Source organism: Bradyrhizobium sp. IC4059 (assembly GCF_020193615.1).
Classification (GTDB): Bacteria; Pseudomonadota; Alphaproteobacteria; order Rhizobiales; family Xanthobacteraceae; genus Bradyrhizobium; species Bradyrhizobium yuanmingense.
This window is the reverse complement of the sequence record NZ_JADYVH010000002.1, coordinates 779,570-894,912: the sequence shown is the minus strand read 5'-3', so window position 1 is coordinate 894,912 and position 115,343 is coordinate 779,570. Positions and strand designations below refer to the sequence as shown.

Annotated in this window: 96 protein-coding genes and 3 tRNA genes (1 of these 99 cut by a window edge); 26 read left to right on the top strand and 73 right to left on the bottom strand. The window is 64.7% G+C overall.

Annotation, left to right across the window (positions count from 1 at the left end; translation table 11 throughout):
• The first annotated feature begins 29 nt into the window (after positions 1-29).
• The gene (gene mazG, locus I6F12_RS10250) at positions 30-875 is read left to right on the top strand and encodes a nucleoside triphosphate pyrophosphohydrolase (RefSeq protein ID WP_225156103.1); all 846 of its coding nucleotides are present in this window, start codon (positions 30-32) and stop codon (positions 873-875) included.
• 18 nt (positions 876-893) lie between these two features.
• Here the strand turns inward: mazG and hflX are convergent, their stop codons facing one another.
• The 4 genes from hflX to I6F12_RS10230 all read right to left on the bottom strand — a co-directional run bounded on the left by hflX (position 894) and on the right by I6F12_RS10230 (position 6,582).
• Positions 894-2,276, bottom strand: coding sequence for a GTPase HflX (gene hflX / locus I6F12_RS10245; protein WP_225140850.1), 1,383 nt, complete (start codon positions 2,274-2,276; stop codon positions 894-896).
• 11 nt (positions 2,277-2,287) lie between these two features.
• Positions 2,288-2,536 carry an RNA chaperone Hfq gene (hfq, locus tag I6F12_RS10240; protein ID WP_007591126.1) on the bottom strand — a complete coding sequence of 83 codons (249 nt, stop codon included), beginning with the start codon at positions 2,534-2,536 and terminating at the stop codon, positions 2,288-2,290.
• A gap of 249 nt (positions 2,537-2,785) precedes the next feature.
• Positions 2,786-4,156, bottom strand: coding sequence for a sigma-54 dependent transcriptional regulator (locus I6F12_RS10235; protein WP_225156102.1), 1,371 nt, complete (start codon positions 4,154-4,156; stop codon positions 2,786-2,788).
• A 17-nt stretch (positions 4,157-4,173) separates the two neighbouring features.
• Positions 4,174-6,582: a PAS domain-containing sensor histidine kinase gene (locus tag I6F12_RS10230; protein WP_225156101.1), complete on the bottom strand. Its 2,409-nt coding sequence runs from the start codon at positions 6,580-6,582 to the stop codon at positions 4,174-4,176.
• 173 nt (positions 6,583-6,755) lie between these two features.
• On the opposite strand from I6F12_RS10230, the gene I6F12_RS10225 reads away from it, so the two are divergent.
• Complete coding sequence (locus I6F12_RS10225) at positions 6,756-6,902, top strand: hypothetical protein (protein WP_167361662.1); 147 nt, start codon at positions 6,756-6,758, stop codon at positions 6,900-6,902.
• Positions 6,903-7,091: 189 nt separating this feature from the next.
• Here I6F12_RS10225 and ntrC read toward each other — a convergent pair whose 3' ends face one another.
• The 3 genes from ntrC to dusB are packed head-to-tail and all read right to left on the bottom strand — an operon-like array spanning position 7,092 to position 10,717.
• On the bottom strand, positions 7,092-8,534 hold the full coding sequence (ntrC, locus tag I6F12_RS10220; RefSeq protein WP_035999368.1) for a nitrogen regulation protein NR(I): 1,443 nt from the start codon (positions 8,532-8,534) through the stop codon (positions 7,092-7,094).
• Positions 8,535-8,543: 9 nt separating this feature from the next.
• Positions 8,544-9,719, bottom strand: coding sequence for a nitrogen regulation protein NR(II) (locus tag I6F12_RS10215; protein WP_035999469.1), 1,176 nt, complete (start codon positions 9,717-9,719; stop codon positions 8,544-8,546).
• Positions 9,716-10,717 (bottom strand): tRNA dihydrouridine synthase DusB, encoded by a 1,002-nt coding sequence (gene dusB, locus I6F12_RS10210; protein WP_225156100.1) that lies wholly within the window; start codon positions 10,715-10,717, stop codon positions 9,716-9,718. Before dusB ends, I6F12_RS10215 begins: the two co-directional genes overlap by 4 nt.
• 276 nt (positions 10,718-10,993) lie before the next feature.
• On the opposite strand from dusB, the gene I6F12_RS10205 reads away from it, so the two are divergent.
• Together I6F12_RS10205 and I6F12_RS10200 are read left to right on the top strand one after the other, a co-directional pair.
• The gene (locus I6F12_RS10205) at positions 10,994-12,175 is read left to right on the top strand and encodes a bifunctional 2-C-methyl-D-erythritol 4-phosphate cytidylyltransferase/2-C-methyl-D-erythritol 2,4-cyclodiphosphate synthase (protein WP_225156099.1); all 1,182 of its coding nucleotides are present in this window, start codon (positions 10,994-10,996) and stop codon (positions 12,173-12,175) included.
• Between the two features lie 3 nt (positions 12,176-12,178).
• A complete protein-coding gene (locus I6F12_RS10200) occupies positions 12,179-12,787 on the top strand; it encodes a CinA family protein (protein ID WP_035999375.1) in 609 nt (202 codons plus the stop codon).
• A gap of 6 nt (positions 12,788-12,793) precedes the next feature.
• Here I6F12_RS10200 and I6F12_RS10195 read toward each other — a convergent pair whose 3' ends face one another.
• From I6F12_RS10195 to lipA, 3 genes are all read right to left on the bottom strand, one after another.
• On the bottom strand, positions 12,794-13,576 hold the full coding sequence (locus I6F12_RS10195) for a mechanosensitive ion channel domain-containing protein (protein WP_050996038.1): 783 nt from the start codon (positions 13,574-13,576) through the stop codon (positions 12,794-12,796).
• Between the two features lie 223 nt (positions 13,577-13,799).
• The gene (locus I6F12_RS10190; protein WP_027542754.1) at positions 13,800-14,270 is read right to left on the bottom strand and encodes a type II toxin-antitoxin system RatA family toxin; all 471 of its coding nucleotides are present in this window, start codon (positions 14,268-14,270) and stop codon (positions 13,800-13,802) included.
• 6 nt (positions 14,271-14,276) lie between these two features.
• Positions 14,277-15,233, bottom strand: a complete 957-nt coding sequence (lipA, locus tag I6F12_RS10185) for a lipoyl synthase (protein ID WP_035999382.1) — start codon at positions 15,231-15,233, stop codon at positions 14,277-14,279.
• A 130-nt stretch (positions 15,234-15,363) separates the two neighbouring features.
• On the opposite strand from lipA, the gene I6F12_RS10180 reads away from it, so the two are divergent.
• Positions 15,364-15,966 (top strand): DNA-3-methyladenine glycosylase, encoded by a 603-nt coding sequence (locus tag I6F12_RS10180; protein WP_036028025.1) that lies wholly within the window; start codon positions 15,364-15,366, stop codon positions 15,964-15,966.
• A gap of 92 nt (positions 15,967-16,058) precedes the next feature.
• Here the strand turns inward: I6F12_RS10180 and I6F12_RS10175 are convergent, their stop codons facing one another.
• From I6F12_RS10175 to I6F12_RS10155, 5 genes are all read right to left on the bottom strand, one after another.
• Entirely contained in the window at positions 16,059-18,935 is a 2,877-nt protein-coding gene (locus I6F12_RS10175; protein WP_225156098.1) for a valine--tRNA ligase, read from the bottom strand.
• Positions 18,936-19,086: 151 nt separating this feature from the next.
• A complete protein-coding gene (locus I6F12_RS10170) occupies positions 19,087-19,851 on the bottom strand; it encodes a DUF2497 domain-containing protein (protein ID WP_225156097.1) in 765 nt (254 codons plus the stop codon).
• A gap of 303 nt (positions 19,852-20,154) precedes the next feature.
• On the bottom strand, positions 20,155-21,540 hold the full coding sequence (locus tag I6F12_RS10165) for a TolC family outer membrane protein (protein ID WP_036028011.1): 1,386 nt from the start codon (positions 21,538-21,540) through the stop codon (positions 20,155-20,157).
• A gap of 204 nt (positions 21,541-21,744) precedes the next feature.
• Positions 21,745-22,407, bottom strand: a complete 663-nt coding sequence (locus I6F12_RS10160; protein ID WP_036028010.1) for a protein-L-isoaspartate O-methyltransferase — start codon at positions 22,405-22,407, stop codon at positions 21,745-21,747.
• A gap of 141 nt (positions 22,408-22,548) precedes the next feature.
• Positions 22,549-22,728 carry a hypothetical protein gene (locus I6F12_RS10155; RefSeq protein ID WP_035999393.1) on the bottom strand — a complete coding sequence of 60 codons (180 nt, stop codon included), beginning with the start codon at positions 22,726-22,728 and terminating at the stop codon, positions 22,549-22,551.
• A 458-nt stretch (positions 22,729-23,186) separates the two neighbouring features.
• On the opposite strand from I6F12_RS10155, the gene I6F12_RS10150 reads away from it, so the two are divergent.
• Genes I6F12_RS10150 through I6F12_RS10140 form a run of 3 tightly spaced genes read left to right on the top strand, consistent with a single transcriptional unit; the run spans position 23,187 to position 24,959 of the window.
• Positions 23,187-23,834 (top strand): CoA transferase subunit A, encoded by a 648-nt coding sequence (locus tag I6F12_RS10150; protein WP_035999395.1) that lies wholly within the window; start codon positions 23,187-23,189, stop codon positions 23,832-23,834.
• 4 nt (positions 23,835-23,838) lie between these two features.
• On the top strand, positions 23,839-24,489 hold the full coding sequence (locus tag I6F12_RS10145; RefSeq protein ID WP_225156096.1) for a 3-oxoacid CoA-transferase subunit B: 651 nt from the start codon (positions 23,839-23,841) through the stop codon (positions 24,487-24,489).
• A gap of 11 nt (positions 24,490-24,500) precedes the next feature.
• Positions 24,501-24,959, top strand: a complete 459-nt coding sequence (locus I6F12_RS10140) for a MaoC family dehydratase (protein ID WP_036028008.1) — start codon at positions 24,501-24,503, stop codon at positions 24,957-24,959.
• Positions 24,960-25,156: 197 nt separating this feature from the next.
• On the opposite strand, the gene I6F12_RS10135 is transcribed toward I6F12_RS10140, so the two are convergent.
• Complete coding sequence (locus I6F12_RS10135; RefSeq protein ID WP_225156095.1) at positions 25,157-26,041, bottom strand: alpha/beta hydrolase; 885 nt, start codon at positions 26,039-26,041, stop codon at positions 25,157-25,159.
• Between the two features lie 9 nt (positions 26,042-26,050).
• On the bottom strand, positions 26,051-28,558 hold the full coding sequence (locus I6F12_RS10130) for an alpha/beta hydrolase (RefSeq protein WP_225112859.1): 2,508 nt from the start codon (positions 28,556-28,558) through the stop codon (positions 26,051-26,053).
• A 132-nt stretch (positions 28,559-28,690) separates the two neighbouring features.
• Between I6F12_RS10130 and I6F12_RS10125 the strand changes: the two genes are divergently transcribed.
• Positions 28,691-29,617 (top strand): alpha/beta hydrolase, encoded by a 927-nt coding sequence (locus I6F12_RS10125; protein WP_225156094.1) that lies wholly within the window; start codon positions 28,691-28,693, stop codon positions 29,615-29,617.
• Positions 29,614-30,213 carry a hypothetical protein gene (locus tag I6F12_RS10120; protein ID WP_225156093.1) on the top strand — a complete coding sequence of 200 codons (600 nt, stop codon included), beginning with the start codon at positions 29,614-29,616 and terminating at the stop codon, positions 30,211-30,213. Before I6F12_RS10125 ends, I6F12_RS10120 begins: the two co-directional genes overlap by 4 nt.
• 19 nt (positions 30,214-30,232) lie before the next feature.
• Here I6F12_RS10120 and fabI read toward each other — a convergent pair whose 3' ends face one another.
• Genes fabI through I6F12_RS10100 form a run of 4 tightly spaced genes read right to left on the bottom strand, consistent with a single transcriptional unit; the run spans position 30,233 to position 35,458 of the window.
• Positions 30,233-31,021, bottom strand: coding sequence for an enoyl-ACP reductase FabI (gene fabI / locus I6F12_RS10115; RefSeq protein ID WP_025035483.1), 789 nt, complete (start codon positions 31,019-31,021; stop codon positions 30,233-30,235).
• Complete coding sequence (locus tag I6F12_RS10110) at positions 31,018-32,232, bottom strand: acetate/propionate family kinase (protein ID WP_225156092.1); 1,215 nt, start codon at positions 32,230-32,232, stop codon at positions 31,018-31,020. The genes fabI and I6F12_RS10110 overlap by 4 nt, the downstream gene beginning before the upstream one ends.
• A 5-nt stretch (positions 32,233-32,237) precedes the next feature.
• Positions 32,238-33,200 carry a phosphate acetyltransferase gene (locus I6F12_RS10105; RefSeq protein ID WP_036028001.1) on the bottom strand — a complete coding sequence of 321 codons (963 nt, stop codon included), beginning with the start codon at positions 33,198-33,200 and terminating at the stop codon, positions 32,238-32,240.
• Positions 33,201-33,229: 29 nt separating this feature from the next.
• Positions 33,230-35,458 carry a DUF3141 domain-containing protein gene (locus tag I6F12_RS10100; RefSeq protein WP_225156091.1) on the bottom strand — a complete coding sequence of 743 codons (2,229 nt, stop codon included), beginning with the start codon at positions 35,456-35,458 and terminating at the stop codon, positions 33,230-33,232.
• A 154-nt stretch (positions 35,459-35,612) separates the two neighbouring features.
• On the opposite strand from I6F12_RS10100, the gene I6F12_RS10095 reads away from it, so the two are divergent.
• Positions 35,613-36,131: a GNAT family N-acetyltransferase gene (locus tag I6F12_RS10095; RefSeq protein ID WP_225150683.1), complete on the top strand. Its 519-nt coding sequence runs from the start codon at positions 35,613-35,615 to the stop codon at positions 36,129-36,131.
• A 21-nt stretch (positions 36,132-36,152) separates the two neighbouring features.
• Here the strand turns inward: I6F12_RS10095 and I6F12_RS10090 are convergent, their stop codons facing one another.
• From I6F12_RS10090 to I6F12_RS10060, 7 genes are all read right to left on the bottom strand, one after another.
• Complete coding sequence (locus I6F12_RS10090; RefSeq protein ID WP_345944148.1) at positions 36,153-36,587, bottom strand: hypothetical protein; 435 nt, start codon at positions 36,585-36,587, stop codon at positions 36,153-36,155.
• Between the two features lie 7 nt (positions 36,588-36,594).
• The gene (locus tag I6F12_RS10085) at positions 36,595-37,512 is read right to left on the bottom strand and encodes a DUF2950 domain-containing protein (protein ID WP_225156089.1); all 918 of its coding nucleotides are present in this window, start codon (positions 37,510-37,512) and stop codon (positions 36,595-36,597) included.
• Entirely contained in the window at positions 37,509-39,209 is a 1,701-nt protein-coding gene (locus I6F12_RS10080; protein WP_225156088.1) for a DUF3300 domain-containing protein, read from the bottom strand. Before I6F12_RS10080 ends, I6F12_RS10085 begins: the two co-directional genes overlap by 4 nt.
• Before the next feature lie 112 nt (positions 39,210-39,321).
• Positions 39,322-40,227: an ABC transporter substrate-binding protein gene (locus tag I6F12_RS10075; RefSeq protein ID WP_225156087.1), complete on the bottom strand. Its 906-nt coding sequence runs from the start codon at positions 40,225-40,227 to the stop codon at positions 39,322-39,324.
• Between the two features lie 167 nt (positions 40,228-40,394).
• Entirely contained in the window at positions 40,395-42,287 is a 1,893-nt protein-coding gene (locus I6F12_RS10070; RefSeq protein ID WP_225156086.1) for a HAMP domain-containing sensor histidine kinase, read from the bottom strand.
• A gap of 218 nt (positions 42,288-42,505) precedes the next feature.
• Positions 42,506-43,741, bottom strand: coding sequence for an HlyD family secretion protein (locus I6F12_RS10065; RefSeq protein ID WP_036027994.1), 1,236 nt, complete (start codon positions 43,739-43,741; stop codon positions 42,506-42,508).
• On the bottom strand, positions 43,734-44,159 hold the full coding sequence (locus I6F12_RS10060; RefSeq protein WP_035999432.1) for a hypothetical protein: 426 nt from the start codon (positions 44,157-44,159) through the stop codon (positions 43,734-43,736). The genes I6F12_RS10065 and I6F12_RS10060 overlap by 8 nt, the downstream gene beginning before the upstream one ends.
• A gap of 164 nt (positions 44,160-44,323) precedes the next feature.
• Here I6F12_RS10060 and I6F12_RS10055 point away from each other — a divergent pair, with 164 nt between their 5' ends.
• Both I6F12_RS10055 and ppk2 read left to right on the top strand, forming a co-directional pair.
• Positions 44,324-44,776 carry a hypothetical protein gene (locus tag I6F12_RS10055; protein ID WP_035999435.1) on the top strand — a complete coding sequence of 151 codons (453 nt, stop codon included), beginning with the start codon at positions 44,324-44,326 and terminating at the stop codon, positions 44,774-44,776.
• A 17-nt stretch (positions 44,777-44,793) separates the two neighbouring features.
• Positions 44,794-45,594, top strand: a complete 801-nt coding sequence (gene ppk2, locus I6F12_RS10050; RefSeq protein ID WP_109143802.1) for a polyphosphate kinase 2 — start codon at positions 44,794-44,796, stop codon at positions 45,592-45,594.
• Between the two features lie 163 nt (positions 45,595-45,757).
• Here ppk2 and I6F12_RS10045 read toward each other — a convergent pair whose 3' ends face one another.
• From I6F12_RS10045 to I6F12_RS10030, 4 genes are all read right to left on the bottom strand, one after another.
• Positions 45,758-46,198 carry a hypothetical protein gene (locus I6F12_RS10045; RefSeq protein WP_035999439.1) on the bottom strand — a complete coding sequence of 147 codons (441 nt, stop codon included), beginning with the start codon at positions 46,196-46,198 and terminating at the stop codon, positions 45,758-45,760.
• Positions 46,199-46,213: 15 nt separating this feature from the next.
• Complete coding sequence (locus tag I6F12_RS10040) at positions 46,214-47,914, bottom strand: transporter (protein WP_035999441.1); 1,701 nt, start codon at positions 47,912-47,914, stop codon at positions 46,214-46,216.
• Between the two features lie 17 nt (positions 47,915-47,931).
• The gene (locus I6F12_RS10035; RefSeq protein WP_225156085.1) at positions 47,932-50,685 is read right to left on the bottom strand and encodes a decarboxylase; all 2,754 of its coding nucleotides are present in this window, start codon (positions 50,683-50,685) and stop codon (positions 47,932-47,934) included.
• Between the two features lie 173 nt (positions 50,686-50,858).
• On the bottom strand, positions 50,859-51,539 hold the full coding sequence (locus I6F12_RS10030) for a YoaK family protein (protein WP_225156146.1): 681 nt from the start codon (positions 51,537-51,539) through the stop codon (positions 50,859-50,861).
• A 132-nt stretch (positions 51,540-51,671) separates the two neighbouring features.
• Here I6F12_RS10030 and I6F12_RS10025 point away from each other — a divergent pair, with 132 nt between their 5' ends.
• From I6F12_RS10025 to I6F12_RS10015, 3 genes are read left to right on the top strand one after another with little or no spacing between them, the layout of a single operon-like run.
• Complete coding sequence (locus I6F12_RS10025; RefSeq protein ID WP_225156084.1) at positions 51,672-53,360, top strand: transporter; 1,689 nt, start codon at positions 51,672-51,674, stop codon at positions 53,358-53,360.
• An 11-nt stretch (positions 53,361-53,371) separates the two neighbouring features.
• Entirely contained in the window at positions 53,372-54,256 is an 885-nt protein-coding gene (locus I6F12_RS10020) for a dienelactone hydrolase family protein (RefSeq protein WP_225156083.1), read from the top strand.
• A gap of 23 nt (positions 54,257-54,279) precedes the next feature.
• A complete protein-coding gene (locus I6F12_RS10015) occupies positions 54,280-54,861 on the top strand; it encodes an invasion associated locus B family protein (protein ID WP_225156082.1) in 582 nt (193 codons plus the stop codon).
• A 14-nt stretch (positions 54,862-54,875) separates the two neighbouring features.
• On the opposite strand, the gene I6F12_RS10010 is transcribed toward I6F12_RS10015, so the two are convergent.
• Positions 54,876-55,244, bottom strand: a complete 369-nt coding sequence (locus tag I6F12_RS10010) for a response regulator (protein ID WP_225125442.1) — start codon at positions 55,242-55,244, stop codon at positions 54,876-54,878.
• A gap of 170 nt (positions 55,245-55,414) precedes the next feature.
• Positions 55,415-56,038 (bottom strand): response regulator, encoded by a 624-nt coding sequence (locus tag I6F12_RS10005; protein WP_036039437.1) that lies wholly within the window; start codon positions 56,036-56,038, stop codon positions 55,415-55,417.
• Between the two features lie 304 nt (positions 56,039-56,342).
• Here I6F12_RS10005 and I6F12_RS10000 point away from each other — a divergent pair, with 304 nt between their 5' ends.
• On the top strand, positions 56,343-57,026 hold the full coding sequence (locus tag I6F12_RS10000; RefSeq protein WP_035999457.1) for a helix-turn-helix domain-containing protein: 684 nt from the start codon (positions 56,343-56,345) through the stop codon (positions 57,024-57,026).
• A 49-nt stretch (positions 57,027-57,075) separates the two neighbouring features.
• Here the strand turns inward: I6F12_RS10000 and I6F12_RS09995 are convergent, their stop codons facing one another.
• The 13 genes from I6F12_RS09995 to I6F12_RS09935 form a co-directional block, all read right to left on the bottom strand.
• Entirely contained in the window at positions 57,076-57,531 is a 456-nt protein-coding gene (locus tag I6F12_RS09995) for a potassium channel family protein (protein ID WP_035999460.1), read from the bottom strand.
• A gap of 26 nt (positions 57,532-57,557) precedes the next feature.
• Positions 57,558-58,682, bottom strand: coding sequence for an AI-2E family transporter (locus I6F12_RS09990; RefSeq protein ID WP_225156081.1), 1,125 nt, complete (start codon positions 58,680-58,682; stop codon positions 57,558-57,560).
• A gap of 669 nt (positions 58,683-59,351) precedes the next feature.
• Positions 59,352-59,426, bottom strand: a tRNA-Asn gene (locus I6F12_RS09985).
• Positions 59,427-59,563: 137 nt separating this feature from the next.
• Complete coding sequence (locus tag I6F12_RS09980) at positions 59,564-59,932, bottom strand: hypothetical protein (RefSeq protein WP_225156080.1); 369 nt, start codon at positions 59,930-59,932, stop codon at positions 59,564-59,566.
• Positions 59,933-60,134: 202 nt separating this feature from the next.
• Positions 60,135-61,829, bottom strand: coding sequence for a flotillin domain-containing protein (locus I6F12_RS09975; protein WP_225136727.1), 1,695 nt, complete (start codon positions 61,827-61,829; stop codon positions 60,135-60,137).
• Positions 61,830-61,852: 23 nt separating this feature from the next.
• On the bottom strand, positions 61,853-62,512 hold the full coding sequence (locus I6F12_RS09970; protein WP_225147939.1) for an OB-fold-containig protein: 660 nt from the start codon (positions 62,510-62,512) through the stop codon (positions 61,853-61,855).
• Between the two features lie 10 nt (positions 62,513-62,522).
• Positions 62,523-63,683: a PspA/IM30 family protein gene (locus tag I6F12_RS09965; protein ID WP_225156079.1), complete on the bottom strand. Its 1,161-nt coding sequence runs from the start codon at positions 63,681-63,683 to the stop codon at positions 62,523-62,525.
• 395 nt (positions 63,684-64,078) lie between these two features.
• Positions 64,079-64,462, bottom strand: coding sequence for a RidA family protein (locus tag I6F12_RS09960; protein ID WP_035999503.1), 384 nt, complete (start codon positions 64,460-64,462; stop codon positions 64,079-64,081).
• A gap of 13 nt (positions 64,463-64,475) precedes the next feature.
• A complete protein-coding gene (locus tag I6F12_RS09955) occupies positions 64,476-66,806 on the bottom strand; it encodes an acetamidase/formamidase family protein (protein ID WP_225156145.1) in 2,331 nt (776 codons plus the stop codon).
• 134 nt (positions 66,807-66,940) lie between these two features.
• The gene (locus I6F12_RS09950; protein WP_225125446.1) at positions 66,941-68,182 is read right to left on the bottom strand and encodes an acetamidase/formamidase family protein; all 1,242 of its coding nucleotides are present in this window, start codon (positions 68,180-68,182) and stop codon (positions 66,941-66,943) included.
• Positions 68,183-68,225: 43 nt separating this feature from the next.
• Positions 68,226-69,848, bottom strand: a complete 1,623-nt coding sequence (locus I6F12_RS09945; protein ID WP_225141915.1) for an amino acid ABC transporter permease/ATP-binding protein — start codon at positions 69,846-69,848, stop codon at positions 68,226-68,228.
• A 186-nt stretch (positions 69,849-70,034) separates the two neighbouring features.
• Entirely contained in the window at positions 70,035-70,955 is a 921-nt protein-coding gene (locus I6F12_RS09940) for an ABC transporter substrate-binding protein (protein WP_225141913.1), read from the bottom strand.
• 421 nt (positions 70,956-71,376) lie between these two features.
• Positions 71,377-71,637: a hypothetical protein gene (locus I6F12_RS09935; RefSeq protein WP_025036239.1), complete on the bottom strand. Its 261-nt coding sequence runs from the start codon at positions 71,635-71,637 to the stop codon at positions 71,377-71,379.
• A gap of 263 nt (positions 71,638-71,900) precedes the next feature.
• Here I6F12_RS09935 and I6F12_RS09930 point away from each other — a divergent pair, with 263 nt between their 5' ends.
• Entirely contained in the window at positions 71,901-72,110 is a 210-nt protein-coding gene (locus I6F12_RS09930) for a hypothetical protein (protein WP_036027983.1), read from the top strand.
• Between the two features lie 79 nt (positions 72,111-72,189).
• On the opposite strand, the gene I6F12_RS09925 is transcribed toward I6F12_RS09930, so the two are convergent.
• The 7 genes from I6F12_RS09925 to I6F12_RS09895 form a co-directional block, all read right to left on the bottom strand.
• A complete protein-coding gene (locus tag I6F12_RS09925) occupies positions 72,190-72,336 on the bottom strand; it encodes a hypothetical protein (RefSeq protein ID WP_225156078.1) in 147 nt (48 codons plus the stop codon).
• Positions 72,337-72,510: 174 nt separating this feature from the next.
• A tRNA-Cys gene (locus I6F12_RS09920) sits at positions 72,511-72,584 on the bottom strand.
• Positions 72,585-72,668: 84 nt separating this feature from the next.
• Positions 72,669-73,409 carry a tRNA-uridine aminocarboxypropyltransferase gene (locus tag I6F12_RS09915; protein WP_225156077.1) on the bottom strand — a complete coding sequence of 247 codons (741 nt, stop codon included), beginning with the start codon at positions 73,407-73,409 and terminating at the stop codon, positions 72,669-72,671.
• Between the two features lie 36 nt (positions 73,410-73,445).
• Positions 73,446-76,547: an efflux RND transporter permease subunit gene (locus tag I6F12_RS09910; protein ID WP_225156076.1), complete on the bottom strand. Its 3,102-nt coding sequence runs from the start codon at positions 76,545-76,547 to the stop codon at positions 73,446-73,448.
• A complete protein-coding gene (locus I6F12_RS09905; protein WP_225156075.1) occupies positions 76,547-79,696 on the bottom strand; it encodes an efflux RND transporter permease subunit in 3,150 nt (1,049 codons plus the stop codon). The genes I6F12_RS09910 and I6F12_RS09905 overlap by 1 nt, the downstream gene beginning before the upstream one ends.
• Before the next feature lie 37 nt (positions 79,697-79,733).
• Positions 79,734-81,137 carry an efflux RND transporter periplasmic adaptor subunit gene (locus tag I6F12_RS09900; RefSeq protein ID WP_225141909.1) on the bottom strand — a complete coding sequence of 468 codons (1,404 nt, stop codon included), beginning with the start codon at positions 81,135-81,137 and terminating at the stop codon, positions 79,734-79,736.
• Positions 81,127-82,611: an efflux transporter outer membrane subunit gene (locus I6F12_RS09895; protein WP_109143815.1), complete on the bottom strand. Its 1,485-nt coding sequence runs from the start codon at positions 82,609-82,611 to the stop codon at positions 81,127-81,129. Before I6F12_RS09895 ends, I6F12_RS09900 begins: the two co-directional genes overlap by 11 nt.
• A 639-nt stretch (positions 82,612-83,250) precedes the next feature.
• Between I6F12_RS09895 and I6F12_RS09890 the strand changes: the two genes are divergently transcribed.
• On the top strand, positions 83,251-84,285 hold the full coding sequence (locus tag I6F12_RS09890) for a cysteine synthase A (RefSeq protein ID WP_035999544.1): 1,035 nt from the start codon (positions 83,251-83,253) through the stop codon (positions 84,283-84,285).
• A 61-nt stretch (positions 84,286-84,346) separates the two neighbouring features.
• On the opposite strand, the gene I6F12_RS09885 is transcribed toward I6F12_RS09890, so the two are convergent.
• The 7 genes from I6F12_RS09885 to I6F12_RS09855 all read right to left on the bottom strand — a co-directional run bounded on the left by I6F12_RS09885 (position 84,347) and on the right by I6F12_RS09855 (position 95,929).
• On the bottom strand, positions 84,347-86,584 hold the full coding sequence (locus tag I6F12_RS09885; protein WP_225156074.1) for a tetratricopeptide repeat protein: 2,238 nt from the start codon (positions 86,582-86,584) through the stop codon (positions 84,347-84,349).
• 118 nt (positions 86,585-86,702) lie between these two features.
• Positions 86,703-88,976, bottom strand: a complete 2,274-nt coding sequence (locus I6F12_RS09880; protein ID WP_225156073.1) for a tetratricopeptide repeat protein — start codon at positions 88,974-88,976, stop codon at positions 86,703-86,705.
• Positions 88,977-89,090: 114 nt separating this feature from the next.
• Positions 89,091-91,322, bottom strand: a complete 2,232-nt coding sequence (locus tag I6F12_RS09875) for a tetratricopeptide repeat protein (RefSeq protein WP_225156072.1) — start codon at positions 91,320-91,322, stop codon at positions 89,091-89,093.
• A 93-nt stretch (positions 91,323-91,415) separates the two neighbouring features.
• Positions 91,416-92,153, bottom strand: a complete 738-nt coding sequence (locus tag I6F12_RS09870; RefSeq protein WP_225156071.1) for an amino acid ABC transporter ATP-binding protein — start codon at positions 92,151-92,153, stop codon at positions 91,416-91,418.
• A gap of 11 nt (positions 92,154-92,164) precedes the next feature.
• The gene (locus tag I6F12_RS09865; RefSeq protein ID WP_225156070.1) at positions 92,165-93,685 is read right to left on the bottom strand and encodes an amino acid ABC transporter permease; all 1,521 of its coding nucleotides are present in this window, start codon (positions 93,683-93,685) and stop codon (positions 92,165-92,167) included.
• On the bottom strand, positions 93,682-94,887 hold the full coding sequence (locus I6F12_RS09860) for an ABC transporter permease subunit (protein ID WP_036027974.1): 1,206 nt from the start codon (positions 94,885-94,887) through the stop codon (positions 93,682-93,684). The genes I6F12_RS09865 and I6F12_RS09860 overlap by 4 nt, the downstream gene beginning before the upstream one ends.
• Before the next feature lie 25 nt (positions 94,888-94,912).
• Entirely contained in the window at positions 94,913-95,929 is a 1,017-nt protein-coding gene (locus I6F12_RS09855; RefSeq protein ID WP_035999559.1) for an amino acid ABC transporter substrate-binding protein, read from the bottom strand.
• A gap of 397 nt (positions 95,930-96,326) precedes the next feature.
• On the opposite strand from I6F12_RS09855, the gene metC reads away from it, so the two are divergent.
• Positions 96,327-97,511, top strand: coding sequence for a cystathionine beta-lyase (metC, locus tag I6F12_RS09850; protein ID WP_036039383.1), 1,185 nt, complete (start codon positions 96,327-96,329; stop codon positions 97,509-97,511).
• Positions 97,512-97,576: 65 nt separating this feature from the next.
• On the opposite strand, the gene I6F12_RS09845 is transcribed toward metC, so the two are convergent.
• From I6F12_RS09845 to I6F12_RS09820, 6 genes are all read right to left on the bottom strand, one after another.
• Positions 97,577-97,915: a lipid-A-disaccharide synthase N-terminal domain-containing protein gene (locus tag I6F12_RS09845; protein ID WP_025036223.1), complete on the bottom strand. Its 339-nt coding sequence runs from the start codon at positions 97,913-97,915 to the stop codon at positions 97,577-97,579.
• The gene (locus tag I6F12_RS09840; RefSeq protein ID WP_225136762.1) at positions 97,912-98,649 is read right to left on the bottom strand and encodes a glycosyltransferase family 2 protein; all 738 of its coding nucleotides are present in this window, start codon (positions 98,647-98,649) and stop codon (positions 97,912-97,914) included. Before I6F12_RS09840 ends, I6F12_RS09845 begins: the two co-directional genes overlap by 4 nt.
• Positions 98,650-98,713: 64 nt before the next feature.
• Positions 98,714-99,559, bottom strand: coding sequence for a phosphatase PAP2 family protein (locus tag I6F12_RS09835; protein WP_225156069.1), 846 nt, complete (start codon positions 99,557-99,559; stop codon positions 98,714-98,716).
• A 1-nt stretch (position 99,560) separates the two neighbouring features.
• Positions 99,561-101,303 carry a glycosyltransferase family 39 protein gene (locus I6F12_RS09830; protein ID WP_225156068.1) on the bottom strand — a complete coding sequence of 581 codons (1,743 nt, stop codon included), beginning with the start codon at positions 101,301-101,303 and terminating at the stop codon, positions 99,561-99,563.
• Between the two features lie 50 nt (positions 101,304-101,353).
• A complete protein-coding gene (pbpC, locus tag I6F12_RS09825; RefSeq protein ID WP_225156067.1) occupies positions 101,354-103,525 on the bottom strand; it encodes a penicillin-binding protein 1C in 2,172 nt (723 codons plus the stop codon).
• Positions 103,526-103,530: 5 nt separating this feature from the next.
• On the bottom strand, positions 103,531-108,726 hold the full coding sequence (locus I6F12_RS09820; RefSeq protein WP_225156066.1) for an alpha-2-macroglobulin: 5,196 nt from the start codon (positions 108,724-108,726) through the stop codon (positions 103,531-103,533).
• A gap of 420 nt (positions 108,727-109,146) precedes the next feature.
• Between I6F12_RS09820 and I6F12_RS09815 the strand changes: the two genes are divergently transcribed.
• Positions 109,147-109,223: transfer RNA gene (locus I6F12_RS09815), tRNA-Arg, on the top strand.
• Positions 109,224-109,363: 140 nt separating this feature from the next.
• A complete protein-coding gene (locus I6F12_RS09810; RefSeq protein ID WP_225112821.1) occupies positions 109,364-109,582 on the top strand; it encodes a hypothetical protein in 219 nt (72 codons plus the stop codon).
• A gap of 21 nt (positions 109,583-109,603) precedes the next feature.
• On the opposite strand, the gene I6F12_RS09805 is transcribed toward I6F12_RS09810, so the two are convergent.
• Complete coding sequence (locus tag I6F12_RS09805; protein WP_109143820.1) at positions 109,604-110,887, bottom strand: hypothetical protein; 1,284 nt, start codon at positions 110,885-110,887, stop codon at positions 109,604-109,606.
• 114 nt (positions 110,888-111,001) lie between these two features.
• Between I6F12_RS09805 and I6F12_RS09800 the strand changes: the two genes are divergently transcribed.
• A complete protein-coding gene (locus I6F12_RS09800; RefSeq protein WP_025036201.1) occupies positions 111,002-111,229 on the top strand; it encodes a DUF2171 domain-containing protein in 228 nt (75 codons plus the stop codon).
• Between the two features lie 281 nt (positions 111,230-111,510).
• Here the strand turns inward: I6F12_RS09800 and I6F12_RS09795 are convergent, their stop codons facing one another.
• Positions 111,511-111,702: a hypothetical protein gene (locus tag I6F12_RS09795; RefSeq protein ID WP_074447952.1), complete on the bottom strand. Its 192-nt coding sequence runs from the start codon at positions 111,700-111,702 to the stop codon at positions 111,511-111,513.
• A 163-nt stretch (positions 111,703-111,865) separates the two neighbouring features.
• On the opposite strand from I6F12_RS09795, the gene I6F12_RS09790 reads away from it, so the two are divergent.
• Positions 111,866-112,027, top strand: a complete 162-nt coding sequence (locus I6F12_RS09790) for a hypothetical protein (RefSeq protein ID WP_035999590.1) — start codon at positions 111,866-111,868, stop codon at positions 112,025-112,027.
• Positions 112,028-112,311: 284 nt separating this feature from the next.
• Here the strand turns inward: I6F12_RS09790 and I6F12_RS09785 are convergent, their stop codons facing one another.
• The 3 genes from I6F12_RS09785 to I6F12_RS09775 all read right to left on the bottom strand — a co-directional run bounded on the left by I6F12_RS09785 (position 112,312) and on the right by I6F12_RS09775 (position 113,795).
• A complete protein-coding gene (locus tag I6F12_RS09785) occupies positions 112,312-113,073 on the bottom strand; it encodes a hypothetical protein (RefSeq protein WP_036028017.1) in 762 nt (253 codons plus the stop codon).
• Positions 113,074-113,245: 172 nt separating this feature from the next.
• Positions 113,246-113,482, bottom strand: a complete 237-nt coding sequence (locus I6F12_RS09780) for a hypothetical protein (RefSeq protein WP_057029336.1) — start codon at positions 113,480-113,482, stop codon at positions 113,246-113,248.
• 76 nt (positions 113,483-113,558) lie between these two features.
• Entirely contained in the window at positions 113,559-113,795 is a 237-nt protein-coding gene (locus I6F12_RS09775) for a hypothetical protein (protein ID WP_128261777.1), read from the bottom strand.
• Positions 113,796-114,059: 264 nt separating this feature from the next.
• On the opposite strand from I6F12_RS09775, the gene I6F12_RS09770 reads away from it, so the two are divergent.
• Positions 114,060-114,407 (top strand): DUF6481 family protein, encoded by a 348-nt coding sequence (locus I6F12_RS09770; protein WP_036027966.1) that lies wholly within the window; start codon positions 114,060-114,062, stop codon positions 114,405-114,407.
• Between the two features lie 120 nt (positions 114,408-114,527).
• Here the strand turns inward: I6F12_RS09770 and I6F12_RS09765 are convergent, their stop codons facing one another.
• On the bottom strand, positions 114,528-114,773 hold the full coding sequence (locus tag I6F12_RS09765) for a pentapeptide MXKDX repeat protein (protein WP_035999609.1): 246 nt from the start codon (positions 114,771-114,773) through the stop codon (positions 114,528-114,530).
• A 326-nt stretch (positions 114,774-115,099) separates the two neighbouring features.
• Here I6F12_RS09765 and dctP point away from each other — a divergent pair, with 326 nt between their 5' ends.
• A protein-coding gene (gene dctP / locus I6F12_RS09760) for a TRAP transporter substrate-binding protein DctP (protein ID WP_225156065.1) crosses the window boundary here: on the top strand, positions 115,100-115,343 show its 5' end (the start). Its footprint extends 779 nt past the window's final position; 244 of the gene's 1,023 nt are visible here — the first part of the coding sequence; it begins with the start codon at positions 115,100-115,102; the stop codon falls past the right edge of the window.

The window sequence follows — 115,343 nt, the reverse complement described above, 5'->3', positions numbered from 1 at the left end:
GGCTCTGTATCCCAGGAGACTGCCCGGCAATGACCCCTTCCCGCGACATTTCCCGCCTGATCGAGATCATGGCGGCGCTGCGCACGCCGGTGACCGGCTGCCCCTGGGACCTCGAGCAGGATTTTTCGACGATCGCGCCCTACACGATCGAGGAAGCTTATGAGGTGGTCGACGCCATCACCCGCGGCGATCTCGACGATCTCAGAGAGGAGCTTGGCGATCTCCTGCTCCAGGTGGTGTTCCACGCCCAGATGGCTTCTGAGCAGAACGCGTTCAATTTTGGTGACGTGGTCCTGGCCATCACCCGCAAGATGATCCGCCGTCATCCCCACGTCTTCGCCGACAAGGACGGCAATCTCGCCTCCTCCCACGTCAAGGAAGTCTGGGACCGCATCAAGGCGGAGGAGAAAGCCGAACGCGCCGCGCGCCGGCCGCCGGAGGAGGCGCCGACGCACAAGTCGCTGCTCTCGGGCGTGAAGGCCGGCCAGCCCGCTTTGACCCGCGCGATGGAGCTGCAGCGCAAGGCCTCCACCGTCGGCTTCGACTGGAACGACCCGCGCGCGGTGCTGCACAAGATCCGCGAGGAGGTCGACGAGATCGAGGCGGCATTGGACCGCAACGACAAGCAGGAGATTGCGGAAGAGACCGGCGACCTCATGTTCGCCCTCGTCAACCTCGCCCGCCATGTCGATGCCGATCCGGAGGCTGCGCTCCGCGCGACGAATGCAAAATTCGAGCGGCGCTTTGCCTATATCGAGCGGGCACTGGAGGCGCAGGGTCGGACGCTGGCGCAGGCCTCGCTGGCGGAGATGGACGCGTTGTGGAATGCGGCGAAAGTGGAGACGAAGGTGACTTCGGAGACGCGAACCGCGTAGTCCAGATGCGCGCCGGCCTCACGCCGGCAGATGTGGCACGGCGTCGAACCTGTTCACCACGATGTCCCGCTTGGTCTCGTCCACCCGCACGGTCATGTCGAAGCGGCCGTCGTGGAGCTCCTTCGACAGCACCTCGGCGTTGCGATGCAGCCAGCTGATGCCGGCGCCGTCGGCGGCGTCGATGGAGAGATCGAGCGTGGTCCGTTTCGCCGCGAGCCGCTGCTCGATCGCGGCGAGCAGAGCATCGACGCCCTCGCCCGACACGGCTGAGACCAGCATCGCCGGATGATCCTCCGGCCTGCGCGCGGCGATGTTGAGCAGCTCTTCGCGTTGCTCGGGGTCGAAACGATCGATCTTGTTCCAGACCTCGATGATGCGGCCGGAATCATCAGGGTTGATGCCGAGCTGGCGCAGCACCGCATCGACGTCGCTCTGCTGCGCTTCGGCGTCTTCATGCGAGATGTCGCGGACATGCAGGATGACATCGGCTTCCAGCACCTCCTCCAGCGTGGCGCGGAAGGCGGCGACGAGCTGCGTCGGCAGGTTGGAGATGAAGCCGACGGTATCCGAGAGCATCGCCTTGCCGCCATGCGGCAGGTTGAGCGCCCGCAAGGTGGGATCGAGCGTCGCAAACAGCATGTCGGCCGCCTGCACGTCGGCGCGGGTCAGGCGATTGAACAGCGTCGACTTGCCGGCATTGGTGTAGCCGACCAGCGCGACGACACGATACGGCACGCGTTGACGGCCGGCGCGATGCAGACGCCGCGTCGCCTGCACCTTTTTCAGCTCGCTCTCCAGCTTGGAGATGCGCTCCTGGATCAGGCGGCGGTCGGCCTCGATCTGCGTCTCGCCGGGGCCGCCCATGAAGCCGAAACCGCCGCGCTGGCGTTCGAGATGGGTCCAGGAGCGCACCAGGCGCGAACGCTGGTAGTTGAGATGCGCAAGCTCGACCTGCAGCGAGCCTTCCCGGGTCTTGGCGCGGCGGCCGAAGATTTCGAGAATGAGCCCGGTGCGGTCGAGGACCTTGGCGTGCCATTCCTTTTCGAGATTGCGCTGCTGGATCGGCGACAATGCGCAATCCATCACCACGAGCTCGACCTCGAGGGTCTTGATCAGCCCGGCGATCTCCTCGACCTTGCCCTTGCCGATATAGGTCGCGGGGCGGATCTGGCTGACCGGCGCGATGATGGCATCGGCAATGACGAGATCAATCGCCCGCGCGAGGCCCGCGGCTTCATCGAGCCGGGCCTCGGTATCGCGCAAGGCATGAGTCACCGATTGCACGTCGGCGCTGCCCGCGCGCACGCGCAAGTAGGGGCCGATGACAAGCACCCGCCCCGTCTGCGTAGCCCCTGCCGACCGCGGACGGTCGGCATCCCCGTCGAAATTCCGGGGTTCCAATCAGGTCACTCTCAAGCCGGCTGGTCCTCGCCGCCTTCGAACAACTGAATCGGAGCGCCCGGCATGATGGTCGAGATCGCATGCTTGTAGACGAGCTGCGAATGACCGTCGCGCCGAAGCAGCAAACAGAAATTGTCGAACCAGGTCACGATGCCCTGGAGCTTCACTCCGTTGACCAGAAAGATCGTCAGTGGCGTCTTGGTTTTGCGAACGTGATTAAGGAAGGTGTCCTGTAGGTTTTGTGCGCGGTCTGCCGCCATTGTTTTTTTCTCGCTTTGAGTTTCTTTTTATTGCGCCGGATGCGGCCCTCTTTGTGGAGTTCGGGGCTTCCTCCGGTTGCCGTCCTTCATGAGATCCCCCTCGGAAGGAACAGCGGTTCGATTAGAGGACAGGTCGGGATATTAGGCAAGCCGCTTGAAGCGGCAGGCGTGGCCCTATTGCCCCGAAAAATTACGGAAATCGATGATTTTCTTTGCCTATTCCCGAGATGCCGCCGCAGCGTCGCAGCATTAGCCGACGCCGAGCGCTTTCAACTTCCGGTGCAAGGCCGAACGTTCCATACCAACGAACTCGGCCGTTCGAGAAATATTTCCTGAGAAACGGCTGATCTGTGCAATCAAATAGTCGCGCTCGAACACCTCGCGTGCTTCGCGCAGCGGCAGGCCCATGATGTGCTCGCCATTGTTGCTGGTCGGCATCGCCGGCACCATCGAGCCGACGTCCTGCGGCAGCATGTCGGCGGTGATGATGACTTCCGGCCCGCCGGCGGCCAGAATCATGACTCTTTCAACGTTGTTGCGGAGCTGGCGCACATTGCCGGGCCAGACATGCGATTGCAGCACCGCCATCGCGTCCTGACCGATCTGGCGCTTGGGCAGGCCGCTGCCGGCCGAGATCTGCTCCATGAAATAGTCGATCAGTTCCGGAATGTCCTCGCGCCGCTCCGACAGTGCGGGCACGCGGATCGGCACCACCGAGAGCCGGTGGTAGAGGTCCTCGCGGAAACGGCCGGCTGCGATCTCCTCCTCGAGATTGCGGGCGGTCGATGAGATGATGCGCACGTCGACCTGCACCTTGGCGGTGCCGCCGACGCGCTGGAACGACTGCTCCACCAGCACGCGCAGGATCTTGTTCTGGGTCTCGCGCGGCAGGTCCGCGATCTCGTCGATGAACAGCGTGCCGCCATGCGCCTCTTCGAGCGCGCCGGGCTTGCGCGGCTGCTCGCCATTGGACTGCTCGACGCCAAACAGCTCATGCTCCATTCGCTCGGGCGTGATCGCGGCGGCGTTGATGACGACGAACGGACCGTCGGCGCGGCCCGAAGCGATATGCAGCGTGCGCGCGGTCAGCTCCTTGCCGGCGCCGGCGGGGCCGACGATCAGGATGCGGCTGTTGGCCTTGGCCGCCCGCTCGATGGTTTGGCGCAGCTGGTTCATGCTGGGCGAGCGGCCGACGAGCTGGCTGGCGCTCGGGGCGAGCTGCTTCAGCTCCTTGACCTCGCGCTTCAGCCGCGAGTTCTCCAGCGCTCTGGTCGCGACCAGGATGAGGCGGTCGGCCTTGAACGGCTTCTCGATGAAGTCGTAGGCGCCGCGCTTGATCGCGGCGACCGCGGTCTCGATGTTGCCGTGGCCGGAGATCATCACGACGGGCAGGTCGGCATTGTCCTTCTTGACCTGCTCCAAGAGCTGCAGGCCGTCGAGCTTGGAGCCTTGCAGCCAGATGTCGAGAAACACCAGATGCGGCCGACGATTGGCAATCTCGGCGAGCGCCGTGTCGCTGTCACGCGCGGTCCTGGTGACGAACCCCTCGTCTTCGAGAATGCCTGCAACGAGATCGCGAATATCGGCTTCGTCATCGACAATCAGAATTTCACTTGCCATGGATCGCGCCTGTCTTGTCAGCTGCCTGTTGAGGCTTCGATTTTGGTTGAATCATTGGTCTTTTCAGCCGGCTCTTTGGTTCCGGCGGCCGGCTCTTTTGTTGCCTGGGTCGCGACGGATTCCGTCGCCGTTTGCGTGATGTCGGGCTTGGAGGTTATCCCATTCGCACCGTTGACCGCCGGCCCTTGCTCCGTTGTCGCGGATTTCGCGGGTTGTCCTGACACGGCAAAGCGCATGCGCATCCAGGCACCGCGCTGGCCTGGACGGAAGTCGGAGGCGTCCTTCAGCTCGATCCGCCCGCCATGGTCTTCCAGCACGCGGCCGACGATGGCAAGGCCCAGCCCGGTGCCCTTGGCGCGCGTGGTGACGTAGGGCTCGAGCAGGCGCGAGCGCGCGACCTTGGGCAGGCCGATGCCGTTGTCGATGACGTCGATCAGCACGTCGTCGCCCTCGCGCGACACCACGACGTCGATACGCCCCTTGCCGAGCTCCTCGGGCGGGACCTGCTCGATCGCCTCGGTGGCGTTCTTGACGATGTTGGTGACCGCCTGCGAGATCAGGCGCCGATCGAACTGGGCGCGCAGCGGATCCTGCCTGAACTCGGCCTCGATGTCGATTTCGGGATGGGCGACCTTCATCAGGAACACGGCCTGGCGCACCGTGTCGGCGACGTCCTCGCCTTCCATCACGGGCTTCGGCATCCGCGCAAAGCGCGAGAACTCGTCGACCATGCGCCTGATGTCGTCGACCTGGCGGACGATGGTATCGGTGCACTGGTCGAAGATCTGCTTGTCCTTGGTCTCGGTGATGTCCTTGCCGAACTTGCGGCGGATGCGCTCGGCCGAGAGCTGGATCGGCGTCAGCGGGTTCTTGATCTCATGCGCGATGCGGCGCGCCACGTCGCCCCAGGCCGAGGTACGCTGCGCCGAGACCAGCTCGGTGATGTCGTCGAGCGTGATGATATAGCTGTCGTGCGGCTGGTTCTTCTCGGCGCTGACGCGGACCGACAGGTTGCGCTCGGTGCCGTCACGGGTGATCGTGATCTGGCCCTGCACCAGGCGCTGGGTCCCTTCCCGCGCCGTCTTCATCATCTCGTCGAGCTCGGGCAGCACGTCGGAGAGCGGATGGCCGAGCGTCTCGGCTTCGGAGTGCCCGATCAGTTTCTCTGCGGAGCGGTTGAGGATGCCGACGCTGCCGGACGCGTCGACGCCGATGATGCCGGCGCTCGCGGATGACAGCACCGCCTCGATGAAGCGGCGGCGGCTGTCGATGAGGTCGCTGGCATTGACCAGCTCGTCGCGCTGGCTGCGCAATTCCTGCGTCATCTTGTTGAAGGTCTCGCCCAGCTGGGCGAGGTCGCCCTCCGACTGGTGCACCGGCACCTGGACGTGCAGGTCGCCGGTCGAAACTGTATGTGCCGCGTTCATCAGCCGCCGGATCGGCGAGACCAGCGAGTTGGCGAAGTTGAGACCGATCAGCACCGAAGCCATGAGGATGGTCAGCGCGATCACCGCGAACATCAGCGCGAAGGCGACCTGGATACCGAGCCGGCGCGATTCGATCTGGGCGTATTCGGCAACGCTGACCTCGGTCTGCTTGAGCTGATTGACGACATTCGGATCAAGCGGCCTGGCGACATAGAGGAAGGTGTCGTTGAAGGCGCGCAGGCGGATCACCGCGGCAACGAAGCTCGCATCGGGAAGGACCGCGATCTCGGGCTCGTTCTCGTTGACGTTGCTGAGAAAGTCCGGCGCGGGCGGCGAATAAGCGAGCCGCATGCCGGTGTCGGCGGATTCCAGGATGTTGGTGTTCTTGTCGATGATCATCGCGCCCGGCAGGTTGCGCGACGCGGCGCTCGCCGTCAGCATCTCGCGGAACGAGCGGCGGTCCTGGTCGTAGAGCGGCCGGGCATGGGCGATGTCGTTGGCCATGCCGAGAATGTCGCCGCGGATCAGCTGCGCATGGTCCTGCATGTAGGCCCGCGCGATCGTCAGCGAGTTCTGGATCACCTCCTTGGTCGGCCCGGAGAACAGCCGGTCGAGGCCGCGCTCGATGGTGACGTTGGCGACGACGGCGACCAGCACCGCCGGCAGCACCGCCACGATCGAGAACAGGCTGACGATCTGGACGTGGAGACGCGCCGCCGCCCTGCCCCGCCGCCGCGCCAGGATCAGCTGCCAGAGTTCCCGGACAATGATCCCGACCAGCAGCAGGATCGTGGCGGCATTGATCAGATAGAATGTGCGGACCACCCCGGGCGTCGGCTCGATCGTGCTCAGACCCGTCAGGACCAGGAAGGTCAGGAAGGCCGACAACAGCGCCAGCGCTACGGCAAAGGGCGCCAGCCAGCGTCGCACCGACCAGCGCCGGGGCTCTTCCGCTGGGGCCGTGTCAAAGTGTGCGGCCGAGGTATCTGCGCTGGTCATTCCGGCAATGATGCTGAAAACGGGTCCGCGGACGCGCGGATACTGATGTATTCGTACCACATTGTTGCCGAATTGCGACAATTCCGCGGCGTGTTCGCCCTGGCGGACCCGCGCAATCCACAGGCACATGCCGCCTGGGCGGAACGGATTCCCGCCGTCCCGGCTTAATCCGCATGGATAGGATCTTTCTCGCGACGATGGTTTCGGCCGTTCTGCTGCTGATCGTGGCCGCCGACCTCCTGGTCAACGGCCTCGGCCTTCAGCAGCCGCCGCTGAATGTCGCGAGCGTGGTGCCAGCCTCCGGCGGACTGGTCAGATAGGCGCAATGGCCGCGCTGCGGCCGACGACCAATTTGAATGTGCGGGCGGAACATTAGAGTCCCGTCAGGACTTGTGCTCACCGCGTCAGCCACAACGGCCAGCGCGATCCGGACAGGCTCAGCTCTGCCTTGGTAGGGGGAGCTGAGCCACCGGTCCGCGCTAGCGCGTTTGGCGTTCGTCGCAAGAAAGTCAGCCCCCGCTCCGATACACCTGGATGTCGAGATCCCGGATCTTCTTCCGCAGCGTGTTGCGGTTGAGGCCGAGCAGGTCCGCGGCGCGGATCTGGTTGCCACGCGTGGCGGCGAGCGCGGCCGTGAGCAGCGGCACCTCGATCTCCTTGAGGATACGGTGATAGAGGCCGGGCGGCGGCACGCCGTTCGGGAAGCCTTGGAAGTGCGAGGACAGATACGCCTCCACGGCGCCGCCGAGATTGTCGACCCCCTGCTGGACCGCAGCCCCCGGGCTGACCGAGGGCGGCGCGAGCTCGCCGTCGATGACGGAGGACGTGATCACGTCCTGCGGATAGAGCGCGGCGAGCCGCCGGGCGAGGTTTTCCAACTCGCGCACGTTGCCGGGCCAGCGGTGCTGCTTCAGCCGCTCCAGTGCCAGGGTATCCAGCTTCTTCGGCGGCAGACCGTCCTTCTCGGCCAGCGTGAAGAAGTGCCGCACGAGATCCGGCAGGTCCTCGATGCGCTCACGCAAGGGCGGCAGCCGCAGCGGAACGACGTTGAGGCGGAAGAACAGATCTTCGCGGAACAGGCCCTGCTGAATTAGCACGCGCAGGTCCTTGTTGGAGGCCGCGACGATGCGCACGTCGGTCTTGATCGGAGTGCGGCCGCCAACCGTGGTGTATTCGCCCTGCTGCAATACACGCAGCAGGCGGGTCTGCGCCTCCATCGGCATGTCGCCGATCTCGTCGAGGAACAGCGTGCCGCCCTCGGCCTGCTCGAACCGGCCGGAGGCGCGGGTGTTGGCGCCGGTAAAGGCACCGCGCTCGTGGCCGAACAATTCGGACTCGATGAGATCGCGCGGGATCGCCGCCATGTTGACCGCGACAAAGGGGCCGTTGCGGCGCTTGCCGTAATCGTGCAGCGCTCGCGCCACCAGTTCCTTGCCGGTTCCGGACTCACCCGTGATCATCACGGTGAGATCGGTCTGCATCAGGCGCGCCAGCACGCGGTAGATTTCCTGCATCGCCGGCGAGCGGCCGACCAGCGGGATCGCCTCCATCTCGGCGTCCTCGTCCGGCGACGAGGTCCGCTCCTTCGGCTCGGCGAGCGCGCGGCCGACGATGGCGATCAGTTCCTTCAGGTCGAAGGGCTTTGGCAGATATTCGTAAGCCCCGCGCTCGGAGGCGCGGATCGCCGTCATGAAGGTGTTCTGCGCGCTCATGACGATGACGGGCAGGTTCGGCCGCATCTTCTTGATCCGCGGCAACAGGTCGAAGGCGTTTTCGTCCGGCATCACCACATCGGTGATGACGAGATCGCCCTCGCCCTGGCTGACCCAGCGCCACAGCGTTGCGGCATTGCCGGTCAGCCGCACTTCGTAACCGGCGCGGGACAGTGCCTGATTGAGAACGGTGCGGATGGCGGTATCGTCATCGGCTACGAGAATGCTACCTGCGGGCATCGTTGATCCTCATTTTGCCCCCTGTGACGCAGGCGACGACTTCCCGGCAGAGCCGTCGCGACTGCTTTGATCGGCGTGTTTGACCGATGTGGAATACATCGGCATCAGCACGCGGAAGGTGGTCTTGCGCGGCTGAGATTCGCATTCGATGATGCCCCCGTGATCGCCGACGATCTTGGCGACCAGCGCAAGGCCGAGACCCGAGCCGGTCTGCTTGGTGGTCACGAAGGGATCGAACAGGTTGGGCAGAAGATCGTCGGGCACGCCGGGTCCGTTGTCCTTCACGCAGAATTCGAGCGGAAGGGATACCCGCGATTTTTGACCGGGGACTGACAGGCGCACACCGGGTCGGAACGCGGTGGTGAGCTGAATCTCGGCATCGGGCACGTCGATCAGCGCTTCGGCGGCGTTCTTCACGAGATTGAGGAACACCTGGATCAGCTGGTCCTGGTTCGCCAGCACCGGCGGCAGCGAGGGATCGTAATCCTCGACGAAGCGGATGTTGCGGGCAAAGCCCGACTGCGCCAGCCGCTTGACGTGATCGAGCACCGAATGGATGTTGACGGGGCCGCGCACCACGGGGCGCTCGTCGCCGAACACCTCCATGCGGTCGACCAGCGTCACGATGCGGTCGGCCTCGTCGCAGATCAGCCGCGTCAGCATGCGGTCCTCGGACGAGGCCTGCTGCTCGAGCAGCTGCGCTGCGCCGCGAATGCCCGAAAGCGGATTCTTGATTTCATGCGCGAGCATTGCTGCTAGCGCTATCACCGAGCGCGCTGCGCTGCGATGGGTGAGCTGCCGATCCATCTTGTCGGCGATGGTGCGCTCCTGCAGCATCACGACGATATGGCCGGGCCGCTCGGTGAGTGGAGCCACGTGCAGGTCGACCTGGCGGTCGCCGCCCATGCGCGGCGTGCCGAGATCGACCTTGTATTCGTTGACCGGCGCGTTCGAGGAGCGCACTTGGTCGATCAGCGCCAGCAACGGGCTGCCGAACGGCACCAGCTCCTTTAGCGACTGCCGCTTCAGGAATTGCGTGGAGATCTCGAAGAAGGCCTCGGTGGCGATGTTGGCGGCGACGATCTTGCCGTCGGGCCCGATCATGAGCACGGGGTTGGGCAAAGCATCCAGGATTGCGTCGCTGTCGGACTGAAGCGGCCGACGATGTTCAGCGGCTGAACTCATGCAGCAGCGCTCCATGCGAAGTCGTCGAAGGCGTCTTGCAGTGCATCGTGAACGAGGCGCGGATCCTCCGAGACCAGGATCTTCTGCCGCCAGGATTTCAGCTTCTCGGCCGGCGCACGGCTCGCCTGCGCTGCGACGTCGAGCGCCCAGCCCAGATGCTTGCGGGCGTGCCTCAGTCCGATGCGCAGGCCATAGAGCGCACAAACGCCGTCATAGAGCGTGCGGACATAATGCAGCTGCGTCTGGAGCGAGGGCACGGCTTCCTCGGCCCCGCCGTTCAGACGGCGGCCGATCTGGCCCGGCAGCCAGGGCTGGCCCTGCGCGCCGCGGCCGATCATCACGGCGTCGGCGCCCGAGGCGTCCAATGCCGCCAGCGCCTTTTCGTAGGAGGTGATGTCGCCGTTGACGACGAGCGGAAGGGAGGTGGCCTCGCGCACGGCGCGGATCGCATCCCAATCGGCCTCGCCCTTGTAGAACTGGCAGCGGGTGCGGCCGTGCACGGTGACGAGCTTGATTCCGGCGGCCTCGGCACGTCGCGCCAGCTCCGGCGCGTTGCGGCTGCGGTCGTCCCAACCGAGGCGCATCTTCAGCGTCACCGGCACCTTCACCGCCGCGATCGTCGCTTCGATCAGGCTGACGGCATGGTCGAGGTCGCGCATCAAGGCCGAGCCGGACTGGCCGCCGGTGACGTGTCGGGCGGGACAGCCCATGTTGATGTCGATGATATCGGCGCCTTCCGCTTCGGCGATCCGGGCGCCTTCGGCCATCCAATGCATCTCGCAGCCGGCGAGCTGGACCACATGCGGGCCGATGCCAGTGGCTTCGCAGCGCAACCGGGACATCCGGTGGCCATTGGCGAGCTCATCGCTCGCGGTCATTTCAGACACAACGAGACCAGCCCCAAGCTCGGCGGCCAGCCGGCGGACGGGCGAGTCAGTCACACCCGACATCGGCGCCAGGCAGACCGGGGTGGCGACTTCAATATCGCCTATTTTCAACGGCTTAGAGCCTGATACTGCCGAGCCGGTCACAGGGGTCCCGTTGACTGGGCAGGGCCTCATCGCGCCTGCCATGATCTATCTTGCGCACAATTCTTGTGCAGTCAAGCGTCATGCCTACAGTTTAGACAGTTCTGTAGATCTTTCAAGTGCAGTGCAGCAAAATGCTGTTTCCCACAATCCGGGGAAACCCCCTTTTTTTGCGGGCCTGCCGTGCTAGAGGCATGCCGGCAAATCACCCCTGCTCTTTCATTAGCAATTGAGTATTTGAGTCCTATGGCGAAATCACAGCGCACCGCGGTCGTCCTCGTCGCAGCCGGGCGTGGACTGCGCGCCGGCGCCGGCGGGCCGAAGCAATATCGCGAGATCGGCGGCGTGCCCGTGATCCGCCGCGCCATGGAAGCCTTCAGCGGTCACACTGAGGTGTTCGCGGTGCAGCCGGTGGTGAACCCCGACGACAGCGCCATGTTCACCGCAGCGGTCGCAGGGCTCAGGCACGAGCCACCGACCAATGGCGGCGCGACGCGGCAGGCTTCGGTGCTCGCCGGCCTCGAAGCGCTGGCCAAGCACAATCCGGACATCGTGCTGATCCACGACGCCGCGCGCCCCTTCGTCTCGGAAGGCGTGATCTCGCGCGCGATCGAGGCGGCGAGCCGCACCGGCGCTGCGATCCCCACCGTTGCCGTCACCGACACCATCAAGGTCACCGGCGAAGGCGGCAACGTCGAGGCCACGCCGGAGCGCGCTTCCTTGCGGATCGCACAGACGCCGCAATCCTTTCGTTTCGACGTCATCCTCGAGGCGCATCGTCGTGCGGCAAGGGATGGACGCTCGGATTTCACCGACGATGCCGCGATTGCCGAATGGGCGGGATTGACGGTTGCAACCTTTGAAGGCGATGTTGCCAACATGAAGCTCACAACTCCCGAGGATTTCGTGCGCGAGGAAGCGCGCCTGGCCGCCCAGCTCGGCGACATCAGGACCGGCACCGGCTACGACGTGCACGCCTTCGGCGAAGGCGACCATGTCATGATCTGCGGCGTGCGCGTGCCGCACACCAAGGGTTTCCTGGCTCATTCCGACGGCGATGTCGGCCTGCATGCGCTGGTCGACGCCATTCTCGGCGCTCTCGCCGACGGCGACATCGGCTCGCACTTCCCGCCGAGCGATGCGAAGTGGAAGGGCGCCTCCTCCGACCAGTTCCTGAAATATGCCATCGAGCGCGTCGCAGCGCGCGGCGGCCGCGTCGCCAACCTCGAGGTGACGCTGATCTGCGAGCGACCGAAGATCGGCCCGTTGCGCGACACCATGCGCGCGCGCATCGCCGAGATCTCCGGCGTCGACATCTCGCGCATCGCAGTGAAGGCGACCACCAGCGAGCGGCTCGGCTTCACCGGCCGCGAGGAAGGCATCGCGGCCACCGCGAGCGCCACCATCCGCCTTCCCTGGGGCGTCTAGGCCATGGGCGGCAGCGACGCACGCGCCCTCTCCCGCTCGCTGCTCGATCTGTGCCGGATGCGCAAGCTGACGATCGCAACGGCCGAATCCTGCACCGGCGGTCTCGTCGCGGGCGCACTGACTGACATCCCGGGCTCGTCCGATGTCATCGACCGCGGCTTCGTCACCTATTCCAACGAGGCCAAGCGCGCGATGCTTGGCGTCGAGGCGAGCACGTTGGCCAATTTCGGCGCCGTAAGCAAGGAGACCGCGACCGCAATGGCAATCGGTGCGCTTGAGCGCGCCGATGTCGATCTCGCGGTCGCCATCACCGGCATCGCCGGCCCGGGCGGCGCCACGCCCGGCAAGCCGGTCGGTCTCGTGCACTTCGCCGCCGCCGCCCGCGACGGCCGCATCATCCACCGCGAGCACCGCTTCGGCGCCATCGGCCGCAGCGCGGTGCGCGCCCGCTCCGTGGTCGAGGCGCTGCGCATGCTGATGGATCTGGCCCGCGGCCCGCAAGTCGCGGCCAAGCCGCAGCGCACCGCCGCCAGCCGCCTGCGCCCGCGTGTGACGCGCTCACCGCGCCGGCATGTGGTGAAACGCAGGCCGCCACGTCCGCCGCGGGGATAGAACGCCTCAGGCGGCCGTGGCAAGCAGCGCGCTCGCATGATCGAGCACGCACTGCTTGACCGCGCCAGCTTCAGACGGTTTCGCCTTGGCGCTAACCGTCAATTCCAGGATCGGCGCGGCGGGATTGGCGACATCGAGGACCTTGCTGACGGAGACGGCAGGTTGCGCCTGATCGTCGATGCGGGAATCCTTGCGAAGCTCCTTCAGGATGCGATCGGCCAGCGCCGGAACGGCGCCGGCGGGGACCGGAAACGTCACCTTGATCTCGCCCGTGCCAGGATAGGCGCTGTGGTTGATGATGGCCGCGCCCCAGACCTGTCCGTTCGGCAACAGGATCTGCGTGTTGTCGGGCGCGACCAGCTCGGTCATGAACAGCGACAGCGACCTCACCTTGCCCGCCTTGCCGGCGACCTCGACATCGTCGCCGATGTGAAATGGCCGGAACAAGAGCAGCATCACGCCGGCGGCGAGATTGGACAGCGTGCCCTGCAAGGCAAGACCAATGGCGAGCGAGGTCGCACCCAGCACGGCAACGAGGCTCGCCGTCTGGATGCCGAACAGCTGCAGCACGGCGATGCCGACGACCGCGAGCACGCCATAACGCGCAAGGCTGCCCACGAACAGCGTCACCAGCGGGTCGACGCGATGCGTCACGCTGAGAACGCGCGTGACGAAGCGCTGCATCGCGCCGGACAGATACCAGCCGACCGCGAGCAGCAGGACCGCGTAGATCGCGTTCAGGCCATACAGGACAAGCGATGCTTTCAACGTGTCGAAGTTGATGGTCATGGCGGCTCCAACCCGGTCAGTCGGTTGAGAACGCGCCGCGATGCGAAATGATCCCGGTGGATGCTGATGGGGAACACGGAGCGATGTTGGATTGGGAGGGGCACGCCCGCCGCTCCATTGTCATTGCGAGCGCAGCGAAGCAATCTAGAATCCCTCCGCGGAGACACCCTGGATTGCTTCGCTGCGCTCGCAATGACGGTGGAGAGAGCAGTGCTGATCGCGACTACGTCGACGCCAGCTTCGGCCGGCCGTAGATCGCGTCCGCCCGTTTCTCGAACGCGGTCGAGAACCGCGCGAAGGCGGCATCGAACATCGAGCCCATCAGCATCGCCAGCATGCGGCTCTTGAATTCGTAGGCGAGGAAGAAGCCGACGTCGCAGACGCCCTCGCCCTTGGGCTCGAACGTCCAACGGTTTTCCAGATTCCTGAACGGACCTTGCAGATATTCGACCAGGATCTTCAGATTGGCGCGGTCGAGCGTCACGCGGCTGGTGAAGGATTCCTTGACCAGCTTGAACGACACCGTCATGTCGGCGACCAGCACCTCGGTGCCGTCGGGTTTCGCCATGCGCTGGCGCACCTTCAGCGCGCTGCACAGCGGCACGAATTCCGGGTAGCGCTCGACATCGGCGACCAGATCAAACATCTCGGACGCGCTGTGGTTGACACGGTGCTTGCTCGAAACTCGATGCATGGTACGTCAGCGGGCGTGAGCTGCCCGCGCAGCCTTCAGTCTCGCGAAATCCTCGCCGGCATGATGCGACGAGCGGGTGAGCGGGCTTGCCGACACCATCAGGAAGCCCTTGGTGTAGGCGATCTTTTCGAAGGACGAGAACTCGTCCGGCGGCACGTAGCGCATCACCGCGTGATGCTTGCGGGTCGGTTGCAGATATTGTCCGATGGTCAGGAAGTCGACGTCGGCCGAGCGTAGATCGTCCATCACCTGCTGCACCTCGTGGCGCTCTTCGCCGAGGCCGACCATGATGCCGGACTTGGTGAAGATGGTGGGATCGAGCTCCTTGACCCGCTGCAGCAGCCGGATCGAATGGAAGTAGCGCGCGCCGGGCCGGACCGTGAGATAACGCGACGGCACCGTCTCGAGATTGTGGTTGAAGACATCGGGCTTCGCCGCGACGACGATTTCGAGCGCCCCCTCCTTGCGCAGGAAGTCGGGCGTCAGGATCTCGATCGTGGTCGAGGGACACGCGGCCCTGATCGCGCGGATAGTCCGAGCGAAATGCTCGGCACCGCCGTCAGTGAGGTCGTCGCGGTCGACCGAGGTGATGACGACGTGGGCCAGGCCGAGCTTGGCCACGGCCTCGGCAACGTGCTGCGGCTCGGCCGCGTCCAGTGCATTGGGCAGGCCGGTCTTGACGTTGCAGAAGGCGCAGGCCCGGGTGCAGGTGTCACCCATGATCATGAAGGTCGCGTGCTTCTTGTCCCAGCACTCGCCGATGTTCGGGCAGCCCGCTTCCTCGCACACCGTATGCAGGCCGTTGGCGCGCACGATGTTGCGGGTATCGGCATAGCCGCGGGTGTTCGGCGCGCGCACGCGGATCCAGTCCGGCTTCGGCGGCGAAGCGGAATCGGGCCGATTCACCTTTTCGGGGTGGCGCGGGCGCAGCGGGTTCGAGATGGTATCGACAATAACGACCATGGGGTGTCCGGTCTGTTCAGGTCCTACCTAGTCGGTCTGGCCTGGCATCGCAACCCGGCTCGCCCCGCTTCAGGGAACATGGCAGATATGGGCAATATCTTGCTCTGTTCTCAGGCGATACTCACCTCGAATGGCTCCAATCTCGAACGCTTCACCACCGCGGCTCGGCAAGCCCCTGAAGCGCGCCTTCTTCGGACGCAGCGTCCATGAGGTCGCGCCCGACCTGATCGGCGCCACCATGCTCGTCGACGGCGTCGGCGGGATCATCGTCGAGGTCGAGGCCTATCACCATACCGACCCGGCGGCGCACTCCTATCGCGGGCCGACGCAGCGGAACCAGGTCATGTTTGGCCCACCAGGCTTTGCCTATGTCTACCGCTCCTACGGCATTCATTGGTGCGTCAACTTCGTCTGCGAGGAGGAAGGCTCGGCCAGCGCCGTGTTGATCCGTGCCCTGGAGCCGACGCATGGCCTGGCTGCGATGCGCCGACGCCGGCATCTGCAGGAGGTGCGTGCGCTGTGCTCGGGCCCTGGCAAGCTGACCGAGGCGCTCGGCATCACCATCGCGCACAACGCCCTGCCGCTGGACCGGCCTCCCATCGCGCTGCATGCGCGAACCGAGGATGTCGAGGTCGCAACCGGCATCCGCATCGGCATCACCAAGGCGGTCGAGCTGCCCTGGCGCTACGGCGTCAGGGGCTCGAAGTTCTTGAGCAAGCCGTTTCCGAAATAAGCCTAAAGCGCGATGAATCATCATCGCGCTTTAGGTTATTGTTTGAGCATGATCTTTCCGGAAAACCGCTGCACACTTTTCCGGATCATGCTCTAAGACGCCTGCTTCAGCCGCTCCATCGCCTCAAGCAGCTTGGCCTTGCGCGCCAGCGCCGTCTCGCGCTTTTCGCGCTCCTCCTCGACGACCTCCTCGGCCGCGTTGGCGACGAACTTCTCGTTCGCCAGCTTCGACTCGGCGCGCTTGATGTCGGCCTCGGCCTTGCCGATCTCCTTGTCGAGACGCGTGCGCTCGGCGGCGACGTCGATCACGCCCTTGAGCGGCAGCGCGGCGACCTCGCCGCGCACCAGCAGCTGGACAGCGCCGTCGGGCGCGCGGTCGGCGAAGGAGATGTCCGACAGCCGCGCCATACGCTTGATGACATCGGCCCAGCGCGGCGCGCGCTCCTTGGTTTCGGCCGAAGCGCCTGCGAGCACCAGCGGCGTCAGCGTTGCCGGCGCGATGTTCATCTCGGCGCGCACCGAGCGGATCTGCGTGACGAGGTCGATGACCCAGCCGATCTCGGCCTCGGCAGCCGGATCGGTGAAGTCGGCATGATCGAAGATCGGCAGCACCCAGGCCGGCGAGACGAGCGCATCGGTCGGTCCCGTGGTCGCCGCAAGCATCGCGAGCTGCTCCGGCGTCGGCTCGACCGGCTTCAGCGGCCACGGCGCCAATGCGAGCAGGCCGTCGCGTTTTGCCGTCACCTCCCACAGCTCTTCGGTGATGAAGGGCATGAAGGGATGCAGCAGCTTCAGGATCTCGTCGCGCGCCCAGGCGACCATGGCGCGGGTCTCGTCCTTGGCGGGGCCGTCCGGACCGAGCAGCACGGGCTTGGCGAGCTCGACATACCAGTCACAATAGACGTTCCAGACGAAGCGATAGATGCTGCCGGCTGCATCGTTGAAGCGATAAGCTTCGATCGCCTCGGTCACCTCGCGCGTGGTGTGGGCGGTCTCATGCGCGATCCACCGGTTCAGCGTCTCCTTTGCCTTCGCCGGCTCGAAACCATCAGGCACGGCGCAGTGGTTCATCTCCGCGAACCGGCACGCGTTCCAGAGCTTGGTCGCGAAATTGCGGTAGCCTTCGACGCGGCTGGTGGCGAGCTTGATGTCGCGCCCCTGCGCCGCCATCGCGGCCAGGGTGAAGCGCAGCGCGTCGGCGCCGTATTCGTCGATCAGGTGGAGGGGATCGATGACGTTGCCCTTCGACTTCGACATCTTGGCGCCCTTCTCGTCGCGGACGAGGGCGTGGATGTAGATGGTCGAGAACGGTACTTCCTTCATGAAGTGCAGGCCCATCATCATCATGCGGGCGACCCAGAAGAAGATGATGTCGAAGCCGGTCACCAGCGCATTGGTCGGATAATAGCGCTGCACCTCGGGCGTCTCGTCGGGCCAGCCGAGCGTCGAGAACGGCCACAGCGCCGAGGAGAACCAGGTGTCGAGCACGTCCTCGTCGCGCGTGATGAAGCCTTCGCGCTTGTTGCGGTCGAGCGCCATCTCGCGGCCCTGCTCGGGCGTAATGACCTCCTGCTCGACGTAATAGCCGAGCGCGTGGCTGATGGCCTCCTCCTCGGTCTCGGCGACGAACACCTTGCCGTCAGGGCCGTACCAGGCCGGGATCTGATGGCCCCACCAGAGCTGACGCGAGATGCACCAGGGCTGGATGTTCTCCATCCACTCGTAATAGGTCTTTTCCCAGTTCTTCGGCACGAACGTCGTTTCGCCCGAACGCACCGCCGCGATCGCAGGTCTCGCCAGCGTCGTGGCGTCGACGTACCACTGGTCGGTTAGGTAGGGCTCGATCACGCTGTTGGAACGATCGCCGTGCGGCACCATGTGGGTGTGCGGCTCGATCCGTTCGACGAAGCCGAACGATTCCAGCCGCTCGACGATGCGCTTGCGCGCAGCGAAGCGGTCGACCTTGTGGAATTCCTCGGCGAATTGCGCAGCGCCTTCGGGCAGGTCGCGCAGATAATCCTCGTTGTCGAGGAGATCGAGACAGCCTTCCCTGTCGAGCACGCTGATCCGGCGCAAGCCGTGGCGATTGCCGACCTCGAAATCGTTGAAGTCGTGCGCCGGCGTCACCTTCACAGCGCCCGATCCCTTCTCGGGATCGGAATACTCGTCGGCGACGATTTTGATCTTGCGGCCGACCAGCGGCAGGACGACATTCTTGCCGATCAGCTTCTGGTAGCGATCATCCTCCGGATGGACGGCCACGCCGGTATCGCCGAGCATGGTCTCGGGGCGCGTGGTGGCGACCACGATGAAGCTCGAGGGATCCTCGGGGTTGAACGTCTTGCCCTCGATCGGATAGCGCAGATACCAGAGGTGGCCCTTCACTTCCGTCTGCTGCACTTCGAGATCTGAGATCGCGGTCAGCAGCTTGGTGTCCCAGTTCACCAGCCGCTTGTCCTTGTAGATCAGGCCCTCACGGTGCAGCTCGACGAAGACCTTGACGACGGCCTTCGACAGGCCCTCGTCCATCGTGAAGCGCTCGCGCGACCAGTCGCAGGACGCACCGAGGCGCTTGAGCTGGTTGATGATGGTGTCGCCACTCTCGGCCTTCCACTGCCAGACCCGCTCCAGAAACTTCTCGCGGCCCATCTCGCGGCGACCGGGCTGCTGGCGCTCCATCAGCTGCCGCTCGACCACCATCTGGGTGGCGATCCCGGCATGATCGGTGCCGGGCTGCCACAGCACGTCGCGGCCGCGCATGCGCTCGAACCGGCAAAGGATGTCCTGCAGCGTGTTGTTGAGGGCGTGGCCCATGTGCAGCGAGCCCGTCACGTTCGGCGGCGGGATCACGATGGTGAAGGGCACGGCATCACGGCGGTCGGGCCGGCCAGCCTTGAACGCAAGGCTGTCCTCCCACACCACGGACATGCGGGTTTCGATATCGGCGGGCTGGTAATTTTTCTCGATCATGGGGCTGCTAGAAAGCCGCGCGAGGGGGCCAAGTCAACGAAAAGTCAACGAAAAGGCCAGGGAAAACGAGGCGGCAACAGCGCTTTCCAGCCCGGTCCGGGGCCCGAATATGACGCCCAAGCCGGGCTTTATGAGGGCCCTTCGGCCGCCCTCAGCGGCCGCCGCGCGAGACCCGCTCGATTTCGGCCTTCACGATGCGTTCAACGAGGCCGGGCAGGTTGTCGTCGAGCCAGGACTTCAGCATCGGCCGCAGCATCTCCTTGACCAGGTCCTCCAGCGTCCGCGCATTGCTGCTGAGCACCGTATGGGCCAGGGAGTTGAAGGCGGATTCGACCGCGGAGACCGTCGATTGCGCGAGGATCGGCTGCTGCGGGGGCAGCGGCGGCGCGTCGAAGTCCACCGGCGCGTAGGACGGCGACGGGGCGGGACGCGGCGGCTCGGCGAATTCGAGATCGTCGCGTGGCTCGACCTTGCGGAAGGTCGGCGGCGGCGGAGGTGGCGTCGGGTCCATCGCCATGTCGTCGGTCAGTTCGAGCACGTCGGGCTCAGGCTCGGGCTCTGGCTCGGGCGCGCGGACCTCCGGCGTAGGTGTGGCCGCATCGAGATCCGCCAGCAACGCGTCGATATCGTCCTGGCTGTTGGATGCGTCCGCCGCGGGCGCCGGCGCAGGTGGCGGCGCCGGCTTTGCAGCCGGCGGCGGTGCCGGCTTCTCGGCGGCGGGTTTAGGCGGAGCGACCTTGGATGGCGGAATGTCGTTCATCGCCTGCGGCTTCGGCGGCGCAGCGGGCGCAGCAGCCTTCTCGGGCTTGGCGGCCTCAGCCGGCGGGGGCTTTGCCTCGTCGTCGGCAATGATGCGCCGGATCGAGGCCAGAATCTCCTCCATCGAGGGTTCTGTGACCTTTGCAGGCTGCGTCATCTCCGACTCCACATCATCAACGCCCTCGCATGCGTTGTTTTACACCAAGCACGGCAGGATTGGCCGGTTCCGCAACGATGGGTCCGCCATTTTCGTCGCCGCAGCCCGACTTGTCCCCAGATCACGGCTCGACGCGCAGCGGTGCGCCCCTGCCCCCGGCGCCGAAGCGTTACGCACACGACATCAACGCGGGCGAATCGACCCGCATCATCTTGGCAAGGCTATGTCAGGGATTTTGACGATTGCAAGCAAAGCACCGGTCGACCTCGGCTATTGGCGAGATCGACCGGATGATTACGGGAATCAGCGGCCGTCAGGCGTGCGCACACCCGCCCAGCTGTCCCGCACCTGATGATAGTGAACGCTGGGGTCGTAGGTCGTAGTCGCAAGGCCGAGGACCTGCGGCGATAGACGCCCGACCGCCGCGAGGACGTTATACGATGCGACCACGCGATCGTGCTGCGCGGTCACCAACGCAACGCGCGCGTTCACCAGCGCCTGCTGCGCATTGAGCACGTCCAGCGTGGTGCGCTGGCCGGCCTTGGCCTCCTCGCGGACGCCGTTCAGGGCGATCTCGGACGCCGTCACCTGCGCCTGAGCCGACTGCACCTGCGCCTTGGTGGCCTGCAGCGAGCCCCACCATTGCACAATGGTCGCGCGGGTCTGGTCGCGAGTCGTTTCGAGGTTGAGCCGCTGCTGCGCCAGGTTCTCCTTGGACTGGCGGATCAGCGAATATTCACCACCGCCATTATAGATCGGCACGGTGAGCTGCGCGATCGCCGATGCGGTGTACGAACGCATCTGAATCAAGGATTGTTCGTCGGCCCGCTGGGCCGTTGCCTGAACCGAAAGTGTCGGCAGCAACGCTCCTTCATTGATCTTGACCTGCAGATAATTGACGTCGATGCCGTACATGGCGGCCGTCACGTTGGGATGCTCGATCAAGCCAAGCTCGATGGCCGAAGCAAGCGTCGTGGGCAGGAACCGGTCGACAGGCGAGCCGGGCGCGAGGTTCGTCGGCTCGTTGCCGATGATGCGACGGTAGTTCGCGCGGGTCGTCGTCAGATTCGCTTCAGCGGTGAGCGCCTGGGTCCTCCCGGCCGCCAGTTGCGCTTCCGATTGGGCGACGTCGGTGCGGGTCACTTCGCCGACATTGAAGCGGTCGCGGGTCTGCTTCAGTGTCTGCTCGAGGACGCGCACGTTGCTGCGCTGGACTTCGAGCGTGGCGGCATCCCGCAGATAGTCCATGTAGGTCGTCGCGGCGCTCAGCAGTACGCTCTGATCCATACCGCGCAGCGCTTCACGCGTACCGGACACCTGGCTCTCCGCCGCGCGGGTCCGGTTGGCGGTCTGGTTGCCATTGTAGAGCGTCTGTGTCGCCGTCACGCCAATGCTGCGAGGCACCCTCGTTCCGTAGACTGAGTTGGTCCCCGGGGCACTCTGCAAATCTTGATATGAATAGCCACCGGTCGCTGTCAGATTGACCCTCGGGCGATAGCCCGACAAGGCCTGAGGCACGCCCTCGTCAGTCGAGCGCACCTGGGCACGCTGTGCGTTGAGCTGCGGGTTGTTCTGATAGGCGCGCACCAGCGCGCCCTCGATCGTATCCGCCAAGGCAGGTGTCGGCCCGGCAAGCGCCAGCAGCAGGACCGAAACCGCAGCTCCGGTGAAGAGCTTCACCCCATGCATCCGTGAAATTCCGTTCGTTCTAGCGCCCTGCTCGTGCCCGCGAGCCGGGGTACCGTACCAATGGAGTCGTTGCCCCGCCGCAACATAGGACGCGGTCAAGCGCGACGGAACTACCTGGGGGTGGTTCTCAGTGGAAACTCTTCGCGTGCAGCATCCCGGCCACACTTCTGATTCAGAACGGGATTTGGGGCGGCTTTGGGGCCGTCAGAAGACAAAGGCAGCCGCCCGTTCCAGCCCGGGAAGCACCGGGGCGGCGGCGTCGAACAGGGTCCGATGACCGAATTCGCCGTGGGTACGGGTCACGATCGTGGCGCGCGGCGGCCTCGATTCGGCCGACACCCCCACCAGGCGCCCACCCTCCTTCAGCTGCCCGAGCAGCGCTTCCGGCATCACCTCGGCCGCGCCGTTGAGGAGAATCACATCATAGGGGGCAGCAGCAGGGTCCCCCTCGGTGCAGGCCGCCGCCTTGCAGGCGACATTGGCAAGCCCCTGGGCGGCGAAGGCGTCGCTGGCCTTGGCCGCCAAAGCCGAATCGCACTCGGTCGCCGTGACCTGACGCGCGAGCTTGGCGGCCAGTGCGGCGAGATAGCCGGTGGCGCAGCCGACGACCAGCACGTTGTCATCCGCGCCGATCTCGGCGGCCTGGAGCAGCTTGCCGGTCAGCGCCGGCTTGATCAGGAACCGCTTGGCGGCGCCTTCGCTGACGTCGAGGTCGAGATCGAGGTAAGCCAGCGCCTGCCGGCCGGCCGGCACGAAGGCCTCGCGCGGCACCGTGAGCATGGCATCGAGAACACGACGGTCGGTGACGTCATTGGTGCGCACCTGGCCATCGACCATTTTTTGGCGCGCGGTCGAAAAACCGGACATTTGCGGACCCTGCAATGCGGACGATGCCGCGGAGAAAAATCGCGGCATCTTTTGGAGCATGCTCGGTCAAAACGCAACATAGCGGTTGGCGATGCGCGTTTCGCCCTCCGCAACCTCTCCTGATGGAGGGCCGGGCCGGCCCTATTCGATGGCGACTGCCAGGCGGCCAATGAGGCCAGCGACCTCGTCAAGCCGCGCCGAATCCGGCGCCTCGACTGCGCGCGCGAGACAAGCGAGGCATTCATCGTCGCTGAGCTCGGGGATGCCGGCCGGCAGAATCGAAGGGGCCAAATCAGAACGGTCGACCTTGTTGTCTGGCATGGGAATCAGCTCCGCGAGTGTCCGGCAGATCCACGCTCGACGTAAATTGAGTCGTTTTGGCGCCGTCCGAATGGCGGGACCTCGCCGACGCACAGGTGTTCGAGCGCGATTCCGTGCTGCACCCCGGTGCTTCGCTCTAGATTTCAGGCAAAGCACATAGCACGCAGCATTAGGATGCAAGGGCAAGCTTTTGAATTTAGTAAGATTCGGCTCTCCGGACTGGATCCGGTTTTGTTACGGAAGCGTCGGTTTCTCTTGAGCCTTTTAGCGCGCCTCAGCGTCGAGGTTCCCAAATCATTCCCAAGGCCTACCAAGCGTTCACGTTGGAGAGGGACGCGCTGACGGCGCGCAATGATCCAGAGGCCCTTGACCCATATCAAGGGAGCCCGTCGCCCGCCCGCCAACATCCACACATTACCGCTCTTCAGCCCATCGTCGGGCGACCGGGAGTTTCAATCATGAAGGCTGTTTCCGTCGAAGAAGCCGTTGCGATGATCCCGGCGGGCGCCAGCGTCATGGTTGGCGGCTTCATGGGAGTTGGAACGCCGGAGCGGCTGCTCGACGAAGTCGTGCGTCAGAGGAAGACGGGGCTGACCTTGATCTCGAATGACGCGGCCACGCCCGGCAAGGGCGTCGGCAAGCTGTTCGATCAGGCACTGGTGTCGAAGCTGACGGCAACGCATATCGGTCTCAATCCGAAGGCGCAGCAGCAGATGCTGGCGAACCAGATCGCGGTCGACCTCGTGCCGCAAGGCACCTTCGTCGAACGCATCCGCGCCGGCGGGTGCGGTCTCGGCGGGGTGCTGACGCCGACCGGGGTCGGAACGCTGGTGGCCGAAGGCAAGCGCCAGATCGAAGTCGACGGCAAGCCGTTCCTGCTGGAAACGGCGCTGCGGGCGCAATTCGCATTGGTGCACGCCTTCCTCGCCGACTACCTCGGCAACCTCGCCTACGCCCTCACCTCGCGCAACTTCAACCCGGTCATGGCGATGGCAGCCGACACCGTCATCGTGACGGCGGAGCATATCGTCCCGGTCGGCGTGATCGCGCCCGATCACGTCGTCACCCCCGCGCCGCTCGTCGACTATCTCATCACCAACGGGTGACATCATGGATCCCCAGATCATCATCGCCCGGCGTGTCGCCAAGGAGCTGAGGAGCGGAAACCTCGTCAATCTCGGTATCGGCATTCCGACCCTGGTCGCCAATTACGTGCCGTCGGACCTGAAGGTCTTCTTCCAGTCCGAGAACGGATTGATCGGCACCGGGCCGATTCCCGAGCAGGGGATGGCGCATCCGACGCTCACCGATGCCGGCGGACGCCCGATCAGCGCGCTGCCGGGCGCCTCCACCTTCGACAGCGCGATGTCGTTCGGCCTGATCCGCGGCGGCCACGTCGATGTCACCGTACTCGGCGGTCTCCAGGTCGATGAGCATGGCCATCTCGCGAACTGGATGATCCCGGGCAAGATGGTCCCGGGCATGGGCGGCGCAATGGACCTCGTCACCGGCGCCAAGCGCGTGATCGTCGCCATGCAGCACGCGGCCAAGGGCAAGTCGAAGATCGTGGTGAAATGCTCGCTGCCGCTGACCTCGGCACGCCCCGTCAACCTTGTCGTGACCGACATGGCCGTGATCGGTTTTCCCGACGGCAAGGCGACGTTGCTGGAAACAGCACCCGGCATCAGCGTCGGCGAGGTCATGGCCTTGACGGAGGCCGAGCTCGCCATTCCCGACAATGTTCCGGAAATGAAGCTCTGAACAGGTCAACCATGCGAATATTCAGCGACTTCAACGAGATCAAATCCGCAATCGGCACCGAGATCGGCGCCAGCGACTGGATCGAGATCACGCAGGACCGCATCAACCAGTTCGCCGAGGCGACCTGCGACGAGCAGTGGATCCATGTCGACCAGGAGCGCGCCAAGCAGGAGATGCCGGGCGGCAAGACCATCGCCCATGGCCTGCTCTCGCTTGCCCTTGCCCCGCTGTTCATCCGCTCGGTCATCGGCCTGAAGGGCCTGCGCAACACGCTCAACTACGGTGCCGACCGGATCCGATACCTCGCGCCGGTACCGGCGGGCTCGAAGCTGCGCGGCCGGGTCACGATCGCGGAAGCAGAGGACGTGCCGCCGGACGGGCTGCGCGTCAACTACCACCTCGTGATCGAGATCGAGGGCGGCAAGAAACCGGCCTGCGTGGCCGAATTGATCGCGCTTCACTATCGCTGAATCAAAGAGTCGAAAAACAACCCCATGCACAGTAGACATGGGGCTGATTTGACGGATGTTTCCTGTTCGCCCGGAACCGGTTGCTCCGTCGGGCAAAACACTGGCAATATTGTCACCATCGATCGTGGGTCGCCGGACTGCTCAGCGCGTCAATCGATGATGTGGTGGCCGCCGTCGACGTCGAGGCCCCGTCGGGATCAGCTTGGCGCCGTGGATGGTGACGCGGCACGTCCTCCGAACCAGGCACCGAAATAGCCTGCATAAAGTGCCGGTGATTCGAGGTTCATCGAATGCCCTATGCCTGGCACGACGACCAGCCGGCAATCCGGCATCGCTTCGGCCATGGCACGGAGATCGGCCGGCGCGATCCAACCGTCCCGCTCGCCCCACAACACGAGGTGCGGATGCCGGATCTCGGACATACGGCGCTCCAGCTCACGGCTCTCCTTCTCCCGGGTCAGGTTCACCGGCGTGCCGATCCAGATCCCCTCCGATACGCCGAAGGTCTGCTCAATGATCCGATCGAACAGCGTCTGGATCTCTCCCAGCCCCTCGCGAAAGCGAGGGACCATGTTCGGCCCCATGCTCTCCGGGACGAACAGCGAAGAAGCGGCTGTAGCCATCACGGACCGCGTCAGCTCCTTGCTCGACATCATGGCCCTGAATAATCCGATCTGATCGGCATCGAAGGCCATGCCGAGCGGCGTTATCGGATCGAGCGCGAACACACGGCCGAAGCGCTGCGGCTGCTCGAGCAGCATTCTGGCGGCGATGATGCCGCCGGTGGAATGTGTCGCGAGATGGCAATAGCCGATCCCGAGCGTATCGAGCGCCGCCAGCATGTCCTCGGCGTGCTGCCGCATGGAGTAGTTGGAATAGTCGGCCGACGGCTTCGGCCGGTCGCTGTCGCCACAGCCGCGCCAATCGATTGCAACCACACGGAGCCCGATCGGAAACAATGGCGCGGCGAGCTCGATCCAGTCCTTGCTGGCGAGATTTCCGTGGATGAAGACGACGGTGACGTCGCCTCCTCCCCACTCCCGCCAGCCGAGTCGGAGTTCGCCCGCCTGCACCCTTGGCATCGCCGGGCCCTACTTGTTGAGGCCAGCCGTCGGAGCCGCTCCAGGCGGTGTCGGCGCCACTGGCAAGGCAGAGACGACGGCGCCCTTGATCATGCGATCGGTTCCGAGCGGCGATGATGTGTCCACCTCCCCGTTGGTCACGAAATCCACGACATCGGCAGCGTATTCCACTGGATTGTCGGTGTGGATGAAGTGTCCGGTCTCCGGATAGATCTTGAGCATCGGCCGGTTGCCGGCATTGGTCATACGCGTCATGAACGGCGTGATGACGTCGCGGCCGAGGTCCGTCAGGCCGTTGAACGCAGGCGTCGGAATGAACGGCTCCTTGTCGCCGAACGCCAGGAAGATCGGCGCTTTGATCTGGGTGACCCGCTCATAGAGGTTCTTCGGGTCATCCTGCTGGAGCTCAGCACCGATCGTGTAGATGTCGAAGATGAAGACGTTGCACCACTGATCGAGCTCCTTCGGGTTGCCCTTGGTAAGCCCGGCGCGTTGCTCGGTATGGAAACGGGCATATTCGCTGTCGTTGAAGAAGTATCCGCTCTTCGCAGCCGATACCACGCCGGTGTCCGGATCACGTTTCTTGAAGTAGAAGAAGTCGCGGACGTTCTGCTCGCTCCGCGCCTTTTCCGCAGCGAGAATACCGGTCTGGTCCCAGACCTGCTTCCACTTGTCGAAGTCTCGGCCGAGACCGTCGGCGAACAGAGGCGCCTTCTTGTCCTTGGCAATGGTGATCTCGCGCGGATATTCCTCGAGGCCGGACGGCGCCTCCAAGGCGAGGCCCTGCACCGCATCAGGCCAGGTCAGGGCGTAGCCCACGACGAACTGGCCGCCGAGCGAGTGGCCGAGATAGTACGCCTTCTTGACTCCGAGCTGGTTGACCACGAGGTCGTAGATCACCTCGCGCATGTCCTGCATGGTGCGAGCGGGATTCTTGTCGAGATTGCCGGGCCCCGACATGCCGTAATGCGGTAGGTCCGGCACGATCACGCGCAGGCCGCTGCGCAGCGCATACTGCATGATGTTGCCGTAATGGCCGCCGAACGCGCCCTTGCCGTGGATGATGACGAGCACCTTCGGATCCTTGTCGGTGCCGGCATACTCGTCCATGTAGCCGATTTCCCAGGAGTTGCCGCTCTTGTCCTTGGCACTGCCGAATTTGACCGGATAGGGATAGGTCACGTAGGCCTTCCAGAACGACTTCTTGGGATCAATCGTCTGGGCGACGCCGGGCACGCGGTAATTCTTGTCGACGAATTTCTGGGCGCGATCGAGGGCCGCCACGTCATCCATGAAGGCGACGAACTTCGGATCGTTCTTGCGCTGGTTGATGATCGGGAACACGCCGTAGTGCGCGACGGGGCTCTCCTGTGCGATAAGATCAGCGCCGGGCACGCGATCGACAGCCTTCTGCGCCAGCTTGAAGTTGAGCCAGAGGTCGTTGGTGATGTGCATCACCAGCGTGCGAGCCTGAATGCGACCGAGATAGGGATTGACGTTATGGGTCTCGCCGACCCGATTGCGCCAGACGAGATCGACGGCGTCGTAGAGCTTGGCGCGATTAATGACGTTGAGGCCGGCCTTCTCGTTCGGCGGATCCCAATAGAAAATCTCGGGCTGTACCGCCGCCCAGTTCTGGGTCGTGCGGAAGGAAAAGTCATAACCCGTCATGCCGAGGATCGACCAGCCGAAGGCCACGCCCGGCACCGGATGCTTTTCCTTCGGGAGCTTGTAATAGTCGCCCTCGGTCGCCTGCCAGACCGGATCGCCCTGGATCGCGGCTGTCATCATCTGGAAAGTCCAGTTGCCGACCGGGTCGTCGCCATCCGATTGCGTGGTGCCGCCGATCGGCATCAGGGCGCTGACATATTCCGGATGCATCACGCCCCAGACGTAGGTCTGCGTGCCACCCATGGAGACGCCGGTCACCAGCGCGACGCGCGCGACCTTCAGCTCGTCGCGCAGCAGGCGGTAGTTCGCCTGCACCATGTCGTAGTAGCTGTATTGCGGAAACTTGATGCCTAGGCCGTCGGATGGCTTGCTCGCGCCCCAAGTGCCGAGCGGATCGACCATGATGACATAGTAACGATCCGTATCGATCGGCCGGCCCGGACCAATGATGGGTACGCCACCCGACAACGCCGCACCCTTGACCCACTGTTCGTACATGTCGGTGGAATCGCCGGAATAATAGGAGTTGATCACGATGGCATTGGTGATCTCGCCCGCCGCGTTGCGCCTTGCGTTGCCGACGGCGATGTAAGCCGTGCGCAGCTTGCCGGCCCCGAGCGATTCCAGCGTGACGCCGCCCTCGCCGCCGTTCTCCCATTTGGAAGGGTCGGTCAGGTCGTACTTGCCGCCGAGGCGGAAGTTGGCGATCTCGTAGGTCTTCTTCAGCCCGTCATGCTGCACCTGCGACGAACGGCGCGTGAAAGGCTGTGCGGTTGCGATCGCCGTTCCGAGCAGCAGCACGATCAGGCTCAACAGGCAACGATTCAACGCATCTCGTCCGGCCATGATGCGATCCTCCCTGGAAGATTTTCCTGAAACGCTAGGCAGGGCGGCCGGGGAAGGTTTGATCTAGCTCAATGGAATCCGCTCGGAGGAATCGAGGATCGCGGGCATCAAAAGACCGGCGGTACCCTCGCGATGCCCTTCCTCAGCCACGGCTCATATCGGATCCGCTATGAGCTCGACGGGCCGGCGGGCGCACCGGCCTATGTTCTCGTGAACGGGCTGACGCAATATTCCGAGCTGTGGAGCGCCTATCGCGAGGCCTTGTCGGCGCGAGGCTTTCGCGTTGCGACCTTCGATCTTCTCGGCCAGGGCGCCTCCGACAAGCCGAGGCTCTTCATCAGCCAGGACGATCAAGTCGCTGCACTGCGCCTCCTCATCGACGAACTCGGGGACGGTCCGATCTTTCTGAGCGGGATCAGCTTTGGCGGCCTGATCGCGCTGCGATATGCGATCGAGCACGGCAAGCGATTGGCCGGGCTCGTGCCGATGAGCTGCTTTGCGGAGCTGTCGCCGCAACTCTTGCTGCTTGGCAATGCGCTGCGGACCGGCCTGATCCTCGGTGGCACGAGTTACCTCCAGGATCTCCTGTTGCCCATGAACCTCTCGGACCAATGGCTGAAGCCACTGCTGGACAAGCTCGAGAGCGTGAAGCGGCAAGGTTGGCTGGTCAACGACGTCTACGCGCTGCAAAACCTGATGGAATCCTTCCTCGACTTCCAGCCGCTCACGCCGCACCTGTCCGCGATCGCCGTTCCGACCATGATTCTCAACGGCGAGTTCGATTTCCTGACGCCGCGGGGTCTCCACGAAACATTGCGTGTCGAGATTCAGAACAGCTCATTGGTGATCATCCCCAGGGCCTATCACGCCTTCACGCTGGAGAAAGGGACACTGACCGCCGATCTGCTGGCGCGCTTTGCCGAAGACGTGCTGGCCGGCCGCTGGCAGGGCAATCAAGCGGTCTGGGTGGCGCCGGACCAGCCCGGCGGCGAGCTCACGCCGTTTCCTGCCGGCTACGATCATCTGCGTGCCATCCCGGTCAAGCGAGCGCTGCCATGAGCGGCTTCCTCGGTCCCGTCGCGCCGGACGGCCGCATTCCACCGTACCAGCAGACGAAGGTCGCAGCATTCCTGATCTCGGCCCACGGCGCCCTGGCCCGGCAATTCGCTTTCATGCTGCCCGCGAGGCTCGACGCGGCATGGCAGACCGAATTGAATGCTCAATTTTATCGCGAGACCGAGATCGTCTCGCTGCTGCTGCGCGCCACGTCCTGGGTGGTGGATCCTTCCCTGGGTTACATGCTCGCCTCCTGGGAGTCCGCCTGGCTGCCTGCACCGGTCGAAGGGATCGCAGACCCTCGCCTTGCCCAAATGATTCACCTCGCAGCGCTTGCCCACGCCGTGCATGCCGGTATACGGCCGGCTGCGCTCCTACCGATCGAGGCCAATGCGCAGGATCCTTTTGTTATGGCGCTACGCCGGATCGAATTCGAGAGTGGCCGGCTGTTGCAGGCCCAGATTCTGTTTCTGAAGAGCACAGATCTTGCGCCGCATCGCGACGCGGTCAGTGCGGCGCTCGCGCAGCGTCACGCCGGAGTCCGCAAGCTCTGGCGCGAATTACTTGAGAGCATCGGCATCGGCGCACCGCCGGCATGACCACGCGCGGTTGCGCCGGTCAATCGATGATGTGATAACCGCCGTCGATATAGAGCACGCCACCGGTGATCAGCTTAGCGCCGTCGAGCGCCAGGAACGCGGTGGCGTTGCCGACATCGTCGATGCTGACGAGGCTGCGCGAGGGCGCCTTGGATTGCGCCTTGTCCATTAGCTCGTCGAACTCCGGAATGCCCGAGGCCGCGCGGGTGGCGAGCGGCCCTGGCGAGATCGCGTGCACGCGGATGCCCTTCGGACCGAGCTCGGCAGCGGCATAGCGGACCGCGGCTTCGAGCGCCGCCTTGGCGACGCCCATGATGTTGTAGTTCTCCACCACCATCTGGCTGCCGTAATAGGTCATGGTGAACATCGTGCCGCCGTTCTTCATCAGGGGTTCGGCTAAATGTGCCATCCGCAGGAACGACCAGCAGGAGACGTCCATGGTCTTCAGAAAGCCGTCGCGGCCGACGTCGACGACGCGGCCGTGCAATGCTTCCTTCGGCGAAAAGGCGATGGAATGAAGCAGGAAATCGAGCTGCCCCCACTCCGACTTGATCCGCTCGAATACCGCTTCAGTCTGGCCTTCGACCATGACGTCGAGCGGCAGGAAGATCGGCGCTTCCAGGGCCTGCGCCAACGGCTCGACGTGTTTCTTGGCGCGGTCGTTCAGATAGGTGACGGCGAGATCGGCTCCGAGCGCGCGAAACGCCCTGGCGCAGCCCCAGGCGATCGATTGGTCGTTGGCGATGCCGACGACGAGGCCCTTCTTCCCCTTTAGTGCGACCTTGCTGTCCGGAAATACTGGAATCATGACACCCTCTCTTGTCTGGGGTTGGGCGATTGGCCGTTCATCAATAGCGTCAGCGTGTGCTGCGCAATCATGAGCTCCTCGTCCGTCGGGACGACGTAGACCGGAACGAGACTCGTCTTTGCCGATATCAGCCGCGAATGGCGCGTGTTCTCGGCCGGGTCGAGTGCCACGCCAAGCCAGCCGAGCTGCTCCGCCACACGCGCGCGGATGCCGCTCGAGTTCTCGCCGATGCCGGCGGTGAAGACGAAGGCATCGATCCCCTGCAGCGCCGCCGCCAGCATGCCGGCGTTGAGGCCGATGCGATAGACGAAATAGTCCACCGCCAGCTTCGCTTGCGGATCCGTGCTCGCCTCCAGCTCGCGCATGTCGTTGCTGAGCCCGGAAAGCCCCTTCAAACCGCAATCGCGATAGAGAAAATCCTGCACCTTCGATGGCGTCATCCCCTTCTCGGACAATAGGTACAGCACGACGCCCGGATCGAGCTGGCCCGGGCGCGTGCCCATCGGCAGCCCATCGAGCGCGGTGAATCCCATCGTGCTCTCGACGCTCAGCCCATTCTTCATCGCGCACATCGACGCGCCACTGCCGAGATGGGCGACAATCACCCGGCGCTTTGCGACCTCTGGCGCAATCTGGGGCAAGGTCCTGGAGATGTACTCATAGGAGAGCCCGTGAAAGCCGTAGCGTCGCACACCTTCGGCGTGAAGCTGGTAGGGGATGGCGTAATGATCGGCCAGCGGACCGTGCGTGCGGTGAAACGCGGTGTCGAAGCACGCGACCTGGGGTATCGTCGGGAAATTGGCCAGGATCGAGCGGATCGGCGCCAGATTGTGCGGCTGATGCAGTGGCGCTAACGTGACGAAGCGTTCTAGCCGTGCCACCACGCCATGATCGACAAGAATTGGCCGCTCATAATCCGGCCCGCCATGGACGACGCGATGCCCGACCGCCAATGGATGGATGCGCGCCTCGTTCCGCAGCCATTCCCCCGCGACTTGCATCGCCGCCGGCACGTCCGGAATGGTCTCGATCGGATAGGCCCGGTCGGCCATGGGATCATTGCCTGCCCTGCTCGCCCGCAAGCGCGGACGGCTGCCGATGCCGTCCACCTGCCCCTTGATCAGGCGGCGCAGAACGCCCTCACCCTCGACCGCAAAGATCTGGAACTTGACGCTCGAGGAGCCGGCGTTGACGACGAGGATGCTGTCCATGGCGGTCACGCCGCGACTGTCGGCGCCTTCTGGCGCCGCGCGTGAGCATAAAGTGCAGCAACCGCGCAGGACGCCATCCGCGCTCTTGGGCTGTCCGCACGCGAGGTCAGGACGACGGGGACGCGCGCGCCGAGCACAATGCCGGCGCCGTCGGCCTTGGCGAAATAGGCGAGGTTCTTGGCCAGCATGTTGCCCGCTTCGAGATCGGGCACGACCAAGATCTGAGCGCGGCCGGCCACCTCGGACTTGATGCCCTTGATCCGTGCGGATTCGAGGTCGATCGCGTTGTCGAACGCCAGCGGCCCGTCGAGCACGCCGCCCGTGATCTGGCCGCGATCCGCCATTTTGCAGAGCGCCGCGGCCTCGATCGTGGATGGAATCTTCGATGTGACGGTTTCGACCGCGGAAAGGATGGCCACCCGCGGCGACTTGCCGAAGCCCGCCTGATTGTAGAGATCGATCGCGTTCTGAATGATGTCCCGCTTGGCGTCCAGATCGGGGAAGATGTTGATTGCGGCGTCAGTGACGAAGATCGTCTCGGCGTAGGCCGGCACATCCATGACGAAAACGTGGCTGATGCGCCGATCGGTGCGCAATCCCCCGACTTTGGCCGTGACGGCTCGCATCAGCTCGTCGGTGTGAAGGCTGCCCTTCATGAGCAGTTCGCCGCGCGCGGCATGGATCAATTCGACACCCCTCGCCGCGGCTTCGTCGCTGTGCGCGGCATCCACGATCTCATAACCCGAGATGTCCAGGCCGAACGTGCCAGCCGTATCCCGGATCTTCCGCTCCGGTCCGACCAGGAGCGGCCGGATGATGCCGGCAGACGCGCTGTCGACGGCGCCGCGCAAGGATGTCTCATCGCAGGGATGCACCACGACGGTCGGCGTCGGCGGGATTGCCCTGGCCGCCGCGATCAGGCGATCATACTTGCTGGGAGACTGCGTGGCCGTCGCATCTGCTGACATGATGTCGCTCCCGATCCTTGCAACTCGCGTTACGACGCCTTCGCCTTGGGATCGAAAGGGGCAACGTTCGACGCCCTTTCGGCACCTTCCGCGGTGTCGAGGCCAAACAGGCCGGCGATCTGCCGCAGCCGGTTGGCGCGCTCGCCGGTGACATCCGCACTGGCCGACAGCACCTGCTCGATCGCCTCGAATGCTGCGCGGCGAACGTTCATGTCGTCAGGTAGCAATTTCGGGATTGCAGCGAGCGCCCCTTCCCGGTCGAGCAGCAGCATGAAGAACTGCTCGCGTACCAGCATCTTGAACTCGGCAAGAGACATGCGTGCGCCGCCATGATCCCGGCGGACCCGGCGCAGAGCCTCGATGCTGCGTTCGTCCACCATCCCCCGTGCCGAGCCGACATAGAGCAAAGCGCGCAACGCCGCTTCACGGAGGCCGCCGTCACCGATCCGCGACTTCAGCTCGGCAATGCGCTTCTCGAGCATGGTGCGATGCTCGGCGGACATCTCACGCCGACGCGACGGCGTGGACGTCGGATCGATCCCGACCGCCGCCTGGAGCGCCGGGGATCCGTAGACGCTGAGGAACATCGCTTCGCTGAGCGCCTCCTGTGAATCGCGCCAGCTGTCGAGGGCGTGAACGACCTGCTTCGAGATCTGCTCCTGGAACGCCAGGAACGGATTGTCCGCAGCGACCGGCTTGCGCTTCTCGGCGGCCTTCTCGGCCAATGATTTCACCGTCGCCATGAAAGGATTCTGGCTGCTGAACAGCTCGTATTGCAGCCGCAGCGGATGCATGTTGTGAGCCCATTCGGCCATCTGTGGCGTCACCATGCGCTTGAGCCATGGCTGGACGAATTTTCGATAGGCCGCCAGGTTGATTTCCGAGATTCGTTTGGCGGTGGCAAAGCGTCGCTCGTCCTCAGGCGAATTGCCGCCCATGGCGCGGATGTCCTCGAGCGTCCGCGCCTCGCAGCGCATCACCCACTGGCCGACGACCAGATCCGAACTTGCGGTTTCCTCATCCTTCGCTTCGAACGTCGCTTCATAGAGGCCGGGCGGCAGAACGTCGATGAGGTCGATGTTGCTGGAAAATTCCGCGTGCTCCTTCTTGGCGACGCCGCCGGAGACGAAGATGCCGAGATGGCCGATGTTCTGGTGCACGGTGTAGACGATGGTCTGGCCATAGGCCCTGATCTCATCGACATCGGCATAGCAATCGAGGATCCAATGCAGCGCCTGCTGCGGCGGCGTGATGTTGTCGCCCTCCGAGCAGAACACCACGATCGGGGATCTGATGTTGCGAAGGTCGACCTTCCGGCCATCGGACATTTCGATGTTGCCGGCCGCGAGGTTGTTGCCGACGAACAGCTCATCGACGATGAATTGGATCTCCTCGGCGTTCAGGTTGACGTGGCCGCCCCACCAACGCTCGAATTCGAGGTAACGATCCGCCTCGGTGTCGACCTTGGAATAGACGTTGTATTGCTTGGTCCAGAGCGTATTCGACGGGTTCTGGTTCTCGAAGTTCTGCACCAGCCAAGCACCATCGAACTTGCCGGCGCCGAGATCGGAGGTCAGGGCCGTCAACCAGCTTCCGCCCAACAGCCCGCCCGAGTAGCGCATCGGATATTTTCCATGCACGCCGGCCCAATAGGCCAGCGGCGCGCCGGCGATGATCAGCGGGCCGAATAGCTCGGGACGTAGCGAGGCCAGGATCATGACGGCCCATCCGGCCTGACAATTGCCGATCACGCAGGGCTTGCCGTCGGCATCCGGGTGAAGGCTCATGACCTTTTCGATGAAGATGGCTTCGGCACGCGCGATGCGCTCGATGGTCTGACCGGGCATCGGGTCCGGCAGGAATCCGATGAAGTAGCAGGGATGGCCTGCTTTCATCGCCACCCCGATCTCGCTGTCGGCCTTGAAGCCGCCGATGCCGGGGCCGTGGCCCGCACGCGGATCGACCACGACGAACGGCCGCCGGTTCATGTCGATCTCGACGTTGGCGGGCGGAACGATGCGCACCAGCGCGTAATTGACGGGCTCGGCGAGCTGGCGCCCGTCGATGATCAACTCCGCCGCATATTGCAGAACATGCGGGGCGGTTTGCGCGAGGTGCTCCCTGTACTGGTCCCCGCGCCGGCGCATGATATCCAGGAACAGGATACTGCGCTGTCCCGCATCGACGAGGTATTCGACTGCCGAGGCGACCAGCCCCGACATGGGACCGCCCGGAATTTGCATCTTGTGCATGGACATGTTCTCGACCTCTCCGTCGCCTCGGCCAATTGACGGCTTGGAGCGAGGACGAACGTTGATCTAGGTCAAGATGATCTGCACGCTTCGGAGGCGTCTATCCTGCATTATAGGGCATGAGACCCGGCCGGGCGGTTTTGAAAGAGCGACATCGGCAATGTCCCAAGCTGCAACTTACAGCGTGCAAACCGTGCTGAAGGACAGCACCCCGATCCAGGTCCGCGCGCTTCGCGCCAGCGACGAGGCGGACATGCTCGCCGCCGTCGCGCGTACCGGACCGCAGTCGCTGCAGAACCGGTTCTTCGTTTTGAAACGGCATTTCTCGGAGAAGGAGCGTGCCTTCTTCATGGACGTGGATTTCAGCAATCACGTTGCGCTGGCCGCTCTCGCCGAGGAACAGGGTCGATACGCCGTTATCGGCGGCGGCCGGTACGTCATCGTCGAGCCCGGTCGGGCCGAGATGGCCTTCGTCGTGGTGGATGCCTGGCAAGGTCGCGGGGTGGGCTCCTTATTGCTGAGGCACCTGACAGAGATCGCGCGCGAACAAGGCGTAAGAGAGCTCACAGCCGAGGTTCTGTCCGACAACATGCCCATGCGCAGCGTGTTCGCGAAGGCGGGCTTCAAGCTCGCGCGGAGTGACGATCCGAGAACGGTGCACCTGTCGCTCACGCTTTGATCCGCGCGCCCGGCTTGAGCCTCACCTCAAAGCGATCGTGATCCGACTGATATTGGCCGCCAGCTCGAGTCCCGCCTTCGGGCCTTGCAGCACCATCGTGACGCCCTTTTCGTTGCGGAGGTGCACACCGTTGGCACCGCCGACCAGCGCAAAGCCGCCGCCGACGGAGCTGTAGTTGCCGGCAAAATCTCTGACCTCCCTAATGCCGGATGCCCAGCCGTCGAGGCGACCGACACTTGCACCGACCGTGATGCCCAAGCTCACGCCGCTGACGCTGAAGGGATAGGTCTTGCCCCGGTACGTCAACACGCCGCTGCCGGCGCCACCGCCGGCCAGGAGGCCCGCCTTGACGATCTTCACTCTGACCTGGCCGGTGACCTGCGCGAAGGACGGCGCCGCCGGCAGGGTCAGCCCGAGCGCGAGCAGGAGCAGCGCGACCAGGCGAAATGCGCGCATGCGCGGCTCAGGGTTTTGCGGCATCGACTTTCTTCCAGGTTTCATCGGGATTGAACAACGTGGTGCGCTGGGCGATGAACTCGGTGCGCTTGCCGAGATCCTTCTGGTAGACGACGCCGTCATGATTGACCAGGAAGGTCATGACGCCCGAATTGCCGTATTCCGCGGGCCAGGCGATCAGGGCGAAGCCGCCGATCATCTTGCCCTTGACGACGTAGTTGAGCGCACCGCCGCGCGCATCCCGCCCCTGCCCTTTCAGAATCCGGAAGTAATAGCCGTGATAGGGCGTCGGCCCGACATCACCGCCGCGATAGCCCTCCTTCGTTGCTTCGGCCGCGAGCGCGCCGAGCGGGCTCGGGTCGCTGTCGTCGCGCCAGAACAGGCCGTCCTTCTTGCCGGGCGAGGAGGAGATGCGCTGCGCGTAGACGCCGACGCCCTCGCCGCGGTCCTTTTCCGCATATTCGTTTTGCGCGTCGACGAAGGCGAGCGCGGTCTGGATCGCGTCGAGCTCGTTGCGGCCGATGCGACGGCGCAGCACCTCGATGCGTCCCTCGTCGGTGTCGAACGCCCAACCCGTCCTGGTGTTGACCAGCGGAATTGGAAACGGAAAATCGTCCGGCCCGAGCATCAAGGTGGCGGTCTTGTTGCCCTCCGCCTTGATGCCGTGCTTGGCGTCGTACATCGCAGTGAAACGCGCCCGAATGTCGTTGTCCGCAATCTCGTCGCCGGACGACACGATGTCCTCCGCATTCCTGCCGAGCACTTTCAAGATGTCTTTCGGGCCGCTCTTGACCGCGGCGGCGAGCGCAGACGCGGCCTCTTCCGGTGTCTTGTAGGATTCCTGTGCGAGAGAGGCCGATCCGAGCAGCGCGAGCGCGAGGACGCCGGGCATCAGCGCACGGCTAAACGATTTCAGACCGGTCATGGCATCACCTCCGCAGGAATCTTCGCGCCGCCTGCGAGCCAGTCGCGATAGGTGCGGAACGTCAGCCCGAGCTTCTCGTAATAAACGCGAAGATAACCGTCGCCACCGCGGGTCACGGCATCGGGCATCACCTGCTCGACCTCCTGCGCCATGACGCCGACATAGGCCTTGTCGCTGCCGACGTAGCTGAAGCGATAATAGCCGAGGCCGTTTGAGAGATGACCGAGCAGGACGACATCATGCTTCAGCGCTGCGTCGGAACGCCGACCACCGCCGCCACCGCCGCGGAAGCCGCCTCCTCCACCGCCGCCACGCATCGCCATTCCGCCACCGCCGCCGCGGCCGGCAAAGCTTGCTCCGCCGCCGCCACCGCGCGGCATGCTCGCCATGCTGGCACGGCCGCGCGCGGATGCTGCGGCAGCCGAGCGGCCGGAGGAGACGTTCATGGCCCCGCCACGATTGCCGCCGCCACGATTGGCCGAACCGCCGCCGGCGCGGTTCGCAGCCTTGGCGCGATCGCCGCCGCCCTTGGTCGCGCCCTTGGCACGATCACCGGCACCGGCACGATCTCCGCCGCCGGGCCGGTCGCGCGTCCCTGCGCTGGGGCGATCGCCCGCGCCCGGACGGTCGCCACGATTGCCGGCGCGATCACCTGCGCGATCCCCAGCGCGATCTCCTGCGCGATCTCCTGGACCGCCGCGATCACCCGCACGATCTCCAGCCCGGTCCCCGGCACCCTGGTTGGGACGCAGCACCTGGTTGCCGTCGCGGCCGCGGAAATCCATCCGGTCCGACACGCCGGCCTTCAGATTGTTGTTGCCGAAGCGCTGCTGAACATTGCTGTTGTTGTAGCGCACACCGCCGCGATGCGCCGGATTGTGCTGCCAGCCATTGCCGATATTCGTGGTGCGATGGTTGACATAGACGTTACGGTTGCCCCAGTTGCAGCCGCCGCCCCAGTAATTGCCCCAGCGTCCGATCGCCCAGGCCGTGCCGAACGCGATGCCAGCCGCGACCACGCCGGCGCCGATATAAGACGGGTAGCCCCAATAATAGGGCGGATACTCCGCATAGGGCCAGCTGCCGTAGACCGTCGCCGGGTCGTAATACGGCACGTACATCGCCGCGGGATCGGCCTGCTGGATCACGACGACCTGCTTGCCTTCCTGAGACTGGACGCTGACCTTCTGCTGCTTGGTCGTCACCAGCTTCTTGTTGTCATAGGCCTTGTTGCGCAGACGCTGGATCGCGTCCATTACGTCGGGCTGCTGGGCGAGGAAGGCATCGCCCAGCTTCTTGGTCCAGTCGAGCTGCTCGCTCATCATCGCGAGGACATCGGCGGTGCTGGCCAGCGCCTTGACGCTGTCGTCCCAGCCCTGCTTTTCCACTTCCGTCTTCAGCGCATCGCCCTTCAGGCTCTTGCGCTCCTTCAGCCAGCGGTCGGCCTGCACCACCTCCAGCGGATAGGTCGAGGCGGCCAGTACATTGGCGAGCAACTCGTCCGGATAAAGCGCGATCGGCGCGACGAGGGCCTCGAGTTGCTCGGGCTTCAGGAGCTCGGCCGCCGGTGCGGGCGGGCTGGCAGGCTGCGCCTGCGGCGCCGGGGCTGCAGGCGTCGTTGGGGTCTGCGCCATTGCGGCGACCGAAGTTGCCATCAACAGCGCCAGCGCCATCAGGGTCTTGCCGCAACGAAACATCACATCCTCCCTGGGACTTCGAGTGCGGGAGGATCAAGCCGGGGCGCAGGCGTTTGTTGATCGAGATCAACGAAACGGGTCATCGCGGCTGCTGCAGCGCAAGATCGAATAATCATTCGATCAGCTCGGCATCCAGCAGAAGCCGGTTCGGCACCGTCAGGCCGAGGGCCCTGGCCGTCTTCATGTTGATGACGAGCTCGAACCTGGTGGCAAATTGCACCGGAAGAGTGCTGATATCGGCACCGCGCAGGAGACGGTCGACATAGCCGGCGCCATCACGAAATTGCTGGGTCAGATCTGCACCATACGACATCAGCCCGCCATTCGACGCGTAGAAACGGACTGCGAAGATGGCGGGCACGCGCCGCTGCGCCAGCAATGCAATGGCCATCGCGCTGTGGGATCCGAAGAAGCCGCCATCCGGCAGCACGACGAGGCCGCCGCCTGTGCGCGCCGCCGTCTCGATCGCTCCCGCCATCTCCGGACCGCTGCGAACGCTCGCACCGGCGATCTTGAGGCCGAGACGGCTTTCCATCTGGTGCGCCGCTTGAACATAGAACGGTCCGTAGGGTGCCGATTCCGGATTGAACAGCAGGGCCGCATGGCTCATTCCCGGCACCATGTCCTTCAAAAGGCCGAGCCACTTCCCGCTCATCGAATGCTCATAGAGCGAAAAGCCGGTCAGATTTCCGGCCGGCCGGGCCAGATTGGCGACAAGCCCCGTCCCTACCGGATCGGAAAGCCCCACGAAGACGATCGGAATTCGTTGCGTTGCATCGCGCAGCGCTCGTGTTGATCCCGTACTGGTCGAGAACAGCACGTCCGGCGCCGCGGCGACGAGCTCGAGCGCCTCCAACTTCTGGCGCGCCGGATCGGGGCCCGGCCAGCGCACCTCCAGGCGGTAGTTCTGGTTGGCGACCCAGCCTCGATCGGTGAGACCCTGCTGAAAGGCATCCACGCGCATTTGCGCGCCGGGATCACCAGCGACATTGCCCGTCAGCACGCCGACGGCGGGCATTCGGTCCTGGGCTTTCGCCAGGACCGGCAATGCAGCGGCAGCACCAACTAGCCTCATGAAGTCACGACGTCTCATACGCCTCACGCTCGTCCGTCGTACTTGTCATGCGGCCGAGAGAGAACGGCTTCAGCGCCGTGATGTTTGATCAAGATCAAGATACCGCCCGCTCAGCGAGCGGTCGGAAGCCTGATCGTGAACAGCGCGCCGCCCGCAGGCTGGTTCGCAGCGGCGATCGTGCCGTGATGGGCCTCGACGATGGTTCTGGCGATCGCGAGGCCCATGCCCATGCCGTGCGGTTTGGTCGTGAAGAACGGATCAAACAGGCTTGCGAGATCGGAGGCGGGTATTCCGGGCCCGGTGTCGGCGATCCTGATCTCGGCCTGATTGCCGGTGCTGAGCGTCGACACGCTGACCTCCCGCTTTCCGGCGTCCGCATCGGAAATCGCATCCATCGCGTTGATGATCAGGTTGAGAATGACCTGCTGAATCTGGACCGGATCTCCCTTGACGTGAAGGCCGGCCAGGGCCGGCACATAGCTCAACGTGATCCGGCGCCCCTGAGCGAGGGCCTTCACCAGATCGATTGCTTCGCGCACTGTATCGTTGAGCTCGATGTGCTTGACCTCAAACGGGGTCTTTTTCAGAACGCTGCGCAGCCTACGGATCACCTCGCTCGCCCGTTGGTCGTCCCTTCTGATGTCGGCGAGGATCTGCTGAATCTCGACAAGGTCGGGCTGAGCGGCCCTGAGCATGAGCTCTGCAGTCTCCGCATTGGTCAGAATCGATCCGAGTGGCTGGTTCAGTTCATGTGCGATCGATGTGGTCAGCTCGCCAACGGCCGAGTAGCGGTTGACGTGGGCGAGTTCCGCCAGCCGCTGACGCGATTCGACTTCGGCGACGCGGCGCCGGCGACGCTCGTGCAGGAGCCCGCTGATGAGTCCGGTCTGGACCAGGAACACAGCCGAGATCATCAGCATCTGCCAGTGATAGCGCTGCCAGATACTCGGCTCGCGAAACAGGATGGTGCTTCCCTTGGGCAGGCGACTCTCGCTGATGCCCCAGCGCTGCAGCTCGCGCCAGTCGTAACGCGGCGCGGCGAAGGCGATCGGCTCATAATTGATGCTCGCCGGTTTCGCGCCGCCAAGAATGCCGATCGCGGCGCTGACGGTCCGCGACGTCGTTTCCCCAATCAAGTGCATCGGTCCCCCGACCGTGCTCTCGCCGAAGAACGGCTCCTGGTAGGAGAAGATCGGGGCGTTCGCGACGGCATGCAGGCTGCGCAGCGCCCAGTCGCTCTCATAGACCACCCCGGCCGCATCGACGGACATCAGCCCCCAGAACAGCGCGGTGTGAGACGGGAGCTTCGATGAGCGCTTCAGGATCTCCTCGAACGACAAATCCGAGTACCAAACGAGTTCGATCCGCTCCGCAAAAGGTTTCAGCTCCCGCTTCAGCTCCTCCGTCCAAAACCTCTCGAGCGGCGAAGCTCCGACCACGATCGCAACCGATTTTGTATCGGGCAGGACCTGAAGAATGTTGTCGAAGGCCGCGACAAAATCGTTGCGGACGGCCACTACGACATCGTTGTCGCAGAGGTCGGTGCGATTAATCAGCCGATGCTCGACCGCGGAGAGGATCAACGGCGCATCGGGGAACAGCCTGGCGCGATATTTCTGCGCAAACCGGGCGGCAGGCGCGCCGATGCTCAAGACGATGTCCGGCACCGCACCTTGGTACAACGAGTGTAGATATTCGACGAACGGCGCCTCGGGACCAGGGTTGTTGAAGCGCGCGGTGAGCAGCGCGTGCTCCTGGATATCGAGCGGCCAGGGCGATTGCCGCTCGAGCTCAGCCTTGATGTCGCGCGCATATTCGCTCCACGGCCGGAACTCGCGGCCGAAGGAATGCAGCAACAGCACGCGTTTGAGCTCGCCGCGCCGGCTCCGCTCGACCGCACCGGCTTGCCCGGCCGAGAGGCACTCGGCCACGAGCAGGCCGAAACAGAGGAGCGCAGCCGCGAGCCGTGGCTTCAGCCAGTCTATGCACGCGCCCCCGCTCATGCTGCACCCTCACAGCTTACGGCAGCTGCTTTCCAGGCAATAATAGCTGGAATCGCACCATACGGACAGCCCCCGAGGCAGGCCTCAGCAGCGCGTGACGACGCGGCCATAGGCGCCCACGACTTGCGCGCAGGACGGCGCATAATAGGCGCCGGCGGCCGAAATGGCAGGCGAGGACGACTTTCGGAGACCACGTCTCGTCCGTACTCTTCTCTCGTTCAATGCCCGCCGCTCAGCACGAGCGTCTGGATCGGCAGCAACAGCGCCTGGATCCGCAGCAGCAGCGCGTGCACGAGGCCGACGCCGTCGACGACGTGCAGCGCGATCTTCCGGCTGGTCGAGGTGTCCTTGGCCGAAATCTCCTCGTGATTGCTGGTGTAGGCGTTGACGATGCAGCTCGAGCCCGGCGTGACACCGTCGAGACCGCCCTTGTAGAGCGGCTCCAGGAAAACCAGGATCGTGCCGGGACGGACGGCATTCTGCGGGTCGATGAGCTGCTCTCCGGTGCGAAACTGCCCGGCCGCGATGTAGTCCTGCACCGTCGTGATCACCATGGGGATGATGACCCAGGGTTTGGATATGCAGGTCGCTTCCGCCACCATGCCGGTCTTCATGACCTGCGCCTCGATCTGGCCGAAACCGGCCTGGAGCGCCTTGCGGCCCGCGCCCTCCGGAACGAGAACACCGGCCGGACGCATCAGCTGGTTGACGACATCGCCGGGGCGAACCAGGAACTGCTCGACGCGCCCGTCGACGCCGGCGCGTACGAAAGTCTTGTCGAGATCGACCTGCGCCTGGTCGAGCGCGGCTTCGGCGCTGGCCTTCTGGGCCGGCAGCAGAGCCGAGACCTGCAAGGACACTGACTGCTTCGCCGCCGTCGCGGCGTCGATGCCGGACTGTCGCTGATCGACCAGCACCTGGAGCTTGTCGATGTCACGCTGTGGAACGATGCCGGGATTGCGGCGCTGGAGCTCGGTCTTGACCTCGAGCTCGTCTTTGGCCTGCTGGTAGTTGGCCCTCGCTTCGCCGAGCTGCGCCTCGGCCTTGACCACGTCGGCCTGCGCCGTCTGCATGGCGGCATCGACTTCTGCCACCTTCCGCTTGGCGGTCTCGACCGCAGCCTTTTGCTTCGAGCTATCGAGCGTGAACAGCACATCGCCCTGTTTGACGGGCGCGGTGAAGCCGACTTTGACCTCGGCAACACGGCCCGAGCCTTCGGGCAGAATTGGCACGGTGCGGAAGTACAGCGTCGCCGACGATGTCGCCGGATGGAAGTAGAAGATCATGGTGATGAGCGACACCGTCAGCATCAGGCAGGCGGTGATGCCCCAGCGCAGCTCGTACCAGACCGAGAAGAAGGTGATTTCCTTCCCGAAGCGCTTGCCCTGGGCGTAGCGGCGGTACAGGTAGTCCGGAAGGATCGTGACGAGGGAGCAGATCAGCAGCTCAAGCATGACTGCGCTCCTTCTCCTTGGCGGGTCCCGGCTTGTCCGCGGGGGGCGGTGCGACGGCCGCCTCAGCCTGGACTTCCTCCGCATCGGAGGCCGGCGTCGCGTCGGCGATCTTCTCGACGGACCCGGCAATGCTGCGCAGCGGCGTGCCGAAATCCGGAAGATCGATCATTGCGAGGAGCAGTCCGGCGATCCAGAAGATGTGCATGTGCGTGAACAGCGAGATCAGGCCGAGCACGGCGACTAACTCGAACTGCAGTTTATGCGTTTTGTGCGCCATCCGCTCGGGCAGGCTGTGCAGTTTCCAGTAGAGCGTGCCGACCCAGAGCACGGCCCCGATCAGGAATACGCCCATCACCACCATCAGCGTATCGGTCCCGCTCCCCGGTGCGAGATAAAACGGCAGATGATGCGGTGCCATCGGATGAAGCTGCTCGCTCAAACGTCTCTCCCGGTCAAAACGTCCATGGGCGGCACTGTGTTCGGGTATGTTCGCGTTTGTTTGATTTGAGTCAAGGGAACACGTCAGGGCCAACCCTAGCGTCAGCCGCATGCTGATTGGACAACCATCAGGAGCCGCCCGCCATGCCCGGCCTAGACGATCTCATCCCCAGCGCAGCCCAGATTCGTAAGGAAGCCGCCCTCAAGGAAGCCGAAAAGGCGGAGGAATATGTGCGCCTTGCCGCCGCGGCCGAGGCGGAGAAGCGCGCCTTGATCGAGCGCTTGAGCAAGCCCTCGGGCAAGACCGAGGAGGAGAAGATCAAGCTCGCCTCGACCGTGATCCAGCGCGCGGTGCGCAACGGCCTCACGGAAGTGCTGGTCTATCGCTTCCCCAATTCGCTCTGCACGGACAAGGGCCGCGCCATCAATCAGATGGAGAAGGGCTGGGAGAACACCCTGACCGGAATTCCCAAGGAGATCTTCCAGCTCTGGACCGATTACCTGAAACCGCGCGGCTATCGCATCGCCTATCAGATCATCGATTTTCCGGGCGGCGTGCCCGGCGACATCGGCGTGACCATTTCCTGGGACGATTAGCAACAGGTGGGATCGGCATGGCGAAGGACGGCCCTGCGGAGCGGATGAAGCGGAAGGATTACGAGAAGGAGCTCGAGAAGCTCCAGGTCGAGCTGTGCCATCTCCAGGACTACGTGCGGGAAAACAAGCTCCGGGTCATCGTCCTGTTCGAGGGTCGGGACGCCGCCGGCAAGGGCGGCACGATCAAGGCGATCACCGAGAAGGTCAGCCCGCGCGTGTTCCGGGTCGTCGCCCTGCCCGCGCCGTCCGACCGCGAGAAGACACAATTATTCTTCCAGCGCTACATGGAGCGATTTCCGGCCGGCGGCGAGATCGTGATCTTCGACCGGAGCTGGTACAACCGCGCCGGTGTCGAGTACGTCATGGGCTTCTGCACCCCCGCCGAGCACGAGCGTTTCCTCAACCTGTGCCCGCAGATGGAGAAATACGTCATCGACGGCGGCATCATCCTGATCAAGATCTGGCTCGAGGTCGGCATGGACGAGCAGGAGCGCCGTTTCAAGGCCCGCATCGACGACCCGGTCCGACAGTGGAAGCTCAGTCCGATGGACCTGGAATCCTTCCGTCGCTGGTACGATTATTCGCGCGCGCGCGACCTGATGCTGAAGAAGACCAGCACGAAGGATGCGCCCTGGAACATCGTCCGCTCTGACGACAAACGAAGGGCGCGGCTCAACTGCATCGCGCACCTTCTCGGCGCCATCCCCTTCAAGCGCATCAAGAAGGACAAGATCAAACTGCCGAAGCGCTCCGACAAGGGACGCTACAACGACCAGGCCAGCCTCAAGAAAATGAGTTTCGTCGCGCAGCGCTATTGAGCAGCGTCAGGCCGCTAAAGCGCGATGCGATTGGAATGAATCGTCATCGCGCTTTAGGTTGTTGTTTGAGCATGTTCTATTCGGAAAACCGCTACACACTTTTCCGGATCATGCCCTAGGGGCCCGACGCTGCCGTCGATCGCTCAATGGCCATACGACCCCTTCAACTCGATTTCAGGCGGATCGTGACGCCACCGACTGCAGCCGATACTTCCGCGCCGACCCGCGGGCCGCTGAGCTGGAGGATCACGCCATTGCTGTTTTGCAACTGAACGGCGCCGGCACCTGCGGCGATTGCCCCACCCGCTCCTCCCACGGCATAAGAGCCTTCGATCGACGCCGGCCCCTTTAGATTGAGCGCGCGGCCGACGAACTTCGTGGTCGACGCTCCGATGGTGAGGCCCACGCTCATGCCAGACACCGTGAATGGGTATTTCTTGCCCCGGTAGACCAGAACGCCCTCACCGCCACCGGCGCCGACGATGAAGCCACCCTTGGTGAAGACGACCGCGACCTGGCCGGTGTCGGCACGCGCGGACGTGCTAAAGCCGGCAACAGCGGCGAGCGAAGCGACCAGGACGGCGCCGAAGGACAGTTTTCTCATGACGTTTTCTTCCCCTTATTGAGCCAGGATCATCGCGAAGTAGCCGAAGATGGTGAGAAGGATGCCCGAGACGGCATAGCCGACCGGGAATCCGATCCAGGGCACGGAGCTCTGGATCTCGACCGCGGCCTCGCGGCACGGGCCGGAATGCGACCGCGCGCCGGCAACGCCGCCCATCAGCACCGCCGGATTGATCTTGAAGACGTGGAAGCCGATCGCCCAGACGATGAACGGCGGGATCGTGCACGCGATGAAGCCGACGATGAAGATCTTGAGCGCGAGCGCGCCGGTGAGCTGAGCCAACAGGCCGGCGCCGGCATTGACCCCGACGATCGCGACGAACACAACGAGGCCGAGATCCTCGAGCACGTTTCGCGCCGCGTTCGGCGTATTGCCGAAGAAGCGCAGCCGCGACACGACCGAGGACACGATCACGCCGGACAGCAACAGCCCGCCGGCATTGCCGAGACCGACCTTGGCACCGAAGGCGGGGAATTCGATCATGCCGATGAGGAAGCCGATGATCATGCCGACCGACAGGGTCAGCAAGTCGGTCGAGGTGTTGGCGCGCGCGATGCGGCCCCACATCTCGCCGAGCTCGTTGACCGCCGACTTCAGGCCGACCACCGAGACGATGTCCATGCGCTCCAGCTTGGTCTTGAGACCGGCCGGGATCTGCACCCCGCCCCGCTCGACCTTGGTCACCTGCAGCTGGCCGGCGATGGCCGTGTCGCGGAAGGACTCGAAGGTCCGCCCGACGACGTCCTTGTTGAAGACGACGATTTCCGCCTGGTCCATGGGTATACCGAGCGTCTTGGCATCGGCGACCTCCGGACCAATCAGGCCCATCTTCTCAGTCAGATGCTCGGTCGATCCGCCCAGCGCGACGATATCGCCCTTCTGCAGCACGAGCTCGGGATCAGCTCCCTGCGGCTCACCATTGCGCCCGACATTGACGATACGGTACTCGGGATTGACCGTGCGGAATTTGGCGATGCTCATCCCGATCGTCGCAGGATTCTCCAGCCGGTAGGCCCGCAGACCGAACTGACGGTAGCCGGTCAGGGCGCCGCCTTCGAGATCTTTGACGCCGAACTCCTGCTCATACTTCTTGGCGGCGGCCTTGGCATCGACGCCCCACCAGCGCGGCAGGTATTTGCAGATCAGGATGATGCCGACGGTGCCCCAAATGTAGGTAATACCGTAGGACAAAGCGATCATGCCGGAGGCATCCTCGGGCTTCATCCCGGCAGGCAGTTTCACGACTCCCGACGTGACGGCCTGCTCGGCCGAGCCGATCGCCGCCGACATGGTCTGCGATCCCGCCAGCATTCCGCCAGCCGCACCGGGCGGCAATGCGAAGAGCTTCGCCCCAAGCACGACGAGGGTCAGGCCGATCACACTCGACACCACCGCGAGGAACAAGAATTTGATCCCGTCGCCCCGCAGGCTGTTGACGAAGGACGGACCTACGCGCAGGCCGACGCCGTACATGAAGAGATAGTAGAACAGGCTCTTGGCGAAGTTGTTCAACTCCAGCTTCACGCCATAGCTGGATGCCCAGACCGAGATGCCCGCGCCGACCACGATGGCACCGGCGACCATGCCGAGGCCATAACCCTTGATGCTGGCTCGGCCGATATAGACGGCGAGACCGACCACGAAGAACAGCAGCAGATACGGGTACTGCTGCAAGAACTGGAAAAATGCCTGCATGTTCGTCCCCTCCCGACCTATGACGCGGCCTTGAGCTTCGGCTGGGCGCTGGGCTTTGGCCTGCCGAGCTTGGCCAAGGCTTCCGTCCGTACGAGTTTCAGCCCTTCCTTGGCGTCGTAGCCGTGGATCTCCTTCACATCGAGCTTGCGCATGAAGTCGATCGTCTCCTGGGTGATGACCTGGCCGGGCACCATGATCGGGAAGCCCGGCGGATAGGGGATCACGAAGTTGGCCGAGACGAGCTCGGGCCCGGCCTTCAGCCGCCGGTCGATCTCGGGATCGTTGAGGCGGATGTGCTCGCAGCCGGCGACGTCATAGGCCGCGTAGAAGCCGCTGCGGATGTCGCCCTCGTTGGTCTTGGTGCCAGCATCGCCGCGGAAGCTCGGGTGGAAATGCGAGAAGTTCGGCAGATCGGGCACGTCCTTCATGAGGCTCGTCACCCGTGCCTCGAAGGTCTTTCGCGCATTGGCACCGCCCTGGGCCAGGCCGCGGTCGATCTCGCCCGCGATCTCGGCGAGCACGCGAACGAGATGCGCGACGTCGCTGCGAGTGTTGTTGATGTTGGATTGGACCAGCACCGAGTTGCGGGAGGTCTTGTTGACCTGGATGTTGTACTCGTTGGCGAGAATGCCCTTGAACTGCGTGCCGTCATAGCCGGCCGTGCCGCATACCAGCGTCATGCGGGTCGGGTCGAGGCAGAACTCGTCCTCGTCCAGGCTCTTCAGCGTGTTCGCCCAGTTGACGCCGGGGGCGAGGAAGTCGGTGAAGCCGCTCTGGCGGTACTGCGCCGGCACCATGGCGTCGGCACCGAGGATGCGGAAATATTTCGAGATCAGCGGATTGTTGTTGACCGCCTGGCGGATCGCGAACGCGATCTCGATCGCATTGGCGACGAGGCCATAGCCCTCTAGCTCCATCTGCCGCCGTGAGATGTCAAGGCTCGCGATCAGCTGCTGGTTCGGACTTGTCGAGGCGTGGGTGAACACCGCTTCCTTGAACTGCTGCTCCACGGTGTGGAATTCGACGTCCTTGACCGAGAGCATCGAGCCCTGGCGGATCGCCGACATCGACTTGTGGGTCGAGTTGGTCTGGTAGACGCGCAGCCGGATCTGTCGGGGGTCCGGGATCAGCCGGGTCTTGAGCAGCACCTCGTCGGACGGGTTCTTGCCGAGCTCGGCCTGCTGCTTCTCATAGGCCGCGACCGCCTTGGGATCGCGCGTCCATGCCTCGATCTCGTTGGCCGCGCCAAGTCCGGTGCGGCGGCGCAGGAATGGCGAGAAACGCGCGAAGCCGAACCAGGCTTCATCCCACAGGAAGATCAGATCGGGCTTGATGGCGAGGCATTCCTCCATCACCCGCCGTGTGTTGTAGATATGGCCGTCGAACGTGCAGTTGGTGAGGTCGACCATCTTGACGCGGTCGAGCCGGCCATCGGCCTTGGCGCCCAGCAGCGCCTGCTTGATGGTCTTCAGCGGCACCGCGCCGTACATCGAATATTCCGTCATCGGGAAGGCTTCGACGTAGAGCGGCTGCGCACCGGCCAGCACCATGCCGTAGTGATGCGACTTGTGGCAATTGCGGTCGACAATCGCGATGTCGCCGGGCGCGAGCAGCGCCTGCACCGCCATCTTGTTGGACGTCGATGTGCCGTTGGTAACAAAGAAGACGCGGTCGGCGCCGAGCGCCCTCGCCGCCTTCTCCTGCGCCTTCTTGATGTTGCCGGTCGGCTCCAGCATGCTGTCGAGACCGCCGGTGGTGGCGCTGCTCTCGGCCAGGAACAGGTTCGGGCCGTAGAACTCGCCCATGTCCCGGATCCAGTCGGACTTGAAGATCGACTTGCCGCGGGCGATCGGCAGCGCGTGGAAGGTGCCGATCGGACGCTGGGCGTATTTCTTGAGATTGTCGAAGAACGGCGTGTCGTAGCGATCTTGGATGCCTTCGAGGATCGATAGGTGGAGTTCCAGCAGCTCTTCAACGGAATAGAAGATGCGACGGACCACATCCGCCTCGGGATTGCCGGCGAGCTCCTCCACGTCGCGGTTCGAGATCATGTAAAGGTCGAGCTCGGGCCTGACGCGCTTGATGATCTGGGCGAGCCGCAGCGCCGAAGCGTCGGTTTCGTCGTTGAGACCGGCCGAGGCCATGATCGAGCGCAACACCGGTGCATCGTGCCGCGAACGCAGGCCAAAGCCCTCGTTGATGATGACGGCTCCGATGTTCGGATTGAGCATCGTCGCACAGAAAGCGTCCTCCAGGCTGCCGACGATCACAGGTTCATAGATGAACGCGTCGACCGGGCGCCGCAGCTTGCGCCATTCCGCGGCCAGCGCCGGCCATTGGCTGGAAGATACGCCGGTGACGATCAGGGTTTCGAAATACGGCCTGCGCGCGCTGTGCGCGCCAAAGGCCGGCGGCGCCAGCTCGGGCGCATCGCCGTTGCCGTCGTCCTTGGGGCTCCAGTCACCGGCATGTTGGCGGAAGGATCGCGTCGCCAGTGCCTGGGCAATTCTCGTCGCAAGGGCGAACGATGATGCACCGTCGCCGGCGACCGCTGCTTCCCGCAGCGCCGCCATGAGGTGCGGACCGGGATAGCCGTGAAATTCTTCGATGATCGAAAGATCGGCCAACGCCGCGTCATAGGCTGTGCGATTGCCGACGCGCGCCCAGGTCTTTGCTGCTTCCACAAGGTCGCGCCAGTCGTCTGCCCGCGCGCCCGGGCCGGAAAAGAACTGGTCGATACGCTTCTGTGCGGGCTTGGCGTCTTTGGACATCTCTCTCTCTCCCGATCCTCTAAAGGTGATGCGGATCGTGGGTGCGGCGCGGCTCGCTCCATTGATCCAAGTCAACGGTCGCGTGCATTCTGCGGGCCGACGCCGTGCCGTTCGCAGCGCAACACGAAAAGATCACCGTTCGTTGTGCGACGCTCACCTGATCATTGGCGCGCTCATCTCCCCTCCTGCGAACGTAGCGCTTCGCAGCGCAGCAGCACGATCAACAGCGCGACGACCGGCAGGCCCAGCGCGAGATCGGGGACGCTCTTGGTTGCAAAGGCTCCGGCGGCGGCACCGAAGCCGAACACGACGCACAACGCGATGAAAATGCCCGAGCGGCGCAGCGTTCCGAGTGGTGCGCCGCCTGCTGCGACTGCGAAGACGTTCTCGATGGCCTGACGCATGTTGCTGGTGATCATCACCGTGCTGCACACTGTGCCTTCGACCTTGACGAACATTGCGGCCTGCATCGCTGCCACGGCGGAAATACCGAGCGTTCCAGCCAAATCGGGCAACCTATTGTGCAAGATGCCGATCGCTATCAACAGCAGGATCTCGATCAACGTACTGACCGCGCTGGCCCGCTCGCCCGTTGCGCGGCGCAGCCAGGCTGCGAGCACGATGCCGACCGCGAACGCCAGGATTGGCGGCACGAAGTGCAACGCCTTCGCCCAGTTGCCCGTCATCGCATGAACCCACAGGAAGATCAGGTTGGCGGTCTGGGCATTCGCCAACACGCCGTGGATGATCCAGGTATAGGCGTCGATATAGCCGCCGACAAAGGCGAGCAGCAGGACGATCTCGACTGTCTCGTCGCGGCGGATCGCACCGGTTGTGACGTTCAGGGTACTCATGACGGCAATATGGGCTGTCGCGAACATTCCATCGCGTCATAGCCGCCGCCACGTCGCCGCGAAGGCTTGATCTGGATCAAGCAACATCCGGCCGCCGCCAATCAAATCGCGCCAAAGCGCCGGGGGAATGCCATGGAAACCGTCAGGTGGATCATCGCCACCGCACCGGAAATTTTCCTGCTGCTCGCGATCGCGATCGGCACCATCCTCGGCCGCATCAGGATTCGCGGCTTCTCGATCGGAACCACCGCCTGCATCCTGATCGTCGCCGTGCTGATCGGACAACTCGGGAGCTTCACGTTCCCGCCGATCCTCCGGGCGATCCTGTTCAGCCTGTTCGTCTTTACGATCGGTTACCGTTCTGGACCGGAATTCTTCGCCTCGCTGAGCGTGCGGACCTTGGCACAGGTCGTGCTGGCGTTGGTGATCGGCGCCACGGGGCTCGCGCTCGTGCTCATCTTCGCGCGTGTCTTCACGTTGGATACGGGGACAGCGGCAGGACTGACGGCAGGGGCGCTGACGCAATCCTCGGTGATCGGCACCGCATCCGGCGCGCTGGCGCAGCTCGGCCTGCCGAGCGACGTGCTGAAGCAGCAGGAAGCCAACATCGCGGCGGGCTATGCGGTGACCTACGTGCTCGGCTACATCCTGACGCTCCTGTTCGTGCCATTCGTCGCGCCGCGGCTGATGCGGATCGATCTGAAGGCGGAGGCGAAGAAGCTCGAGGCGGAGCTCGCCGGCGGTACGCCGCCAAAGACGGAAAACCTGTCCTATCGCAAATTCCAAGCCCGCGCCTATCGCGTCTCGGCCGGCGCAGGTCGTACCATCGGTGCTATCGAGGCGGAGATCGGCGGCCGCACGGTCGTAGAGCGGATCGTGCGCAGCGGGGCCGACATCAAGCCGCAGCAGGACGCCGTGCTCGAGGCCGGCGACGACATCGTCATCGCCGGTCCGACCGCCGTGATCGTCGCGGCCAAGCCGATCCTCGGGGCCGAGATCGACGCGGGGGAACTGCTGCGCAACCTGCCCGGCAACGTGATCGAAGTGCTCGTTGAAAACCGCCAGCTGCACGGCCGCTCACTGCGCGAAATCGTTGATCGGCTCGGCGACAATGCACGCGGTGTATTCCTGCGTGCGCTGACGCGCATGGGGCGGGAAGTGCCGCTCGGTCCCGATACGCGCGTCTATCTCGGCGACGTCATGACGCTGGTCGGCAGCACCGGCAATATCTCGCGGGCAACGGCGCCAGTGGGACACGCTCTGAATACGAGCGACCGCACGGACATCGCCTTTCTCGCTGCCGGCATCGCCGTGGGTCTTCTGGCCGGCCTTGCCAGCTTCAAAATCGGCACTGTCGCATTGACACTCGGTGGCGGCGGCGGCGCGCTGATCGCCGGGCTCGTCTGCGGTTGGTTGCGTTCGCGCAGGCCGGGCATCGGCGCAATGCCGCCCGCGGCGCAGCAGACCCTGAGCGACATCGGCCTCGGCGGCTTCATCGCGGCGATCGGACTCGGCAACGGCCTTGCCGCCTGGTCGGCGATCCAGGCGCACGGTCTGTTGCTGGTCGGCATGGGCATCGTCGTCACGCTGGTCCCGATGACGGTGGGAACGCTGGTTGCCTATTACCTGCTGCGCATGAATCCGGTCGTGACCTGCGGTGCGCTCGCCGGCGCCATGACGGTCGATGCCGCCGTCACCGGCGCCTGCGACGTTGCCGAGAGCCAGACGCCGGTGCTCGGCGTCGCCGTCCCCTACGCGGTCGGCAATGTCGTCCTCACGGTGCTCGGCCCGATCGTCGTGGCCGCAACCTATTCAGGTTGAGGGAGGCCCGGATGCGACGCGGACCTGCATTGCTCCATTTTTTCGCGATCACCTTGCTCAGTGTTTTCGTGGCCGGATCGCCCACGCACGCCGCGGACGAGGTCCGCATCCAGGAGGAAATCTGGGCGCTGCCCCTGCCGCTGCCGATGTTCGCCTATCTGGTGCGCCCGGTCGGCGACGGTCCGTTCCCGCTCGTCATCATGAATCACGGTGTCTCGCTCGACGCGACCCAGCGCAGCCTTTTCCCTCTGGTCGAATTTCGCGACGCCGCCAAATGGTTTGCGAGGCGCGGCTATCTCGTGGCGGCCCCGGTGGGCAGCGGTTATGGCGCGCAGGCAATCGACATCCCCGAACGCGGAATGTTCGGCCCGTTCTTCTCGAAAATCGGGAAGTGCGCCAATCCCAATTTCCGTGATGCCGGCCTCGCGGTCGCCCAGGTCGATCTCTGGATCATTGACTATCTGGCCGCCGAGAAGCGGATCATCCCGAAGGACGTGATCGTGGTCGGCCAGTCTGCCGGCGGCTGGGCCTCGATCGCCTTGTCGAGCGTGAACCCGCCACAGGTGAAGGCCATCATCGTCTTTGCCGGAGGCCGCGGCGGACGCGTCGACGGCAAGCCGAACAACAATTGCGCGCCCGACCGACTGGTCGAGGCCACCGCCGATTTCGGCCGTACATCGCGCGTGCCGATGCTGTGGATCTACACCGGGAATGACACGTATTTCGGTCCCGACTTATCGAAGCGCATGCACGCTGCCTTCATCGGCGCCGGCGGCCGGGCCGAATATCACCTGATGCCCCCGTTCGGCAACGAGGGACATTTCCTCCTCGGTTCGCCGGACGCGGTTCCGCTCTGGTCGCCGTTGGTGGCGAAGTTTCTCGACGCGCAGAACTGAGTCCGGATCTCGGAGTTGCAGCGATGGCCCGTGCTTTTGATTGTCTCTCTGGTCTCCTGATGGTTGCAGCCGCCGGAGTCGCGACGGTCTTGGCTGTCGCTTCGCTCAAGGCGGCGCAAGCGGAAAAGTCCTCCGAGGTCGCAACACGCGGCCAGCGCGACAGCGACATCAGCTATGGCAGCTGGCAAAAATTGTGCTTCAAGGCTGGCGGCGCGCCGTCCCTCTGTCGAACCTCGATCACTGGCCGGTTCGCGACCGGGCAAACAGCCGTGCGCATTGATCTGATCGAGCGGGAGGACGCGCCCACCGCCCGCCTGCAACTTTTCGTGCCGGTCGGAATGTACCTGCAGCAAGCACCGAAACTGGCCGTCGACCATGGCGCCGCGTTCCGCATTCCTTATACCTGGTGTCTCACCAATTTATGCGTCGCGGCGGACGTCGTGACGCCAAAAATCATCTCGGAGATGGAAAACGGTCAAACGCTTCTGCTCGAACTCGTCGACTCCAATCTTCTTGCCGTGACGACTTCGATTCCGCTCGCGCAATTCGGTTCCGCCCATAAGGGGGCGCCGACCAGGATACTCGAGCAATATGTCGAAGAATGACGGCCGTCGTGGAGCTACAAGACGCGGGCGCGCTGGACGGATTCGATCAAAGACTGCGCCGCAAACGGCTTGATGAGATAGGCGATGCAGCCCGAGGCAATCGCGGCCGAGCGGTTTGCCGGGCTGTCATTGCCGGTGACATAGATCACCGGTGCCGCAATGCCCTTCTCGGTCAGGCTTTGCCGCACCTCGATGCCAGACCTTGCACCCAGATTGATGTCGAGGATGATGCAGATCGCGGTGTGGAACCTGTCATGATCGAGCAAGGCCCCTCCCGTGTCGAACAGGGTCGTGGCGAAGCCGTATCCTCGCAGCAGCCTGTCCATGCTGGTACGCATGGACGGATCGTCATCGACAACGAAGACGGACTCGCGCAGGGGCAAAGCGATTGCCTTTCCGGAAGACGACAGTGGGATATCGGATACGATAGCTCCGCGCTTTCGCGTGTGCGTATGTACATTATTGCACATAGCGCGTCGCGCACTGTCAACACGCCCCGGCATTGTCCTTTGGGACAGGCACGTTCAGGGAACCTCGCGTCTTCCCGGAGCCGTCAGCGTTCGTCCGGATCGAGCATTCCGAGACGCTCTGCGATCGAAACGAGTTCCGCCAGCGAGCGAACCTGCATCTTCTCCATCACTTGATGGCGATGCGCCTTCACGGTGCGTTCGGTGGTCCCCAGCTCATGCGCGACCTGCTTGTTGATCCTGCCGCGCACGATCAGATCGAACACCTGTCGCTCGCGCTGCGTCAGCGTGGCCAGATGACCACGAAACGCATCCAGCCTGCTGGCCTGGGCGCGCGCCGTCCGCTGACTAGCCAGCGCGCGCTCGATCGCTTCGAGCAATTGTTCGGAGGATATCGGTTTGGTCAGGAAGTCTTCCGCACCTGCCTTGATCGCGCGCACGGTCGTCGGCGTGTCGGCATGACCGGTCAGGAAGACGATGGGCAGCATCGACCCCGCCGCAGCCAACCGCGCCTGCAGGTCGGGACCGCTCAGGCCCGGAATCCGCACGTCGAGCAGGATACATCCCGCCTGCCCGTCATCCGGCGCCGAGTCCAGGAGCTCCAGCGCCGAGGCGTAGGTCGCGACCTCGTATCCCGCGAGCTTTAGCCGGCGCTCGATCGCGGTCCGAAACGACTCGTCGTCGTCAACGACGTGAACAAGGCCTGGCAACTTTCTACCTCTCGCCCAACTTGATCAGGACGCTCGACGTCCTTGTCGTTCTTCAAAGCGATTTTCTCGTTTGAAGGTCGGAATATCTGCTTCGCAATATGTCGCATCTTCCCTGCGGTGGAGGATTCTCATCCAGCGCAGCAATCACCAGTGCTGTCCTTTGGTACACTGAACCTTGGGACAATGGATAAGAATACTTCCTTGGCCGAAAATCAACTTCGGCGGGAGTGGGATAGCGCGGCGCATTTCCGGCAAAGTATTTCGTCTGACAGACCAATTCGGCGGAAAGCTGAGGAGTTGGCCTATGTTCGTTCGCATCACGACGGATTCCACGCTGCGTCCCAATACCCTCCGCGACCTCGGCATGGCATCTCATTCAAATGCCCTGGTCAATTTAAGCGAATTTTCCTACCGAAAAGGCTCCGAGATCTACGGCGAGAAGGAGCCGGCCGAGTATGTCTACCAGGTCAAATCCGGCGCGGTGCGTAGCTACAAGCTGCTGTCGGACGGGCGCAGGCAGATCGGCGCATTTCACCTCGTCGGCGACATTTTCGGGCTCGAGAACGGCAGCGAGCACCGCTTCACGACGGAAGCCATCGTCGACACCACGGTGCGGCTGATCAAACGACAAAGCCTGGAAACGGTGGCCGAGAGCGATGCCATGGTGGCCAGAAATCTGCTCAGCATGACCACGAACAACCTCCAGCATGCGGAAGACCACATGCTGCTGCTCGGCCGCAAGACCTCCCTGGAGCGCGTCGCCGCATTCCTGCTCGAAATGGACAAGCGCCTGACGGCTGCCGGCGTCATGGCGCTTCCGATGTCCCGACGCGACATTGCCGACTATCTCGGCCTGACGCTGGAGACCGTCTCGCGGGCTTTGTCGCGGCTGCATGAACTCGGCGTGCTCGGCTTCATCGGCAACACCCAGCGCCAGATCGTGCTCCTCGACCGGCACCAGCTCGCAGGCCTCGATCTGCAGCCGTGAACCGGCGAAATGCCGGTTCGCGATCCGCGATGGTCGCGATCGCCCCGGCTCAGGTGCCCGGCAGGTCCGCGCCGGGTTTTTCCGTGAGCCCGAGATGGTCGAGCGTCCTGAGCAAAACCTCGAACAGGATGGCGGCGGACCAGCCGAACAGAAGAACGCCGTTCATGGCGGTCAGCGGGCCAATCAGCCGCCATTCGGGCACCGGCGTGATGTCGCCGTAGCCGAGCGTGGTGTAGTTGACGAACGCGAAGTAGAGCATGTCCGCGTCGGCGGTCGCCGCGTGCACGATATGATAGGTCGCCGCCCACATCAGAATTTCGATCATGTGGGCGATCTTCAACACGACGGCGATCGTGATCATGACGCTCATGAGGTGCAATCGCGGCCGCTTGGTATGGCGCGGGACGGCACTGCGGGCCACCGTGACGGCGACCACCGTCACGAGCGCGTGGATTCCGATATTGATCACGCTGACGAGCGTGCCGACAAGGAATTGGAGCATCATCGGGGTGAAACACACCTCATTTTAGCCTAGGCCAAGCGTGCCTCGATGGTTTCCTTTGCGACAACGGTTTCCTGATCGACCCGCGCTGACGCAGCGCGGTCGATTCCTGTCCATGCGGTCGCGAGCTCCCAGGCCACCGACAGGATGATCGGCCCAATGAACAGTCCGATGATTCCATGCGCGAGCGTACCACCAATGACCCCGATCAGGATGACCAGCGTCGGCGTCGTCAGGCCCCGCCCCATGAGGAGCGGCTTCAGCACGTTGTCGAGCAGACCGACGACGACCAGATAGACAGTCAAGAGCAGGGCGACGGTCACGTCCTTGTCCACCCATATCCAGACCAGCACGGGGAAAAGAACGGGGCCGGCGCCGATTTGGACAATCGACAGCAAGAGCACGACGACCGCGAGCAGTCCCGCGCTTGGGATCTCTGCGAGCTTGAAGCCGATGCCCGCCAGCAAGGCTTGAAGGATAGCGACGCCGATAATGCCCTGCGCGACGGCGCGTATGGTTGCGCCGGCGAGCTCGAGAAAGTGCTCGCTCCGGCCGGGCACGACGCGCAACAGGAAGCCGCGCAGCGCGGCGACGAGCTGCGCGCCGTGCGGGAGCAGAAAGCCCGCGACGATCACCGACAGCAGGAATTGGAGCATGCCAATTCCGGTGTCACCGGCAAACGACAGCATCACTCCGGCGAGCGGTTTCAAGTACGGCGCCACCTCGCGCAGCGCCGCACGGATGTTCGTGTAGGCCTCGTTCCAGATCGCGTAGAGCTGAGGACCGATCAACGGCCAGCTCCTGATCTGCTCCGGTGCGGCCTGGAGCGCGAGATCGCCACTGCCGATCTGGGCCGCAAGGTCCCGGATCCCTTCGACTGCACTGAGGCCGAGCCACGCGGCGGGACCGATGACGATGCCCAGCGTGATCAGGGTGAGAACGGCTGAGGCTGTCCGGGGACGGCCACCGAGGCGTTGGGCGAGCCAGGCGAAGACGGGATGAAATGCCACCGCCAACACGGCGCTCCAGCTCAGGATCGGCACGAACGGCCGGAGGACGAGAAATGTCCAGAAGATCAGCAGCCCGAGCAAGCCTAGCCGGATCACGAGTTGGACAATGTCCTCCGCGGACAGAAGCTGGCGAAGCGTTTTCAAGGGTCGTTGCCTCCAAGCCGACGGACCGCTGCTGAAAAGCTAGCGGGGCGGCCCGCCGAGGAGGCTTGATCCAGATCAAGCCAGGCGATCGGTCACCTAGCGAGATCGGCAACAGGCGCGCAGCCAGTTGCGTCTCGGCGCAGATTGCGCGGTCCACCGCCCGCGAGTGAGAATGCCCCGGTGCTGGACCTGAGCCAGCAGTCGTGAAGTTGACGCCGACGAACGGATTGATCTCGACATAGCTCCGACCGACGGCAAAGCCCATGATCTCGATTGCTGTGCCCGTCTGGAGGCTAATGGCGGGTACGGCCGAGCTATATCGGCCGCTCCGCCCGGCGGCCTGTTCTTTCTGGTCACGACCAAGAGGGCCAGGGGCTCTGGAGGTATCGGCCGGCTTTCATTCCTTCGATTCGGACTTGGCGCTCAGGACGACCCGATCAGAGAGTGCCTTTTGGAACTTTATTCCAACGCCGTCGCCGGAATTTGGGGGGATCCCGAGGGGGCAATTTGGGGGTACAAGGCCCCTACCCCCTCCATATCCCCAGCCGCTCCGGACCACGGCGGAAGTGGCAGAACAGAACGAGACGTTGAAACCCCTGATTTTTCAGTGGCTTACCCCTAGGGCTTGCTTAGTTCTGGAGTGTTTTGAAAGGCTTGGAAACAGCCTGATGGCTCCCCGGGCTGGATTCGAACCAGCGACCATCCGATTAACAGTCGGATGCTCTACCGCTGAGCTACCGAGGAAAAGGGCGAACCGTTCGTTCGCGCGCGGCTGCGTATAACAAAGCCGCTTGCGCTTGCAAAGGACGAATTCGTCATCATCCGCAACGCGCTCGGAGGGACCTGGAATGGCCGCTCCTCCGGCCGGGACCGGGCGAGGATTATTCCGCCAGGAACGAGGTGGTCTTGGTGCCGGGGTCGTAGCGCAAGCGGAGCGCGGTGAGCTTGCAGAGATTGACGTTCTTCCACAGCACCGACTCGTCATAGTTCTTCCAGTCGACCCGGATGTTCCAGACGCAGCCTTCATCGTCGTCGTCGAACTCGACATAAGTGCTGGCCTGGTTCTGCAACACCTTGTCGAGCTCGTTCTCCCATTCGTCCAGCCCGTCATCCGGCGCGTTGAAGCCCAGGAACTTGATGGCATAGCCGGTCTCGTTGACGACGGTGACGTTGCGGGCATCGGCCGCAAGCGACGGCGCGGCGTCGATCGAAAGGGCGATCGCGATCAATCCGGACAGAAAATGCTTCATCTGAAAATCCTCCGATCAAAACAGGCCTCGGCGACCGGCATGGATCGGCGCGGGCGCCGCGGCAGGGAAATGCGTTGCCTGGAGACACGAGCGCGATCGCCTGTTCAAGACACGATCGATCTGCACTCCGGGACGGCCGCGCGACGCGAGACGCGCCCAACCTGTTTATCGTTTCGAATTCTCAGCAGCAATGAACCGGCATTCATAGATCGGCAGAGTTTGTTTTCTCCGGTACCGGCACCGGTACGGCCGCGCCATTGCTCTTGCCCGTCACGGCACCGACCAGCGCCTTGACCGGATCGTCGCCAGGCGCAAAGCCGCTCTGGCGCAGGATCTCGTCGATCATCGGACGCAGCGCGTGAACCTTGAGCAGCTCGCCGGCCAAACCTTCGCCGAAGCCGACATTGCCTCCGCTCGCACCGTTGCCGCCGAACGCGCCGCCGGTGTGCAGGATGCGGACATCCTTGAGATTCGCGATCGGCTTCACCATCTCCGCCAGCGCGGATGGCATGGTCTCAATCCGCTTCTTGGCGATCTCGAAATCGATGACGTTGCTGCCGAGCTTGTTCTGCGCCTCGTTCTTCATGGTGATGACGGCGGCTTCCGCCTCGCCGATGTTGCGGACACCGACCGCCTTGATCTTGTTGGATTCGGCTTCCGCGGTGGCCAGCGTCTTGACGGCTTCGGCGCGATCGAGCGAGGCCTTCTTCTCGGCCTCGGCCGCGACGATCAGCTCGGTCGATTTGCGTTCGGCCTCGGTGCGTGCGGCCAGCACCTGGGTCAGGCGGGCACGATCGGCGACCTCGATGGCGCGCGCGGTGACGACCTTTTCCTCCGCGGAGACGGCCAGCGCCTCGGCGGTCTTGGCTTCGGCGACGGCTTCCGACGTCTCCTTGCTCTTCGCCGCGATCTGGATCTCGTTCTCCTGCGTCGCGATCTGGATCTCGCGCTGGGCGTCGGTCTTGCGCTTGTTGATCGCCAGCTCCGACTCGATCACCGCGGTTTCCTTGACCTGCTTGGCACCCGCCTCCTTCTCGGCAACCGCACGATCGGTGTCGATGCGAGCGTTCTCCTCGGTCAGACGCGCCGTCTGCGTCGCGGTCGCGACCTCGGCGCGGGTGCTCGCGGTCTTGTTGGCGATGTCGCGCTCCTGCGACAGCTCGGCTTCCTTCTTGGTCCGCTCGATCCCAAGGGTCTGCTGCCGCGCCTCGAGGTCCTTTTGCGCGATCGCGACCTCGTTATCGCGCACGATGGCGTTGCGATCGCGGCGGCGGGTTTCGGTGACCGTCTTGAGCTGGGTCAGACCCTCGGCGTCGAAGAAGTTCTCCGGGTTGAAGAATTTGACGTCGGTCTGGTCGAGCTTGGTCAGCGACACCGATTCCAGCTCGAGACCGTTCGACTTCACGTCAGACTCGACCGTGGACTGCACGTGCTTGACGAAGTCCGAGCGCTTCTCCTGGAGCTCCAGGATACTCATGGTCGCGGCGACCGAGCGCAGGCCGTCGACGAATTTCGCCTCGACCTGGTTGCGCAGCGCCTCGGCGTCATTGGTCAATGCGCCGAGCGTCTGGCTCGCGAGCGCGATGCTCTCCTCGTCCGGACGGACGCGGACGTAGAACTCGGCAACGATGTCGACGCGCAGGCGGTCCTTGGTGATGAGGGATTCCCGCTCCTTGCGCTCGACGGTGAGGCGCAACGTCTTCAGATTGACGCTGGCATAGGAGTGGAAGATCGGCAGGATCATGGCGCCGCCGTCGAGCACGACCTTCTTGCCGCCGAGCCCGGTGCGCACGAAGGCCTCGTCGCGGGTGGCGCGCTTGTAGAGGATGGTGAAGACGATCCCCAGGACGACGATCAGCGCGACGCCGATCACGGCCGGGACTGCGATGTCGAACATGGCTTTCTCCGCTGTGGGACTTGCTAATTGCTTAGAGTGGGGTTGGACGGCTTGAGTTCATCGTCGGCCTTCACCGCGACGAAGCGCGTGCCGTCGCGGTCGACCAGGAGGACCATGGTTCCCTGCGGCAAAGGTCCCGATGACGGCGCCGCGACCGCCGAGACGAAATGGCGGTTGCCGTGGATGTCGGCGACGCTGACGCGGCCGGGCGGCCCCTGGTCGAGCGGGCCAACGACGACCTCCCCGATGCGGCCGACCAGATCGCCGAGGCCGACGACGTAGCTTTCGTCCTTGGGAATGACCCGCGCGATGGTCCTGCTGGCGGCGCGCACAAGCGGAACCGAGACCACGACGGCCCCGACCGAGGCGACCGTCGCCGGTAAGGGACCCGCAACCATTCGCGCGAGGTCCTGGATCAGGAATCCGGTGATGGAGAAGGCGCCGAGCAGCAGCAGCAGGAAGATCAACAGCGGCACGCCGCCGACATTGATCCAGGAGATGGCGTTGAGCACGCCGTTGTCGCTGGGGTGAGCAAAATCGATGTTGGTGCCCAGCATCTCGCTCAAGGAGGCCCCGATCAGCATCGAGATCACCTCGACCGAGCCGACGATGACGATCATGGCCGCCGCAATCGCGAACGGCCTGACCTCAGGCGCCATGATGTGTTCGAGCAGAGCGCTCATGACACCGCACTCAGCCGCCCGACTTCAACCGGGCCAGCCTCGCTGCAATTTCCTTGTCGCGATGGAGCGTGCTCAGCTCGTCGATGTCGCTCGAATAAGGAATTCCCGGCGGCACGCCGGTGGCCCGTGCCACTGCCCTGCCCGCCCGCAGCGCCTTCGCCGCAGCGGAGGTGCCGCCGGATTTCCGCGACGACGATGTCTGTGGGCTGGCCTGTGCCTCGCTCTTTTCGAGATCGGCGCGGCGCTGCTCGGCATCCTGGAGCGCCGACAGCACTGCGCGGAGCGATGTGACGCATTGCTCGATCTTCTCGTTGTTCTCGTCGATGGCGCGAGAGAGCACCTCGAACTGCGCCTCCAGGTCCATTTGCCGCGCGATGCCGGCGCGGGCGAGATCATCGCGCCCGTCTGCGATCGCGGCCTCGATCTTGGCGGTCAGATCGGTCATCGCCCGCTCGATCTCGCTGCGGCGCGCGTTGAGGCGATATTCCTCGGCCCGGGCAGCGGCGAGCGCATCGCGCGCTTCGGTCTCGGCGCGCTCGATCTCGCGGATGGCCTGTCCGACCACCTTCAGCTTGTTCTTGCCCTCCGCCTGCTCGATCGCATCGTACGCGATCCCGGCAATCAGGCGCCCGACTCGGGACAGGAAATTGTCGGGAGCGGCAGCGATGGTATCCATGGCGTTCTCCTCCTCTGGCAGGCTGTTCGGCGTGACGCCGTAGTGAACTTCGAAACCGTCGTCGGTGCGGATGAGGCGCGCCGGCACGCTCTGCCCCCAGCCCTCGGCATAGCCGGCGTAGTCGAAGGGCACGCTGAAGCGCCCTTGCACGGTCGCAATCGAAATGGTGGCGGGCCCCTTGATCTTCGCGAGCTTGTCGTCGAGCGGCAGGCGGCGCCCTTGCGCGGCGCGATACTCCGCGCGGTCGCGCAGCCCCAGCGTCACCAGCCGCGAAGGCAGCGCCGTCTCTTTGCGGATCGGCTCATAGGCGTGGGCATGGAGCAGGACCACATTGGAACCCACATTGTGGATCCGCGCCACCTCGTCGAGGATTTCCATCATGCGGTCATAGGCCTGGAATGTCGCCTCGATGGCGGCCTTGGCGGCCGGGTCAGGGGCAAGCCGGTAACGCAGTGCGGACGGCGCGTTTCGGGGCGATTGGCTCATGGAAAGCACTAAAGCACCATTTTGGTGCTTTAGGAAGAGGAAGCTCGATCACGTTCTGCTGATCCCTATGCACTCTGTCGGTTAGTCGCGACGATGAGGGCCTGCGTTCAAGGCGGCCGATCATCCCTAGCTCACGGCAGATCAAGACTTCCTGCTCGCAAAGGTTGCAATTTGAGATGAAATGCGGGGAGCGTTCGGTAGGCCGTCACTCTCTCGGCACGTCGTTGCGAGGAGCTCTTGCGACGAAGCAATCCAGACTGCTTCCGAGGAGGCCGTCTGGGTTGCTTCGCTGCGCTCGCAGTGACGGAGTCTGACGCGACACCTCTGTTCATCGACTCTCATTTCAGAACGCGGCGGCGGTTACGGATATCGCTTCGCTCAATCTAGGCCACGCGCCTAGACCGTCACGGCCGCCGGCACACCAGATCGATCTCGATCAGCGCATCATAGGCCAGGCCGGTGACGCCGACGCAGGTGCGGGCCGGCAGGCGATCCGGCGGAAAGTACGTCCGATAGGTCTCGTTCATCGCCGCATAGTCTTCCCTAAAGCGCGTGAGATAGATCCGCGTCATCACGACGTGCTCGAGGCCGAGGTCGAGGCCCGCAAGGACCACCTTCAAATTCTCCATCACGGCCTTCGTCTGCGCGACGATGCCCTCGGGCAGCACGCCCGGCGTCTGCGGCGTATCGGGCATCTGGCCGGTCACGAAGACGAAGCCGTCGGTCTCCACCGCGTGGCTGAAGGGCGCGACCGGCTTCGGTCCGCCGCTGATCATGTGGAATTTCACTTGGATGTCCTGGTTAAGATGCGTCCTGAAAGAGGCGCTTGCTGAGAATGGCGTGCACGCCCCAATTGCCGTCGACGACCTGTGTTACACCGAAATCGACCGCCGCCGACATCAGCGCGATCGCCTCGTCCTCGCTGAGGCCTTTGACGTTCATCAGAAAGCGCCGCATCTTGCGGAAAGCGTCTTTCATGGCGAGATCGAGCGAGGATTTTGCGTAGGCCTCGCTCTGCCCCTGCGCGCCGAATTCCGCGAGATAGTTGGGGTGGCTGAAGCCGGTCAGCACCCAGTCGCTCTCGGTTTCGATCAGGGGATAGGAGAGATCGGCGAAGGGACGGCCGGCAAGTTCGGCTTTCTTGTGCAGGATCACCTCGAAGGTGCCGGTCATCGAGCATTCGATCGCGGTGCCGCTGAGCTCGCCGTCGCCCTGCGCTGCATGGGGATCGCCGACCGACAGCAGCGCGCCGGGGACCGAGACGGGGAGATAGACGGTTGCCCCCTTCCCCAGCCGCCAATTGTCGAGATTGCCGCCGAAGTAGGACGGCGGCACGGAATCGACGAAATCGAGCTCGCGCGGCGCCAGCGCGATGACGCCGAAATGCGGCCGCAGAGGAATCTTGATGCAGTCGAGCACGGCGTGCCGGCGCTTGATCGTACCAGGTGCGACGGGAACGCCGGGATAGTCGTAAGTGGCGTGCACCACGCCGAAGGGATCGGTCTGCGGCTCCCAGCGATAGGAATAGAGCGCGCGGGCGTGCGGCATCTCGGCCTCTTCGAAGATCTCATAGATGGTGACGGCTTCGCGCGGCTTGGGACCGCCGAGAAACTCGTTGTAGTGATAGCCCCACCACGCTGCGACAGAGGAGCCGAACACACGGCCCGCATGGCTCGGATTGCGGCTCGCCCGCGGCACGATGTCGAGGATGCGCACCTCCAGTACATCGCCGGGCTGGGCGTCCTTCACCGCGACAGGCCCGGTGCAGATGTGCACGCCAAACCCCTCGCCGGCACCGCGGCCGAACACGCTGGCATCCATCGGGCCGGCGCCGCGGCGGTCGACGTTCTTCTTGCTCCGTGTCCAGCCGAATACGCTTTCTGCGGCGCCATCGCCTGATATCATCAACTCGGGATCGTCGGAGGCGTGCTGCGTCAGCGTCTCGATGGTGATGGTATCGCCCGACGCGATCTCGATCTGCGGCGGCAGCGAGCGGCTGAAATAGCCCCAATGAACGCGGCTGGCCTCGACCGGGAGATGGTGATGACGGCGTTCGGTGGTGGTCGGCTCCCCGGCGCCGGCACAGGCGACGCTGCTGCGGGCCTCCACACTCTGATGCGCGCGCAATTGCGCCAGCGCCTCCTGCGGCCAGCCGCGTTGGCCGGCGACGCCATGTTGCACGGTCGCCCGCTCGGCCTCCTGCTGTCGGAACTCGCGCGGCGGCAGGCCGAAGCGATGGCGGAAGGCGCGGCTGAAATGCGCGGAGTCGCCAAAGCCATAGGCGTAGGCGATCTCCGAGATCGAGCGATGCGCCTCTGACGGACTGGACAGATCCGCCCAGGCGCGCTGGAGACGACGCTCGCGAACATAGTGGGTGAAATTGTCGCCAACCGTCTCGAACAGCTTTTGCAAATAACGTTCGGAAATGCCCTCGGCTTGCGCGACACGCGCGGGCACCAGATCGGGATCGTCGAGGCGACGCTCGATGGTCTGGCAGATCCGGTGCAGCAGCGCGGCCTGCGTCGCGCTCGCCCCGGCGTCGGACGTCGATGCCGCCAGTTGATGCGCGAGCGTCAGGAGAAGATCGACGAGCGACTGCGCAAGCAGATTCCATTCGGAATCGCTCAAAGTGTCGAGCGTGCGCGCGGTCGCGTCCAGCAGGCGCGAAAACACCTCGGCAAAGCCGCTGGGCGGAACGACGCGCGGCTCGCCGAGCCGCGGCTTACCCGAAAGGCGTCCGTGCAGCGCCTCGGAGGTGACTGACAGCACGATGGCGCGCATGTCCCGCTGGAACACGATGCTCCAGTCGCCGCCGCGCGGCAGCATCACGAGATGACCGACGGGAACGATGCGGTGTCCGCCGACGGTTTTCAACACCATGCCATCCTCGACCGGCATCAGCGCGATCGGCAGGTCTTCGTTCGCTCGTGCCAGCGGACCGACGCTCTGCGCGCCCGCGGCCATGCGTGTCAGCGCAACGCCGGCGGTCTGGCGATGGGAGGCGGTAGCATGCCCGTCAAAGAAGGAATGGCCGCCTGCCGGCTGCAGGCCGACCGCCGCAAGCACGTCCCGCCAGGCTTCGGGCCGGTCGTCTTGCGCGTAGGACTCGCTCGTGAACGGGCGAAAGCTCATCGGATCGACCCAGATTGCAGTCGATCGAAGCAACCTCTGTGCCAGACGCACGCGGTCATCCGTCGCCGCGACGGGCCGCAAATGGTCTCCGCTTGTCACCTGCTCATCCCGAAAACCGGCTGCGTCTCAATGCATTAGTCGCACCGAAACATGTTCTTTCTGATCGTGCCGTGGACGCCCCAATTGGCATCGACCACCTGGGTGACGCCGAAATCGGCGCCGACCGACATCAGCGAGATCGCCTCGTCCTCGCTGAGGCCATGCACCGTCATCAGAAACCGGCGGAGTTTTCTGAACGCATCGCGCATCGCACGGTCGAGACTGGAGTGATTGGCAATCTCGGTTTGCGCATCAGCGCCGAGCGCGGCCAGATAATTCGGATAGGTGAAGCCGTAGAACGACCAGGCAAGGTCGGTCTCGAGCATGGGATGGTCGAGGCCTTCGAGGCTGGTGCCGCCGAGGTCGGCCTTCTTGTGCAGGATGAATTCGAAATCGCCGGTCAGCGAGGTCTCGATTGCGGTGCCGCCGAGCTCGCTATCGCCTTGCGCGGCATGGGGATCGCCGACCGAGAAATAGGCGCCGGGGACCGCGACCGGATAGAACATCCGCGCGCCCTTGCCGATGCGCCAGTCGTCGATATTGCCGCCGGTATAGCTCGGCGGGATCGAGCTGACGAAATCGGCTTCCGATGGCGCAAGGCCCATGGTGCCGAAATGCAGCCGCGCCGGCACCTTCACACTGGGAAGGATGTTCTCGCGCTTCCTGATGGTGGCATGGTCCACGCGCACGCCCGGATAGTCGATGGTCGGGTGCACGATGCCGTCGGGGTCGGTTTGCGGCGTCCAGACGTAATTGTAGACGGCCTTCGCATAGGGCTCGCCGGAGGTGTCGAGCTCGAAGATGGTGACGACCTCGCGCGGCTTCGGCTCCTCGATCAGGTCGTGATAGTGGAAGCCCCAGTTCGCCGCGACATTGGAGCCGAAGCAGCGGCCGGCATGACAGGCACTGCAGCTCGGCCGCGGCCTGATATCGAGGATGCGCACCTCCAGAATGTCGCCGGGCTCGGCGCCTTCGATCGCGACGGGGCCGGTGAGCAAGTGCACGCCGATCCCCTCGCCCGCGCCGCGGATGAACGGGCCTTTCGTCGGGCCCGAGCCGCGGCGCGCCACCGCCTTGTGCTCGCGCGTCCACTGGAACACGCTTTCGGCACCGGGGTCGCCCTGAATCATGCGCTCGTAATCGTCGTTGGCGTGATGGGTCAGCGTCTCGATCGTGGCCCGGTCTCCCGAGCGCAGCGTCAGGGCCGGCGTGACCGTTTTGGAGAAATAGCCCCAATGGACGGTCTTCGGCGAAACCGGCAGCGTGACATGCTTCATGGCGTGACCTCTTCGGGGATCTTGCACAGGGTGGAGAGAGGGCTCATCGCACCGTCTCCGGAGCCTTGTCGGCCTCCATCACGCTGAGGAAACGCGCCGTCAGCGGATTGCGTGGATTGGAGAGCACCTCGTGCGCCGGCCCCTCCTCGACGATGGTGCCACCGCTCAGGAAAGCGACACGGTCCGCGACCTCATCGGCAAAGCGGATCTGGTGCGTCGAGATGATCATGGTGAGGCCGTCGTCAATCGCGAGGCGGCGGATCACCTCCAGCACTTCATTGACGAGCTCCGGATCCAACGCCGAGGTCGGCTCGTCCAGCAGCAGCACGCTCGGATTGGGCGCCAGCGCGCGGGCGATGGCAACGCGCTGCTGCTGGCCGCCGGAGAGATGTCGCGGCAGCGCATCGGCACGGTGTGAGAGACCAACGCGGTCAAGCAGCTCGGCGGCGCGGCGGTCGGCGTCGATCCGGGTCATGCCGTGGACCCAGCGCAAGGGCCCGGCGATGTTCTCCTTCGCTGAGAGGTGAGCAAACAGGTTGAATTGCTGGAACACCATGCCGACGCCGACACTGGCCCGCTCGTTGGCGATGGCGCGCGGCGACAATGGCTTGCCATTCTCGCCGAAGCCGAGCCGCCGGCCGCCGACGCGCACCGTGCCGGCGTCCCAGTTCTCCAGATGGTTGATGCAGCGAAGCAGCGTGCTCTTGCCGGAGCCGCTGGGACCGAGCAACGCCACCACCTCGCCCACACGCACGGTCAAGTCGAGGCCGTTGAGCACCTTTTGCCCGCCGTAGCTCTTGGTGAGGTCCTTGGTCTCGACCGCGATATTGTTGCGCGCGATCGTCGCCGCGCGACGGGCGCGCTCCTCACGGGTCAAGGCCAGCGGCGGCGTATCGCCGGGCGCTGGCTGTGCAGGCTCCGGATCAGCGGCGGTCACGGCGGCAAGCTCGAACTTGGTGCCGAGGTCGACGCGGCGCCACGGCAGATAATCGGCGAGCTTGCGTTCGCGGCGTGTGGTTCGGTCGAGGTCGAGCCACCATTCGACGAGGAGCTGGATGACACTGATGGCCGTGGTCAGAACGAGATAGAGCAGCCCCGAGGCAAAGAAGATCGAAAAGAAGTCGAAGGTCGAAGATGCCAGCTGGGTCGAGCGCAAGGTCAGCTCCTGCACCGCGATAACAGACGCGAGCGAGGAGTTCTTCAACGCGCTCACCGCCTCATTGCCGAAGGCCGGAATCATCGTGCGGATCGCCTGTGGGGCGATGACCCTGCGCATCAGCACCGACGGCGTCATGCCGAGCGCCTGCCCCGCCGTCACCTGGCCGCGGTCGACGCCGAGCACGCCGGCGCGCAGCATCTCCGCAATGAACGGCGCCTCGTTGCAGGCGAGCGCAAGGCCTGCCGCCAGCACGGCCGGCAGCTTGATGCCCATATGCGGCAGCGCGTCGTAGGCGAAAACCATCTGGAGGATCAGCGGCGTGCCGCGGAAGATCACGGTATAGGCCCGGGCGATCGCCGCCAGCAGCCAGAAGCGCGACAGCTGCATGCCGGCGAGGATCAATCCGAGGATCAACCCGCCGCCGAGCCCGAGGGCGGTCACCTCGAGGGTGAGCTCGATGCCCGCGAGCAGATACGGCATGCTCAGGTAATGAAGGAACAGCGACATCAGTCGACAGTCATGAGAACGGGATCGGGTTTGGTCGAAGACCGGCGCCTCGAGGACAGGCCACCTCTCGAAGCGAAGCTTCGGCTACGTCGCATCGTTCGATGCGATCCGGATGAGAGGTTACGCCCTCTCACCCGGCGCTTCGCGCCGACCTCTCCCCGTCGGGGAGAAGTCGACCGCGCTCAGTCAGTCAGCCGTGAGAATTTCCGGCTCGATGAAGTTGTTCACATCGAGCCCATGCTTCTTCAGGAGCGCCATGTGCGTGCCCGCCTTCTGCACCTCGATCAGGGCAGCGAGCACGGCGTCACGAAATTTCGGCTTGCCCTTGGGAACAGCGATGCCGACCGAGTATGGGATCGTCACAGCGACCGCCTTCTCCAGCTTGTCCGGATAGGCTTTTACGGCGCTGTCGACGGTGTTGACGTCGTTGATGTAGGTGTCGGCGCGGCCGGCCAGAATCGCCTGAATGCAGTTGGCGTTGTTGTCGTAGAGCTGGATGGTCGGCTCCGGCTTGCCGGCCTTCTTGCACTCCGGGATCAGCGCCTGGATCAGGGGCACCTCGACATAGCCGGTATTTTCGGCAGCAGCGGCGCCGCACAGCGACAGGTTGATGCCGTTGATGCCCTTCGGGTTGCCCTTGGCGACCAGCACGCCATCGAACACCTTCGAGTAGGTGATGAAGTCGGCCGCCTTGGCGCGCTCCTTGGTGGCGTAGATGTCGGAGATCACGATGTCGGCCTGACCGGCGGCGAGCGTGGTCAGGAGCGCCGCGAACGTCACCGCCTTGTAGGTCAGCTTGAAGCCGAGACATTCGCCGATGGCTTCACCGAGATCGATGTCGAAGCCGATATACTTGCTGGGATCCTTGGGATCGATCGTCTCATAGCCCGGCGTGTGCGGGTTGATGGCATTGACGAGCGTCTTGCCCTTCCAGTCCGGATACTTTTCCTGAAGCGCGGCGCAGGCAGCGGGCGCTGCGGCCTCCGCGCTCAGCGGTGAGGCAACGACGAGACCGAAAGCAATGGCGGCGCCGAGCATGAGCTTGTACCGCGGCAATGATGCGCGCGCCATTCCCCGCCGCGCCTGGGGCCAAATCGACTTCTCCATCTCGCCAGTTCCTCCGAAATGTCATGGCGTCTGCCATGCTCCAGTGATCGGGGAGGAAGCGTGCGGGAGTGGGCGGTGAAAAGCTTGTCCGCGGGCGTACAAAAATTTGGACGGAGCGCGCCCGACATTTGGGCAAACGGTTGCCCAAAAACTGTCCGCGGACCGCGACGCAGGTGAGGGATTCCGAATTCGGGGGATTACGAAATGCTCTCGGCCGCAGCAGCGATCTGCCGGCCCGCTGAATCATTCGGTGAGCTCATTTGACGCAGATATGACGATTGGCGACCAAGATGCGATGAAGGTACGAAGCATCCACGTCCAGCATCCGCAGCAAATCCACAGCATATCCACAGGGTGCCTGTGACGGATTCGCGAGCCTCTGCGAGGGACTTGCTGCGCACAAGCCCACAAGCCGGGCCGTTTAGCCACCCGCCTGGTCGAACACGGATCGGCAGGCCTCGCTGAGGCTGGCGCGGTTGCGGCGCAGGCAGGCGGTGATGGCGCGGACGTTGGGGATCTCGCCGGCGCAGAGCCGGTAGACGTCGGGGGTACAGGCCCGCCGCTGCTCCGCCGTTCCCTGTGCATGGGCCGCGGAGGCAAACAGCGTCAGGAACAGCCCGACCGTCGAGGCGCCCCGCGCCCGGCTCTTCACGCCCGCAAACCGCAAGAACCTCGCCTTCATGACCAGTCTCCCGCTCTGCCCTGCCCGCTCCGGCCTGCATTGGCCGGCATGGGACAAAGGGGTTACGAGAAATAAACCGCCGGGAACGTGATCTCCTTCACACCCGCTGCGCGGCGGCGGCACATAGGGTTGCCGCGGGGATTTTCAGGAATCGCTAACCATTCGGGTCCCGATCGCCGCATCGTTAAAATGCGAACGATCGGATCAATCCGGAAACAAACCGGCTTTGCGACATTGCGCCGTCCGCATTCTGCGAGGGTGTGATGAGCGAAGCCGAATTCAATTTGCTGCTGGATGCTGTCCGGGACGCCATGGTCTTTGAGGATTTCGCGCCCGTGCCGGTGGAGCAATACGTGCCTCGCTCGTGGAGCTTCGACACGACGCCCAAGGCTGCCAATAACAAGGCTGCCAATGACAACGAGGGCGCCTGGCCCCTCCTGCCCTTCCCCGACGACTGGTACGCGGCCTGCTGAGGCCACTTGAAGTGAACCGATGCGTCCGCCTTTCGGGCGGTTCGGCATGACCGAGCGCTGGGGACCGGCGCAGCCCCGATCAAGTCTTGACGCGTTCCTCGCCCTGCTGCGGCGCCCGGTCGGGTGCAGCCGGCGGGAAGATGCTGTCATAGATCGCGCGCGCCTCAGCAATGAGGCGGGTCCGCTCCAGCTCGGATTTCGGGACAAATCGAACGACGTCGCCCACGTGCTCTCCAGCTCCAGGGTTTGGATGCGTCTTTTCGCAGATGCGAAGTCTATGCCAGAGGACCTGAATCGCACCTTTCCGCCAAGCCCCGGGCAAACCCGGTGGCTCACTGGAGCTGCGGCTCGGCGGAACCGCCTATAAGTCCAAATTTTGCGGAAAATCAGAGACTTGTGATGGAGGCCACGACCAGAATTGAACTGGTGTACACGGTTTTGCAGACCGTTGCGTAACCACTCCGCCACGTGGCCCCGTAAGGGCGGACCAATATAGGGGATCAATGGCTTAGGCAACCCCACGGCCCGCGGGTAGCACAGCGAAATGTCCACCCGAAATCAGGCGCGCTTGCCGCGCCGGAAGTCGCGCCGGCGGCCCTTGGGCGCGGGCTTGGGTGCCAGTTCCGGCATCTCGGCCTGGACCTCGCGGTAGCGAGCCAGCATCCGCTCGAAACTGGCATGAAGCGTCTCGGCGATATCAGGGCGCCGCTCGAGGGCGGCGAGGATCGTCGCGGCGGCTTCGATGGTCGCGAGGCCGTCGCGGCGCGGCTCCTTGCGCAAGCGCCCGTAGCGAGAAGGACGTGCCGGATTGAGGATCACGCGCTGGCATTTCAGCATCCAGGGATTGCGCCACCACAGCGCCTTGGCCTGGCTCCAGGTGCCGTCGAGCAGCACCACGCCTTCGAGCTTGCCGAGGATCGCGCGCTGGTTCTCCGCGACCTCGCCCTTGCGGTTGAGCGCGACGATCTCACCTTCGGCATCGAGATCGGCCGCGCGTGCCGAGCCGAGATAGAGCACCGCCCAGTGCGAAGCATTCTCGACCGGCCGTCCCAGCGCCTTGGACAGGCTCGGCCAGGACAGGCCGACCCGCACGGTGGCATCGGCGAAATGCCTGGCAAGCAGCCGCGCGGTGCCGAGCGCCCTGTCCTGCTCCTGCGGATGCTGGAGGATCAGCAGCGAGAGACGATTTTCAATGGGCGTGACGCTGTCGCAGATGCAGAGAGGCATCGGCTTCTGGCAGTGCGGGCACTCGGGGATTGGTTCGGCCGGCGCGGCGGCGGTCTCAGGCGGCTTGGACATGGGGCCGCTATACGCTTGGAGCGGCTGCTCAACAACCTATTCCGCCGGTGCAGCCAGCGGACGCGGTTCGGAGCGACGACGCAGGCGGTCGATCAGGAGGTAGATTACGGGCGTCGTGTACAGCGTCAGGATCTGCGAGACGAACAGGCCGCCGATGATGGTGATGCCGAGTGGGCGGCGCAGCTCCGTGCCGGGGCCGGTCGCGATCACCAGCGGAATGCCGGCAAACAGCGCCGCCATAGTCGTCATCAGGATCGGGCGGAAGCGCGCCTGGCAGGCCTCGAAGATCGCCTCCGCCGAGGACAGGCCGCGCTGGCGCTCGGCATCGAGCGCGAAGTCCACCATCATGATGCCGTTCTTCTTGACGATGCCGATCAGGAGGATGATGCCGACGAAGGCGATCACCGTCAGCGGCGTGTTGGTGAGCTGCAAGGCCAGCAGCGCACCCAAGCCGGCCGATGGCAGTGTCGAGATGATCGTGAGCGGATGGGCGAGGCTCTCATAGAGCACCCCGAGCACGATATACATCGCGACCAGCGCGCCGAGGATCAGGAGCGGCTGGCGACCGCTGGTCCTGGCGAAATCGCCGGCATTGCCGTCGAAGCTGCCGCGAATGCCTTCGGGCATGTGCAACTCGTCGACCGCGCGCTGGATGTTCTGGGTCGCCGCCTGAAGCGGCACGTCCGGCATCAGGTTGAAGGACACCGTGGTCGATGGGAACGACTGCGAATGATAGACGGCGAGCGCAGCGAGCCCGCGCGTCGCGCGCACCACGGCCGACAGCGGCACCTGCACATCTCCCGCGCCGGCGACGTAGATGCGATCGAGATTGGAGGGGTCGACCTGGAACTTCGGGTCGATCTCCAGCACGGTCATGTACTGGTTGCGCTGGGTGTAGATGATCGAGATCTGCCGCTGTGCGAAAGCGTTGTTCAGCGCGTTGTCGATGTCCTGGACCCTGACGCCGAGCGCGGACGCCTTCTGGCGGTCGATGGCGAGCGTCAGCTGCAGCCCGCCGGGATCGCGATCGCTGGAGATGTCGGTGATGCCCTCCACGCTCTCCAGGCGCTTGGCCACGATCGGCGCCCATTTCTGCAACAGGCCGAGATCGGTGCTGGTGAGCGTATATTGGTAGTCGGAATCGCTCTGACGCCCGCCGGCCCGCACGTCCTGGGCCGCGAACATGAAGAGGCGGATGCCGGGCACGGGATATAGCGCGCGCCTGAGCCGTTCGATCACGACCTCAGTCGACACGTGGCCACGTTCCTCCGGCGGCTTCAGGCTGATGAACATGGTGCCGCGGTTCGAGGTCGCCGGACCCGGGCCCCCGCTGCCGACCGTCGAGCCGATGCCGGCCACGGCGGGATCCTTCATCACGATCTCGGCGAGCCGCTGCTGCAGGCCGAGCATCGACTGGAACGAGGTGTCCGCCGAGGCGCGCGTCGCGCCGATGATGAAGCCGGAATCGTCCGTGGGGAAGTAGCCTTTGGGGACCTTGATGTAGAGCGTCACCGTGAGCGCGATGGTGGCGAAGAACACCAGCAGCGTCAGCAGCGGGAATTCCAGCACGGTGCGCAGGGTGCGGGCGTAGAACACGATGGTGCGCGACAGCGCGCCTTCGATGATGCGGTCGAACAGCGTTGCCGTGCCGGAGGTGGCCTGCCGGATGTAATGGGCGCAGATCATCGGCGTGACCGTCAGCGACACCAGCGTCGAGACCAGGATGGCGAAGGTCAGCGTCAGCGAAAATTCGCGCAGGAGCCGACCGACGACGCCGTCCATGAAGATCAGCGGCGTGAAGGCCGCGATCAGCGACAGGCTGATCGAGACCACAGTGAAGCCGATCTGCTTGGCGCCCTCCTGCGCCGCCCGGAACGGCCGCATGCCTTGCTCGAGGTTGCGGAACATGTTCTCGATCATGACGATGGCGTCGTCGACGACGAAGCCGACGGAGATGGCGAGCGCCATCAGCGACAGGTTGTCGATGGAGAAGCCCGCGACCCACATGCCGGCGCAAGTCCCGGCGAGTGCCAGCGGCACCGAGATGCCGGCCGCGATGGTCGGCGTCAGCCGCCGCAGGAACACGAACACGACGACCATCACCAGGACGGACGTTGCCAGCAGCGTCCATTGCATGTCCAGCACGCTGGCGCGGATCGTGCCGGTCCGATCGACCAGGGTGGAGATCTCGACACCGGCCGGGATCCACTGCTTCAGCTCGGGGATCAGCGCCTTGACCCGGTCGACGGTGTCGATGACGTTGGCATCGCCCTGCTTGGTGATCTGGATCAGAACCGCCGGTTGCCTGTTGAACCAGGCTATCGAGCGGACGTTGCGGACGGAATCCTCGATGTCGGCGACATCCGACAGCCGCACGAAATTATTGCCCGAGCTCTTGATGACGATGTCGCGGAACTCCTTCGCCGTGCGCATCTGCTTGTTCAGCGACAGCGTCTCGCTCTGGCGCTCGCCTTCGAAGATGCCGACGGGGCCGAGCGCGTTGGCGGCGATGATCGCGGTTCGCACGTCGTCAGTGGCGATTCCAGCATTGGACAGCGCAACCGGGTTGAGCTGCACGCGCACGGCCGGCTGGTCGGCGCCGGAGATCGACACGTTGCCGACGCCCGGCACCTGCGAGATGCGTTGCGCCAACACGCTGTCGGCGACGTCGTAGATCGCCGACGGAGAGATCGTCTTGGAGGTCAACGCCAGCACGAAGATGGGTGCGCCGGCCGTGTTCGCCTTGCGGAAACGCGGCAGCGTCGGCAGGTCGCTCGGCAGGTCGACCATCGCGGCGTTGATGGCCGCCTGCACGTCGCGCGCGGCCTTGTCGATGTTGCGGCCTATGTCGAACTGAAGCTGGATGCTGGTCGTGCCGAGGCTCGAGGTCGAGGTGATCTGGTTGATGCCGGCGATCTCTCCCAAACGTCGCTCCAGTGGCGAAGCGACCGTCGCCGCCATCACGGACGGATCGGCGCCGGGCCGGCTGGCGGAGACGAAGATGGCGGGAAAGTCGACGTTCGGGACTGAGGCGACCGGCAGGAACCGGTAGGCGACGACACCCAGCAGGAACAGCCCGATCGACAGCAGCGTGGTCGCGACCGGACGGCGGATGAAGGGCTCCGAGATCGATGCCATCACTGCATCCCCTCGGTCGCGCCGGCGACCGGCGGGCCGCCGGATCCAGCCGGCGGCAGTGCCTGCTCGAACCGGCGGTTGATGCGGTCGAGCGCCAGGTAGATCACGGGCGTCGTGTAAAGTGTCAGGAGCTGGCTGAGCAGCAGGCCGCCGATGATGGAGATGCCGAGCGGAAAGCGCAGCTCGGCGCCGGTGCCGCTTTCGATCGCGAGCGGCAGCGCCCCGAACAGCGCCGCCAGCGTCGTCATCATGATCGGACGGAAGCGCAACAGACAGGCCTGCACGATGGCTTCACTGGGCGACATGCCCCGCCCGCGCTCGGCCTCGAGCGCAAAGTCGATCATCATGATCGCGTTCTTCTTGACGATGCCCATCAAGAGGATGATGCCAATCAGGCCGATCACCGAGAGGTCCTGTCCGCACAGCATCAGTGCCAGGATGGCGCCGACGCCGGCCGAGGGCAGCGTCGACAGGATCGTGATCGGATGGATATAGCTCTCGTAGAGCACCCCTAACACGATGTAGATCGTGATGACGGCGGCGAGCAGCAGCCAGGGCTGGCCGGCGAGTGCCTTGGCGAATTCGGCGGCGTCGCCGGCATAGACGCCGACGATACTGCCCGGCATGCCGATGCGGGTCTCGATCACCTTTACGGCTTCGACGGCATCGCCGAGCGCCGCGCCCGGCGCCAGGTTGAAGCTGAGCGACACCGACGGGAATTGCGCCTGATGCGAGATCGCGAGCGGCGCCGTGGTCCGCTTCAGCGTCGCCACGGCCGACAGCGGCACCTGGGCATTGGGCGCGCCCGCGGTGGCGCTCGCGGCACCCGGCAGATAGAGCTTCGACAGGATCGAGGGATCGCGCTGATACATCGGCAGCGCCTCCAGCACCACCCGATACTGGTTGGCCTGACCGTAGATGGTCGAGATCTGCCGCTGCGCGAAGGCGTCGTTCAGCGTGTCGGTGATTGCTTGCAGGCTCACGCCGAGCTGGCCGGCGCGCGTGCGGTCGACATCGAGCTGCGCCCGCAGGCCGCCCTCCTGCGCCTCGGAGGAGACGTCCCGGAACAAGGGATCGCGCCGCATCTCCGCAACCAGCTTGCGCGCCCATTCCGAGACCAGCGTCGCATCGGTGCCGGTCAGCGTGTACTGGTATTGCGAGCGGCTCGACTGGGTCGAGATCTGCACGTCCTGCACCGGCTGGAAATAGACGGTCATGCCGGGGATGCCGGAGACCCGCTCCTTCAACCGGGTCACGACCACGCTGACATCGTCGCGGCGCTCGCCGCGCGGCCGCAAGCTCATGACGAGGCGGCCGACATTGGTGGTCGGGTTGACGGAGCCCGCACCGATCACCGAGACCACGCCGACCACATCAGGGTCGGCCCTGATGGCCTCGGCCGCCTCGGCCTGCCGCCTCTTCATCTCCGCAAACGACACGTCGGGCCCCGCCTCCGTCACCGCCGTGATCGACGCGGTGTCCTGCAGCGGCAGGAAGCCCTTGGGCGCGACGACATAGAGCACCAGGGTCACGATCAGCGTAACGAAGGTCACGACCAGCGTGGCGCGCTGGCGCTCCAGCACCCACAACAGCGATCCGTGATAGGCGTCGACCGTGCGGTCGATGAAGCGGCTGATCGCGGCCAGTCCCGGCACGGCCAGCTCCTCGTGCGCGTGCTTGAGCAGCCGCGAGCACATCATCGGCGTCAGCGTCAGCGAGACCACCGCCGAGGTCACGACCGCAATCGTCAGGGTCAGCGCGAATTCGCGGAACATGCGCCCGACCAGGCCCGACATGAACAGGAGCGGGATGAAGACCGCAATCAGCGACACCGTCAGCGAGATCACGGTGAAGCCGATCTCGCTGGCGCCCTTGCGCGAGGCCTCCATCGCGCCGTCGCCATTTTCCATGTGGCGCACGATGTTCTCGATCATCACGATGGCATCGTCGACGACGAATCCGGTGCCGATCGTGAGCGCCATCAGCGACAGATTGTCGAGACTGAAGCCGGCAAAATACATGATGCCGAAGCTCGTGATCAGCGACAACGGCAGCGCCACGCCGGCGATCACGGTCGCGCGCAACGAACGCAGGAACAGCAGCACCACCAGCGTCACCAGCACGACGGCAAGGACCAGGGTGAATTGTACGTCGCGCACCGAGGCGCGGATGGTGACGGTGCGATCGGAGACGATGGTGAGATTCACGCCGGCCGGGATCGCGCGCTGCAGTTTCGGGATCTCGGCGCGGATCTGGCTGACGACGTCGATGACGTTGGCGCCGGGCTGGCGCTGGATGTCGAGGATGACCGCCGGCGTGCCCTGGTACCAGCCGCCAGTGCGGTCGTTCTCGAGGCCGTCGACGATCTGGGCGACATCGGCAATGGTCACGGGCGAGCCATTACGATAGGCGATGATGACGGGCTTGTAGGCTTCAGCCGCCGCGATCTGGTCGTTGGCGGCGATGATGTAGGATTGCTGCGCGCCGTCGAGCGAGCCTTTCGGCCCCGAGACATTGGCATTGGCGATCGCGGTGCGCAGATCTTCCATCGCGATGCCGTAGGCTGCAAGGCGCGCCAGATCGGCCTGGATGCGCACGGCCGGCTTCAACCCGCCCAGCACGGACACGCGCCCGACGCCGGAGATCTGGCTCAAACGTTGCGCCAGAATGGTGTCGGCGATGTCGCTCATCACCCGCAGCGAGATCGTGTCCGAGCGCAGCGCCAGCGTCATCACCGGCGCATCCGCCGGGTTCACCTTGGCGTAGGTCGGCGGGTAAGGCAGCGTCCTCGGCAGCACGCCCGCGGCGGCATTGATCGCGGCCTGCACGTCCTGCGTCGCCCCGTCGATGTCGCGGTTGAGCTCGAACTGCAGCGAGATCTGGCTGACGCCGAACGAGCTCGTCGAGTTCATCGCCGAGAGCGACGGGATCTGCCCGAGCTGCCGCTCCAGCGGCGCGGTGATCAGCGAGGCGATCACGTCCGGACTCGCGCCCGGTAGCTGCGTCGTCACCTGCACGGTCGGGAAATCGACCTGCGGCAGCGCCGAGACCGGGAGTGCGAAATAGCCGAGCAGCCCGCCGATCAGAAGCGCGATGCCGAGCAGCGAGGTCGCGATCGGCCGGCGGATGAAGGGTTCGGAGACACCCATGGGTTATGCCTGCCGCTTCAAGCGGCTGTTGTCGGGATCATGGCTGCTTGGCTCCACTTTCCGATGCCCCCGGCCCCGGCGCCGGTCCCGTCTGCCCCTTCTGGTCGCCTTCGCTGCTCTTGCGCTTGGCGCGCAACTCGCCGTCCTTGGCTTGGCTGTCCTTCTGCCCGTCCTTCTGGCCTTCGTTGGCACCATCCTTCTTCTGGGCGTCCGGTGCGCGCGAGCGCTTGCGTGGGGCAAGATCGGCCGACGGAGTCTGGTCATCGCGGCCGACGATCACCTTGGAGCCGTCGGACAGATTTGCGAAGCCCGTGGTGACCACCCTCTCGCTCGCCGACAGGCCGCTGGCGATCACGGCGTCATGCTCGTTCTGCTGGGTCACCGTCACGGGCTTGGCCGAGACGATGTTGTCCGCGCCGATGACGTAGCTGAAAGTGCCGATCGGGCCACGCTGCACCGCAGAGGTCGGCACCACCAGCGCCTGCGTCAAGGTCTCGACCTTGAGGCGGACATTGACGAACTGGCCCGGCCAGAGCTGGTAATTGGCATTGGGGAATTCGGCCTTGAGCTTGAGCGTGCCGGTGGTCTGGTCGACCTGGTTGTCGATGCCGGTGAGCTTGCCGGTATCGATCACCGTGATGCCGTCATTGCCGAACACGTCGACCGCGAGCGGCCCCTTCGCTGCCGCCGCGTTGACGCGCATGATCTGCTGTTGCGGCAGGCTGAACCACACCGCGATCGGCTGCAATTGCGTGATCACCACGAGGCCCGTGGTGTCGGAGGCATGGATGATGTTGCCCTGGTCGACCAGGCGCAGGCCGACGCGGCCCGAGATCGGCGCCACGATCTTGGTGTAGCTCAGCGTCGCCGCCGCGTTGTCGATCGCAGCCTGGTCGGCCTTGACCAGCGCCTCGGTCTGCGCGACCAACGCACGCTGGGTGTCGGCCTGCTGCTTGGAGCCGGCGTTGGAGGCCGCGAGCTGCTCGTAGCGCGCGAGGTCGATGCGTTGGTTGGCGAGCTGGGCCTGATCCTGCGCCTTCTTGGCAACCGCCTGGTCGTACTGAGCCTGATAGATCGCCGGATCGATTTCGCCGAGCACGTCGCCCTTCTTGACGTCCTGGCCTTCCGTGAAGTTGACCGCGATCAGCTTGCCGTCGACCTGCGAGCGCACGGTTACGGTGTTGAGCGCGCGGATCGCGCCGACGCCGTCGAGATAAACCGGCACGTCCTGGATGCGCGGGCTCGCCGCCAGCACCGGCACCGGTAGATCGGGGCGCTGATTGCGGTTGTTCGCCTGCTGCTGCTGCATTGCAATCCAGCCGACGTAACCAAGGCCGCCAAGGATCGCGAGCGTGATCAGGGTCATGACGAAGCTGCGGCCGCGCGATCGCTTCGCTGTCCCCTCTCGCGCGCCTTGCTTGGTGTCCGGCTTAAAGAGCATTGACCGGTTTCTCCATTCGCGGCTCCCAGCCTCCGCCGAGCGCCTGGTACAGGCTGACGATGGCCAGAAGCCGTGCGAGTTGGGCCTGCCACAACGCGTCTTCCGCCTGGAACAGGGTCAGCTGGGTGTTGAGCACGGTCACGATGTCGGCGGTGCCGGCGCGCAATTGCTGCTCGGAGAGATCGAAGGCGCGACGCGAGGCGGCGACGACGTCGCGCTGCAATTGCAGCCTGATCGTGGTCTGCTTGATCGAGAACAGCGCGTTGTCGACGTCGGCAAAGGCCTGGATGATGGTCTTGCGATAGGTTTGCAGCAGCTCGTCCTGCCGCGCCTTGGCCAACTCGAAATTGCCGAGGATCCTGCCGCCGTCGAAGATCGGCTGTGTCGCGCTGCCGACGAGCTGGAAGAAGGCCGCATGCGGCTGGAACAGCGAGACCAGCGCCGAGCTCTGGTAGCCGCCATTGCCGGTGAGCTGGATGGTCGGAAAGAATTGTGCCCGGGCATTGCCGATGTTGGCGGTGGCCGAGGCGAGCTGCGCCTCCTGTCGGCGGATGTCCGGCCGCTGCGTCAGCAACTCCGACGGCAGGCCGGGCGTCACGCGCGGGATCGCGATCCGGTCCAGAGAGCCGCCGTGCACGCGCACGCTCTCCGGCGGCCGCGACACCAGCACGGCGAGCGCGTTGACGTTCTGGTCCAGCGTCTGGCGCAACGGCGGCACCAGCGCCTTCTGGTTCGCCAGTACGCTCTCCTGCTGGGCGACGTCGAGATCGGTGCCGGTGCCGGCCCTGCGGCGCTCCCTCACCGCATCGAGGATGCGCTGCGCGCTTGCGATGTTGCGCTGTGAGGTCCTGATGCGGTCCTGCGAGGCCAGCACCTGGAAATAGGCGTTGGCGACGGCGGCGAGCGTGGTCAGCGCGACCGTGTCGCGATCGAAACGGTTGGCGTTCGCCGTCTCCTCTGCCGATTGCAGCGCGTCGCGGTTCTGGCCCCAGAAATCGAGCTGATAGCTCGCGCTCAGCGAGGCCGAATAATTGACGACCTCGCGTCCGCCGATGGACAGTCCCGAAGCGCTCGAGCCCGATGTGCGCGAATAGGTTTCGGATCCGCCTGTCGAGACACTCGGCAGCAGCGCCGCGCCGGCCTGCCGCGCCTGGGCGTCGGCCTGGACGATGCGCGCCACGGCCGCGGCGATGTCGAGATTGACGGTCTGCGCCTCCTCCATCAGCTGCGCGAGCTCCGCAGAGCGGAAGCCGCGCCACCAATCGAGCGACGGCGGCGCATCGCCCTTGCCGGCATATTTGTAGTGCGCGGGAACGTCGAGCGCGGGATCGGGAAGATCCTGGGTCAGCACGCACGCCCCCGAGCCGGCGGCGAGGCACAGCACCGCAATCCATCGTGCCGCGCGCAGCGTTCCGAATGCAGAACCGAGGGACCGCCGCGAGGCGATCACTGGAACTTGCTGTGTCACATCCACCCCCCGCCGGGCAGATCAAGCCGCCGCAACGCTGCCGGATTAACCGATTCGCGGCGGGATGGTCGGGAGGCTTTGGACGACGCGCTCACAGTAATGATGCTTTCTGCGGAACTTGAGCTTCATACTAGCCGGGCGCGGAACGGCGGGACAGTGCCGCAATTGCGAGATGCCCGTGCCAACGAGGCGGGAGCGAACTGACAAGAATGCGAAAAGCGCCTGTCTCGCAGAGACTTTCTTCATTGCGAAACATTGGGAAACGTAAGCAAGCTTACCAAGATTTCATGTGATATCGCGGCCACACCCGTTGCTGCAGGGTTCACTTCGCCTCTCCCGCTGCGGCGGCTGAGGTTCTTACCACCGAGGGACAACCGCATTTCTAGACAATCCCCCGCGAACAGGACACGCGCCCTGTCGCGACCCGTTTCGCCCGTGGCAAGAATTGGTCGCAACAACGTTGATCGGGAGCGCAATCGTTTCGTGCACGGGCCGGGGTTGGGCCATTTCCTACTGCAGGCATATCACTGTTTCCGCGGGCGTTTCGGTCGGGTTCGCCGCAGCGCAAAAGCCTTCCCCTTTGGCCTCCCAAGCACTAGGTTCGGGCCAAAGCCGATCAACCCCTTGGTAGTGATTTTCCCCGACATGACCATTCGCAACGACGTTGTCGAAGCCATCGGCAACACCCCCCTGATCAAGCTCAAGCAGGCTTCGGAATTGACCGGCTGCACCATCCTGGGCAAGGCCGAGTTCATGAATCCCGGTCAGTCGGTGAAGGACCGCGCCGGGAAATGGATGATCCTGGAGGCCGAGAAGCGCGGCGAGCTGAAGCCCGGCGGCCTGGTGGTGGAAGCGACCGCCGGCAATACCGGCATCGGCCTTGCCGTGGTTGCGAGCGCGCGCGGCTACCGCACCCTGATCGTGATCCCGGAGACGCAGAGCCAGGAGAAGAAGGATTTCCTGAAGCTTTGCGGTGCCGAGCTGATCGAGGTGCCGGCCCTTCCCTACGCCAACCCCAACAACTACCAGCATGTTGGCCGGCGGCTCGCCGACGAGCTGCGCAAGACCGAGCCCAATGGCGTGCTGTTCGCCGACCAATGGAACAACCTGGACAACGCCAAGGCACATTACGAATCCACGGGGCCTGAGATCTGGGAGCAGACCGGCGGCAAGGTCGACGGCTTCGTCTGCTCGGTCGGCAGCGGCGGCACGCTGGCCGGCGTCAGCCGCTATTTGAAGGAGAAGAACAAGAACATCCGCATCGCCTGCGCCGATCCGCATGGCGCCGGCATGTACGAATATTTCAGGACCGGCGATCCCAAGGCGACGCCGGGCGGCTCGATCACGGAGGGCATCGGCCTCAACCGCGCCACTGCGATCGTAGAAACTGCCAAGGTCGACGATGCCTATCTCATTCCCGACACCGACGCCGTCAGTGCGATCTACGAGCTGCTCCAGCACGAAGGTCTGTGCCTCGGCGGCTCGACGGGCATCAATGTCGTCGGCGCGATGCGGCTTGCGAAGCAGCTCGGGCCCGGCAAGACGATCGTCACCGTGCTGTGCGATTCCGGCAGCCGCTATCTGTCGAAGCTGTTCAACGCCGACTTCATGCGCGCCAAGAACCTGCCGGTGCCGGAATGGCTGGAGAAGCGCAGCAACATCAAGCCGCCCTTCGTCTGATCGTCACGCGCATCCTCGGGCCGAAGGCGCAGATCCACAAAATCTGCGCGGTTCGGCCGGCTTAAGCGACCTCCCCGCTTTCCGAGGCCGCGGCACAATAGTCGCGCCAGAACTTGCGGTAGCCCTCCTCGACCCTGCGCGTGTAGGTTTCGACATTACCCGCGGCCGAAGCCGCGATCCGGGCCGGCAATTCCGCGCGCAGCTTTGCCAGATGCGCGGGCTGGGCAGCGAATTTGCACGCGATAGCGGCGTAGCCCTCGTCGTCCTCTGCCACCCAGTCGTCAAGACCGACGGCGGCCGCGATGGAGCCGCCGGCGCGCGAGGATGCGCCGTGGCCGAGCTTGGCGACGACCGGAACGCCCGCATAGAGGGATTCCCAGGTGCTGACGCCGCCGTTCTGCGGAAACGGATCGAGCGAAATATCGACCAGCGCGAAGGCTCGCAGATGATCGGCGCGCTCGGACGAGCCGAGGCAGGTGATCCTCTCCTCGGCAATCCCGTGGGCGACAAAGCGCGCGAGAAGGCCGTCGCGCACCAGGGGATCGTCGAGCAGCGTATGCTTGATGATGATCTTCGATCCGGCCACCTCCCGCATCACGTTCGACCACACGCGAATGGCCTCGTCCGAGATCTTGTTGACGCGGTTGAACACGCCGAAGGTGACGTAGCCGTTGCGGAGCATGGGAAGCTCCGAAGGCGGCACATCGAGGATGGGATCGATCGTGATCAGGCACGGCAGGTCATAGACCTTTTCGGCCAGCAGATGCCGCGCCGATTGCGGAATGAAGACCGGGTCCGCGAGCACGTAGTCCATCGTCCGAAGGCCGGTACCGGTCGCGTGCCCGAAGCCCGTGACCTGGATGGGAGCCGGCTTGCGGGCGAAGACCTGAAGCCTGTTGCCCGACGAGTGCCCGGACACGTCGATCAGGATATCGACCTTGTCGGCCTCGATACGATCGGCCAGTTCGTCGTCGAACATCTGCCAGGCATCGACCCAGCCGTCTGCCGCCGACTTGAATTCGGCTGTGATCGCATCTTGAGTCGGCGAACACGAATAGCAGACGACCTCGAAGCTGGCGTGATCGTGATGGCGCAGCACCGGCAGCAAGCCGAACGCCGCCGAATGATACCAGAATTCGGCGGAAACATAGCCGATCACGATCCGCCTGTCGGGATCGAGCTGCCGGGGGGCGAGCTTCCTCTGCGGCACGCGGGCACCGATCGCTTCGCCCCAGGACTTTCGCGTTGCCTGCTGGATCGTGAAATCGGCGTCGGGGAGAAAGTCAAGATAGTAGATCTTCCGCGCCATCAAGTCTGGATCCGGAGAGATCGCCAGCGCGGCGTCGAGATGTTCGATTGCGGACGCGATTTCTCCCTGATTTGCAAAACAGGAGCTCAGCAACGCCAATGCGATCGTGGAACGTGGATTCTGCTCGAGCAAGGTCGTGCAGGCCAGGATCGCCTGTGCGGTGTTGCCCAGGCTGAGCGAGACCTCCGCCTTTCCCCGCAAGGCCATTTCGAACCGGGGCGAAAGCGCAAGGGCCGCATCGAAGTCCGCGGCCGCCTGTTCCAGCCGCGACAGCGCCGAGTTGAGGCGTCCGCGCTGCGCCAGGATCTTCGCCGAATCGGGCTTGATCGCGAACGCCGCTGCGAGCGCAGCTTCCGCCTCATCGTAGCGCTTGAGCTCGATGCTGACCACGCCTTTGCCGATCAGCGCTTCGACGTGGCGCGGCTGAAACAACAACGCGCGGTCAAAGCTCTCCCTGGCGCGGTCAAACCGGAACAGCGCCAGCTCCGCCACGCCACGATTGCAAAACGCGTCGGCGTAGTCGGGCTTCAGCTTGATCGCGCGATCGTAGACCTCGATGGCCTGTTCGGGCAGGTTCATCTGGAGCAGGGTGTTGCCGAGACCGGCCAGGGCCGGCGTAAAATTCGGCTTCAGCGCAATCGCTTTCTCCTGACAGGCGCGGGCCGCTTCCAGTTTCTGAAGCACGAAGTAGAGCGCCGCGAGATTGCTCTGAGCCTCGTGCGAACGCGGATCGATCGCAATCGCGCGCTCGAGCAGCTGTTGCGCCTCGTCGAGGCGCCCGCCCTGCTGCACGCTGAGGCCGAGCACGTGCGTCGCGTCGAAATGATCCGGAACGGCTTGCAGGATCTGGCGGCAGAGCGCCTCGCTCTCCGCATATCTGCCTTGACCATAGGCGCTCGCCGCGGCGGAGATGACGGCGTCGGCCTGCTTCTTCAATTTCTTCTGCAACCGCGCATTCTGGAATGCGCGCGCGCCGACGTTGCTCTGCAAGGTGTCTCTCCGGAAGATGGCCCAAGGCCGAGTCTAACTGATTCGCGCACCGACCCGGCCGGGCTGCGGGAGCAGAAATCCGTCCGGGATATCCCGGGGTTCGCCAGCAGGATGCGGCTCAGGAGCCGCCAGGTGCGTCCGCCCCGCTGCCCGCAGCGTCGTCGCGTTCAGCGGCAGCGGCACAATAGTCGCGCCAGAACTTTCGGTATCCCGCCTCGAGCTCACGCGTGTAGATCTCGACATTGCCGGCGGGCGAGGCTGCGATCTGGGCCGGTAAGCCCGCGCGCAACTTTGCCAGATATTCGGGCTGCGAGGCGAACTTGCGGGCGATCTCGACATAACCGTCGTCATCCTCCGCGACCCAGTCGCCGAGGCCGACGGCCGCCACGATGGAGGCGCCAGCACGCGAGGAGGCTCCAATGCCGAGCTTGGCCACGACCGGAACGCCCTTGTAGAGGGATTCCCAGGTGCTGATGCCGCCGTTCTGCGGGAACGTGTCGAGGGAAATATCGATCTTGTCGAAGGCCATCAGATGGTCGTCACGCGAGGTGGTGCCGAGGCAAGTGATGTCCTCCTCCGCAATACCCTGTGCGATGAAGCGTGCGACCAGGCCATCGCGCAGCAGGGCATCGTCGAGCAAACCATGCTTGAGGATGATCTTCGATCCCGGCACTTCCCGCATGATGCGCGACCACACGCGGATCGCATCATCCGAGATCTTGTAGATGCGGTTGAACACACCAAAGGTGACGTAGCCGTTGCGGAGCATCGGGAGCTCGGAGGGCTTTAGATTGGTGACCGGCTCCATCGTGATCAGGCACGGCAGATCGTGGATCTTCTCGGGAAACAGATGCCGGGCCGATGGCGGAATGAAAATGGGATCGGCGAGCACGTAATCCATGGTCGGCATGCCCGTACCCGTCGCGTGTCCGAAGCCGGTGGCCTGGATCGGAGCCGGCTTCCGCGCAAAGCATTGCAGCCTGTTGCCGGTCGTGTGGCCGGAAACGTCGATCAGAATGTCGACATTGTCGGCCTGAATACGATCGGCGAGCTCGTCGTCCGACATCTGCCAAGCGTCGACCCAGACATCCGCCAGCGCCTTGAACTTGGCGGTGTACTCGTCCGCCCCCGGCCAGGCGTAATAGCAGACGATCTTGAACTTGGCGTGATCATGATGGCGCAACACGGGCAGCAAGGTGAGTCCCGCCGAGTGTTGTCGGAATTCGGCCGCGACATATCCGACCACAATCTGCTTGTCCGGATCCAGCGGCCGCTTCGGCAGCGTCCTTTGCGGAATCCTCGAGCCGATTGCATCCCACCAGGACTTTCGCACTGCCTGCTGGACCGCGAAATCCGCCTCCGCAAGGTAGTCCAGCAAGAAGATCTTGCCTCTGATCGCGTCTCCATAGTCCGGTCGCAGCGCCAGCGCGCGATCGAGATATTCAATCGCGGATTCCATGTCTCCCTGGTTCGAATAAGCGAAGCCCAGAAGCGCCAACCCCATCTCCGAGCGAGGATTTCGCTCGATCAAGGTCGTTGCGGCCGCCATCGCCTGCGCGGTCCTTCCCATGACGAGGCAGACCTGCGCCTTGCCCCGAAGGGCCAGCTCGAGCTTGGGCGAAATCGCAAGCGCCGCATCGAAATCCGCCAGCGCCTCCTGCAGGTGCTGCAGCTCGTAACTGAGCCGTCCGCGCTGGGCCAGAATTCGTGGCGCGCCTGGCTTGATTGCGAGGGCCCGAGCGAACTTGGCTGCGGCCTCCTCGTGATGCCGCAGCTCCATGCTGACCATGCCGCTGCCGACGATGGCCTCGGCGTGACGCGGCTGAAACAGCAAAGCGCGATCGAAGCTCTCCTTGGCACGCATGATCTGCCCAAGCACGATCTCGACCATGCCGCGATTGCAGAGCGCATCGGCATAATCCGATTTAATCTTGATGGCGCGCTCGTGCATCTCGAGCGCCTGTTCGTACAGCCCCATATGCATCAGCGTGTTGCCGAGGTTGGTCAGCGCCACCGCGAAATTCGGCTTGAGCGCGATCGCCCTCTCCTGGCAGCGCCGCGCCTCTTCGTAATTGCCGAGGTCGAAATGCACGGTCGCGAGGTTGTTGTGGGCATCGTGCAGGCGCGGATCGAGCGCGATCACGCGCTCCAGCAGCTCTCTCGCCTCCTCGAGGCGCCGGCCGTCATGGGCGCACATGCCGAGCAGGTGAATGGCGTCGACATGATCCGGAAGGGCTTTCAGGATCTCGCGGCATAGCGCCTCTGTCTCGGCGTATCGGCCCTGGCCATAGGCGTTCGCCGCTGCGGCAATGACGGCGTCGGCCTGCTTCGTCAATTTCTTCTGCAATCGCGCATTCTGGAACGCGCGCGCGCCGCCGCCGCTCTTCTGCAAGGTGTCTCTCCGGAGGATGCCCTCAGCAGAGTCTAACTGATTCGCGAGCCTGGTCGGCCGGTGACCGGAGGCGCTCCGCCTCCGGGATTTCCCGGGGCCCGGCGCAACATCTTCCTAGGCCAGCTCCGAGGCGACGGCACAATGATCGCGCCAGAACCGGCGATAAGCCGCTTCAACCTCGCGCGTGTAAAATTCGACGTCGCCGGCCGGCGAGGCTGCGATCCGAGCCGGCAGATCCGCCCGCAGCTTTGCCAGGTAGGCCGGCTGCGCCGCGTAGTTGCACGCGATCGCGGCATAGCCCGCGTCATCCTCGGCGACCCAGTCCTCCAGGCCGACGGCGGCAACGATGGAGCCGCCGGCGCGCGACGAAGCGCCGCTGCCGAGCTTGGCGACCACGGGAACGCCGGCATAGAGGGACTCCCAGGTGCTGATGCCGCCGTTCTGCGGGAAGGTGTCGAGGGACATGTCGACCATCGCAAAGGCCCGCAGATGCTCGGGGCGCGAGGTCGAGCCCATGCAGATGACATTCTCTTCGGCGACCCCTTCTGCCGCGAACCGCGCGACCAGTCGATCGCGCAGCAATGGATCGTCAAGCAGCCCGTTCTTGACGATGATCTTCGATCCCCTCACCGCATGCATGACGTTCGACCACACCCGGATGGCCTCGTCCGAAATCTTGAAGATGCGGTTGAACACCCCGAAAGTGACGTAGCCGTTGCGGAGCATGGGTGGCTCTGAAGGCGGAATGTCCAGGATCGGATCGATCGTGATCAGGCACGGCAGGTCGTGCACCTTCTCGGCCAGGAGATGACGCGCCGATTGCGGAATGAAGATCGGGTCCGCGAGCACGTAGTCCATGGTTTGAAGGCCTGTCCCCGTGGAGTGCCCGAAGCCCGTCACCTGGATCGGCGCCGGCTTGCGGGCAAAGACATGAAGCCTGCTGCCGGTCGTGTGCCCGGAGACATCGATCAGAATATCGATCCCGTCGGCCTGGATGCGGTCGGCCAGCTCGTCATCGGACAATTGTGCGGCATCGACGAAGACATCCGCGAGAGGCCTGAAGCTCTCCGTCATCTCGTCCTGCATCGGCCAGCAGGAATAGCAGACGAGCTTGAACTGGGCGTGATCATGATGGCGCAGCACCGGCAACAGAGAGTATGCCGCCGAGTGGTTCCTGAATTCGGATGCGACGTATCCGATCACGATCCGCCGGTCAGGATCGAGTGGCCGCGGCGCCAGCGTCCTTTGCTGCAGCTTCGCGCCGATCGCGTCCCACCAGTACTTCCGCGCGGCCTGCTGGGCGGCGAAATCGGCCTCCGGCAGGTAGTCCAGCACGAAGATCTTGTATCCGATCGCCTCCGGAAAATCCGGCGCGATCTCGAGCGCGGCGTCGAGGTGCGCGAGCGCGGTCAGGATGTCTCCCTGGTTCACATGGCACGCCGCCAAAAGCGCCAACCCCATCTCGGATTGCGGATTGACCTCGAGCAGCGTCTTGACGCCTGCCATCGCCCGCGCCGTGTTTCCCGCGAGAATGTCGATCTGCGCCCGCCAGCACAGCGCGAACTCGAGCCGTGGCGATTGCGCCAGCGCCGCGTCGAGGTCCGCGGCCGCCTGCTCCAGCCGGGCTAAACTCAAATTAAGCCGTCCACGCTGCAGCAGAATCCGTGGCGAACCCGGCTTGATCGCGAGCGCGGCCTCGAAGGCGGCGCCCGCCTCCGCGAAGTGCCGGAGCTCGAGGCTGACCATCCCCCTGCCCGCGATCGCCTCGGCGTGAGATGGCTGAAACGACAGGGCGCGCTCGAAGCTCGCCTTGGCGCGTTCGAACTGGCCCGTCATCAATTCCGCCATGCCGCGGTTGCAAAACGCATCGGCATAATCCGGCTTCAGCCTGATCGCCCGTTCGTGCAGCCCGATCGCCTCGTTGCCGAGCCCGATGTGCAGCAGCGTATTGCCGAGATTGGTCAGGGTGATCGGACAACTCGGCTTGAGCGCGATGGCCTTCTCCTGGCAGGCGCGGGCGCTAGCGAATTTCTCCAGCGCGAAATAGACCGCCCCGAGATTGCCGTGCGCATCGGGCGAACGCGGATCGAGTGCAATTGCACGCTCGAGCAGGAATTCCGCCTCGTCGAGCCGCCCGCCGTCGAACGCGCGCAGGCCGAGCAGGTGCGTGGCATGAAAATGATCCGGCACCTCCTTCAAGATCTCGCGGCAGAGCATCTCGGCCTCATCGGGCCTGCCCTGCCCGAGTGCCTCGATCGCGAAGGCCATGACGGCGTCCGCCTGCTTCTTCAGCTTCTTTTCCAGTCGCGCATTCTGGTATGCGCGCACGCCGGCACTGCTCTGCAAGGTCTCTCTCCGGAGGATGGTCCGAAAAGAAGCAAGCCGATTCGGATGGTGCCAGGCTTGCGGTCAGACCGGCGAGGCCACAGGTCGCCGGGCTCAGCGCAGAATCTGGCTCAGGAACAGCTTGGTGCGGGCGTGCTGCGGGGCGGCGAAGAACTCGTTCGGAGTGTTGGCCTCGATGATCTGCCCGGCATCCATGAACACGACGCGGTTGGCGACCTCGCGGGCAAAGCCCATCTCGTGAGTGACGACCAGCATGGTCATGCCTTCCTCGGCGAGGTCGACCATGGTGTCGAGCACCTCCTTGACCATCTCGGGGTCGAGCGCCGAGGTCGGCTCGTCGAACAGCATCACCTTCGGGTTCATGGTCAGGGCCCGGGCGATCGCGACGCGCTGCTGCTGGCCGCCGGACATCTGACCCGGAAACTTGTTGGCCTGGTGCGGGATCTTGACGCGCTCGAGGAACTTCATCGCCGTCACCTCGGCGTCCTTCTTGGGGATGTTGCGGACCCAGATCGGCGCCAGCGTGCAATTGTCGAGCACGGTCAGATGCGGGAACAGGTTGAAGCTTTGGAACACCATGCCGACCTCACGGCGGACCGCGTCGACGTGCTTTAGGTTCGGTCCGAGCTCGATGCCGTCGACGACGATCTCGCCCTCCTGGAATTCCTCCAGCGCATTGATGCAGCGGATCAGCGTGGACTTGCCCGAGCCCGAGGGGCCGCAGATCACGATGCGCTCGCCCTTTTGCACGGCGAGATCGACGTCACGCAGGACGTGGAATTCGCCGTACCATTTGTTCAGGCCGGAAATCTTGACGATGGGGTCGGACATGGTGCCCTCGATCAGTTGCGGCGGTGGGCGTTGAGGCGGTGCTCGACGAACAAGGAATAGCGCGACATGCCAAAGCAGAACAGGAAGTAGATGATCCCAGCGAAGGCGAAGCCGGTGAACGCCGTCGACGGCGTCGACCATTTCGGATCCGCGAACGAGGCGCGCAGCGAGCCGAGCAGATCGAACAGCGCCACGATCGAGACCAGCGAGGTGTCCTTGAACAGCGAGATGAAGCTGTTGACGAGGTTCGGAATGACGTGCCGCAGCCCCTGCGGCAGCACGATCAGCGAGGTCGTCTTCCACCAGGACAGCCCGAGGGCGGCGGCCGCCTCGCTCTGCCCGCGCGGGATCGCCGCCAGCCCGCCGCGGACGTTCTCGGCCTGATAGGCGCCGGTGAACAGCGCGATGCCGATCAGCGCACGCACCAAGCCGTCGACGGTGAAATTGCCGGGAAGGAACAGCGGCAGCATGTAGGTTGCGAAGAACAGCACGGTGATCAGCGGCACGCCGCGCCAGAACTCGATGAAGGCGATCGAGAAGATCCGGATCAAGGGAATGGTCGAGCGGCGGCCGAGCGCGAGCGCGATGCCGATCGGCAGCGAGGTGACGATGCCGGTGACGGAGACCACCAGCGTCACCAGGAGGCCACCCCACAGATTCGTCGTTACGATCGGCAATCCGCCGTGATCGAGATCCATCAGCCTGATGACGATGGCGATGCCAATGAAGGTGGCGATGCTCGACGCCAGAGCCCGCCCGCCGGTGCGAACGCCACCGCCGAGAACGAAGGCGATCAGGCAGACGATCGCGGCCGTGACGCCGAAATCCGCCCAGACGGGCTGGCCGGTGCCCTGGAGATAATCGCGCAGCCAGGTGAGCGGAAAGATCAGCCAATGGATCAGCGTACCGAGCAGCACGATGAGGCTCCCGAGCGCCCACAGCAGCGGACCGACCGCAGAGGTCCTGCCCGATGTGATCAGCGCTTGTCCGGCACCGACGATGCTCTCATCGAACAATTGCAGCAGGCCGGCCGTCCAGCTCAGCCCGAAGCCCTTGATGCCGCCGCCGTGCAGCAGGAAGAACGCCACCACCGGAAAAGCGACGAAGAACAAGCCGGCATTCAGGCTCTTGGCCGGCAGCCGCGGAATGAGCAGCGGCAACAGCAGGACGACTGCAAGCAACAGCGTCAAGTTCACCCGCCAACGCTCGGCCTCGGGATAGAAGCCGTAGATCAGTTGCGGGAGCTTCGCCTGGATGTAGGGCCAGCAGGCGCCGACCGCAAAGCCGGCGTTCTCGGCGAGGCACGCGGTGCGGTCCTTACCGCTCCAGACCGCATCGACCAACAGGAACTTGACGGAGGGAACGATGGTGAACCAGAGCAGCAAGGCGCCGACGATCGTCAGCAGGATGTTGGTCGGCGAGTTGAACAGGCGCGTGCGCATCAGGCCGATGAAGCCCGTGGTCTTCACCGGCGCGGGACGCTCGGCGAGCAGGTCCTGGCGGACGAAGCTGGACGAGATGACATCGCTCATGCGCCGAGGCTCCGGCTGACACGCCAACCGTAGACGCTCATGATCGCGCTGGTCAGGAGCGAGATCAGGAGATAGACGCCCATCGTCATGGCGATGATCTCGATCGCCTGCCCGGTCTGGCTCAGCGACGTGCCGGCAAACACCGACACCAGGTCAGGATAGCCGATCGCGACCGCCAGCGACGAGTTCTTGGTGAGATTGAGGTACTGGTTGGTCAGCGGCGGCACGATGACGCGCATGGCCTGCGGCACGACGATGAGGCGGAGCGTGGCGCCGCGGCTGAGGCCGAGCGAAGATCCCGCCTCCATCTGCCCCTTGTGAACGGACAGGATGCCAGCGCGCACGATCTCGGCGATGAAGGCGGCGGTATAGGTCGCCAGCGCCACCGTCAGCGCCACGAATTCCGGGATGATGCGTGAGCCGCCGGCGAAGTTGAACCCCCTCAGCTGCGGCAGCTCGAAGGTGAAAGGCAGACCGAAGACCAGCATCGTGGCCAGCGGAAGCCCGAACAGCAGGGCCAGCACGGAAGGCCAGATGCGGATCACCTGCCCGCGCTGAAACAGCGCTCGCCTTGCGTAGACGCGCAGCGCCAGTGAGGCGACGATGCCGAGCGCCAGCACCGCGAGGAACGGCGCGAGACCGCTCTGACCGATCGGGCTGGGAATGACGAGGCCCCGATTGCTGATGAAGGCAATGCCGAACAGGGAAATGCTCTGCCGCGGATTGGGCAAGGCCGCGAGCACCGCCAGATACCAGAACAGGATCTGGAACAGCAGCGGCAGGTTGCGGATGACCTCGACATAGATCTCGCCGACCCGCGACAGCAGCCAATTGGGCGACAGCCGGCACAGCGCGACGATGAAGCCGATCACCGTGGCGAAGACGATGCCCACCACGGAGACCACGAGCGTGTTCAACAGCCCGACCACGAACACGCGCAGGAACGTGTCCGAGCCGGTATAGGAGATCAGGGTCTGATTGACGTCGAAGCCGGCATTGTTCCTGAGGAAGCCGAAGCCGGCGGCGATATGCTGGTTCTCGAGATTGGCCCGCGCATTGGAGACGATCTCGTAGCCGATCCAGCCCAGGATCGCCGCGAAGGCAAACTGGACGGCAACGCCGTTCCAGCCTGCCTTGCCGCCCAGAATGCGCCGTATCTTCAGCGCGATCTGGGGCGGCGGTTTTCGAGCCTCGGTGCTCATGCCGCTGCCGGCCGATCAGGGCTGATCAGCGGATCGGCGGCGCGTACTGAAGACCGCCCTTGTTCCAGAGATTGTTGACACCGCGATTGATGCCGAGCGGCGAACCGGCGCCGACGGTGCGATCGAACACCTCACCGTAATTGCCGACGGTCTTGACGATCCGCACCACCCAATCCTTGGTCAGGCCGAGCTGTTCGCCGAAATTGCCGTCGCTGCCGAGCACGCGCTTCAGCTCGGGATTTTCCAGCTTCGCCTTCTCGTCGATGTTCTTCGAGGTCACGCCGAGCTCTTCGGCGGTGAGCATCGCGAACAGCGTCCATTTCACGATGTCGAACCACTGGTCGTCGCCGTGCCGCACCATCGGACCGAGCGGCTCCTTCGAGATGATCTCGGGCAGCACCATGTGGTCGTTGGGGCTGGCGAGCTTGAGGCGGTTGGCGTACAGGCCCGACTGGTCGGTGGTGAAGACGTCGCAGCGGCCGGCCTCATAGGCCTTGACGGTCTCGTCGTTGGTGGCGAACGCGATCACCTCGTACTTCATGTTGTTGGCCTTGAAGTAGTCGGCGAGATTCTGCTCGGTGGTGGTGCCGGTCTGCACGCAGACCGATGCACTGTTGAGCTCGAGCGCCGAATTCACCTTGAGCGACTTCTTCACCATGAAGCCCTGCCCGTCGTAATAGGTCACGCCGGTGAAATTGGCGCCGAGCGAGGTGTCGCGCGAGATGGTCCAGGTGGTGTTGCGCGAGAGCACGTCGACCTCGCCGGATTGCAGCGCGGTGAAGCGGTCCTTGGCGGACAGCGGCACGAACTTGACCTTGGTCGGATCGTTGAAGATGGCGCCGGCAATGGCGCGGCAGACGTCGACGTCGATGCCGGTCCAGTTGCCCTTGTCGTCGGGCGAGGAGAAGCCCGGCAGGCCCTGGCTGACGCCGCAGGACAGCATGCCCCGATCCTTGACGGTCTTGAGCGTTTGCGCATCGGCGGCTTGGGCGGTGAGGCCGGCGGCGAGAGCAAGGGAGAGAGCCAGGGTTACGCGTTTCATGGGCTTTGGGCCTTTCAAGGTCGTCTCAAGGTCAGGAATGTTGTCTTAGGATCGTCTCTGCCAAACCAGGTCCTTCAAGAATCCGGCCTTGCAAGAGTCATGCTGGAAAACCTTGCCGAACACTCGCCGATCTCGGGAGCCCATACCTTCATCCCCGCCGCCGGCGCCCGCCATCTCTTGGCTGTGACGCGACGTCCGGTCAGGCAATGGATCGAAGGTCGCGGCAGGCCCCTCAACATGCGGCGACTGAATAGCACCTGCGCATCACAGAACGACTGGCGTTCCGGGTCAAGGGGTTGACGGGACTCTTCTGTGTTCTGTTATTAACGACCGCGGCCTTTCGGTCGGCCCAGGGGCGCGATGCGTCCGGTGGAAACGCGGTTTTGAAAGCAGGCGCATGGATTCTTCGTCCCCCCAAGAGCAGCACGCCGAGACCCGGCTGGTCACCTCCGGCCGCGACACCAAGGCGCAGAAGGGGTTCGTCAATCCGCCGGTCTTCCACGGCTCGACCGTGCTCTATCCGACCGCAGAGGACCTGCACGCCCATCGCGGCGAGTTCACCTACGGCCGTCACGGTTCCCCGACGACCAAGGCGTTCCAGGAGACGCTGATGGCGCTGGAGGGTCCGCAATGCGCCGGCGTCGGTATCGTGCCGTCGGGGCTGTCGGCGATTTCCACCACCCTGCTCTCGGTGCTCAAAGCCGGCGACCACATCCTGGTGGTCGACAACATCTATCGGCCCTCGCGCAATTTCTGCAACGGCATGCTCACGCGCTACGGCGTCGAGACCACCTATTTCGATCCGATGATCGGCGCGGGCATCGACAAGCTGTTCAAGCCCAACACCCGGGCCGTTCTGGTGGAGGCGCCGGGCTCGCAATCGTTCGAGATGCCCGACATCCGCGCCATCGCCGAAGTCGCACATGGGCGCGGCGCGCTCGTCATCGACGACAACACCTGGGCGACGCCGCTCTATCACCGCTCGCTGGACCAGGGCGTCGACATCAGCATGCAGGCCGCGACGAAATATATCGGCGGCCATTCCGACATCATGTTCGGCACCATCTCGGCCAACGCTAAGGCCTGGCCGATGATTGCCGAAGGCATCCGCTTGCTCGGCGTCTGTGCCGGCCCCGACGACGTCTTCCTGGCGCTGCGCGGCCTCCGCACGCTGTCGGTGCGGCTGGCGCAACATCATCGCTCCGGGCTCGAGATGGCGCGCTGGCTGGCGGCAAGGCCTGAGGTTGCGCGCGTGCTGCATCCCGGGCTGGAGACCGATCCCGGTCATGCGATCTGGAAGCGCGACTTCACCGGCGCCTCCGGCCTGTTCAGCATCGTGCTGAAGCCGGCGCCGCAGCAGGCGGTCGACACCATGCTCAATACGCTGAAGCTGTTCGGCATGGGCTTTTCCTGGGGCGGGTTCGAGAGCCTTGCAATTCCCTTCGATTGCGATGCCTATCGCACCGCGACCAAATGGGAGCCCGGCGGCCCGACGCTGCGTCTCCACATCGGGCTCGAGAGCACCGACGACCTCAAGGCCGATCTCGACCGCGGCTTCGCTGCCCTCAAAGCGGCCATGTGAGCATCAGGATTGGGCATCTCGCCTAGCAACGTGCCAGGCTTCAACAAGCGGAGCCGAACGCTGGATCAGCGGTCCAGCGTCTTCGAGGCGGTGCCGCGGTTCTTCCAGATCAGCATGATGTTTCTGATATAGATGATGGTCGCGAGCGACTGTCCGAGGATGATGACGGGCTCGCGCTTCACGACGCCATAGACCAGCGTCATCAGCCCGCCGCCCATCGAGCAGAACCAGAACGCCATCGGCACCACGCTGTTGCCGGCGCGCTCGCTCGCGATCCACTGCACCAGGAAGCGCGCCGTGAAGAACAGCTGCGCGACCAGGCCGAATGCCAGCCAGAAGTCGAACTTGGCGACGAAGACGTCATAGAGATAATTGCTCAGCGCCTGACCGTATTGAATGATCATGCGTTCACCTCGGTCACCTCAGGCGTCGGCTTCTTGCGGCGGATCAGCCACCAGACGCCGGCAAGATCCATGATGCCGATCCACAGCCGGTCGAAGAAACCATAGTTGGACACGCCGGAATGGCGCGGCCGGTCGATCACATCGACATAGGCGATGTCATAGCCTTCGCGGCGGACCAGGGCGGGGAGGAACCGATGCAGCCCGTCGAAATATGGAAGCATCAGGAAGACGTCGCGGCGGAACGCCTTCAGCCCGCAGCCGGTGTCGCGCGTGCCGTCCTTCAGGATGGCGTTGCGAACGCCGTTGGCGATGCGCGACTGGAATTTCTTGAAGCCGGTGTCCTTGCGCCCGATCCGCTGGCCGGCCGCGAGACCGACGCGCCCTGCCCCCTTCTCGACCGCCGCGATCAGGTCGGGCAGGAAGGCCGGATTGTTCTGGCCGTCACCATCGAGCGTCGCCACGATCTCTCCGCGCGCCGCGCGCACGCCGCTGCGCACGGCCGCCGACTGGCCGCCCGATCTTGCATGGCGAAGCTGACGCAGATTGCTCCGCTGCTTCATGATGGCGCCAAGCCGCTCGCCGGTGGCGTCGGTCGAGCCGTCGTTGACGTAGATGATCTCATAGGGCCAGCGGCCATCGAGTGCCGCGCCGATCTCCGCGATCAGCGGCGCGATGTTATCGGCTTCGTTGCGCACGGGAACAACGATGGAAACCGAAGGCTGGAAGGTCGACAAATCGAGGCTCGTGGTTGGAATTGACCTGCCCAGAGGAACCGGCGGTCCCGGCAGGCAGCCGCTTTTATGGGGCGGATGCCCGGTGGGCAACCCTTTTAAGGCGGTCGGAAAACGTCCCTGAAAGCGGCACGATGGTGCCGTCGGCGCGGATGGCAAATCCGAGCTTTCGGGCCGCGAACCAGTAATGAACGGCCATGGCGCCCACCGTTCCGACCAGAGCGCCGGCGACCACGTCGCTCGGATGATGCGCCAGCAACACCAGGCGCGTCAGCACGATCACGATTGCGTAAGTGAACATGAAGACGCGCAGACGCGGCCACAGTGCCGAGACGGCAAACGCCAGGGCGAACGCGGCCACGGCGTGGCCTGACGGCAGGCTGGCATAAGCCCCTGTCCCCTCGAACGGGACGAAGTTGAACGGATTGGCCTTGCCCCCGACGAACGGACGTCCGCGGCCGATGACATATTTCAGGATCTCGGCGACGAAGGCTGACACGGCAACCGACAGAAACAGGAATTGCAGCCGCGTGCCGAAGCCGAGCAGCAGCGCGCGGCGGCTCCCACGCAGCCCGGCCGCGACGAGCGCCAGCACCACCAGCGCAGCCCCCAGCACCGAGAGGATATACTCGTCCTTGCCGAAATCGGTGAGGATGCGGATCGGCCACAGGCTCGGCGTGCCGCGCGGCGGCATCAGCAGGATCTCGGTCTGATCGAACGCGACCATCAGCAAGATGACGAGCGCTGCACCCGCCGCGGCAAGCCACAGCGAATGCCGCGCCAGCTTCCGGGCGGCTTCGGCGCGGCGCGAATGCGAGGGCGACCGCACGAGCTGCGCCAGCGCGCGCCAGGACACCGTTAGCAATTGCGCGGGATAGCCGGCATGCGGCGCAATGTCGGTCGGAGCCCGCATCCTATTCGGTACCTTCGGAGCGGAAGATCGAGATCGAGATCGCGCGCCCTTGCGAGAAATTATAGCCGTCGATGCGCGCGCCGACCTTGTAGCGCAACCCGATCGCCTCGGCGCGCTGCACGAAGCTGCGCTCCGAGCGCTGCTCGATCAGCGCGAAGCGGCAGCTGCCCTGCCGCAGGAAGTCCGCCGCACCGGAGCCGTCCGTGAGCAAGGTCCGGGTGCCCGCCAGGAAGACGAGGCTCGGCTCGTGATAACCGGCCGCAGCCGCCTTCGGTCCGACGCAGGTGACGTTGCGAAGCGCGCGCGCGATCTCGATGCTGGGAAACAGCGGGGTCAGCGACGGCAGCACGATGCCGTAAATCGTCACGGCGAGCATCAGGCCTGCGACCAGGGCGTTGAGAAACGAGCGCTCGGCGCGGTTGGTATCGAACAGCCACCAGGCGAACAGACCGAAGATCAGCGCGGCCGCGATGAACGGCCAAGCCACGAAAGCGGGCTGCCGCGTCAGTATCACCGAGCCGACCACCGCGATGATGGAGGCGGCTGCGGGGATCGCGAACCACCAGGCCGAGCCGCGCATCAGCCAGGAGCGCGACAGCACGCGCCGCTCCACCGCGCCGGCGGTGAGGATCGCGATCGCGGGATACAGCGGCAGCACGTAATGCGGCAGCTTGGTCAGCACCGCCTCGAACACGATCCAGGACGGGATCAGCCAGGCCAGCAGGAACTGCGCACCGGGCTCGCGGCGGGCCCGCCACACCGCGGGCGCCGCCATCGCCGCCAGCGGCGCACCTGGCCAGAACGTGATCCAGAACAGCGCCAGGTAAAGTCCGGGCGGTGCGCCGTGGGATTCCTGGGCGCCAAGCTTGCTCAGCATGTCGCCGCCGACGGAGGTGGTGAAGAAGGTCTCGCCCGCGCGCCAGAAGATCGCGAGGAACCAGGGCAGCACCAGCACCAGCATCCACATCAGGCCCCAGACAGGCCGCAGCTTCCACAGCCAGGAGGCGTCGCGGTCCTGGATCGCGAGCGCGACGATGGTCAGGCCTGCGAACATCAGGATCAGCGGCCCCTTGATTAGGATGCCCGCAGCAAGCGCGGTCCAGAAGATCGCGGGCCAGCTCCTGGGCGGATGCGTCTCGTCCTCGGCGCGCTGCCAGGACAGATAGGCCCGCGCCATCGCGCCCATCGCGGCAACCACGCAGAGCAGCAGCACGGCGTCGGTCTTGGCCAGGCGCGCCTCGACGCCGAGCAGCACCGAGGCGCACATCATCAGCGCCGCCAGCACCGCGGCACGCCGCGTGACGAAGCCGAGCGCGGCCCAATACGTCATCAGCACGGCGCCGATCGCGCCCATCAGTGACGGCAGCCGGTAGACCCAGATGCGCAATTCGGCCTTCGGCAGCTTGAGCATCGAGGCGGCTTCGACGGTCGCCGATTGCAACCAGTAGATGCCGACCGGCTTCTTGTAGCGGACGTCCTCCTGAAAGCGGATGTCGACATAATCGCCGCTCTCGACCATCTGCTTGGTGGCCTGGGCAAACCGTGCCTCGTCGCGGTCGATCGGCGGGATGGTGAAGAAGCCCGGCAGGAACAGCAGCAGCGCACACAGCACCAGGAAGCCGACCGCGCGCGGGTGGCTGGCAGTGACGATGTCGAGCATGCGCACGAGCCCGCTGCCCGGATTTGTGGGCGATTTCGACTCGCGGGGGGCACCAAAACGGGGGCTGGGGTAGGTCTCGGCCATTGGTTCCGCTTACGCTGAAACCGCCATGGCCACAACCGCTTAAGGCAGGGTCATTGAATTCGAATGACGACTGTGTCCGCGGCGCCCGTGGCGTCGATCACGGTGAGCCGTGCAAAGCCCGGGCCGGGCGGATCGATCAACCGATGACGGCGGCCGTCGATCTCGCCGAGCGCGGTGCCGTTAACCATGACGGTCATGGGCAGCACGCCGCCGGCGACCTTGACCGGCATAGCCGCGCTCTCCCGGCCATCCGATCGATCGACGTCGATCCGCGAGCCGTTCAGCGGAAACTGGATGTGCAGCGGCTGCTCGCCCCCGCTTCGCACCAGTTCGCCGACCGGACGGAACCGCTTCAAGGGCAGCGGCAGCTTCGCGTTGCTTGCGACCAGGGTTCCCTTGGGCGGCTTCGGCAAGGCGGCCAGCGTCTTGCCGCTGCGGGCGAAGGCATCGAACAGGATGGGCGCGGCGGCAACGCGTCCGATCAGGCCGGGAACCGGCGCTCCGTCCGGACGGCCAACCCAGACGCCGATGGTCATGCGACCGTCGAAGCCGACCGACCAGGCGTCGCGATAGCCGTAGGAGGTGCCGGTCTTGAAGGCGATGCGGTTGTGGGCGGCGTTCTCCGGCGGTGGCGTGCCGAGCAGGACGTTGCCGACCTGCCAGGCTGCGACCTGATCCAGCAGCCGCAGCGGCTCCCGATCGTCCCTGGCCGTCACGATCTCGCGCAGCGGCTTGGTGGTCCCGAGGCGGGCAAAGCCGGCATAGAGCTGGGCGAGGTCCTGGAGCGTCACGCCGACGCCGCCGAGCCCCATGGCGAGGCCGGGCGCTTCGTCCTTGGGCAGGACGAGGTTGCCGCCGGCCTGCCGCAGCCGCGAGGTCAGCCGGCTCGAGCCGACGCGGTCGAGCAGCACGATGGCCGGCACGTTCAGCGACAGTTGCAGAGCCTTCCTCACCGGCACGGTGCCCTGGAAAGTCATGTCGAAATTTTCCGGCGCATAGGAGCCGAAGCGGACCGGGCGGTCGTCGATCAAGCTGTCGGGATGGACAAAGCCGTCCTCGAAGGCGAGCCCGTAGATGAAGGGCTTGAGCGTCGAGCCGGGCGAGCGGATGGCGCGGGTCATGTCGACCTGCCCTGCCCGGCTCTCGTCGAAATAATCGGCCGAGCCGACACGCGCGAGCACGTCGCCGCTCTCATTGTCGACCACGACGATGCCGACCGAGATGTTCGGACCCAGCGCAATTGCGCGGTCGCGCGCCAGCGGCTCCAGCAGCTTCTGCAAGGTCGCATCGAGCGTCAGCTTGATGATCGGCGCGTCCTTGACCGTCGACTGCGCGGCGTCGGAGGCATGCGGCGCCAGGATCGGCATCGGCCTGCGCAGTTTCGGCACCGGCATCGCCTTGGCCTGATTGGCGTCGTCGGCGCTGACCACGTGCTCCTCGACCATGCGGTCGAGCACGCGGTCGCGCGCCTTGCGGGCTGCTTCCGGATAGCGATCCAGCCGGCGCGTCTCCGGCGATTGCGGCAGCGCGACCAGCAACGCGGCCTCCGCCAGCGACAGCCGCTTCGGCTCCTTGCCGAGGTAGGAGATCGACGCCGCGCGGATGCCTTCGAGATTGCCGCCATAGGGCGCCAGCGCCAGATAGAGATCGAGGATCTGCTCCTTGCTCATGCTGCGCTCGATCTCGATGGCACGCACGATCTGCCGCAATTTTGCGTAAAGCGAGCGCTGCCGCCGCGGCTCCATCAGACGGGCCAGCTGCATCGTGATGGTCGAGCCGCCCGAGACGATGTGGCCGCGCGTTCCCAGCTGCAACGCGGCGCGCCCCAGCGCCAACGGATCGATGCCGCCATGGGCGTAGAAGCGCTGGTCCTCATAGGCGAACAGCAGTTTCAGGTAGGTCGGATCGACATTGGTCCTGGTATCGACCGGCAACCGCCAGCGCCCATCCGCCATTGCATAGGCGCGCAGCAGTTTGCCGTTGCGATCGACGATGGTGGTTGAGACCTGGCGGGCTTCGTCGAGCGGAAGCGGGCCGAGCGAATAGACCCAGCCAACGAAGCCGATGATGGCGAGGATAAAGGTGAGCGCGGCTGCGGAGAGAAGGCGAAAGGCGATCCGCCCCCTCCGTCCGTCATGGCCGGGCTTGACCCGGCCATCCACGCCAACACCCACCGCCGGCGCGGCCGTGGATGCCCGTGTATGTGGCTCAGCCTCGCTCATCTCACTCACTTCGCCGCCCGCACCTCGACACTGCCCGTGCCGGTCCGACCATAGCGCGAGGGATTGTACATGTCCTCGACATAGGCCTGCGGCAGCACGTATTTGCCGGGCGAGACCGCGCGCACGACATAGGCGAGCGTGAAGACCGACTTGGAATCCGAGGCCCGGTCGACGGCCGCGGTGAAGCGGTCGTCGCGGAATTCGGTATGTTCAGGCTCCTCGCCGTCCTCGATCCAGTCCAGCGTGCCGCTGTCGCCCGACGACACCAGGTTCGGATTGTCGATCTCCAGACCCGCCGGCAGATAGTCGGACACCATGATGTGGCCGTACTCGGGCTTGGCCTCAGTGATCTTCAGCACCACTGCAAAGCGCTGGTTCTGCTTGACCTTGCTGATGTCGGCGGGCTTGCCGTCGAGCGTATAGTAGCCGCGCTCGATCTTGAAGCCGTTTGACGCCGCCGGCTCCGGCGCGACCGGCGAGCCCGACACCGAGACGACCGCCTGCACCGGCGCATCGCCGGTGTTGGTGATCTTCAGCGGTTTGCCGCCCAGCGTGTCCGCCTTGTAGCTGCGATACAAGGCGGTCTTGACCGGCTGGCCGTCGACCTCAATCGACATGTTCTCCTTGGCGAGCGCCCGCGCCGCCAGCACCAGCCACGCATTCTCCTGCGTGGAGGTGTAGGGCGTCAGCCCGCGGGCGGTCTCGACCCGCGACACCGCCTGCGTCAGCGTCGCCCTCGGCGCGTTGCCTTCACTGGCGAGCGACACCAATGCGGCGGCGTCGCGCAGCTGCGAGCCGTAATCGGTGCGGCCGAATTCCAGCGCGGGCTTGGGCGCGAGGCTGTCGAGCGCAGCGCCATAGACCCGCTCGGCGCGGTTGCGGTCGCCGACCAGGGCGAGCGCCGCCGCAAGCTGCGATTTCGCGATCGGGGTCGCGAGGTTGGCAAGCTTGGTATCGGCGAGATAGCGGAGGTCGCCGATCGGAGCCGCGCCGTTACGCGCGAGCACATAGAGGCCGTAGGCGAGATCGCGCCCACCGTCCTTCTCCGGCTCGTTGGCATTGACGACGGAGTTGCGGATACGGTCGAGCGCGTTCTTGAACAGCACGTCCGGCACCGCAAAGCCCTTCTCGCGGGCGCGGGTGAGGAAGTCCGTCACGTAGGCATCGAGCCAGGCATCGTCGCCGCCGGCCAGCCACAGGCCGAACGAGCCGTTCGAGCCCTGGCGCGCCAGCAGCCGCTCGATGGCGTCGCGGATGCGCTGGTCGACCTCGGTGTCCATGGCAAGATGCGCGCCGGCCGCGAGCTCGTTGACATAGAGCAGCGGCATCGCCCGGCTCGTGATCTGCTCCGAGCAGCCATGGGGATAGCGGTCGAGCGCTTTCAGGATCGTTGCCGCATCGAGCGCGGTCGACAGGCTGGCCGAAACAGAGACACTGCCAGTGCCCGGCACGAGGTCGGAGAACATGTCCGAGCTCAGCGTCAGGCTCTCGCCCTTCGCCAGCGTCCGGATCGAGCGCCGCGCCAGCACCTGCGTCGCCGGCTTGACGTCGAACACATAGTGACGCACCAGCGCGAGGCCATTCGGCCCCTTGATGTCGACGTCGAGCGTCGCCTGCCCCGCCGCGGTCGCATCGAGCGCGAGCGAGAACGAATTGCGCTGCTTGGCGGCGAGCTTCACCGTGGTTGCGGGATTGCCGGTCATCTTCACCGGGCCGCCCGCCTTCACGTTGATGACGTAGTCGCCGGCCTGGCCCTCCACATTGTCGATCTCGAGATTGACCGAGCCGCGGTCGCCATTGAGCAGGAAGCGCGGCAGCGTCGTCGTGAGCACGACGGGATCGCGGATCACGACGTCGGTGTTGGCGCGGCCGAGCTTGGTCGCGGTCCACGCCACCGCCATCACGCGCGCGGTGCCGGCGAATTCCGGAACATCGAAGCTCACTTCGGCCGAGCCGTCGGCGGCGACCGTGACGATGCCGGAATAGAGCGCGAGCGGCTTCTGCGTAGGCGGCGAGCCCTGTAGCTCGCCACCGGCGTCGCCGCCGGACTTGATCTGGCCGCGCGTGCCCGACATGCCGTCGATCAGCTGCCCGTAGAGGTCGCGAATCTCGGCGCTGAGGCGACGCTGGCCGAGATAATAATCGTCCGGCGCCGGCGGCTTGTAATTGGTGAGATTGAGGATGCCGACGTCGACCGCGGCGATGACGACCTTGGCGTCCTCGCCCGGATTGAGCCCATCGAGCTTGACGGGGATCTTCAGCGTCGAATTCGGCCGGATCAGCGAAGGCGGCGACAGCTTGACCTGCAAGGTGCGAGCCTGCTTGTCGATGCCGAACCATTTCAGCCCGATCGCACGGCCCGGCATGCGCTGGGCGGCGGCATCGAGCGGACGGCGCAGCGTCGCCACCACATAGGCGCCGGTGCCCCAATCCTTGCCGATCGGGAGCTTGACCTGCGCGGTGCCTTCCTTGACATCGATGGTCTGCGTCGTCAGCAGCCGCTCGCCGAGCACGTTGATGGTGAGCTTGCCGGCGCTGCGGACGTTGACGGACACCGTCATGGTGTCGCCTGAGGCGTATTGCGGCTTGTCGATCGAGGTCTCCAGCAGGTCCGGCGTGTCAGCGCTGCCGTCGGAGTACCAGCCGACGTCGAACTGCACCGAGGTCACCGGGCCGTCGGCCTCGTTCGACTTGACGTCGAGCCGGTAGCGGCCGGGCTCCGGCGTGAGCGAGAGCCGCGTCGGCTTGTCGACCGTAACAGTGACGTCGCCGTCGGCGACGCGCGACGTCGACTTGACCGGCTCGTACTCCCAGTAATTGTTCTGGCGGTACCACTGGTAGCGCGACTCGATCTTCAGGAGCTCGTAGCGCAGACCGTCGCGGCGCAGCTTCTCGCCCTCCGGCGAGACGAACACGACGTCGAACTCGGCCTTGTCGCCCTCGGTTACGTTCTTGTCGCCGAACAGCGGCTTGATGCCGATCTGCGCCGTTGCCGGCGCGACCGGCAGCACGATCTTGCGCTCGACGGCGCGGCCGCCGGTCTCGACCATGCGGACGAAGATCTGTGCCTCCTGCGGGCGCGTCGAGGCCGGCTGCTTGTCCAGCGTCACCGGGAAGGTCGCGACGCCATTGGCGTCGGCCTCCGGCAGGTTCTCCAGCGGCGTGCGCTCGTTCGAGGTGGTCTCTTCGTCGTCGACGCCGAACTTGTAGCCGGCAAAGCCGGGCCGCTCGGCCGCCGGCGCGATCAGCATGTCGCCTTCGAGCTGCAGGCCCGAAGCAGGTGCGCCATAGAGGAAATGACCGTCGGCCTTAAGCTCCACTGGAGCGTTAGCTTTGATCAGCTTGTCCTTAGCGGACAAGTCGAATTCGATCCGATCGGGGACGTAATCCTCGACCATGAAGGTGGTCTCACCGACCGAAGCTCCCTTCGGATCGGTGAAGGCGCGCACCCGCCAGGTGCCGGTCGGTACGGCCGAGTTGAGCGGCACGGACAGCGTGCGGCCGCCGGCGCCCTGATCGGCCAGCACGGCACGGCGATATTCGACGCCGTCGGGGCGCTCGACCACCAGTGTCATCGGCCCACCGGTGACGGCATTGCCCTGCCCGTCGCGGAGCAGCGCGGTGAGGAACACGGTCTCGCTGGAACGGTAGACGCCACGCTCCGCATAGACGAAGGCATCGGCGCCGGCGGGCACCGCGCGCCCCGAAACGCCTCGGTCGGACAGGTCGAAGGCCGACGTCTTCAAACTCAGGAAGGCATAATCGGCCTTCTCGCCGGTCACCGTGAGCATCGCCGGCGACAATCCGCCCTCGCCGCGCGCAAGGCCGGCCTCGAACAGCACGTGACCGGCATCGTCGGTCTTGCGCGTCGCCAGGATCTCGTTGTTGCGCGCGACCAGGCGCACCTCGGCCTTGCCGACCGGGTCGGTCGACGCCAGCGAGTTGACGAAGACATGAATGCCGTCATTGCCGGAATAAGCGGCGATGCCGAGGTCGGAGACGATGAACCATTGCGTGGCGAGCTGGTAGTCCTCGTCCGAGGCCCTCGCCGCGGCCGTCATGACGTAGACACCGGGCTGGAGCTGGCCGAGCGCCTGGTCGACCGGGAACGCCGTGGTGACGTCCTGGTTCAGCGTCGTCGCAGTCGCAAGCTCGCCGGTCCAGACCTTGACGCCGCGCTCGTCGCCGAGCTCGCTGAGCTGGTACTTCGACAGCGTCCTCTGGAAATCGCTGTCGACCACCGTGTTGATCAGGTTGCGGTCGCCGATCCGGAAGACATTGATGCTAACCGCAGGCGTGTTGACACTGACGACGGGAATGCCGCGCTGGCCGGTCCGCGGCAGCACATAGGCGCGGCTGGTGAAGCGCACGAACGGCTTGCGGTCGCGCACATAGATGTTGAACTCGGCCGATTTCGGCAGCCCCTCCTTCACGGTCGACGGCAAGCCGGCGCGCAGGTTGATGTTGTAGCGCTCGCCGTGCTTCAGCCCGTCGACGCAGAGCTGCTTGCCTTCGGCCGACAGCGCCGGCTTGTCCTGCCCGGCGAGAGCCAGGAACGGCGCGAAGTCGGTGCGCTTGGCGAGTTCCTCGGAGAACTGGAAGCAGGCACGCGGGCTCGCCGAGTCCGAGTCGACGGTATAGTCGAGCAGCCGGAAGCCGTGCTCGTCGCGCATCTTCTCATATTGGCCGCGGACGTCGGCGACCTCGCGCATGTCGAGCGACAGTCGCAGCGCATCCAGTGCAGGCCGCCACAGCTTGCGGTCGGCCAGCGCCTTGCCGAGCACGGCGAGCGCGTCGGCCTCCTCGCCCGGATTGCCGGCGCGCATGTAAGCGATATAGGCCGCCGTCGAGGCGCGCTCCAAAAGGAAGGTCTGCTCGCTCGAGCTCTTCGGCGAGATCTGGAAGATGACCTTGGCGAGCCGCAGCCAATTGCCGGCATCCTCGGGCGTGGTCGCGGCGATCTGGCCGAGCACCGAAAGGCCGGTGCGGTAATCATTGCGCCGGAAGGCGGCGTCGGCGTCCGTCTTCAGCGTCGCATTGGTCTTGGCGACCGGCCCCGCCTCGCTCTTGATCTGGGCCTCCAGCTTGATCGCGGAATCCGCGAGGTCGTCGCGTTTGAACGCCTTGTCGGCGGCCTGCGCGGTGACAAGGCCGAGCGCTAGCGCGGCGCAGATTGTGACGGCGCGAACGAGACCGATCATTGAAGACTCCCGGAAAGCGCGGACGAACGCCGCGGCGGCAAATGAAATGCGCGGAAAGGTGACGGACTCAAGGCGATGGAACCAGAAGGTGCAAAGCGTCGCTTTCGCCATGACAGAGGTAAGCCCAGAGGAGACCGGCCAAGATATCGCCACGCACGCCGTCCTGATGGCGCAGCACTACCTGACCAGTCGACCGGCGGCCGTGCCCCGGAAGCTGTTCAGCGTTCCCGGCGATGTGATCCATCGTCCAGTCCGCTGCCGCTCAACCCGGCACCCTGACACCCCACCGTTCCGCTTTGTCGCCGCACTGAGGAAAACGGTTCGGTTCAGACTTGGCGAAACACCAGTTTTTTCATATTGGCATGCTACATGAACGGCCAGCCGCCCAATCCGGGCGGCTCAAGACGGCCGGCTCAAGACGGTCCCGTAGCTCAACTGGATAGAGTAGCGGATTTCTACTCCGCGGGTTGCAGGTTCGAGTCCTGCCGGGATCGCCAGCTCGTTGCCTCGCCGCCGCTCTTCACGAACGCGTGGGTAACCATATGCCGGCCTTTGAACGGCGCCGATCAGCCCTATCTAAGCGCCGGGTGAGACGCGCCCGATAGGTTTGGGAATGCAGCAATCCGAATTGACGAGAATGGCGATCGCATCTGCGGTCGCGGTCGTTGCGATCTCGTATTTGGCGGTCGACGCGGGCTTGGTGAGCACCAATGCGGTCACGAGGCCCATCAAGGTGGTCCAGGCCTCGATCCTTGGCGCCGCAACGGGACAACGTCAGCCTGCATTTGCAGTTGAGGACTGGGCGCGCCGCGGTCACGACAAGCCGCGACTCGAATATTGCCTGGCGGTCGACTGATCGACGTGCCCGCCCTCCGGTCTATCCACAGCCTGCCCGCTGATGACCCCGCCACCACCGCGCAATGGCCGCGGTGAGATCGTCCCACACCTCCGTCGGCAGGTCCGGCACCGCCACCCGGACGCTGTACTGGTCCGTCGTCGCGTCGTGAAACCACTCGGTCGCGGCGAAATCGAAGCCGAAGCTGCCGGCGTGGCGGATGGGAAAGCCCGCGCGGCGCAATTCGCAGCTCATGTCCTCGGCAGCCTGCCGTGCTGCCGCCTCGTCGAGCGCGCGCCTTCCGCGAAGAGTCACGTAGAGGCCGTGAGCGAAGCGAAGCTGAGCCGAGAGCGCCGGGATCTCGGCGGCAAAGCATCGCGCCGAGCTGCGGCCGTTGCGCAAGATCGCCGCCACGCGCCGCTTCGTCAGCGCCCAATACGCCGCGCTGCCCGCGAAGGGCGGGAAGTGGGCCGGCAATGCCGCGCCGCCGAGCAGCCGCACTGCGTTGCGCGTTTCGAACGCGAGACGTGACCATTCAGCGTCCCCTGCCCGCGGTGGACGCTCATGCCCGCGCACGAAGACGGCCGAGCCGAGGCGGCCATATTCCGCTCCGAGCGAATCGAGCTTGTTGTGGCTTCGCACCAGCACCAGCGCAATTCCGTGTCGCCTGGCCCACCCCACGACGCGCCTGATGCGGCCCGACCTGCCGGCGAAGCACGTCGTATCGAAAATCAGGAGATCGAGGCCCGAGCCGTCACAGCGCAGCACCGCCTCGATGGCGCCGGCGACGGAGCAGGAATCCAGCAGCAGGATCCGCGGCGAGCTCACCCGTGCAAGCGCATCGCCGAGCGGCAGCGGCAAGGGTTCGATCCGCAAATGCGGCATGAAGCTTCGGATCAGCTCCAGCGTCTCGCCATAGCAGCCTGGCAGCACCAGGATATCCGCCTTCGCGACGATCCGCGCGGAGGCGAGCAGCACCGCGGAGATCGCCGCCATCCCCGAGGCAGTGTAGATCGCCGTGCTCGTGCAGCCGCCGTCGAGCTCGTAGAACGACGGACCGCGTACCGTGAGATCGGCCCGCTGGTAGTCGTAACTGAACTCGAACGGCCCGCTGGCGGGATCGGCCGTGTGCGACCAGGCGGTCTCGGTCGCCTTCCACTCGTGTAATTCATGCTCCGCCCTGAGCGCGGCAGTGATCTGGAATTTGGACCTGACGACGTCATCGACGGAACGCGGCGACGCCAAATCGAGCGGGTTTCTCAGGCCGTCGTTCAACAGCCTGAGTTCCCAGTGCTTGCGTTCCAGATAGGCCCGAACGGTCTCCATCGCGCTTCTTGACAGATCCAATCAGGCGTCAACGTCCGGAAATCCCAACGGGTCCAACGTGCCTGCTGCAACGAACCGGCGCCTTCGCAGTTGAAGCCATGCAAGGAGGACAGCATGGCTGACATCAGAGAGCACATGAAGATCATCGGCAAGGACGGCGCACATGTCGGCACCGTCGATCGTCTCGAGGGCAACCGCATCAAGCTGACGCGCAAGGACAGCCCGGAAGGTCACAAGGACCATCATCACTACATCGACACGAAATATGTCGGCGCCGTCGAAGGCGACGTGGTCAAGCTGTCGGTGAATGCCGACGCCGTCCCGAAGACCGAAGCTGCGTAAAACACTGAGCCCCTGCGGGGGCTTTTGTTTGTTCACGGTCCGACTCCGCTTCGTTCGCGAGTACGAATCGCGACTGCAATTCGATTGCGCGGAGCATTCGTTAACGATGACTTTCTGCGGAAGGTCGCTGCAATGCGATCGGATTTCAGCGCTGCGGATTGACCGGGAACGAATGCGCGATCCGCGCGTTGGATGACCGAACTGAGTGGTGCCGACCCGCCAGCCCCGGTCGGCTTTGAAGGACCCCGTGCTTGTCCCCCGAGCACGGGGTTTTTCTCATCTCAGCGCTCTCGGGCCAAAGGCCTGCGCCCGGCTGGATGCGAGGGGCCGGCTTGCTCATCGTGCAGATCGCGGGCGAGCTCGTGCCATGCCAGGGCCAGCTGGATCAGCCGTTGCCTGTCGGCACCCTCGGCCTCCGCGGCGCGCTTCATAGCGGCCTCGGCCTCATGTTGCGGATCGTACTCGGTGTACATGCGCAGACTCTAGCCGGCCATCTGGACGAGTGCGTGGCAATTTCGTCCGTATGATTGCGGGGTAACGACCAGCCTTCCTGCACCGGTCTGTGAACCACGTCACAGCCTGTCCGCGACATCTCCGCTAAACTACGTGTCCAGGCTTCATGGGTGATGTCCGGTCATGACACGCAAAGCAGCAACGGAAGTCATCGTCCCGAGGCAGCGACATCGCGCGGACCTGCTCGGCATCGCCTATCTCGGCACCATCGGCGTCGTCATGGTGGCCTGGATCGCGGGCCTGGTCTGGGCCTCGATCGCATTCTTCGATTGGCTCGTGTCCTGACCGACCAAGGCATTGGCCTGCCAGCTGATCGCCGTTTTAGAGCAGGTAGGGCAACGCCTGCGAGAGTTTAATTCCGCCGCAAACGATCATGGCCCAGAGCGCCACGCTGATCTGGATGGCATCCAGCATGCACCACATCCCCCGCGAATCATCCCGTCATTTTTCTTTGAAATTGACGTGAGGGGGCGACGAGCACCAGAGCCAATTCATAGCAACCGCCGGCGTGCAAAAGGATGAGGCGGGCCCGAAGCCCGCCTCCAATGGTCCGATCCTGCCGGCAAAACTCAATAGCAGGCGCGGGGATCGGCCTGCACATATTGGCCGTTCGGATAGCGGTAGTAGCAGGTGCCCTGCGCCCAGTAATAGCCGGGCTGGGACGCCGCGGTCGCGCCAGCAATCGCGCCCGTCGCGCCGCCAAGAACCGCGCCTGCGGCGGCCCCGGTTGCATTGCCCGAGATCAGTCCGCCCAGCAGGCCGCCGACGAGCGCGCCGCCGAGCGCGCTGGCGCCGGGATCGGCCGGCGGTGGCGGCGGCGGAGGTGGCGGCGCATAGGCCACCGGAGGCCGGGCGTAGACCACCGGCACGTCGTCGATATAGTCCTCTGAAATGTAGGCGGGCGGGCCGGCCATACGCTGCGGATAATAATACCAGACGCCGCCAACGTCCCACCACCAGCCGGATCGGCCATGGCGGACGTCGTGGCGCCAGCGTCCACCCTCCCAGGCAAGGTTGCCGCGATAGGTGTGCCCACCCCAATCACGTGTGGGAGCAGGACCGCGCGCGACGTGACGTCCGGGCGGCGGGCCCCCGGCGTTGTGACCCGCATGGGGCTGACCGCCGGGCTGCGCAGGCCTGGTCGCTTGCTGCGGCGGAGGGCCCTTGCGCATGGGCGGATTGGCCTGTGGCGGCGCGCCTGCTGCCGGCCCGGCCGGCGGTTGGACGACCTCTTGCCGGGACCTGGCCTCTTGCGCCTGCGCCGACAGCGCGAGCAGCGACGTGGCCGAAACCAAGGGAATGAAGATCTTCAGATGTTTGGACGCACTCATGCGTGCTCGCCCCCTGCTCTCATGGCCGTGAATCCCGGGCGCGATCGGCGAATCGCCGCGCGCCGGGCTGATGCCGGCCGAAATCACTGCCCTGCTTGATCGGCTAAGTCCCGTTACAAATGATTAAGATCAGGGCATTTTTTCGGCCCCATGGCCATGCTGTGGAGCGCGCCTAGCGAGCCGGCTCGATCACATTGCAATTGCTTCGCCCGGACATCAGACAATCCTGCATCTTGCTGGCTGCCGTCAGATCCCGGGCAAGCCACCAGCCGACGCCGAGGATCACGACCGCGATGATCAATCCTGCCAGCGCGCCGCGGCGGTCGCCGCCGGACGGAGGCTTGGGCTGACGGTTCGGTCGAGGATGGGGCTCCTCGCCCGGTTCGGATCTGGACTCTGGCTTCGACATGGCCGCCTGGTCACGCTGGCGCGCTGGCTTTACCACCTCTGCGGCGTCGCGTCACATCCGGATCGTCCGGCCCAATTCAGCCCCGGGTCTGCTGGATTGCATCCTTGCGCAAGGTTTCGACCGCCGGAATTGCCTCCTGAACGCGCGGTGCGCAACTCGTGAGCACGAATGCGGTCTGGGTGCATTCCCAATCCGCTCCCAGGACCGCACTTTCAACCGGCTGCGGACGAGCCAGCAGCAGCGCGGCGCCGGCCACGCCTGCCAGGGCGACGGCAATCGCGAGCGCCTTCAGGCTTGGTCTTGAGATCGTCATGCCCGTGCTCCGTCTCGTACGGGGCGGACGCTAGGCGTCGCCCATGTGCTCCCTTATGAGGGACATCACAATTCGGCAGTTTTTTCGGGCTACGAGAGATCGTCGGGGGGCGATTTTTCGTTGACCTGATCGGCTGCGATTATGGGTGGCTTCGCGACGCGCGCCGATGTACACGCTTCTGCGTCGCGTGGCGCCTGCTATGCCCAGCCGACTTACCAACAGGCACCGATGTAGGATCGAAAGCGAGGAAGACAAGGCTCGTCGATGAGTGGATTCAGGGAACCCGGCTTTGCAGACCGGCAAAAGGCGGCGCAGGACGCCCGCAAAAATCTTTTGAACAAGTTCAAGTCGCAGCCGGGGCCGGATGATCCCGCGGTGGCGGCGAAGCGCGCCGAGCGTGAGGCCCTCGCGGCCAAGCGCGCCGAGGCAAAGGCCGCGCGCGAGGCCGAAAAGGCTGAGCAGAAGCGCCTCGAGGAAGAGGCCAAGGCAGCCGAAGCTGCGCGGATCGCGCGGGAAGCCGAGGAAGCCGCCGAGAAGCAGGCTGCGCTCGAGGCCGAGCAGAAGGCCAAGCGCGATGCGCGCTACGCCGCCCGCAAGGCTAAGCGCAAGTAAAACGCGCTGGTCACGTTCAATTGAACTTGAACTGAGCCATCATTCCGGCGGCCTCAAATGCCGCCGGAATTCGAGAGGACGCGGCCCGCCCAAGGGGCGTTGCGCGATGACGACCCGGGATCAGTTCTTCTTCATCATCCCGTCGTCCTTTTTCATGCCGTCCTTCGACATGTGATCCTTCTTCATGCCGTCGTCCTTGGACATGTGGTCCTTCTTCATCATGCCGTCCTTGGACATCGTGTCCTTTTTCATCATGCCATCATCCTTGCCCATCTTGTCCTGAGCAAAGGCGGCCGGCGCAAACGCGAGGCCTAGCGAGAGAGCGGCAGCCGAGACGCCGAGCACGATGCGGGTGCGAATGGTCATGGTTCATCTTCCTTCGTGATTTGTTTGTCAGCGACGGACGCCGCTATCCTGTCTCGACGGATAGCCGTGTGGCGTTGTTACGCTGACCATCGATAAATTTCTGCGGCCAGCCGCCCTCGTTGATTGGCGAGCCCGCATGGATCGGATGTGCTGCAGCGCAGCACAACCGACACTTGCCGCGGCACTCTGTCTCGAACTATCAGATGAAAGACCATCGGATGGAGACCGGCTTGGATTGGCCCCGCGGTCGCGAAGAACCCAGTTCAAATCACCTCTGCCAAAACACTCCGAGAAACGCCCAAAGAAACGCCCAAGGGGATTACATCATGTTCACGCGCCGCCATCTGCTCGCGACCGCCGTCGCGGCACCTGCCATTCTCCGCTTCGGCACCGGCACCGCGCAGGCCGCGACCACGCTGAAGATCTCGCATCAGTTCCCAGGCGGCACTATCGACAAGGGCGATTTCCGCGACCGGCTGTGCCGCATGTTCGCCGCCGAAGTGAGTAAGCGCAGCAATGGCGACATTGCCGCCGAGATCTATCCGAACTCCTCGCTGATCAAGACCAACG

Coding starts and splice junctions, on each gene's coding strand:
- I6F12_RS10060 (WP_035999432.1), bottom strand. CDS start 44,159: ATGGCACCGCATCATCTGCCGTTTTATCTCGCACCGGGGAGCGGGACC.
- I6F12_RS10000 (WP_035999457.1), top strand. CDS start 56,343: ATGTTCGTTCGCATCACGACGGATTCCACGCTGCGTCCCAATACCCTC.
- I6F12_RS09980 (WP_225156080.1), bottom strand. CDS start 59,932: ATGAAGCATTTTCTGTCCGGATTGATCGCGATCGCCCTTTCGATCGAC.
- I6F12_RS09890 (WP_035999544.1), top strand. CDS start 83,251: ATGACCATTCGCAACGACGTTGTCGAAGCCATCGGCAACACCCCCCTG.
- I6F12_RS10170 (WP_225156097.1), bottom strand. CDS start 19,851: ATGACGCAGCCTGCAAAGGTCACAGAACCCTCGATGGAGGAGATTCTG.
- I6F12_RS09770 (WP_036027966.1), top strand. CDS start 114,060: ATGAGTGGATTCAGGGAACCCGGCTTTGCAGACCGGCAAAAGGCGGCG.
- I6F12_RS09930 (WP_036027983.1), top strand. CDS start 71,901: ATGAGCGAAGCCGAATTCAATTTGCTGCTGGATGCTGTCCGGGACGCC.
- I6F12_RS09775 (WP_128261777.1), bottom strand. CDS start 113,795: ATGACGATCTCAAGACCAAGCCTGAAGGCGCTCGCGATTGCCGTCGCC.
- I6F12_RS10105 (WP_036028001.1), bottom strand. CDS start 33,200: ATGTCAGCAGATGCGACGGCCACGCAGTCTCCCAGCAAGTATGATCGC.
- I6F12_RS10070 (WP_225156086.1), bottom strand. CDS start 42,287: ATGAGCGGGGGCGCGTGCATAGACTGGCTGAAGCCACGGCTCGCGGCT.
- I6F12_RS09870 (WP_225156071.1), bottom strand. CDS start 92,153: ATGTCCGACCCCATCGTCAAGATTTCCGGCCTGAACAAATGGTACGGC.
- I6F12_RS10020 (WP_225156083.1), top strand. CDS start 53,372: ATGCGACGCGGACCTGCATTGCTCCATTTTTTCGCGATCACCTTGCTC.
- I6F12_RS10100 (WP_225156091.1), bottom strand. CDS start 35,458: ATGTCCATGCACAAGATGCAAATTCCGGGCGGTCCCATGTCGGGGCTG.
- I6F12_RS09820 (WP_225156066.1), bottom strand. CDS start 108,726: ATGATCGGTCTCGTTCGCGCCGTCACAATCTGCGCCGCGCTAGCGCTC.
- I6F12_RS10130 (WP_225112859.1), bottom strand. CDS start 28,558: ATGGCCGGACGAGATGCGTTGAATCGTTGCCTGTTGAGCCTGATCGTG.
- I6F12_RS10235 (WP_225156102.1), bottom strand. CDS start 4,156: ATGGCAAGTGAAATTCTGATTGTCGATGACGAAGCCGATATTCGCGAT.
- I6F12_RS10175 (WP_225156098.1), bottom strand. CDS start 18,935: ATGATCGAGAAAAATTACCAGCCCGCCGATATCGAAACCCGCATGTCC.
- metC (WP_036039383.1), top strand. CDS start 96,327: ATGGATTCTTCGTCCCCCCAAGAGCAGCACGCCGAGACCCGGCTGGTC.
- I6F12_RS09795 (WP_074447952.1), bottom strand. CDS start 111,702: ATGTACACCGAGTACGATCCGCAACATGAGGCCGAGGCCGCTATGAAG.
- I6F12_RS10045 (WP_035999439.1), bottom strand. CDS start 46,198: ATGAGAAAACTGTCCTTCGGCGCCGTCCTGGTCGCTTCGCTCGCCGCT.
- I6F12_RS09810 (WP_225112821.1), top strand. CDS start 109,364: ATGGCGATCGCATCTGCGGTCGCGGTCGTTGCGATCTCGTATTTGGCG.
- I6F12_RS10110 (WP_225156092.1), bottom strand. CDS start 32,232: ATGGACAGCATCCTCGTCGTCAACGCCGGCTCCTCGAGCGTCAAGTTC.
- I6F12_RS10190 (WP_027542754.1), bottom strand. CDS start 14,270: ATGCATCGAGTTTCGAGCAAGCACCGTGTCAACCACAGCGCGTCCGAG.
- I6F12_RS10035 (WP_225156085.1), bottom strand. CDS start 50,685: ATGTCCAAAGACGCCAAGCCCGCACAGAAGCGTATCGACCAGTTCTTT.
- I6F12_RS09780 (WP_057029336.1), bottom strand. CDS start 113,482: ATGTCGAAGCCAGAGTCCAGATCCGAACCGGGCGAGGAGCCCCATCCT.
- I6F12_RS10120 (WP_225156093.1), top strand. CDS start 29,614: ATGAGCGGCTTCCTCGGTCCCGTCGCGCCGGACGGCCGCATTCCACCG.
- I6F12_RS10125 (WP_225156094.1), top strand. CDS start 28,691: ATGCCCTTCCTCAGCCACGGCTCATATCGGATCCGCTATGAGCTCGAC.
- I6F12_RS09940 (WP_225141913.1), bottom strand. CDS start 70,955: ATGGAGAAGTCGATTTGGCCCCAGGCGCGGCGGGGAATGGCGCGCGCA.
- I6F12_RS09900 (WP_225141909.1), bottom strand. CDS start 81,137: ATGCTCTTTAAGCCGGACACCAAGCAAGGCGCGCGAGAGGGGACAGCG.
- I6F12_RS10015 (WP_225156082.1), top strand. CDS start 54,280: ATGGCCCGTGCTTTTGATTGTCTCTCTGGTCTCCTGATGGTTGCAGCC.
- I6F12_RS10230 (WP_225156101.1), bottom strand. CDS start 6,582: ATGACCAGCGCAGATACCTCGGCCGCACACTTTGACACGGCCCCAGCG.
- I6F12_RS10205 (WP_225156099.1), top strand. CDS start 10,994: ATGGCGAAATCACAGCGCACCGCGGTCGTCCTCGTCGCAGCCGGGCGT.
- I6F12_RS10095 (WP_225150683.1), top strand. CDS start 35,613: ATGTCCCAAGCTGCAACTTACAGCGTGCAAACCGTGCTGAAGGACAGC.
- I6F12_RS10225 (WP_167361662.1), top strand. CDS start 6,756: ATGGATAGGATCTTTCTCGCGACGATGGTTTCGGCCGTTCTGCTGCTG.
- lipA (WP_035999382.1), bottom strand. CDS start 15,233: ATGGTCGTTATTGTCGATACCATCTCGAACCCGCTGCGCCCGCGCCAC.
- I6F12_RS10140 (WP_036028008.1), top strand. CDS start 24,501: ATGCGAATATTCAGCGACTTCAACGAGATCAAATCCGCAATCGGCACC.
- fabI (WP_025035483.1), bottom strand. CDS start 31,021: ATGATTCCAGTATTTCCGGACAGCAAGGTCGCACTAAAGGGGAAGAAG.
- I6F12_RS10160 (WP_036028010.1), bottom strand. CDS start 22,407: ATGTCCGGTTTTTCGACCGCGCGCCAAAAAATGGTCGATGGCCAGGTG.
- I6F12_RS09790 (WP_035999590.1), top strand. CDS start 111,866: ATGACACGCAAAGCAGCAACGGAAGTCATCGTCCCGAGGCAGCGACAT.
- I6F12_RS10085 (WP_225156089.1), bottom strand. CDS start 37,512: ATGACCGGTCTGAAATCGTTTAGCCGTGCGCTGATGCCCGGCGTCCTC.
- I6F12_RS09765 (WP_035999609.1), bottom strand. CDS start 114,773: ATGACCATTCGCACCCGCATCGTGCTCGGCGTCTCGGCTGCCGCTCTC.
- I6F12_RS09855 (WP_035999559.1), bottom strand. CDS start 95,929: ATGAAACGCGTAACCCTGGCTCTCTCCCTTGCTCTCGCCGCCGGCCTC.
- ppk2 (WP_109143802.1), top strand. CDS start 44,794: ATGGCGAAGGACGGCCCTGCGGAGCGGATGAAGCGGAAGGATTACGAG.
- I6F12_RS09970 (WP_225147939.1), bottom strand. CDS start 62,512: ATGAGCGCTCTGCTCGAACACATCATGGCGCCTGAGGTCAGGCCGTTC.
- I6F12_RS09830 (WP_225156068.1), bottom strand. CDS start 101,303: ATGGCCGAGACCTACCCCAGCCCCCGTTTTGGTGCCCCCCGCGAGTCG.
- I6F12_RS09945 (WP_225141915.1), bottom strand. CDS start 69,848: ATGTCGCTGTTCCTTCATTACCTGAGCATGCCGTATCTGCTCGCGGGC.
- I6F12_RS10135 (WP_225156095.1), bottom strand. CDS start 26,041: ATGCCAAGGGTGCAGGCGGGCGAACTCCGACTCGGCTGGCGGGAGTGG.
- I6F12_RS09955 (WP_225156145.1), bottom strand. CDS start 66,806: ATGAGCTTTCGCCCGTTCACGAGCGAGTCCTACGCGCAAGACGACCGG.
- I6F12_RS09905 (WP_225156075.1), bottom strand. CDS start 79,696: ATGGGTGTCTCCGAACCCTTCATCCGCCGGCCGATCGCGACCTCGCTG.
- I6F12_RS09835 (WP_225156069.1), bottom strand. CDS start 99,559: ATGCGGGCTCCGACCGACATTGCGCCGCATGCCGGCTATCCCGCGCAA.
- ntrC (WP_035999368.1), bottom strand. CDS start 8,534: ATGCCCGCAGGTAGCATTCTCGTAGCCGATGACGATACCGCCATCCGC.
- I6F12_RS09995 (WP_035999460.1), bottom strand. CDS start 57,531: ATGATGCTCCAATTCCTTGTCGGCACGCTCGTCAGCGTGATCAATATC.
- hfq (WP_007591126.1), bottom strand. CDS start 2,536: ATGGCGGCAGACCGCGCACAAAACCTACAGGACACCTTCCTTAATCAC.
- I6F12_RS10040 (WP_035999441.1), bottom strand. CDS start 47,914: ATGCAGGCATTTTTCCAGTTCTTGCAGCAGTACCCGTATCTGCTGCTG.
- I6F12_RS09865 (WP_225156070.1), bottom strand. CDS start 93,685: ATGAGCGATGTCATCTCGTCCAGCTTCGTCCGCCAGGACCTGCTCGCC.
- I6F12_RS10145 (WP_225156096.1), top strand. CDS start 23,839: ATGGATCCCCAGATCATCATCGCCCGGCGTGTCGCCAAGGAGCTGAGG.
- I6F12_RS10055 (WP_035999435.1), top strand. CDS start 44,324: ATGCCCGGCCTAGACGATCTCATCCCCAGCGCAGCCCAGATTCGTAAG.
- I6F12_RS09785 (WP_036028017.1), bottom strand. CDS start 113,073: ATGAGTGCGTCCAAACATCTGAAGATCTTCATTCCCTTGGTTTCGGCC.
- I6F12_RS10090 (WP_345944148.1), bottom strand. CDS start 36,587: ATGCGCGCATTTCGCCTGGTCGCGCTGCTCCTGCTCGCGCTCGGGCTG.
- I6F12_RS09860 (WP_036027974.1), bottom strand. CDS start 94,887: ATGAGCACCGAGGCTCGAAAACCGCCGCCCCAGATCGCGCTGAAGATA.
- I6F12_RS09935 (WP_025036239.1), bottom strand. CDS start 71,637: ATGAAGGCGAGGTTCTTGCGGTTTGCGGGCGTGAAGAGCCGGGCGCGG.
- I6F12_RS09975 (WP_225136727.1), bottom strand. CDS start 61,829: ATGTTCGACATCGCAGTCCCGGCCGTGATCGGCGTCGCGCTGATCGTC.
- I6F12_RS09845 (WP_025036223.1), bottom strand. CDS start 97,915: ATGATCATTCAATACGGTCAGGCGCTGAGCAATTATCTCTATGACGTC.
- I6F12_RS10155 (WP_035999393.1), bottom strand. CDS start 22,728: ATGCCAGACAACAAGGTCGACCGTTCTGATTTGGCCCCTTCGATTCTG.
- I6F12_RS10215 (WP_035999469.1), bottom strand. CDS start 9,719: ATGAGTTCAGCCGCTGAACATCGTCGGCCGCTTCAGTCCGACAGCGAC.
- I6F12_RS09950 (WP_225125446.1), bottom strand. CDS start 68,182: ATGAAGCATGTCACGCTGCCGGTTTCGCCGAAGACCGTCCATTGGGGC.
- I6F12_RS10030 (WP_225156146.1), bottom strand. CDS start 51,539: ATGAGTACCCTGAACGTCACAACCGGTGCGATCCGCCGCGACGAGACA.
- I6F12_RS10025 (WP_225156084.1), top strand. CDS start 51,672: ATGGAAACCGTCAGGTGGATCATCGCCACCGCACCGGAAATTTTCCTG.
- I6F12_RS10080 (WP_225156088.1), bottom strand. CDS start 39,209: ATGTTTCGTTGCGGCAAGACCCTGATGGCGCTGGCGCTGTTGATGGCA.
- I6F12_RS09800 (WP_025036201.1), top strand. CDS start 111,002: ATGGCTGACATCAGAGAGCACATGAAGATCATCGGCAAGGACGGCGCA.
- I6F12_RS10065 (WP_036027994.1), bottom strand. CDS start 43,741: ATGCTTGAGCTGCTGATCTGCTCCCTCGTCACGATCCTTCCGGACTAC.
- I6F12_RS09910 (WP_225156076.1), bottom strand. CDS start 76,547: ATGGCATCGATCTCGGAGCCCTTCATCCGCCGTCCGGTCGCGACCACG.
- I6F12_RS09915 (WP_225156077.1), bottom strand. CDS start 73,409: ATGTCCAAGCCGCCTGAGACCGCCGCCGCGCCGGCCGAACCAATCCCC.
- I6F12_RS09805 (WP_109143820.1), bottom strand. CDS start 110,887: ATGGAGACCGTTCGGGCCTATCTGGAACGCAAGCACTGGGAACTCAGG.
- I6F12_RS10075 (WP_225156087.1), bottom strand. CDS start 40,227: ATGCCCGCCGTCGGCGTGCTGACGGGCAATGTCGCTGGTGATCCCGGC.
- I6F12_RS10165 (WP_036028011.1), bottom strand. CDS start 21,540: ATGCATGGGGTGAAGCTCTTCACCGGAGCTGCGGTTTCGGTCCTGCTG.
- I6F12_RS10180 (WP_036028025.1), top strand. CDS start 15,364: ATGGCTCCAATCTCGAACGCTTCACCACCGCGGCTCGGCAAGCCCCTG.
- I6F12_RS10195 (WP_050996038.1), bottom strand. CDS start 13,576: ATGACCATCAACTTCGACACGTTGAAAGCATCGCTTGTCCTGTATGGC.
- I6F12_RS10200 (WP_035999375.1), top strand. CDS start 12,179: ATGGGCGGCAGCGACGCACGCGCCCTCTCCCGCTCGCTGCTCGATCTG.
- pbpC (WP_225156067.1), bottom strand. CDS start 103,525: ATGAGCGAGGCTGAGCCACATACACGGGCATCCACGGCCGCGCCGGCG.
- I6F12_RS10150 (WP_035999395.1), top strand. CDS start 23,187: ATGAAGGCTGTTTCCGTCGAAGAAGCCGTTGCGATGATCCCGGCGGGC.
- mazG (WP_225156103.1), top strand. CDS start 30: ATGACCCCTTCCCGCGACATTTCCCGCCTGATCGAGATCATGGCGGCG.